We start from the raw sequence: 115,343 nt of genomic DNA, 5'->3' as shown, positions 1-115,343 counted from the left end.
CAGTTCTTCATTCGATTATGCTGGTCCATTTACAGAAAGCATCCTAATTGGAAACTTAGCACTTAAGGCCTATTTTGAAGAAGATCCAAAGGCAGAAGGCAAAGGCTTTTGGAGTGGTGGCTCTAAGTATTATGGAAGAAAGCGCTTATTGTGGGATTCCGAAAATATGAAGGTGACCAACTTTGATGCCGCTAATAAATATGTAAAACGTAATTACAGAGAAGGCTATTCCCTAGGTTAGGAATAACAGTAACTATATAATACAGAAACGCCAGTCCTTTTTATAAAGGCTGGCGTTTTTAGTTCCTAGAACTCAACCTCTACTTTTATGGATGAATTTTAAATGTTCTAATGATAGAGTCCTATAGGGTCTTTGTGTTCGACTGTTCTTGCAATTTTTTATGCTTTAAGGAGTGTTTTTTCCTGGTAGATGATCAATGTCTAGGGTAGGACGTAATGAAAATAATTGCTCTCCTTTCAATATTTAGCACAAAAGGTTTAATAAATAAATATACTCCTTACTTTTGCAGAATGTTAGAAGATAAGAAACAAGAAAGGACAAGCTTGGAAGAATTAGGGGAATTTGGTCTGATCCAACACCTTACTAAAAATTTTAAGATCCAACATAAATCAACTCTAAAGGGGATAGGTGATGATGCCGCCGTGCTCGATTTTAACGGAAAGAAAGCCATTGTATCTACGGATATGCTGGTAGAGGGTGTACATTTTGATCTCAGTTATATGCCGTTAAAGCATTTGGGGTACAAATCGGTTATGGTGAACTTATCGGATATCTATGCTATGAACGCAATTGCTACCCAAATTACGGTTTCTATTGCTGTTTCCAATAGGTTTCCCTTAGAGGCGCTGGAAGAGTTTTATGCTGGGGTTGCCTTGGCTGCTGAAATATATAAGGTAGACCTTATTGGAGGGGATACCACCTCTTCTACAAGAGGGATGTTGATCAGTGTTACAGCTATTGGAGAAGCTGACGAAGCGGATATCACGTACAGAAATGGCGCCAAGCCCAATGACCTTTTGGTGGTTTCTGGGGATTTAGGAGGTGCGTATTGTGGCTTACAAGTTCTGGAAAGAGAAAAGGAAGTTTTTAAGGTGAACCCTAACAGCCAGCCAGACTTATCTCTATATACCTATATTATAGAACGACAGCTGAAACCAGAAGCGCGTAGAGATATTAAAGGCCTGTTATCGCAATTGGAAATTCAGCCCACTGCGATGATCGATATTAGTGATGGACTTTCTTCAGAGATATTGCATTTATGCAAAGCGAGCCAAGTAGGCTGCAATCTGTTCGAAGATAAAATTCCATTAGATCCAACAGTGATCGCTGCATGTGAAGAGTTTAAAATGGACAGCACTTTGGTCGCTTTGAGTGGCGGTGAAGATTACGAACAACTGTTTACAATCGATCAAAAAGATTTTTCTAAAATTAAAGGGAATCCGAATTTTACAGTAATAGGACATATGACGGACCAAAATGAAGGGGCCAATCTAATTTCACGTAGCAACACCAAAATCCCGATTAAAGCTCAGGGATGGAATTCATTTTCTTAATTAAAATGATTCCCGAAAATTGAAGGCGATTCCATTTTTCTGTAGTGGGGTGTAAAACAGTTGAAACAAAGATCACTCTTACAATCTTCAGGAACAATTATCATACTTCTACCCTTAAAACGATTACATAATAACCCTTTTCAAGAGAGATTAGGCGACCTGGTGGTCTGCGCTTTGTCTTTTGTTATAGATGTGTTGCAGTGTGTCGTTAATGTCCTGTAATTCCGGAGTCAATTCGGAAAGGTTTCCGCTCACATCCGTGGTTACCTCTTTATAGCAATGAACACATTTATACTCCTTAATATGCAATGTTATATTTTTGGAGATTATGAAATGATGGCCGAAAATACTGCAGCAAATGGAGCACAGTTTTGTTCCGTAGTTTGTGATTACTTTCTTCATAATTCGAGTTTTTAGTTGGCTTCAGTAAGGTGTGGATACCGAAAATACAAAAATTAAATGTTTTGGTTGTTTGGTTAAGGTATTTCTTCAAATAAGCTATAATTCTCTAACGGGAACATTTGCTTTTTATTGGATAACGCCTGTATTTCTTGTTGTTTATTATAGTAAATTCTTATTTTTTCGATGAACGGCATTATTTTGGTTCATAATTGGTAATTAATACTAAGTGGTTTTTATCCTATCTTTCGCCGAAATTTGTCGGTATGTTAAGGAACAAAGAAACTTTGATCACCACCTTTGCCCTCTTTTCCCTTTTTTTTGGAGCTGGTAACTTGATTTTGCCCCCATTATTGGGTTTCAATTCCGGAAATATGTGGTGGTTGGTTACCTTGGGCTTTGCCACTTCGGCCGTTTTGGTTCCTGTATTAGGCATATTGGCCCATGCAAAATTGCAAGGGACTATTTTCGATTTTGGAAAAAAGGTTTCCCCAAGATTTGGCTTGGTATACGCGCTCTCCGTTTACGCCATTTCTATTAGCTTGCCTTCGCCCCGTACTGCATCGGTTACCCATGAAATTGCCGTTGCCCCATTTTTTAACATCTCATCCCTCACTACCAGTATTCTTTATTTCTCCCTAGTATTTATTTTTGTCATGAATCGATCCAAATTACTGGATATTCTGGGTAAGATTCTTACCCCAGCAATCATTATTATTTTACTGTCCATTATTGGGCTCACAATATTTGATCTGGATTTTAGTTTTAGGGGCGGTACTTTAGAAAATCCGTTTAGCACTGGTATTTTGGAAGGCTATCAGACTTTTGATGCTATTGGTGCCGTAGTAGTTGGGGGTGTAATCATTGTTTCCATCAATCTAAAAACAAAAGCCCCTTATGAGGCTAAAAAGGGACTGATTCGCAAATCAGGTTGGTTAGCAGGCCTCGCCCTTTTTCTGATCTATGCAGGATTGATACTCACGGGAGCACTAAACCAAGCTAATTTTGATTCGGAGATCAGTAGAACTGAGTTGCTGACCGGGATAAGTAAAGTTACCTTGGGCAATACTGCTAATATCTTCCTCAGCATTCTGGTAAGCTTGGCTTGTTTTACCACCGCAGTGGGAATCGTCACAGGTACGGCCGATTTTATTAAGTCGCATTATTCCCATTATAGGAACGCCTATTTGTACACCGCTATTGTGGGGTGTGTTCTTGGGATATTAATGGGGCAGTTTAATGTTGCCTATATCATTACGGTGGCATTGCCAGCGCTTATGTTTATTTATCCCATAACCATAGTATTGATACTCCTAAACGTAGTCCCGGAACGATTGGCCACTCCCAAGGTTTTTAAGGTAGTGGTTTTGACTACTATTCTTTTCAGTATTCCTGATTTCTTAGGGAGTTTGGAGTTTTTGCCCCTTAATAAGGAAATCTTTGGATGGATTCCTCTGAGTAGGTATCAATTAGGATGGATATTACCATCGGTTATTGCTTTTGCCATTGCCAATGCCAATAAGGATTCCAAGACCGCTAAAAAACTTCCTTAATCGGGCTGATGTATGTCCATAAAAAAAGAGCTGGATACATCCAGCTCTTTTTAAGGTATAAGATTTAGCATATGAATTACGCCTTGGTATTCATCAGCTCCTCAATTTCCGCTACTTCTATAGGGATATTGGCCATTAAATTAAATGGTGCTCCCGTTTCCTGGATTACTACATCGTCTTCCAATCTAATTCCCATTTTTTCTTCTGGGATATAGATTCCTGGTTCTACCGTAAACACCATATTGGCCTTCATAGGTGTTTTTAAAGCCCCATAGTCGTGGGTATTAAGTCCAATATGATGGCTGGTGCCATGCATAAAATACTTTTTATAGGCTGGCCAGTCTTTGTTTTCGTTTTGTACATCGGCCTTATCTAACAATCCTAATCCCAAGAGTTCTGAGGTCATTAACAGACCGACTTCCTTATGGTATTCTGCCCACATGGTTCCGGGGACCAACATGGCTGTGGCATCATTTTTCACCCTTAGTACCGCCTCATAGACTTCTTTTTGTCTTGGGGAAAACCTGCCATTTACGGGAATGGTACGGGTTAAGTCGCTAGAGTAATTGGCATATTCGGCAGCGACATCCATCAACAACATATCACCGTCCTTGCACTCTAGATTGTTTTCTACATAATGTAGTACATTGGCATTGTTCCCCGAAGCGATAATTGGGGTGTAGGCGAATCCTTTAGATCGGTTTCGGATAAATTCATGCAATAACTCCGCCTCAATTTCATACTCCAAAACCCCTGGCTTCACAAAAGATAATAAGCGTCTAAAACCTTTTTCGGTAATATTACAGGCCGTTTGTAGCAGGGCAATTTCTTCAGGCTCCTTAATTCCACGGATTTCCTGTAAAATTGGACTGCTCTTTGCCCATTGGTGCGCAGGAAAATCCTGCTTGCATTTTGCTATAAATCTGTCTTCCCTAGTTTGGGTCTCAACAGCTTGCCTATAGTGCTCATTGGTATTGAAGTAAACCGTGTCTACTTCGGTCATAAGATCAAAAAATACCTTATCAAAATCGCTCAACCAATATATGGTTTCTATTCCAGAGACCTCAGTGGCTTTTTCTTTGGTTAATTTTGCGCCTTCCCAAACTGCTATGTGCGCATTGGTTTCCCTTACAAACAGTACCTCGCGGTGCTTTTTATCGTGAGCTTCTGGGAAAAGCAATAAAATAGTTTCTTCCTGATCCGCACCACTGAGATAAAAAAGGTCTCTATCCTGTTCAAATGGCATAGTGCTATCAGCACCTATAGGGTAAATATCATTGGAATTGAATACTGCAATGCTCTTAGGCTTCATTTGAGCCATAAACTTCTTGCGATTTTTCACAAATAATTGCTGTGGAATTTGCTCGTACTTCATGTGTTGTTTTTTTTTTGGGCATAGCGACTCGCCTGCAGTCTATTGGGGTAAGGAGATTTGTTTCCAATATTCCGAACCAAAAAGTGCAGCAGCCCTCATTATGCATCAGTTTTTAATAGTGTATGCAAATTTAAGAAATAGGATATGCATAATGCCAATTAAGCAGAAATCATTTTAAAAGCGATTCTTTCCTCGATCAAAATTTCAAAATAGCGTATCTTCGCGCTGCAATCTAAAGACCCGTGCAAAGCGGAGTTGAGGTGTTTTTCGACGATCCTGCTTCAGGTGAGTCAGAAGCTAAACTTTAAGGAGATCTTTTTTTGCAACCTGTAATAAACGGCGTGTAAAAGCAGCGCATTTCCTTATAAATTCTAAATTTCGATATGACAAAAAACTTAGTATTTCTCTTTTTCTCATTTATGGATCTGGGTTGGTCCCAAGAAAAAGTTTCGGCAATCACTACCGAGGATTATTTTGAAATATTACGAAAGAACATTACTGGGGAAAAAGCCTTTCAGACCACTTCCTTTGTGTCCCAATTCTGGAGAGTGGTGGGGAACAATGGCTTTGATAAAAGTATTTATAAAGTGGCGGCAGAATTGGAAACTGCTGGCTATGTTCTGGAAGCAAAAGCAACGAATTTAGATCGATTTACGTATAGGATAGAGAAAAGACCTTTGAAGCATCCCACTTGGGAACCTATAGATGCCGAAATTAGTCTAAATGGAGCTGGTTCTCCATTGCTTACTTATGCTACAAATCGCAATATGGTCTACCTAAACTCGGTTTCCACTCCAAAAAACGGTGTTGCAGGAGAAGTGGTATATATAAAGGACTTGGAAGCCTTAAAAACCAGCTCAGTTCAAGGAAGGATAATTTTCACCGATTCTAACCGAGCATCGGAAATATATAAGGAAGGAGTTTTGAATAATGGGGCATTGGGGTTATTTAGTTACAACAATCCTGCTTATTTACTGCCAGAAATTAATACCACTTCAATTCAGTTTCGAAGTCTTTCGCATCATCCTGAGAATAAATGGGCTATTGCCCTATCCTACGAAGCCAAAGAAAATTTAAAATCCGCTATGGAAAAAGGAAGGGTAAAGGCTACGGTGAAAGTAGTCACCAAGATATACCCTTCGGAAGAATTAACCTTGGTTGCTGATGTAAGAGGATCTGAAATGCCGGAAGAGCGACTTGTTTTTAGCGCTCATGTGCAAGAGCCAGGAGCCAATGACAATGCCTCGGGAGTAGGGGCACAATTGGAAATGGCGATAACCACGGCTAAACTGATAGCCTCCGAAACCATAAATGCTTATAGGAGTATTACTTTTCTTTGGGGGGATGAAATAATATCAACCAATCGATATATTACGGATGATGAAGGAAGGGCCAAATCAATAAAATGGGGCATTAGTTTGGATATGGTAGGCGAGAATACTGATAAGACAGGAGGGTCCTTCCTAATTGAAAAAATGCCGGATCCCAGTGCTATTTGGACACGGGGAACCGATGAACATTCGGAATGGGGAGGAAGTGTGCTTAGTCTAGAGGATATGAAACCGCACTATTTAAACGATTATATCTACCATAATTTTAAAAATCAAGGCAAGTTTGCCCAATGGGAAGTGAAAACCAATCCGTTTGAAGGCGGAAGTGACCACACCCCATTCTTAAAAGCCAATATTCCAGGCTTATTGCTCTGGCATTTTACCGATCAATTTTATCATACCGATCAGGATACTATGGACAAAGTGTCCCAAGAAACCTTGAGAAATGTGAGTACAGCCGCTTTAGCCAGTGCTCTTACTCTTGTTAATGGTGACAGTTACACGGCATTGGATATCATTGAGCTCATAAAGGATGCTACAGCCAATCGTTTGGCAGCCGAATTTCTATTGAGTGAAAGTGCCATTAAAAATGGTGCATCTCCGGAAAATGAAGGAAAGATTGTGCAAGCTTGGGCAGATTGGTACTTAAAAACCATTGAAACCACTAGGGATTTGGTTAACCCGGAGAACACGGCCATGGTAGACAAAGCAATTTTATTGGCACGATCTATTATAGAAATGCAGTCTGCCACATTTATATCCGAATTAAAAAAGAAGCAGGGATAGCTGGATCCTACCATATTTTAGGTGAGTTGCCACTTTAGTAGGTCAACAATTTTTTTACCTATGCATTATGGGGCTTTGCACTTCTACTCGGGGGGTCCTCCCTAAAATTAGTTGATGATTAAAAATCATCTCCCTTTATGTATTTGGCTAAGGTACAGTACGTAACTGATACTATGTGGGTCTTAAAGTCCATTTTTAAAACCGTAGTGTAAACGGTTAAGAACACTGTATACTCCAATTAATTTCTTACCTTAATGGGGCCAAAAGTATCCTAAACCATTTTTTTATGAGAGCACTAATAATGGATTACCCATTAACCACCAACACTATTTTGGAATTTGGTAACAGAACATTCCATCATAAAAAGGTGGTCAGTATTTTGCCAGATGGGAGTAGGCATGAGTATAGTTTTAGCGATCTCTATACAAGGTGTAATAAACTGGCCAATGCCCTCACCAAAAAATTAGGTATCAAGAAGGGGGATATGGTGGGAACCTTTGCTTGGAACCACTACCAACATTTGGAGCTGTATTATGGAATTCCTGGAATGGGCGCTATTTGCCATACCATAAACATTAGATTATCTCCTAAGGACTTGGATTATGTTATTAATCATGCAGGGGATACGGTTATTTTCGTAGATGCAAGCCTAGTGCCCCTCTTGGAAAGGATTTTGCCAAAACTAGGGAAGGTAATTAACTTTATAGTGATCAACGCCCCAAAAGGATTTAGCACCACTCTGCCTAATTATATCGATTATGAAGACTTGTTGGCAGATCAATCCTCGGAGTTTCCATGGCCAGATTTGGATGAAAACGATGCTTGTGGGCTATGTTATACAAGCGGTACCACAGGAGTCCCGAAAGGTGCATTGTACTCCCACCGCTCCACCTATCTCCATGCCTTGACCATATTAGGCCCGAACGCCGCAAACATCAGTAATGAGGATACCCTTTTATTGATCGTTCCACAGTTTCATGTGATGGCTTGGGGAGCACCCTATATGTGTCTAATGGCAGGTGCCAATATGGTGATGCCCTCTTCCAATTTAACCCCAGAGGGCATTATTAAAATACTAGTGGAAGAAAAAGTAAATAAGGCAAATGGAGTTCCCACTATTTGGATGGGTGTTTATGAAGCTTTAAAGAGAAATCCTCCAAAAGAAGGTTTGTTGTTGGAAGAATACCATGTTGGAGGTTCGGCATTGCCCATTAGCTTAATTGCGAGTTTTGAAAAGGATTTTGGGATCAAGGGAGTGCACGCATGGGGGATGACGGAAACCTCCCCTCTTGGAACCTTAAGTAGACTACAGTCTAAACACAATTCGATGGCCGATGAGGATAAACTTAAAATTAGAGGGAAACAAGGTATAGAATTTCCCGGAGTAGAATTAAGAGTAGTAAAAGAGGATGGAACTATAGCTCCACGGGATGGATTAACCATGGGCGAGATAGAAGTTAGAGGCGCATGGGTAATTAGATCTTACTTTAAAAGCGATGAACTGGATAGCTTCACCAGTGATGGTTGGTTTAAAACGGGGGATGTGGGCACAATTGACCCGGATGGCTATATGCAGATTACAGATCGAAAAAAAGACCTGATTAAAAGTGGTGGGGAATGGATTTCCAGCGTGGCCCTGGAAAATGCTTTGGTGTCCCATCCCAAAATAAAGGAGGCTGCCGTTATTGCTATTCCAGACAAAAGATGGGTAGAACGGCCCTTGGCTACAATTGTTCTGAAAACTACCGAAGATTCTTTGACAGAGAGGGAGTTGGTCGACTTTCTAGCTAGAGACTTTGCCAAATATCAAATTCCGCAGGATTATATTTTTATAGACGAAGTGCCTAAAACCAGCGTTGGGAAATTTGATAAAAAGGAACTTAGAAGGCGATTCGCAGATGGAAAATTACACTAGGAATCGGTGGTTTTCAGGCTTAGGAAAATATTATATATTTAAATTACATCCTTAACTTTGGGACAAACGAAATCTTGAAAGGACTTTGATTTTAACAGTTCGGAATACTCTTAAATATCGGATTCTTTAAATTCGTTCTAAATATGGTACATAAATTAAACAAAGTTTGTTCATAACTGCATTGTGGATTAGATTTGTAACCAAAACAACTAACAAATGAGTGGATTTTTTAACTCTTCAATTGGCAGAAAGTACGCCATGGCGCTCTCGGCTTTTTTCTTAATGTTCTTTATTGTTCAACATTTTGCCATAAACCTTCTTTCCGTATTTAGTCCGGATGTATTTAATGAAACCTCCCATTTTATGGGTACCAATCCCTTAGTTCAATACGGATTACAGCCGGTATTGCTTTTTGGGGTAGTGTTTCATTTCGTGATGGGTTTTATTTTAGAAATTAGAAATAGAAATGCCCGTGCAGTTAAATATGCTCAAAACAATGGAGCTGCCAATTCTACTTGGATGAGCAGGAATATGATTTGGAGCGGCGGATTTATCCTAGTATTCTTAGTAATTCACTTTTTGGATTTCTGGTTTCCAGAAATCAATACCAAATTTATCCAAGGGGATATGTCCGGATTGCTGGCCAATGGGGAAGGGTATAGGTACTATGAAGAACTTACCCATAAATTTGTCCCTATTTGGAGAGTTGCACTTTACTGTGTAGGATTTATTTTTCTTTCCTTGCACTTGCTACACGGATTTAGTTCTGCATTTCAATCCGTTGGCGCCAATAATAAATACGTAAAAGGATTAAAAGGGTTTGGAAAGGCATATGCCGTATTAATTCCGTTAGGATTTATTTTTATTGCGCTTTTCCACCATTTCAACCATTAATATAATACTACAAATCTATGTCTGTATTGGATTCTAAAGTACCAAAAGGCCCATTAAAGGATAAATGGACGACCTATAAGGATAAAATAAATTTAGTAAATCCCGCTAACAAACGCTCTATAGATGTTATTGTGGTAGGGACCGGTTTGGCTGGAGGTTCTGCTGCGGCAACCTTGGCGGAATTAGGATATAAGGTGAAGGCATTCTGCTATCAGGATTCACCACGAAGGGCACACTCTATTGCGGCCCAAGGAGGGATTAATGCCGCTAAAAATTATCAAGGTGATGGGGATTCTACCTATCGATTATTCTACGATACCGTAAAAGGAGGCGATTATAGGTCACGAGAGGCAAACGTTTATCGTTTGGCTGAGGTATCGGCCAATATCATTGACCAATGTGTTGCGCAGGGCGTGCCTTTTGCACGTGATTATGGTGGTCTACTGGACAACCGTTCTTTTGGTGGAGTACTGGTTTCCCGTACCTTTTATGCAAAAGGACAAACGGGACAGCAATTGTTGTTAGGAGCCTATTCTGCCATGAACAGGCAGATTGCGAGAGGAAAGATAGAGATGTACAACCGACATGAAATGTTGGACGTTGTTAAGGTAGATGGTAAGGCAAGAGGAATTATTGCCAGAAACTTGGTTACTGGTGAAATTGAACGTCACTCTGCACATGCTGTGGTAATTGCATCGGGAGGATACGGAAATGTGTATTTCCTATCTACTAACGCCATGGGTTCTAACGCTACCGCCGCATGGAAAATACATAAAAAAGGAGCGTTTTTTGCGAATCCTTGTTATACCCAAATTCACCCTACCTGTATTCCCCGTTCAGGCGACTATCAATCCAAATTAACATTGATGTCAGAATCCCTGCGTAACGATGGTAGGATATGGGTACCCAAGAATATGGAAGATGTAATGGCCATAAGGGAAGGAAAGAAATTGCCGACCGACTTAAGCGAGGATGAAAGAGATTATTATTTGGAGCGGAGATATCCTGCTTTTGGAAACCTAGTGCCGCGAGATGTTGCATCTAGGGCAGCCAAAGAAAGATGTGATGCCGGATATGGCGTTAATGCAACAGGGGAGGCGGTTTATTTGGACTTTAAATCAGCTATAGAACGATATGGTTTGGAACAAGCCAAAATTCATGGTGTCCTTAATCCTTCTAAAGAAAAGATAACCCAATTGGGCGAAGCTGTAGTGGAAGAAAAATACGGAAACCTTTTCCAGATGTATGAGAAAATCGTAGATCAAGATCCATACAAGACCCCAATGATGATCTATCCTGCTACCCACTATACGATGGGTGGAGTTTGGGTAGATTACAATCTTATGACCACTGTGGAAGGCTTGTACTGTATTGGAGAGGCAAACTTCTCCGATCACGGCGCCAACCGTTTAGGTGCATCTGCATTGATGCAAGGCTTGGCCGATGGATATTTTGTACTTCCCTATACTATTGGGGACTACCTTTCCCACGAAATTAGAACCGGAAAAATACCTACGAATACCCCAGAATTTGATGCTGCGGAAAAAGAGGTAACGGATAAAATCAACTTCTTTATCAATAATAAGGGAACCCATTCCGTGGATTATTACCACAAGAAATTAGGCAAGATTATGTGGGATAAATGTGGTATGTCTAGAAATGCAGCAGACTTAAAGCAGGCCATAGTAGAAATCAAAGCCATTCGCGAAGAATTCTATAAAGAAGTGAAAGTACCGGGCAGTGCCAATGAAATGAATCCTGAGTTAGAGAAAGCAGGTCGTGTGGCAGATTTCTTGGAACTAGGAGAGTTATTTGCTAAAGATGCCCTGATGCGGGAGGAATCCTGTGGTGGACATTTTAGGGAAGAATCTACAGAACTGGATGGAGAGCAAAAAGGAGAAGCCAAACGTAACGATGCGGAATATGCATTTGTTGCCGCTTGGGAATACAAGGGAGAGCCCTCAGACGCCGTTTTGCACAAGGAGGAATTGGAGTTTAATGATATAGAGTTGAAACAAAGAAGTTATAAATAAATAGTATTGAGATCTTAGTAATGAGATATCTCATTACTTAGTACTCATTACTCAATACTTAAAATATGAATCTTACATTAAAAATTTGGAGACAAAAGGGACCGAAGGACAAAGGAAAAATGGTGGACTACCAGGTGACCGAAATTTCGGAGAACATGTCTTTTTTGGAAATGATGGATGTTTTAAACGAACAACTCATCAATAAAGGGGAGGAACCAGTTGCTTTTGATCATGACTGTAGGGAAGGAATCTGTGGTATGTGCTCTATGTACATCAATGGGGAAGCCCATGGTCCAGATAGGGGTGTTACAACCTGTCAGTTGCATATGCGTATGTTTAAAGATGGTGACACCATAACCATTGAGCCGTTTAGGGCCAAGGCATTTCCAGTGATTAAGGATTTGGTGGTTGATCGTAGTTCTTTTGAAAGAATTCAACAAGCAGGTGGTTTTATTTCGGTAAATACCTCGGGAAATACTCAGGATGCCAACGCTATCCCTATCGACAAGCACGCTGCCGATATGGCTATGGATTCTGCTACCTGTATTGGTTGTGGTGCCTGTGTGGCCAGTTGTAAAAACTCCTCGGCCATGTTGTTCGTTGGGGCCAAAGTATCCCAGTATGCCTTGTTGCCTCAAGGTCAGGTAGAAGCTGTAGACCGGGTTAAGAATATGGTGGCACAAATGGACTTGGAAGGTTTTGGTAACTGTACCAATACCGGCGCCTGTGAAGTGGAGTGTCCTAAGGGCATCTCCTTGGAGAATATTGCACGACTAAATCGAGAGTATTTTAAGGCTAGCGTAAAGGGGTAAAACCCAGTCTGTACATAAATAACACATAATCCTAAGCGCCATTGTTCGGCACTTAGGATTTTTTGTTTCAATAGGACATTTCTAACTAACTATTACCTAATTCTTTAAGGTATTTGAACTTAACCTTTAATAGTGTTTTGCTGTTTTAGAGGTCAATAGTTTTACCTTAATTTTCTTTAAGAATATCTAAAAGATAGTCAGAGAGATCAAGAAGTAAATGGGAGAGTTCAATCTTTGGGATATACCGTATTCCGTTTTTGGAAAAGTGAAATTAAAAAGATATATAGGTAGGTTTTGGGCAGGGTAATATCCCATCTTCAATTGCAATATGCTTAATTTAGTATTCTAATAGCAACCCATGTTCCAAAATAAAAATAAATTCTCCTCCAAACTGCCCAATGTAAAGACTACCATTTTCACAACAATGGGGCAATTGGCGCTAGAACACAATGCCTTAAATCTCTCCCAGGGATTTCCCAACTTTGAGCCAGACCCCGAGCTGATTAATCTGGTAACCAAGGCCATGAAGGAGGGATATAACCAATATGCCCCAATGGCGGGGTTAATGGCGCTTCGGGAAGGCATTGCCCAAAAGATGGAAGAATTATATGGCAGAAGCTATGATCCAGATACCGATGTAACAGTGACCGTTGGTGCCACCCAGGCTATTTTCACCATCATTACAGCCTTTATTGGAAGTGGGGATGAGGTTGTAGTACTGAAACCCGCTTATGATTGTTATGAGCCGGCTATTGAGGTAAACGGAGGTATAGTAGTGCCCATCCAATTAGACAATTCCGATTTCAAGGTGAATTGGAAGGAATTCCGCTCTAAACTAACCCCTAGGACTAAGATGGTTATTATAAATACGCCACATAACCCTAGCGGGACTATTTTCTCGGAGACCGATATGTTGCAATTGCAAAAAAGTTTAAAAGAAACAGATATTGTAGTCATTAGCGATGAGGTTTATGAACACATTGTGTTTGATGGGAAATTACATAATAGTGCCGCCAAATATGATGACCTAGGCCAACGTACTTTTATTTGTGGATCGTTTGGGAAAACCTTTCACATTACCGGTTGGAAAATGGGTTATTGTGTTGGTCCGACAGCCTTAATGCGCGAGTTTCGAAAAGTCCATCAATTTAATGTGTTTTGCGCGAACCATGCGGTGCAAAAGGCGCTGGCAATCTATTTGAAAGAACCTGAACACTATTTAGGATTAAACGATTTTTATCAAGACAAACGGGATGCTTTTCTCCATGGCCTAGAAGCTTCCAAATTCAAAATAAAACCATGTCAGGGTACTTACTTTCAATTGTTGGACTATAGTGGTATCTCCCAGGATCCCGATGAGGTGTTTGCCGAAAGATTGGTGCGGGAACATAAAATTGCCAGTATTCCCATCTCTAGTTTTAATACCAAGGGAGTAGACAACAAGCTCTTGCGATTTTGTTTTGCCAAGACTGAGGCAACTTTGGAGAAAGCGGTAGAAATTCTGTGCAAGCTATAGCGAAGTCACATAGGTGTTAAAGGTCCTAACTCATCAGTCAGGCCATTTGCATAAGTTTAACCATATAAGTAGGGGGTATCAGCGCCTAACAGTATACTAAATCAACTACAAAAAGCAAGTGTATTGATTTTAAGATCTTATTCGTCGCATTTCTGACCTAGAACCAGGGTTCATATTCATCCGTTGCCCAGCAAACCGCCCAAATTTATAACTGAAAGTAAGCATAAAATATTGCTCTAATATTTTGCTTTCAGAATCTTGTATAAAGGCTTCAGAAATGGTCCTTACGTACCCATTGTTCTTGCCTAAAATATCATAACCAACCAAAGTGAGGGTTCCTTTGCCTTCCATGAGTTGCATCCCTAGGCCGGCGTTCCAAAAAACAGCATCCCCGTCAAAGGCGTCACCTACCCTGCTGTTATAGCGATAGGAAACCTTATTGGTTAAAAAGGCATCTTTAAAGAAATAAATAGACGTATTTAACTGGAGATTTTGTACAAAGTAAGCATTGTCGTCATACATATCCACATCGTAAATAGTCTTGTTTAACCTATAGCTGTATGAAACGTTAAAATCCACTTTCTTGTCGTAAGCATACCGGAAAGATAGTGAAGGGCTAAGCACAGACGATTGGGCGGTAAGTTTAACATTGTTCTGTAGCGATAAGTTGTTCCTAAAACTTCCATGAAGTCTTAGGTTGATATTCATATTGGTATTCTGACTAAAATAGGTTTTGGTGATGGCCGTATTACCATTGAAAGAATAATCGCCTTGAATATTGGTATACGTAGTATGTTTTATGAGGTCCTCATCGGTAAAGGTGCTATTGATAATTTTGTCATTAACAAATGCGGCTGCAGCACTTCCGGTGATATTGATGTTATTAAAGGCTAGATTATTTTGATATTGAAAGTGCAGATTGTGGTTTACCTCGGGTTGTAATAAGGGGTTCCCTGTGCGGATATGCAATTGGTTGTTTACGTTAGGGACGGGCTGCAATTGGCCTATAGAAGGTAAATCTACATTTTGATCGTAGTTTAGATTAATGTTTTTGTATCCGTTGGGGTCGCTATACCTAATTCTTCCCGAGTAGGTCAGAAAATTAAAGTCGGTCTTAAAATTACGTTCCTCAATAATTTTATCTACGTATTTTCTATAGGTATTGGTGTGACCTCCAGACGCGTCAAAGCGAAAATTTTTAAAGTTGAACCTAAATCCTAATGAAGGCCTAACAGTGGTGGTTAAATAGTTATTTTCAGTGCTTAGAAGTTGATTAAATTCGTCATAGGCGTTTTTTTCGTCATTAAAATCATATACATACTTTTCATTGCTACTATTCCCTATTTGGATCCGATATTTTGGAATGACCCTAAAGCCTGTAAACAATTCCTTATTCCAACTTGTGTTTAACCCTATATTAGTGTTAAGGTTATCTGTTTCACTTATTTGATCTTGTTTATTAATCGTGTTTTTCTTGTGTAATATATTTTCGGAATACTTTTTTCCGCTAGATTGGGTTTTGCCGATATTGGTCGTGAGGCCCAAGTGAAAATATTCTCGGTTATTTCCTATCCTAGGCGTTACATTAAAGTTATTACTAATGTTGTATTGATCTTTTATCTCTTGGTTAGCCGAACTATAGTCGCTTACTAAATCGCCATTGCTTTCCTTGGATTGTGTGGTCTCTTGGTCAAAGGATTCCGAATTGGACACATCAAAATCTGTACTATTGGCAATTTGCACTCTATTAGTGCTCGATTTGCTTTTAGGCTCCAATAAAAATTTTAAATCTAGCTTAGCGTTGTGACTATCAGAATCGGTATTGCTATTTTTTTTAGAATTACTGGTATAGTTTAGATCCGGCAAAAAATTGTCCCGTATTGTTTTTTGTTCATTTTCCCTACTTTGACTACTGTACCTATAATTGCCATTAATTCGTGTTTCATTCCATTTTCCTTTAGAAAAATTAGCTCCCACAAAATCGGATTCCAAATACCCGTTACTGGTATCCGTATCGGGCAGGCTATTAAAACCCTTGGACATATTTATATTGTTGGTTCCGGAAATCACTCCTAATTGTTTTCCATCGATCAACTGAAAAAGGTTGGCATTGGCTTGATATTTTTTGTCTGTACCATAGCCCCCGGCCACATCTCCGAAATAGCCTTTATTTTTTCCTTTTTTAATTTTTAGATTGAGTTCCTTAGTTCCAGAATCCGATTCTTCACCAGTAAATTTTTGTAAGTCCGATTTAAAATCTGTTACCTGAACCTTATCGATCACCAGACTCGGTAAATTTTTAATCGCAATATTTCCGTTTTTTTCTCCAAAAAAACGCATTCCATCAACATTCACGGCCTCTATTTCAATCCCATTATGGGTAATGACACCATCTAAATCTATTTCTATCCCAGGAAGTTTTTTTAGCAAATCTTCCACCTTGTCATTGGGTAAGGTTTTAAAACTATCAGCATTATACTCTACGGTATCCTTTTTCATCAATACCGGTGGCGCCTTCCCAAGTAAGAATACCTCGGTCAGCTCCTCCATCTGTTCAGCTACAATAATATCCTCCAAAATTAACTTATCGTCCTCTGGGACCACAATGTCTATGCTGAAAGGGGTATACCCTAAATGTGCGACTTTAAAAAGCAGCTTGTGCTGCTTCTCCGCATTGATCCTTATAGAAAACGCACCACTTTTATTGGTAATTGCATAAGCCATTGTTATAGAGTCGTTCGTGTTCTGAACAAATACTGTTGCCCCTTCTAGGGCATCTTCATCGGTATTCTGAACCACCCCTTCCAAAATGAATTTTTGACCCATCATGCTGTTCGCTACCAATAAGAATATAAAAAATACTACTGTTCTCAAGCCCTGCCTTTTTAGTTTCAAACCAACATAATTAAAGTGTTGGACTCGATTAATATTAAAAGGTTTAAATTCTATTCCATTCTTTTAATAAAAATGTCAAGATTGTAAAAGTAAATTCTCCTCCCAGCTACCTAGGGAAAAGAATATCATTGATAATACTAAGGGGAAAGGAGATGGAGTACAACGATTATTCATACTATAAACAAAGGATATTTATCTTAAAGCTCACACTTCATTAACCAATCTGTTTGCTTGTCCTTTCCGATATAATACGGGTGTGTTCCAAATTTCACAAATCCGTGTCTAAGGTAAAATTCTATTGCTTTGCCATTGTATTCCCAAACTCCAAGCCATAGATATCTTTTATTCTTGGCCCTAGCCATTTCCATTACTTGGTTCAAAATCCACTTTCCTATACCCAGACCTTGAAACTTCCTTAGCACATAGATGCGCTCTAACTCCATGGCATTATCATCCTTAATATCTGTTTGGGATTCCCCTTGGTTCACTTTAAAATACCCAACTATTACGGCACTTTTATAAATAAAAAAGTAGGAGGTGAGGCGCTCTTCCAACTCCCTTGAATAGACTTCTCGGTTAAATGCGGTTTCTAAGTATTCGTTAAAGTCGTCTGGATTATTTTTTTCTTTAAACGCTTCTATAAAAGTGCGCTTTCCTAATTGGACCAAGGTATCCAAATCTTTTTTGGAACAAAGTGTTACGTGTAACTCCATGCACTTTTTATATTAAAAAATAATACTTATGGAGTAGGTGTAAAAATAAAAAAGAGCAATGCGCTATGGCATTGCTCTTTTTTTAAAATTTTGGGCTACGCATTAAAGCATAAACAATTTTTTTGCCAATCTTAAAATTCCATGAAAAAAATCGTTTTGATAAACCTGAATTTTTTCTTGTGCTGGTGTGTGATTCATTTGGGCATCCATAATAAGTAAGGTTTAGTAGTTGTTAAATTTGGGGTTTAACTACTGTTGATGATACAATATACTATAAGCTAACGAGTGGTATTAAAAATTGTTGTAAAATACACTCAAATTGTTGTGAATTCATAAAAATAGGTATTATATCCTAAATGGTACCACTCTAAAAATGTTAAATCGCCATTTCTGGTATATCCCCTTCAATAATTAAATTCCCTTGGGTAGCTTTCTTTATATCTTCTACGCTTATGCCTGGCGCTCTTTCCAATAGTTTAAATCCGTTTGGAACAATCTCCAGTACGGCTAAATTGGTTACTATCTTTTTAACGCATCCTACCCCTGTGAGAGGTAGGCTGCATTTTTTCAATAATTTGGATTCTCCCTGACGGTTGGTGTGCATCATGGCTACTATAATATTTTCTGCCGAGGCTACTAGGTCCATAGCCCCTCCCATGCCCTTCACCATTTTTCCTGGGATTTTCCAATTGGCGATATCCCCATTTTCAGAGACCTCCATAGCGCCTAAAATGGTAAGGTCTACATGCTGCCCCCTAATCATGCCAAAACTCGTTACCGAGTCGAAAAACGATGCTCCTGGCAAGGTAGTTATCGTTTGTTTGCCGGCATTTATGATATCGGCATCCTCTTCCCCTTCAAAGGGAAATGGCCCCATACCCAATACGCCATTTTCGCTTTGAAATTCCACGCTGATATCATCCCTAACAAAATTGGCCACTAAAGTAGGTATCCCAATTCCTAGGTTTACATAGTATCCTTCCTTTATTTCCTTAGCTATTCGTTTTGCAATCCCGTTTTTGTCCAACATAATCAATGTAATAATTTAGCAATGTATCAATTCGTTAATTAAATAATTAATCAATAAAATAATAGTATAATTATTTAAGTTTGCGTCCTCAATTATAAGCTTATATTTTTCTTGCTAGTGCTGATAATCTTGTACATTATCAAGCCTAATTCATCGACATTCTTTTTCAAATGTTTGTGGAAGGGATACGATGGAGACCTTTCACATAAAATAAGCCAATATTTAGTTTCTTCCAATTCCTTTACTGCGATCTTCATTTTATGAATAAAGTCTGCCCGACTTTCAGCATTTTGGGCTTCATGTATATTAGCTCTTATACTGGTTCCGGATTTTAATAATTGTTATGCGATGATGTACTTTCCTTTATCTTCCAATAGTTCACAAAACTCAATAATCACAAGACCAAAATCAACAGACTTTTTAACTACTACAATTTCCGATTTTTGCATTTTGGTATTCTTTTTCTAACTATTATATCAATAAACGTAACCTATAATTACTTTTTGAATTATATGCCAATTGATACATTAACACCTATTATTGCATTAACCCATTGCTTTATTTTCACATTGGTACCATATTCCATTTTCGCATTGGTAGATTAATTTCATTGGTACATTTACACCTTAACCTAATTATTACATTTCTGCATTGTTTCATTATCACATTAGCCCAAATATTACATTTATCAATTGCTACATTAATTCCATTGATACATTTACACATTAACTGCGCTTCCTCACCGTCAATTGTTCTATTCTTTTCTCATAATTTGTGCCTTGAAAGATGCGTTGTACAAAGATGCCTGGGACATGAATTTGGTTGGGGTCCAATTCCCCTGCAGGAACCAATTCTTCTACTTCAGCCACGGTAATTCTGGCAGCTCCGCACATAGCGGGATTAAAATTGCGGGCGGTTCCCTTGAAAATAAGGTTCCCGGCCTCATCTCCCTTCCAGGCTTTTACAAAGGCAAAATCGGCCTTAAAGGCTTCTTCCAGCACATACATTTTCCCATTAAACGCTCTAGTTTCTTTGCCTTCGGCTACTTCGGTGCCGTAACCTGCGGGGGTATAAAAAGCTGGGAATCCCGCTTGGGCTGCCCTGCATTTTTCGGCTAAGGTTCCCTGTGGGGTTAGTTCTACTTCTAATTCCCCGCTGAGCATTTGCCTTTCAAATTCGTCGTTCTCTCCTACATAGGAGGAGATCATTTTTTTAATCTGATTTTTGTACAACAACAACCCCAGTCCAAAATCATCCACTCCGGCATTATTGGAAATACAGGTTAAATCTTTTATCCCTGTCCGGACCAATTCTGTTATGGTATTTTCTGGGATACCGCACAATCCAAAACCACCGAGCATCAATGTCATCCCATCTTGGATTCCTTTTAATGCTTCTTCCACATTGGCAACTGTTTTCCGTATCATTTCTATTCGTATTTTAAAGTGTACTTTAATAACTGCGATCCTAAGACTCTAAAATACACGATTTAAACGAAAAATGCCCTTAACTTTAAGTAAAAAGCTAGGGCATATTCGGTAAAAGATGTTGTTGCTTTATTTAGAAATCCAAATCGTCTTCGGTATCTATATCATTCTCTTTTTCTTCTGCAGTTTTGTTGCAATCTACATTGATGGATGAATTCTCAGGCTTTTCAAAGTCTCCTTCAGAAACTCCTAATTCCTTGTTCTTATAATTCTTTTGCATGTATAGTCCCCAAATTGGCAAGGCCATAGAAGCTCCTTGTCCATAGGTAATGGATCTAAAATGGGTTGCCCTATCTTCTCCGCCTACCCAGACACCGGTCACCAAATTGGGCACCATTCCCATAAACCAACCATCGCTCTGGTTCTGTGTAGTTCCCGTTTTACCAGCAATGGGATTTTTAAATTCGTAGGGATATCCGGTTATAATTTCTTGATATACCTTACTCCATTTTTCCGCACCCTTGGTCCTAAGTCTTGTCCCAGATCCACCTTGTGTAACGCCAGACAGTAGGTCTACCATGGCATAAGCAACATCCTTGCTAAGCACATCCTTGGTCTCTGGCACGTATTCGTACAAGACGGTTCCGTTCTTGTCTTCTATTCTGGTTACCATAACTGGTTTCACATAAACACCCTGATTGGCAAAGGCCCCATAGGCCCCAACCATCTCGTAAACGTTTAGATCCGCACTTCCTAAGGCAATTGAAGGAACGGGAGGAATGTCTCCTGATATTCCTAGGTTCTTGGCAATTTCTATCACCGCTTTTGGTCCAACCCTATCGATGAGCTGGGCGGTAATAGTATTAACGGAATTGGCCAACGCATTTTTAAGGGTTATCATTTCCCCGGAATACTTGCCATCCGAGTTTTTGGGGCACCAAGGTTCTGGGTTTCCGTGCTTATTGGCTTCAATACAGTATTGATTGTCATAGAGTGCGTCGCAGGGAGAAAGTCGTAATTGGTCTATAGCTGCAGCGTACACAAAGGGTTTAAACGTAGAACCCACCTGTCTTGCTCCCTGATATACATTATCGTACTGAAAATGTTTGTAATTAAGTCCGCCTACCCATGCCTTCACGTGGCCAGTTTGAGGCTCCATAGACATCATGGCGGCTCTGAGGAAAGATTTGTAATAGCGAATGGAATCCATCGGGGTCATGATGGTGTCCCTGTCTTTGGTCTCAGTTTTCCAATCAAAAACGGTCATTTCGGTTGGTTTATTAAAAGACGCTCTGATCTCCTTTTCCGATTTCCCATCAGCCTTCATAATTCGCCAACGATCGGAGATTTTCATGCCACGTTCCATGATACGATCTATTTCTCCTGGAAATTCTTCAATAAATGGTGCGGTCTTATTCCTATCCGGTGTGTTTTGATGGAAGAATTCTGCTTGCAAGCGAGTCATGTGCTCGGAAACGGCATCCTCTGCATTCTTTTGCATTCTAGAATCTATGGTAGTGTAGATTCGGAGTCCGTCCAAATAGATATTCCATTTATCACGTTCCCCTTTTATAGCAGGTTTTGGATTATTTTGTATCCATTTGCCCATAAATCCTTGAAGGTACATCCTAAAATAAGTAGCTATCCCTTCCCTATGGGATTCTGGACTAAAATTAATATTCATTTTTAGGCCCTGTAGCGAATCTTTTTCCTTTTCGGTAATGAAATTGTATTTGGCCATTTGCCCTAATACGGTATTCCTTCTATTAAATACCAATTCTTCCCTTCGGATTGGGTTGTAATAGGACGAATTTTTTAGCATGCCTACCAATACAGCGGATTCTTCTATTTTTAAATTGTTGGGCTCCTTTCCAAAATAAATCCTAGACGCCGATCTAATTCCGTCGGCATTATAGTTGAAATCATAAATATTGAGGTACATTTTAATAATTTCCTCCTTGGTATAACTACGCTCCAATCTTATGGCCAGCACCCATTCTTTTAATTTTTGGGTAATGGTTTCGTATAAATTCTTAGAGCGGACCCCAACAAACAGCTGTCTAGCCAATTGTTGTGAAATAGTACTTGCCCCACCTTTTGTCCCTAAAAAAATAAAGGCTCTTATAGTGCCTCGTGCATCTATACCCGAGTGAGAATTATAGCGCGCATCCTCTGTTGCTATCAATGCTTGTACCAAAGTTTTAGGCAGGTCTTTATATTCAACATCCGTTCTGTTGTCATCTAGGTAAAACTTCCCTAGGGTTGCTCCATCGGAAGAAATTATTTCACTGGCCAAATTGGTTTGGGGGTTCTCTAACCGTTCGTAATCTGGCATGGGGCCAAAAGTTCCCAAGGATACTAATAGGAAGATAAGAACTACGGATAGGATGCCTGTGAGGAACAGTATCCAGAACCATTTAATAAATTTCATAAAACTGGGGCCTTTCTTTTTCGTTTTTTTCTTAGCGGTTGCCATAGGCTTAAGGATTTATTTTTTCTATTTGGTAGCCTACATCGGTAATGCCTTCCAACTCCATGATGCCATCCACTTGGCCATTTTTTCGCATGGCCTGTGACACTTTTAAGGTATATTCGCCAGAAGACGGGAAAACGATGTTTTCCTTATACCACAATTTATTTTCTTTTAAACTGCCATTCCCACTGCCTAACCATTGGCCATTGGGTAGGGCCATTTCATACTCAATGGTATCTCTTATCTGATCCCCATTGGGGGATTGCAGTTCGGCAATTAGGAACAAGTTGCTGTAGGGATAGGTTTGGTCGTTCCTTATATTGATAAATAGATTAAAAGGGTGCACCGTATCGAGATCGGAAAAGTTAAATTGCATAACACTATCCTTATGCCAGGTCCCGTTATCTGTTGGGTAATAGACAGACCTAATTGTTTGTCCATCACAGGACGCTAATAGCACGATCATGAACAGTGAAGCCAAACCTCTAAGCATTATTGGTAGGTTTTTTCTTGTAGTTGGACTTTTTTCTATTGTTGTTTTTATTGTTTCTATTGTTTTTCTTTCTTTTGGGAGCATCAAATCGGGTAAGGCTATCCTGTCCTACAGCATTTTCGAATACCTTTTCAGCTTCCACTACATTTTCCACGGCATATTCTTCCAAACTGGCCACTTTCTCCTTTTTCTTGTTCTTTTCTAGGATTTCATTGACCTGTTCCTTGGAAAGTATGTGCCAATTGGCTGGTTCATCCCTATAGGAAAACCAAAGAGAGGCTTTAAAAATATCTACTTTTTGGCAGAAGGCTACTCCTTTTTCTGTGAAAAGCTTCGTTTCCTGACCCGGAAAGTCCTTTAAGGCGTCTAGGTAGACGTCCAGTTCATAATTAAGACAGCATTTTAGTTTCCCACATTGTCCCGCTAATTTTTGTGGATTTAACGAAAGCTGTTGGTAACGTGCGGCCGAGGTGCTAACGGATCTGAAATCTGTTAACCAGGTGGAGCAGCACAGTTCCCTACCACAAGATCCAATTCCGCCTAAGCGTTGGGCTTCTTGCCTGTATCCAATCTGTCTCATCTCAATTCTGATTCCAAAAGCTTTGGCCATATCCTTGATCAGCTGTCTAAAATCTATCCGATCTTCAGCGGTATAATAAAAAGTAGCTTTGGAGCCGTCCCCTTGAAATTCCACATCAGAAATTTTCATCTGAAGTTTTAGGATGATGGCAATTTCTCTGGCCCTCTTTTTTATCTCTTCTTCTCTGTCCCTACATTTCTGCCAAATATCGATATCCTTTTGGGATGCTTTTCGGTAAATTTTGGGAAGTTCGAGGTTAGAGTAATCTTCTTTTTTCTTTTTCATCTGTACCCGCACCAATTCCCCGGTGAGAGTAACCATACCCACATCGTGACCGGATGTTGCCTGGGTGGCTACAATATCTCCGATGGAAAGTGAAAGATTTTCAGAATTTCGAAAGAATTCTTTTCTACTATTTTTAAAACGAATTTCCACGCAATCAAATGGTTTTTCCCCATTTGGGAGCGACATATTGGAAAGCCAATCAAATACCGTCAATTTATTACAGCCGTCAGTACCGCAAGTCCCATTGTTCTTGCATCCTTTTGGCTGTCCGTCCTTACCGGTTGAACAACTGCTACAACCCATATTTTATATGTTGATTCGATAGAAAACGTAATATTTTCACCGAAAAAGGTTCATAATTTTATTAATCGTAAAGATAGTGTTTTTTTTAAGCGATGAAAAGAAAGAGAGCAGATGGATAAAAATAGTATTTTACTTTTTAAATTTAAGCACTTCCGATCTTCCTTTTTTAAAGATTTTATTACTGACCACTAGACCTTTCCTTAGTTTTTTCTGCTCCTCAAAGGGTAGGTTATGTACCTCTTTACAATCAGTGGAACAACAACTATTCATAGTCGTTGCACAGGAATCGCACTGGATAAAAAGTAAGTGACAGGCCTCATTGGCGCAGTTTACATGTACGTCGCATGGGTTTCCACATTGATGACAATTGGAGATAACATGGTCCGTGATACGTTCCCCCCGGCGGTGGTCAAATACAAAATTCTTTCCCAAGAACTTATTTTCTATGTTTTGGTCGTTTACCTGACGTGTATATTCTATGATGCCGCCTTCTAGTTGGTACACCTGTTTAAAGCCCTTGTGCTTGTAGTAGGCACTGGCCTTTTCGCATCGGATTCCCCCGGTGCAGTACATCACCAATTTTTTATCCTCCTTGAGGTCGGCAAGATCCCGCTCTATTATATCCAGAGAATCCCGAAAAGTATCCACATCGGGTGTTACAGCATTTTTAAAATGACCAATTTCACTCTCGTAATGGTTTCGCATGTCTACCAAAACCGTATTCGGATCTTCAATGAGAGCGTTGAACTCTTCGGCGTTTACATGGATGCCTTTGTTGGTGACATCAAATGTGGCATCGTTTAGGCCATCGGCCAAAATTTTATCTCTCACCTTCACCTTAAGCTTAAGGAAGGATTTATTGTCTTGTTCAATGGCGATGTTTAAGCGGACATTCTCTAAAAATACAATGCTGTCCAAATGGGCCTTAAAGGCTTCAAAGTTCTCTGCAGGCACAGATAATTGGGCATTTATCCCCTCATGGGCGACATAAATACGGCCCAAAACATCTAGTTCGTTCCAATGGATAAATAAATGATTTCGAAAAATTGACGGATTGCCAATACGTGCATATTTGTAGAAAGAAATAGTCAGCCTATCTTGACCAGCCTCCTCTATAAGAGCTTCTCTTTCCTTTGCACTTAAGGTATTGTACAGTTGCATGCTATACTAATAGTTTAAGTTAACGTAATTATTAAAAGTGTAAAATTAAGATTTCCAAGGCGGGTTTAAAAACTATTTGGCCATTTTTAAGAAATGGAGGTAAGGTTAGGGGTATAAAAAAGGGACCTTGATAATTCAAGATCCCTTTTTATGGTCAATACTATTACTCTTTTTCATAGACTTAGTGTACAATATTGACCCACAACCCTTATTGTTCTACCAAAAACAATAAGCAACCTAATTTGAGTTAGTTGTTCCTTAGATGTCGCAATTCCAAAAAGGTTGCGTTGCCATTAAAGAATAATCGCTTTTTTATATGTAAACTACTTAAAACCAGCATTCTTATTCAGGAATTATACGCTGCGATCAGTTTCTATTTGTATTGTGAAGTTAAGTTTCATCGGATAAATACGGGTGTCCATTTGCTAGTTGATGTGGTTTATAAAATCCGCTTTTTAGGTGGTATTATGCAAAAAGAATTGGTATTTTAGCAACCCTAATACGATATGAAAATGAGTTCTGAAAAAGAAGCAAAATTAAAAGCATTAAAACTTACCCTAGACAAATTGGATAAAACCTATGGTAAAGGGGCCGTAATGAAGATGGGGGATAGCGTAGCTCAGGATGTTGAGGTAATATCTTCCGGGTCATTGGGGTTGAATATTGCCTTAGGTGTTGGCGGTTATCCACGTGGAAGGGTTATTGAAATATACGGACCTGAATCTTCTGGTAAGACCACTCTTACGCTTCATGCTATGGCAGAAGCGCAAAAAAATGGAGGAATTGCCGCTTTTATAGATGCGGAGCATGCCTTTGATCGATTTTATGCCCAAAAACTAGGGGTAGATATAGACAATCTAATCATTTCCCAACCAGACCATGGGGAGCAAGCTTTGGAAATAGCCGATAATCTTATTAGATCAGGCGCGATCGATATTGTGGTGATCGACTCCGTAGCGGCATTGACGCCAAAAAGTGAGATAGAGGGAGAAATGGGAGACTCAAAGATGGGACTTCATGCCCGATTGATGTCACAAGCCCTAAGAAAATTAACAGGATCTATAAGCAAAACTAATTGTACCGTTATTTTCATCAACCAGTTGCGGGAGAAAATTGGAGTAATGTTCGGTAACCCCGAAACTACTACTGGGGGTAATGCTCTTAAATTCTACGCATCCGTACGTTTAGACATTAGAAGGTCTACCCAGATAAAGGATACCGATGGAGGTGTACAAGGAAATAAAACAAGGGTAAAAGTGGTTAAGAATAAGGTGGCCCCTCCATTTAGGACTGCCGAGTTCGACATTATGTACGGCGAAGGGATATCTAAAGTAGGAGAGATAATCGATTTAGGGGTCGAATTTGAGATCATTAAGAAAAGTGGTTCTTGGTTTAGTTATGGAGATACCAAACTAGGGCAAGGTAGGGATGCCGTAAAAGGTCTACTGTTAGACAATCCGGAACTGTTGGATGAGCTTGAAGGTAAGATTATTGAAGCTATTAAAGCAGTAAAAGCATAATTACAAATACTAAATCCCGATTTAATCGGGATTTTTTTTTCCCCGTACGCAACCTTTAAATTCATTCTACATCTAATAGCAAAAAGCAATCGTTGTGAAGCGGAAGGTTTATTATTTTTTAGATACCTATTATATTTATATCGATTTATAGTAGCCATCTGTTTCCCTTGATGATTCTAAACTTAAATAACATGAAAAGAAAACTCTTTTTGCTGGTTGTTACCGCTTTTTCGGTATTGTCATCTTGCTCTGTAGATGATGGGGTAAACTACCATTTTGAAGCCTTACAGATTAAATCAGTAGAAATGCCCGAATCATTCGATTACGGTAGCGTCTATAAGATAAAAGTCAACTATCTTAGGCCTAACAATTGTACCTTCTTCGAAGGTTTTGATGTAGTTAAGGAAGAAATCACCACTCGAAACGTAGTAGCTATTGGGTCGGTAATTGAAGATAAAGATTCGGAATGCACCGAAAAACTGGAGGAAGTCCCAGCATCTTTTAACTTTGAGGTATTGTATAATCAGCCCTATTTGTTTAAATTTTGGACTGGAGAAGATGAAAACGGAGATCCTGTTTATCTGGAGTTTACGGTACCTGTAAATTCGGGCAATACGGACGGAGAATAGAAATAGCTTAACCTAAACTATATTTTGAGTAATCTAATTGAGCTCATTAATAATTGCAAAAAAGGGAAAAGACAAGCGCAAGAGCAGCTATACCGAGATTATTCTCGGATACTGTTTGGTGTTTGTCTCAAATATTCTCGCAATAAAACGGAGGCCGAGGACAGCTTACACGATAGTTTTATGACGATTTTTAGTAAAATCGATCAATTTAAGCATCAAGGTTCCTTTGAAGGTTGGATAAAGCGTATCACCATAAATACGGTGCTACAGAAATATAGAAAGGAAGAACGATTATCGTTGGTGTCCGAGAATATAGAGGAGGAGAGTGTAGAGGAAACGGGATCTATGGATCTAGACCTTCAAACCTTATTGGGGTATATTCAGGAACTCCCAAATAAATATCGACTGACATTTAATTTATATGTGTTGGACGGTTACAGTCATAAGGAAATAAGTGAAATGCTGGGAACCTCTCTGGGAACTTCTAAATCCAACCTTGCCAGGGCCAGAAACATATTAAAAGAAAAAATCGAAACCAACAAAGCCAAGATCCATATGGAGGGATAAACCCTGTATATGGCGCTATTGGCTTAAGCGTACAACACATGAATGAAGATAAAATAGACAAACTATTCCAAGAGAAGCTGACCGACTTCCAGGAACTGCCAGACAAAGATGTTTGGCGCTCCATAGAGGCGTCTTTGGATAAAAAGCATCGATCTCGACGAGTTATTCCTCTATGGTGGAAACTTGGTGGAGTTGCTGCCGTACTGGCAATATTGTTCTTTGCCGTAAATCCATTTTCCAGTACCAATACCGTATACCCAATACTTACGGATGTAGAGAATAAGAGCGCAGATGAGGACGCCAACAACATAACTAACGATATCCTGAACAATACCATTAAGGAGGCGACTTCTGTAACTACTACGGGGGAAAAAGAATGGAAAGAATCCAAGGGGAGTGTTGTAGCTAAAACAAATAATTACATAAAGTCAAGTACCAATGGTGGGGTCGCAGCATCGACCATCGATAAGAGTAAAACCGACAAAACCTCAACCATCGTAGACGCTAAAGAAATGGGCGTAGCGGATAACGCGGCTAAAAAAGATAATGGTCAAAAGTTGAAGGAAAATCCAGCTCTTGGTAATAAACAGGATGCGAAAGGCGATGTGCTAAAAACTTCAAATGCTTTTCAGGTTTCTGACGATAAAAAATTAGCAGATGGCGATACTCCCCACAAGAGTGGGCAAGATCAATTGCCTGTAGCTATAGAGGCTCCTGTACAACCAATAGACCCTAAGAAAAAATCTATATTTGACGAAATTGAAAGAGAGGAAGAAACCATTAAAGTTGCAGAAGTAAAAGGTGGAAAATGGTCTGCTGGGCCAAGTGTAGCTCCAGTTTATTTTAATGGTATTGGTGGGGGGTCTCCCATTAATTCTATTTTGGCATCCAATTCCAAAACTGGAAATGTTACGCTCAGCTATGGGGTGAATGTGGCTTATGAGGTTTCTAAAAAAGTTAGCATACGTTCTGGGATTCATAAGGTGGACTTTGGTTATAATACCAATGATGTGTCTTTTTCTTCTTCTTTTAACGCCCCTGCCCAAGCTCAGCTAAAGAATATTAATTACACTAATACTGCACAGTCCATTGTACTTAGGGAAACTAGGAGGCCGTTGGGGGCTCCACAGTCGGATATGCCGGTTGCTCTAGATTTTACTGGTAAGAGTCCTGCTCGTATGGGGACAATGGGGCAGCAAATTGGATATCTAGAAGTTCCCCTAGAGATGAATTACGCCATATTGGATAGTAAATTTGGGGTAAACTTGATAGGTGGATTAAGTTCACTTTTCCTGACGGATAATGTAGTGGTTTTGCAGTCTAGTGGACAAACAACGGAACTGGGAGAGGCCAATAATATAAATTCTGTAAATTTCAGTACCAATATAGGATTGGGGCTTAATTATAAGTTTAACACCAAATTGAAACTAAACATTGAGCCAGTATTTAAGTACCACTTAAATACATTTAATGATACTTCGGGAAATTTTGATCCCTATTCCTTAGGGGTTTATAGCGGTTTTAGCTTTAAGTTTTAAGGCATTGGAGGCCTTAAAATTTTGTGGAAATCTGTGAAGGGATTGTTTTACCTATGCATTAAGGGCAATTAGCTTTCAGTTCTTCTAGGATAACCGACCTTATCTTTTCTTTAAGTCCGTTTTTATCTTCTTCATTAAGTTGGGCGGTATCAAAAAAGCGATGCACCCTAGCCCTTATTTTTCCTGGTCCCCCGCTAAAGAAGGTAAAAGAAAATCGTTTTTTATTGTCGCAAAAAGTAATGGGAACAATGGGTATTTTATGTGCTATGGCCATTTTAAAGGCACCTTCCTTAAAATCGTCTAAAAACACCTCCTCGTCTGGCACTCCTCCTTCGGGGAAAATACAGATACTGAGTCCTTGACTTAATCTTCTTTGTGCCCTTCTGTAAACGGCACTTCTGCTCTTTGTACTTTCTCGGTCGACCAAAATGCAAACTCGTTTGTAGAAAAATCCAAAGAGTGGGATTTTTACAAGTTCCTTCTTTCCGATAAAAACAAAGGGATTTTTACTCACTTTTAACATCAACATAATGTCTAACATGCTAGTGTGGTTGGCTACTAACATATAACTTTCCCCTTTTACCAACTGCTGCTCTTTTTTTATCTGTGGATACCATCCCATCCCATAAATAATACAATTTGCCCAAATATTACGGGCCACCCAAAAGAACTGGGAATAAGTTTTTTCTGAGAAGGTAAACAACAACAAAAAAGGAAACATGACCAAAATGGGGAGTGCAACCAAAATATAAAACCAAACACGATATAATGTTTGACCTATTTTTCTTAGGATTGAAATCATGAAATCAAAAGTAATAATTTTAAGTTCCTATTTAGGAATTCTTTTACCTTTGTCTTCTTTGAAAACAATCTAATGGCACGAATATTAACAGGAATACAAAGTACGGGAACCCCACACTTGGGAAATATATTGGGGGCAATTATCCCTGCCATAAAAATGGCCAACGATCCCGAAAACGAATCTTTTCTTTTTATTGCCGATATGCACTCGCTTACCCAGATCAAAAACGGTGAAGAATTGCGAAACAACACCTATGCCGTTGCCGCTACTTGGCTTGCTTTTGGCTTGGATATAAATAAAACGGTATTTTATCGTCAAAGCGATATTCCACAAACTGCGGAACTGGCGTGGTACCTAAGTTGTTTTTTTCCATATCAGCGACTTACCCTCGCCCATTCATTTAAGGACAAGGCCGATAGACTGGATGACATTAACGCTGGACTGTTTTTTTATCCCATGTTAATGGCAGCGGATATTCTGCTTTATGATGCGGAAATAGTGCCCGTAGGCAAGGACCAGATGCAACATTTGGAAATGGCCCGCGATGTAGCCTCGAGATTTCATGCGCAGTTGGGGGAAACCTTCGTGTTACCAAATGGCAAGGTGCAGGAAGACACCATGTACATTCCTGGAACGGATGGGGATAAGATGAGTAAAAGCAAGGGCAATCTTATCAGTCTTTTTCAAACCGATAAGCAATTGAGAAAACAGATAATGGGAATACAAACGGACAGTACTCCTATGGAAGACCCTAAAGATCCAGAGACGGATAACGTTTTTGCTTTGTATAAAATTCTGGCTTCAGAAAGTCAGGTTGCGGAAATGCGCGAGAATTACCTCAGGGGGAATTATGGATACGGTCATGCCAAGCAAGCCTTGTACGAAGTGGTGATAGATCGATTTGGGGAGGCCCGAGAAAAGTTCGATTACTATATGACCCACCTAGACGAATTGGATGCAGCCTTGGCTTTGGGGGCGGAAAAGGCCAAAATTGTGGCCGATGAGGTTTTGGATCGGGTAAGAAAAAAAGTTGGGTATTAGGAAAGACAAAAGACCGTTTGGTCTTTTGTTGTTTTTGCGAAGGTCAATTTTAATATATGCCACATCATTAATTAGCAGTTATTCCCGCTGTAAGGTCGAGAATTGTATTTATCTGGGTCTGAAAATGTACTATACAAACCTATTGGTCGGAAATCTGGTAGGAATAATAATTTGTCAAGACAAAAGAGGGATAGGTTCTCAATGGAGTACTAATTAGTGGTCAAAGTAAGGTAGTAGTATTTTAAATTGCTTCAAATAATTTTCCAGGTAGGGGCCTTATTACTCCTTTCATTTCCATGTTAAGCAAGGTAGAAGACACCTTATATATTGGAAGTTTACAGTCCAAAGCTATGCTGTCTAGCATTTGTTTTCCCCCTGTTTGAAGATAGGTGTAGATGTCTTTTTCCGTTTCGTCCAATTCTACGAACAATTGTTTTTGCACGGTCTTGGTTTGTTTTTCCTCCAATTCCCAACCCAGCATATAGATCAGATCGGCAGCTGAGGTTAACATTTGTGCCTTTTGTTGTTTAATTAGGTTGTTGCAGCCCGTACTATATCGGTCCTGTACCCTGCCGGGAACTGCAAAAACATCTCGACTGTAGCTGTTGGCAATATCGGCGGTGACTAAACTGCCTCCTTTTTCTGCCGATTCTACCACTATGGTGGCTTCGCTCATGCCTGCAATTATCCGATTTCGCTTTAAAAAATTTTCCCTTTCCGGTTCTGAGGTACTCCAAAATTCCGTAAAAAAACCACCTCTTTTTTCTACATCCACTATAAATCGCTTATGCTGCTTAGGGTAGATTTGATTTAATCCGTGAGCCAAGCAGCCAATAGTCTGTAGGCCGTTTTTTATTGCGGATTTTTGTACGCAGATATCCACTCCATATGCAAAACCACTAACAATTATAGGATCTAGTGGTGCCAATGTATCTATTAATTCCTCACAGAAAGCGGTGCCATAACTAGTAATATTCCTAGTTCCCACTACACTGATAATCCTTTGGTTGTTTAGATCGATCTTACCACTTCCAAAAAGCAGGATCGGTCCATCTATACAATGTTTTAAGTAAGTAGGATAATTGGGGTCTGTATAACTGTAGAGCTGAATTTCATTTTCTTTAATATAGCTATACTCTTCCTCCGCTGCTTCTAGATGCTGTGTGTCCTTTAATCCCTTTAGGGTAAACCGGCCAATACCATCAATTTTTAAAAGGGAATCCATTTTGCACGAGAAAATGGCTTCTGCTCCACCACAGTGGGCTATTAATTTCTTGGCGGTAATATCACCAATATTAGGAACGCTCTGTAGCCTTAAATAGGCAATTATTTCATCTTTAGACATTTATACCGCTAGCTTAATTGTTTACAAAATACATAAATTATTATGTTAATAAAAAGATGGCCGAAGGGTTTTTAACTTGTATAAAATTTACAATCTTTGTTCTTATGGGAACTGAGCATTACATAGCGGAGCTACTTTATAGATATAATTGTGTTATGGTACCAGAATTTGGTGCCTTTTTAACCCAGGTAAGATCGGCGGTCATCAATGAAAGTAACAACACATTTTTGCCACCTACCAAAACTGTATCTTTTAATGAGCAGCTTACTTCTAATGATGGCCTTTTAGTATCTTATATGGCCGACGTGGAAAAAATGTCCTACGAGGACATGCAGAAAAAGATCGCTCTTGTTTCACAACAGTGGAGACAACGCTTAGAAGCGGGGGAGAAACTTGGCTTTCCCAATCTAGGCCAATTATGGCTCAACAAAGAAGGGAAAACACAGTTCCAACCTTCCAATGAGGTCAATTACCTTACTTCATCTTTTGGACTGTCCTCTTTTGTAGCTTCCCCTATTACGAGGGAAGTTTTGAAAGAAGAAATTTTAGAGCTAGAAGAAAAAATCCCTTTCATTATTACTCCCGAAGCGCGTAAAGAATCAGGTATTAGGCCTTATTTAAAATACGCTGCAGTAATATTGTTGGCGGTAGCTACTAGCTTTACAGGTTATCGTTTGTACAATGAAAATTTGAATAACCAACAATTGGTACGTCAGGAGGCCCAACAACAGGTGTCCAAAAACATTCAGGAAGCTACTTTCTTCAATACGGCTCCCTTAGAATTGCCAGTTATATCCCTAAATATTAGTACGCCAAAAAAACGTGGTGCTCACCAGATTATCGCCGGTGCCTTTAGAATTAAGGAAAATGCGGAGAAGAAAGTGGACCAGCTTAAGGAAAAGGGGTATGATTCTTCGTATATAGGAGAAAACGATTATGGCCTGCATATGGTTGCCTACGGTTGTTATGATGATGCTGACGAGGCTTTGCAACAACTGCGCACTATAAAACTTTCCGAATCTTCGGAAGCTTGGATGCGGTCGGTGAAATAATTGAATTTCTATTTTACAATCACTTATTAGCAACGTATCTTTGGGCAAAATAATTTTTATGCAGCCCAAAACGCCCAGTGAATCCCGGACATTAATGACCGATTTGGTATTGCCAAGTGAAACAAACCCCTTGAACAATTTGTTTGGAGGAGAGCTTTTGGCCCGTATGGACCGTGCTGCGAGTATTGCTGCAAGGCGACATAGTAGAAGGGTTACGGTCACAGCCTCGGTTAATCATGTGGCATTTAACCAAGCGGTTCCCGTTGGGAGTGTTGTAACGGTGGAAGCAGCTGTTTCAAGAGCGTTTAACACCTCTATGGAGATTTACATTGATGTGTGGATGGAAGACCGCTTTAGCGGTGAGAGATCTAAGGTAAACGAGGCGATCTACACCTTTGTTGCGGTTGATGAAAGTGGTAAACCCATTAAGGTCCCAGAACTTACCCCAGAGACCCCATTGGAAAAGGAACGTTTTGAAGCGGCCCTTCGAAGAAAACAATTGAGTTTGGTCTTGGCGGGAAAAATGAAACCCAAAGAAGCTACGGAATTGCGCGCTATTTTTATGGATTAATATAGGATTCCAAGCTTGCTGGATCTGGTTCAAAATCTTGCTTTATATGCTTCTTCCCAACAGTATCTTGCAATTGTAAATAGCGTATCTCCCTTTCATGGTACAGTGGTAAATTAGCTTTTAGAATTGGAGGTGATAATCTTTCCTGTTCTGAGGCATTAAAGGCGGTAAATCCAATCTTCTGGATTGAGCCTTGTAGTATCCCTATACAAATAGAATTTTAATCGTGTACTGCCATCGGTCTTACTGGTATATATCTCGCCTAAATTGGACTTTATGCTTACCTTATCTCCTTTTTTTACGCTTACTTTGGAAAGGTTGTAATAGGTGCTAATGTAGTTTCCGTGTTTTATCTGTACCCCTTTATTGCCTCCGGGGACTGATAGGATCGCGATGACCTCCCCCTCAAAAATAGATCGTGCTTGGGATCCTTCATCGGTAGCAATGATAACCCCATTGCTCTGATGTTTTATTCCTGGGTATACGGCGTCATTGTAAATTCCAAAACCCTGTCTTTTAATCCCTTTTTCTACTGGCCATATTAATTTCCCCTTATTGGCAGAGAAATTATTGGCCACTATGGTCGCTTCCGGCGTAAGCACAAATGTACTACTGCTCACTGCTTTGGTATTGGTTTTTTTGCCAACTTCCTTATTGGAAGCCGCGATTGCGCTGCGAATCAATCGTTCAATCTGTGCATCAATACGCTTGGCCTCTTGCTGTTTTTTGTTGATTTGAGAAGCGTATTTACTTTCGTTACGCCTAATGGTCTTCAGGAGTTCTTTTTGCGACTGTATTTCCTTGTACAGTTGGTTTTTTACCAAAGTATTCTCGGCCACCAGTCGGTCTTTTTCCTTTCGTTGTGTGGAAAGTTCCTTGTTTAAATTGGTGAGTTCGTTGGTCTTTACTAGAATTTGTTCCCCTTGTTCCTGTCGGTATTGGGTATACTGCTTCATATACTGGAACCGTTTAAAGGCCTGAAAGAAATTGTCGGCAGACAATAGAAACATGAGCCTGCTCTGTTGTGATTTGTTCTGATAAGACTTTAGGATCATATTCCCGTATTCCTCTTTTAGAAGCGCCAGATCATCTCGCAATTTCCCAATATTTCTAATGTTGGTGTTAATTTGTCTATTTAAGAGGTTGGATTGTTGATTGGTTACCCGAATTAATTGTTGGCGCACATTTATTTTCTGGTCCATGGCTTCCATTTGATCTAGTACAGTGCCCCGCTCTTTTTTTTCGGCGAACAACAAGCGGTTAATTTCCTTGATTTCCTGTTCTAATTGTTCTCTCTTTGTTTCCAAGGCCTTTTGCTCATTTGTTTGCGCAAATATCCCTGTGCTTCCAAGGAAGCAAATAAAAAACACTATATAAACTGAATACGAACGTTTACTTTTCATATTCTTTTAATGCAATTTCTTTAAAACCATTTGGTATGTTATAAGGGAAATTTAAGGCTCTATTAAACTCCATATTTCTGTATTCTATTTCAATATTGTTTGTATGCTCCCTATCTTGGGTTAGAATTTCAATTTTGTTTGGCAGAATCCAACTGCTGACTTTTTGATAGTTTTTATAATTGATCTCCAGCATCCTGTTTTTCCAGGGTTGGGATAGCTGCTGGGTTGCCATACGGAAATTTGAGGGTTCTATCTGAAAAAGGGTTTTAAACAGGTCTTCAGATTTTTTAGGCTTAAGTTGATAGTTGTTATTGGAAATATCCACGGTGTATTTCCCATCCCTAAGGTCAAAGAGCGCTTCGCCTAAAAGTAAGTTTTGCACCTTCTCAAAGTCGAGCTCCGTTCCCAAGAGTTGGCTTAGATAAGAAAAATCGCCGTCAAAATATTCGTTGTCTAATTTATTGTAAAATGTAACCCTTTTTGGAGTGATATAAGCCTTTACGATTCCCAAAGGAGCACTTAGCCATACTGCCTTGTCCTTTTCCATCCTAAAGGAAACATTGACGCTTTGAGAGGAACTTCCATCAGAATAGTCTATTTTCATTCTCCCGCTAAGGGTCTTAAAATTCAGCTGGCTGTAATAATGGTTTCTTATTACAGACCTAGCGCTTATATTTTCATCTATTACTCCATTGGTTACGAGGCTGGTAGATTTACATGAAAAGAGTAGTGTTATCATCACTACGACTACAGCCCAATTTTGAAGTTTTATTTTTCGATTTCCCATAGACTTATAACCCAGGTTTTATTTTACTAAGATACATATTTGCCTTGGAAGAATTTCCCAAGGCCGTGTGGGCATTTGCCAATTCCTTATACATTTTATTTGCCAGTCCTTCATCATCCAATATAAAATCTAGCCCCAATTCTAGGATGGTCAGTGCTTCTTTATATTTTCCACCTTCAATAAGCGCCAAGCCATAGCTGTAATAAAAATAGGGTTGGGTCGGGAAATTCTCCATGGCTTCCAAGCTTTGTGTTTCCACCTCCCTAAAATTATCGTTAACCATTAATTCAGAAATTAGTTTTAGGTAATTTTCTAGGGGACTTTCAGCTATGTTTTTTTTATCCGTTTCTGGCAATTTTTTAGCGGAAACGACTTGCATTCTGCGGACGGAATCTTCAATTTTAGAAGTCAGTTCCCTTGAAAAGTCCGATTTTTGCATACCGTTCAGTATGTTTGTAGCCGCTTCGTAGTTTTGCTGTTTATAATAGATGCGTACTAGATTTTTCCTTAATTCGGTATTCTTAATGGGTAACTGCTGTTTTATGTCTTCCAATCCCATTCCTAGCTGTCCCATGATGGTCAATGTTGTATTCAGTACCCAATAGTCTTCTGGTCTTGATGCGAGGGATAAAAGGGCGTATTCTTGTGCTAAAATATAGTTCTTGGTAACTAAATAGGCTTTTGCAAGCTCGTAGTCCACCGCAGAATTGTTCCCCTCAAATTGTTTACATTCCAACAAGAGGTTAATGGCTTTGTCATAGTTCTCAATACCCTTTTGTTTTAGGGCCTCAAAGAATTTCTCTTGAAATGCATCGGAATACTCCTCCAAAAAAACTTCTGCACTTTCTTCCTCTTCAATTTTATCTTCCTGTGCATAGTGGGGCAATGGGATTAAGAATAACCCCATAACAAGAATAAGTATGTTAACCTTCTTACCCATCAATACCTTAGCTATCGATACATTAAATACAGCCTTTCAAATGTTTCCATTTCAAAATTAAACCCTTCTATTGGACAAGGTGCTCTTTCCGATTATTTTACGCCTGTACTCCCAAATCCGCCTTCCCCACGTGAAGTTTCAGAAAGCACTTCTACCGTACACCATTGGGCCCGTTCGTGCTTGGCGATTACCAATTGTGCTATGCGTTCCCCATTTTCAACAGTGAATGTTTCATTGGAAAGATTTACAAGAATCACGCCAATCTCTCCCCTGTAGTCCGCATCTATTGTTCCGGGCGCATTAAGTACCGTTATGCCCTTTTTGGCGGCCAAGCCACTTCTTGGCCTTACCTGTGCTTCAACGCCGATTGGAAGCTCTATAAAAAGCCCTGTTTTTACAATGGCACGTTCCATGGACTTTAAAGTAATAGGTTCGTTTAGATTGGCCCTTAAATCCATACCTGCCGAGGCAATGGTTTCATAACTGGGTAATTCGTGAGCCGATTTATTAATGATGTTTATGGTCATTTTTTTATAAATATTTGTTTTAGTGTATCGTTTTCAAGCTTGTATGCCATAGCCAAAAATACTGCGAAAAATATACCTCCTATGATTAAATTGCGATTAAATACATAGAAGGATAATATAGAAAAGAGGATGGATATTCCTAGGTAAAAAGTGATCTTTCTGAGGTTATAGGGGATTGGGTAGTATTTTCTGCCAAAATAATAGGATAACAGCATCATGGTGGCATAAGCTACTAAGGTAGCTACTGCGGACGCCTTATATCCCATTGATGGTATGAAGGCGAAATTGATAGCAATTGTCAATAGCGCCCCTACAATTGAAATATAAGCGCCAAATTTTGTCCTATCCGTAACTTTATACCATACCGATAGGTTGTGGTAGATACCCAGACAAAAACTTGCCAGTACAATTAAAGGCACAATGGACATTGCCTCCCAATAGGATTCGTCCCTCACTAAAATCACCTTAAGCAGGTCGGCAAATACGACTACTCCTAACAATATGATACTTCCTAAAATCACAAAATAATTGGTGATTAACGCATAAGCTTTTTGTGGGTTTTTGGAGGAGGAGTGACTAAAGAAGAAGGGTTCTATACCAATTCTAAAGGCGGTAGCAAATAAGGTCATAAACATGGCTAATTTATAACAGGCCGAATATTTTCCAATTTCGCTTTCAGCAATGGCTTCTGGCAAGAGGTATGAAAGCAGAATTTTATCAAAGACCTCGTTAATGGTAAAGGCAATTCCTGCTACCAAGACTGGAAGGCCATAATTCATCATTTTAAACCATAATTGCTTATCAAAAACGTAAGGACGCCTGAGGTATAAGCGCAACATAAACAGTAGGGTAGTGGCACTCGCAATTAGATTAGAGATAAAGATATAGGAGATCTCAAAATTGGGTTTATATAAGCCAGACAATACCGAGTTGGGGTGGTCTCCGACCCAGTTGGGTAAAATAATTAGGAAGAATAGGTTAAGTCCAAAATTTATGGAAATGTTTAATATTTTGATTAAAGCGTAGCGCAACGGTTTTTCATTGGCCCTAAGCCAAGCAAAAGGTATAATGACAAGTGCATCCAATGCCAAAATATAAATGGCGTAGTTTATGTATTTGGCTTCTATATTGGTGAAATTGGCAATAGAATCCTTAAAGAGAAGGGCGAGAACAACAAAGGTTAGCGTGGATATTCCAATGGAAATCAAGGAAGTAGTCACTACCTTATTACGGTCTTCTGCATTGTTGTAGAATCTAAAGAAGGCGGTTTCCATGCCGTATGCCAAAAGGACATTAAAAATGGCGAACCATGCGAAAATGATGCTTACTTCCCCAAAGCCAGCAGTTTCCAAGACTTCGGTGTACAGAGGCAATAAAAGAAATGAAAGCATTCTTGGCAACACTGTTGCCAAGCCATAGATAAAGGTCTGCTTGAATAGTTTTTTTATCTGACTCAAAGAAATCTATGAATTAGCTTTAAAAATAGATATTTAATCACTGAGTGCAAAGTTAGTTAAATACGTTTGGGAAGGGATTAACATTTAAGGCAATTATTGTATTTCCCAATAGCAGAGATTAGAATTAATGGCTTTACTCCGTTATAAGCTACCGAAACACATAAAAAAAGCCCCACAATGCTGTAGGGCTTATAGGTATTCATTCAAAGTTTGAAAACAGACTTTGGTATCATTAGTCGTTCAACACTTGTGCTTGTTTTGAATTTGGCTTCGCAACCGCTACGTCTAATTGTTCAACGTTTTTGCTTATTTTGAATTTGGCTTCGCTACCGCTACGCCTAATTGTTCAACGCTTCCGCAATGCTGAAAATTTGACTCCGTCTAATTGTTCAACACTTGTGCTTGTTTTGAATTTGGCTTCGCTACTGCTACGCCTAATTGTTCAACGCTTCCGCAATGCTGAAAATTTGACTCCGTCTAATTGTTCAACACTTGTGCTTGTTTTGAATTTGGCTTCGCTACCGCTACGCCTAATTGTTCAGCGCTTCCGCAATGCTGAAAATTTGACTCTGTCTAATTGTTCAACACTTGTGCTTGTTTTGAATTTGGCTTCGCTACTGCTACGCCTAATTGTTCAACGCTTCCGCTTGTTTTGAATTTGGCTTCGCTACCGCTACGCCTAATTGTTCAGCGCTTCCGCAATGCTGAAAATTTGACTCCGTCTAATTGTTCAGCGCTTGTGCTTGTTTTGAATTTGGCTTCGCTACCGCTACGCCTAATTGTTCAGCGCTTCCGCTTGTTTTGAATTTGGCTTCGCTACCGCTACGCCTAATTGTTCAGCGCTTCCGCTCCACCAACAATTTCTAAGATTTCACCGGTAATGGAGGCCTGCCTTGCTTTGTTGTATGTTAATTTCAACTGATCCCTAAGGTCGGTTGCGTTATCTGTAGCCTTGTGCATTGCGGTCATACGTGCCCCGTGCTCACTGGCAAATGAATCACGAATTCCCTTGTACAATTGTGTCTTTAGGGATTTCGGTATCAATTGTGCTACAATTTCCACTTTGGAGGGTTCAAAAATATAATCTGCAGATTCATTTGCTTCTCCCTCCATAGGAACAATTGGTAAAAACTGTTCAGTTGTCACAATTTGAGTCGCGGCATTCTTGAATTTATTGTAAACAATATCAATCCTGTCGTAGGTGCCCTTGGAAAACAATTCCATTAACTCCTCAGCAATAACGGCAACATTATCAAAAGTTAAATTTTCATAGACTGCACTATGGTTTGCCACTATGTTCCTTTTTTTTCGTAGGGTGTCATTAGCCTTTTTGCCGATGGCCATGATATCTACTTCTTTACCAGCATAGGTGTTATTGGCCAAATAGTTACTGTGCTTGATGATATTAGTGTTGAAGGCCCCGCACAAACCTCGGTTGGAGGTGATTGCAACGATAAGGACTTTGTTCACTTCACGATCAACGGAATAGATACTTCCGGAATCACCTTCCAAACTTGCGCTAAGACCCTGTAAAAGCTCCGATAATTTATCGGAATAGGGGCGCATAGCGGTAATAGCATCCTGGGCTTTCTTCAACTTTGCGGCAGATACCATTTTCATGGCACTAGTAATCTGCATGGTCGAGGATACCGAGGTAATTCTATTCCGTATTTCTTTTAAATTGGCCATCTTTTTTGGTATTGAGTAATGAGTTTTTAGTTGAAAGCATTTACAATTGGATTGGCGCTACCATTTACTTTTCGCTTATGGTATAGTGCACGTTACCAATGGGTGCCTTTCTAATTATCATTACACATTTTATACTTATAACTAGATATTGGATACCTTATATTGTAATACTAGGCGTTATATTTCGCCGATAAATCTTTGGCAACCTTGCTCAAAACATCTATCACTTCATCGGTTAGTTTACCAGCTTTTAGTTGGTCTAAGATTGGGCGATGTTTTGCGTTCAAGAACTCGATATAGTCCTTTTCAAATTCTTTTACCTTCTCTACAGGAACATTTCTTAACAAGTTTTTTGAACCGGCGTAGATAATGGCAACCTGATCTTCCACGGTGAATGGATCATTCTGTGCTTGCTTAAGGATTTCCACGTTTCTACGTCCTTTCTCAATCACATTCAAAGTAGCTGCATCCAAATCTGAACCGAACTTGGCAAAAGCTTCCAATTCACGGAATTGTGCTTGATCCAACTTCAGGGTTCCTGCTACCTTCTTCATCGATTTTATCTGGGCATTACCTCCAACACGAGAAACCGAGATACCTACGTTGATCGCAGGACGAACTCCTTGGTTAAATAAATCTTGTGTCAAGAATATCTGACCATCCGTAATAGAAATTACGTTGGTTGGGATATATGCGGAAACGTCACCTGCTTGAGTTTCAATAATTGGTAGGGCCGTTAAAGATCCACCACCTTTTACCATTGGTTTTAATGCCTCTGGCAAGTCGTTCATGTTTTTTGCAATGGTATCATCGGCAATAACTTTGGCTGCACGTTCCAATAATCTTGAATGAAGGAAGAATACATCCCCAGGATAAGCCTCACGTCCCGGTGGGCGTCTTAACAATAGGGAAATCTCACGATAGGCAACTGCTTGTTTTGATAGATCATCATAAATGATCAAGGCTGGTCTACCGGTATCCCTAAAAAACTCCCCGATTGCTGCACCTGCAAAAGGAGCATAAACCTGCATAGAAGCAGGGTCGGAAGCGTTAGCTGCTACAATGGTAGTATAGGCCAAAGCTCCATTTTCTTCCAGAGTTTTAGCAATAAGAGCTACTGTTGAAGCCTTTTGGCCAATAGCAACATATATACAATATACAGGCTTTCCTGCATCGTAAAATTCTTTTTGATTCAAAATGGTATCTATACAAACGGTAGTCTTACCAGTCTGTCGGTCACCAATAACAAGTTCCCTCTGACCTCTACCTATAGGGATCATGGCATCGATCGCCTTAATTCCAGTCTGTAATGGTTCGGTTACCGGCTGACGGAAAATTACCCCGGGAGCCTTACGCTCCAATGGCAATTCATAAAGTTCACCTGTTATAGGTCCCTTTCCGTCTATCGGATTACCTAAAGTATCCACCACACGGCCTACAATTCCTTCACCTACTTTTATAGAGGCAATGGTCTGCGTACGTTTTACAACGGAACCTTCCTTAACATTTCTGGAGGGGCTCAACAATACCACACCAACATTATCTTCTTCCAGGTTAAGAACGATACCTTGAAGTCCACCTTCAAATTCAACCAATTCCCCGTATTGAACGTTGGATAATCCGTAAACTCTGGCAATACCATCACCAACCTGTAATACGGTACCTACTTCGTTTAACGAAGCTGACGCTTCAAACCCTGATAATTGTTTCCTTAATATTGCTGATACTTCAGCGGCTTTTACTCCTGCCATTTGTTATAGATATAAGATTAGAGCTAAATTGAAATCCAACATCGCCCAAAGAAATTATTTATAGACTATTCGTAAACTCTCTTTTTAGGTTGTCCAACTTATTGGAGATGCTTGCATCGTATTGCATATCCCCAACGCGTAAAATAAAACCTCCTATAATGCTTTCATCCACCTTATTTTCAATGGTGGATTCGTTGCCGGTGATTTGAACTACCTTACTTAATATTTTTTTCTCCAATTCTTCGGTCAATGGGACTGCGGTGGTAACTATAGCAATTCCCTGACCCTTTCTGGCTTCATTTAGAATGATGAATTTTTCAGCCACATCGTTCAAAATGGAGATTCGCTTGTTATCTACCAAAACGGTAAGCAGTCCTTCCGTTACAGAAGTGCTACCTTCAAAAATAGCCGATAGTGCGTTTTTCTTTAATTCTCCTTTTAGGATTGGGCTTCCCAACATATCGCGAAGTTCCGGGCTTCCGGAAATAGTGGTCACTATTTTACGCATGTCATTCTCCACACCCTCAGTAGATTTATTCTCTACTGCCATGTCCAATATTGCCTTTGCGTAACGTACGGCTGCTCTAGATTCGTTCATTTTTTAATCTTAGTTTAGCTTGATATCCCCTATCATATCTTCTACCAACCTCAACTGCTTGTCCTTATCAGAAAATTGTCCTTTAATGATTTTTTCAGCAATTTCTACAGAGAGGATAGCTACCTGATCCTTGATTTCGGCAACGGCTGCTTTCTTTTCACCCTCGATAGCAGTTTTTGCCTGCTTTATCATATTATCGGCTTCTACTTGGGCCATACCCTTAGCGTCTGCAACGATTTTCTCTTTCATTTCACGGGCCTCTTTGATCATGGCCTCGCGTTCAAGTCGTGCTTCCTGCAATAGACGTTCGCTATCTGCAGTAACATTTTGCATTTCCTTTTTCGCATTTTCCGCTGCTTCTAAGGCGTCTTTTATTCCAGATTCCCTTTCCTCAACGGCATTAAGTATTGGTCCCCATGCAAACTTGCGCAAAACAAGCAACAGTATAACCAGCAATAACAATTGCCAAAAAAACAATCCAAATGAAAACTGTTCTATTAATTTCTCCATGTCTTAATATTATGATATATGCGTTTAATGATTAATTGGTAAAAGAACAGCTATAACCAACCGTCATAGCTGTTTCTTCTTTTGTTTGATTAGGATGCGAAAAGCGCAGCAAAACCGATACCTTCGATAAGAGCAGCAGCAATCAACATTGCTGTTTGAATCTTACCAGAAGCCTCTGGCTGACGTGCGATGGCATCCATAGCAGAACCACCAATTTTACCGATACCATAAGCTGCACCAATAACAATTAAACCTGCTCCTACAATAGTTGGAATTTCCATATATATATAATTAATTATTAAACATTCTACTTTTAGTGATCATCATGCTCTTCTACTGCTGAACCAAAATATAAGGCAGACAACATAGTGAAAATATAGGCCTGTAAGGCGGCTACCAATAATTCCAGGAAGGAGAGTGCACTTGCCAAAGCAAAGGACAATGAACTTCCCATCCAGTTTTTAAAGATAAACATCATTCCTAGGATACTCATTAATATCAAATGCCCAGCCGTAATATTCGCGTACAATCGAATCATTAGGGAAAAGGGCTTAATAAATGTTCCTAATAATTCTATAGGAGCCAATACTACTTTCATGAAAACGGGTACATCTGGCATCCAGAATATGTGTTTCCAATAGTTTTTGTTCGCTGTAAAGGTGGTGATGAGAAAAGTGACAAAGGCCAAGCAAAGGGTCACAGCAATGTTGTTGGTGACGTTTACCCCTAATGGTGATAATCCCAAAAGGTTTATTATCCAGATAAAGAAAAATACGGTCAACAAATAACCCATGTATCTTCTATAGTGTTTCTGACCAATATTTGGAATAGCAATATCATCACGAATGTAAAGGATAATGGGCTCCAAAAAGCGTCCCATACCTTTTGGCATCATAGTGCCTTTATAGGATTTCGCCATTCTTCCGAACATGAAGATCATTATAAGGGATACCAAAATTATAAACACCACGTTTTTGGTGATAGAGAAATCCAAAGGTTTTACATTGGTAGCATGCTCCTCATTATCGTAATTAATAGTCCCTTCTGCATCGGTTTTGACTATTTTTCCGTGGTATAGGGCGTAATATTCCCCATCTACTTCCGCAACGGATTGCCCGTGGTCAAATTTTGAAGACATAAAGACCTTTACCCCATTGTCCCATAAAATTACAGGCAACGGAAAGCTGACGTGCTCATTATTTTCTTCATCGATTGTGAAAAGTGTAAAATCGTGAGAATCCAATAGGTGATGACCAATAAATTCCTTGATTTCAGATTTCAAACTTTCTTGCTCATCTCCGGACGCCTGGTCCTTTTCTTGTGCAAAAGCATTGATCCCCAGAAGGAGTGTGGCAAATAAAAGAATTTTAACGTAGAAAGGTTTTTGCATATCGCTTTAAATATCGGTCTCAAAAAATCCGTGCAAATGTACGCTTTTATCTCAAAAAGAAAAAAGCATTAAACGGTTTATTTTAAAGCTTATTACAAATGACATTCATATCGTAAAATCAATGTAATTTATTTAACATTTTTGCAGTGAAGAAAGTCTCTAGGAGTAACCCTATTAAATAAGGCACAAAAAATGAAGAAAACTCTAAAGTATCCATGCTTCCATCTTGATTGTACACTGGATAAAACACAATAAAAAAGATGAGAAATTTTAACATACTTCCTCCCAAATACAGGAAACCTATCTGATCTTTCCATTTAAATCTAAAGAAATAAAGTATGGAGAAGATAAGGATGGCCATTAGGACATTAACCCAATATGCCATTAGGATCATATGTTCAAAAAGGGGGTGGCCAAGGGAGTCTAATACTAGAATGTGGATGCCAAATACTAAAAGACTTAGTAGTACGAGGGAGGCGTAGAAAGAGAAAAGAAACTTGTATTTGGACATTATTGTTTTATGCGTTTCAGTTGTTGTAAAACTAGATAAATGGAAATTGCGACCCCTAAAAGAGTGATTATAATGGTAAACGTTTTGGATTCCATTCCAAGATAGGCGTCCAGCCATTTTCCGCCTTGTGCAGCCAAAAAGATGATGATTCCCATTTGTATAGCGATTCCCGAAAGAATGGCTGCATTTTTTAGGCCATTGTTTTTATTTGGTGGCTTTTGCTGTTTCATTATTAGAGGTGGTATTTTTTGATGTCGCACTATTTGCTTTAGCTTCTTTTCCCTTCATGGTACAGGAGGCATTAAAGGTGGCTCCCGGCTCTACTGCTAGTTTAGCAACGCTAACGGTTCCTTCTATAATGGCAGTCGATTTTATGGACAATAGGTCGGTAACGATCAATTCGCCATTAAAACTCCCTTCTATGTCCGCTTGCACACATTCTACTTTTCCATGAATAAATCCACCGGCGCCAATGACTACCTTGCCAGTAGTCTTTACATTGCCTTCCAGTTCCCCGTCTATCCTAAAATCTGCTTCGGAAATTATATCTCCTTTAATTTTAGTGGTATTGCCAATCCTATTGGGTTGTCCGCCTTGTTCTGCCATAACGCGTGGTTTTTTGTTGTCTGAAAACATGATTTTAAGATTTTGAGGTTATTGTTGTGCTATATATTCTACTATATTTTTATGAACTTGGATGATTTTATAATTGGCCGATAAAATTACAAAATTCACATCATCGATCCGGTACTCCTTATTATATCTTATTAGCTCGGCATATCCTAAGGCAAAATCCTTGGACCTAAAACCGTGTACCACCACAAAGAGCTCCTCTTTATTGTATACATCCATGGAAACGATATTTTTATATTTTAGTTCAACAATAGAATTCTCCAAGAGTTCCTTTAGTCGTGCTGCCTTTTTGGCGTCCTGGGTTTTTAAGGGAAAAACTACTTTCCAGTTCCCAGGTCCGCTAGACTCAGTTTCGGCAGAAAACTCCTTTGAAGCCAATTGCGGTAATTGATCCGCGACCATACTTTGTGCCTTTTTACCTTCGGGCGAATTTGGATAATTCAAAGCCACATAGTTCAATGCTTCCCTAAATTCCTCAAAGCCCTGCAATCTCCCAATAGCATTCGCTTTTAATATCTCGAACTTTGGAATTATGGGGTCGCCTATATATTTGCTGATTTGAGCCTCTGCTCCAGTAATTACGTTTAGAAATTCTTGATTTTGGTACATTTTATACAACTTGCCATACATAGATTCTGGACTGTTGGTATTTCCTGCGAGTACGGCCTGAGGATTTAGCAATATTTCCGCATAGCGCGATTCTGGATGGTTTTGTATGATGTTATACCTCATTTCTTCTGCCAAAGGACTCTTTGCTTCCTCGTAGATCTTGTACAGATTGTACTTGGTAGGAATGATGAGTCGCTCTTCCGGATCCGAATTTAGGACGCTTTCCAACTTCGCCGCTGCTAAACGGTTTTCTTTAAATTTTTCCTTATAGATAAGTCCTAATTGGTAATTGGCAAAATTGCGTTCCGTTCTTAGACTGTCTATAAAGGATTCATCGGTAGGGATTTGCTCCATATAAAATTCCACGTTGTACCTCTGATCTTCCCCAATCGATGCTATTGGTTTGGGGGAGTTACTATCGGCATCCACGCTGATTTGCGCTACATTTTGGAGCTTACTTTTATTGGACCAGCGCCAATCGTCTTCCAGGGTGCGTTTTCCCCATTTCGATTTAAAATCGTTCTTACCGTATCCAAGGGTGGTAACATTATAGAAATAGAACTTGCCTTTGTTTTCTTTGCCTCCTTTAGTTTTCATAAAGGCCTGAAAACCCGCATTGGCCATCTGTGTTTCTTTCTTTTTTTCCTTTTCCAAATTGGCTTTTATTTTGGAAATATAGGCCTCAAAGTAGACCAGCCGCTCCGTTGTAGGAAGCTCGTACAATCCAATGACACTATCTGTGTATTGCACCACCTCTTCATATTTTATAACATCCTCCAGATTGTCCAGTTTCTTTTTTACTTGCCTGTGTTTTTTGGAGTTTTCATTTAAGTTTTGCAGCACACTGTCATAATAGGCCCCCGAAGAACGATATTCGTTCTGGTCAAAATTATAGCTGGCCAGATTTTCATAGTTTAGTGCGTTTAGTTGCGGTATATTCGTAGTGGCTCGTAAGGATTTGTTATAGTAAACCAATGCTAAGCTATCCGATTTTTCGGCTAGATGAAACTCCGCCAACTCCCTATAAATTTTATTTAAAAAGGGTCTGTTCTCCCTATTTTCCTCCAAGCTGACCAGATACTCATACAGCTCCTCCCTATTTTCTTTGGTGCGCTCTGTATTCTGTATTTTTTGGATATGGGCATTGATCATGTAGACCCGTGGTGATCTTCTATTTAGGGCAATTACCTTATCGAAGGCATAATTAGCACTGTCCTTATGTCCTAATTGATTGTATAATTGACCAATAATATATAAATACCGACCTTTTTCTGGGTTTTTCTTGGTATAGGCGGTCGCAATCTTTAGTTGCTGTATAGCGGTGTCTGGGACTTTTAAGTTAATATATGCCTGGGCCATCATAGCACGGGCATCTGCATATTCTTGGTTGTTTAAATATTCCTGTTTTAATAGTCGCTTCAAATTTTGAAGTGCCAGTTCCTCGTTCTGTAAACGAATATTGACCTTTTCCCGCCATATGGTAGCCTCGTTCAGCTTATCGCTCTGCGAGTATTTATTTAAAACATAATTGAAGGATTCCAAAGCAGGCATATAGCGCTGGTCAAAATACCTTGCTTTTCCCAAGAGTAGGAAGGCCTCGTCCGTTTGCGGATTGCGTTCCCTCCCCTTAATATCCATACTGTGTTTTTGTATGGCCTTGGTAGCTTTTTCTTCGGCGATAAGAAAATTGGGGTTGTTGTCCTCCGAATCGAGCTTTAAGTCTTCGGTAACTTCCAATCGCTCTACCGGTAAAATTGCCCAGTAGTCGTCCTGATAGTCGGCATTGAGTCCTTCGCGTCCCTCCTCAAAGGCAATATTACCATTGTACAAGGTGTTGTATTTGGTGTTTAGGGAATGCCAGCCCCTATTAAGCATAGCATCTTTCTTGGTAGAACAGGCATTAAAAACCAGTCCACCAAAAATAACTGTAAGTATTAGTTTGTTGTGAAGCTTCAAAATTAATCGTATTCGTACGTATCCTAAACTTAAAAATAGCGCGATTATTATGCGGTTGATCGATAAAAGTTGGATTATTGTAGGAGAACGGCAAATTCATGGTCAATTCCCGACCTACGGTAAGTCGCCGTTAGAGAATGAGAAAAAAATATAACCCTATTGGTTGATATGCGGTTGGGACAAAATTTTATTTTTCCCAAATGGCGCTATCTTGTTGGGAGCTTATAAGGCCTATCCTCCAAAAAAGACCTCTAATTCCTGTAGGGTTTCAGTAGAGGTGCGGATATCCTTTACCAGATCCCCTTTGTGCAGCACCACGATCCTCTCACACACCTCCGTAACATGGATCAGGTCGTGACTAGAGATCAAGACGGTAACCTCTTTATTACTCGTTAGGTTTTTGATTATACCTTTCAGTCTAATTTGAGTGGTGGGATCTAGATTGGCAAAGGGCTCGTCCAGAATTATAACCTCAGGATTCCCAATAAAGGATGCTACGATGCCTACTTTTTTCTGATTCCCTTTAGAAAGGTCCCGAAGGTATTTTTTCTGTCCTAGGATTTCCCCGTGAAAAAAATCTCCGAAGGTTGCCAACAGCGTATTTACATCCGCCTTGTTCTGTCCTCTTAATTCCCCGATAAAATAAAAATACTCTTCTGGGGTAAGGTAGCCTATCAAAAATGTTTCATCTATAAATGCAGAAGTAAAGGGTTTCCATGCTTCGCTCTCATCTACCAAAACTTCGTTATTGGAAATATGCCCTGTTGTAGGTTGGATCAAATCTAGCATTAGGCTGAACAAGGTGGTCTTTCCTGCACCGTTGTTACCCACCAGTCCAAAACTCTGTCCTTTAGGGATTTCCAAATGTTCTATATTTAAAACCGTAGCGCTACCGTAGGTCTTTGTTAGGTTTTTAATTTTTATCATAGAATTTCGTTGTTAGGCTTTTTCCTTATAGGCAGCCAGCGTTTTATACTTTTCTTTTTTATAGATGTGCTCTATCATTACAAACGCCTTATTCTTAAAGGTAAACCCAAGTACACCGGCCATGGCCACAAAAATATAGCCAGCGGTAGGGTTAATTAAATAATGTCCAAGGGCATAAATACCCAAGGGTAAAATTAACTTTGGCAAGGTAAGGAGTAAGGTTTTTGAGTTGAATGCCTGTTTGTCCCCGAATGCCTTTTTATTGGAGGCAAGGTCGATAGGTGTTTTTATATAGGCCCCGCCCCAAAGTACAAGGTAGGAATTGACCCCAATATTATATATTGCGCCCACTAATACGGCCAAGTAGGCATCCCATCCAAAAAAAATATAAAAGGAAGCCAATACCGTACTTATTATCGTAGCGATGACCATTAAATACCATTTGGAGCTAAGATACTCCTTGTATTGTATGTTCTGGCTCATCATTAATGGGTAGTAGGAACTGTCCCAACTGGGAACAAATTGTCCAAAACTAAATAGGAATCCCCCCGAAATAAAAATTCCTGCAAAAATTTTCCAAATAGGGCTGTCATAGGCTTCTACGCTTCCAGTAAAAAACAACAGTCCGTAAAAGATAAAAAAGAAACTCATAATGACAGAGGTTCTGGATCGTTTGTTCCTTTTAATCAGTTTGATATCGTTCTTTAAAAAGGTCCCCAAATTTCCAAAGCGGTTCAGCCAGGTGTAATCCTCGGTTTTTGCGACAGATTTTTTGCCTGCTAATCCAGCATCAAGAAACATATTTCTTCTAAAATAGGTAAAGGACCATATGGCAAGGACAATTAAAATTGCCCATGGCAGAAATGCAGTCCACGGTAGTTTGTATAGGGTGTTAAAAATAGGGGCGGTAAATTGGGTGATATTGAACAGGCCAAAATATTGGCAGACCCCCAAAATAGTTACCATGGCCAAAAGGGCGTAAAAAATTTGGTCCTTATTATTTACCAATACATTGATAAAATTATTGCAATATATGAGTGCCATGGTTCCCAGCAACCATCCTATTACCCCAAGTGGGGCATAACCTTCTATCAAGAGCACTATGGAAAAAGGCAAAAAGAAAAAAGCGTGCGACCAGTTAAAGAAAGAAACCACTGTTTTCCCCATAGAATACCCCACAACCTGATTTTTTTTAATGGGCAGGTACAATAAGGGCTTTATATTGGTGATGGGCATTTTTTGAAGCATATACCGGAAATACAGGTCTCCCACAAAATAATAGATTAAAAATTGGTTGACCACTTCTAGCGGGTCTCCCCAGCCTCCTTCTTTAATGATATAAAAGGCACTAATGCCCAGACCCAGGAATACCGCCATAAAGTAGAGTGCTCCAAAGACCATTAAGATTTTTATACCCAGATTGGTCTTAAAGGAAGCGGATCTAAAAAATGATTTCCACTCAAGGGAAAGAAAGTGTTTTAACATGTTACTGGTGGGTTAAGCCTCATTGTTTAGTGTAGCGATGAAGGGATTTGTTACAGCAAATTTACACAATTCTGAAATTCGGACAGGTTTCTTGAAATTGCAGTTCGATTCAATTGCTTCATATTGCGGATATAATCTTCCAATGCCATCAACAGTCTTCTGCCTCTTATGTGTGTAAGGTAAGATACAATTCCACTTCCGTGCTTAAGCTAGCTTTTTGGCTTAACTTAACACTAGGAATGTATTTATTTTGAAATCACGTTTTAAATCCTCTTTGCTTTGCTTAATTTTGCACAAAGATTTAATATGGCCCATTTTCATTCCCTTACGGTACAAAAAATAAAACAGCTTACCCCAAATTCGGTTGCTATCACTTTTACTATTCCAAAGGAACTGATCCAGACGTTCACCTTCACCGCTGGTCAGTATATCACCATTAAAAAGGAAATAAAAGGCAAGGAATTACGCAGGGCATATTCCATTAGCTCATCACCTAAATCAGGCTCCATAACCATTGGGGTTAAAAAAGTGGACAAAGGCGGATTTTCCGATTATGCCCATAGTAAACTGCAGGCAGGGGATGTATTGGAGGTAATGCCCCCAGAAGGTAGGTTTGTGTTTAAGCCTAGTACCAGTCCTAAAAATATAGCCGCATTTGCTGCAGGAAGTGGAATTACTCCCATTATGAGTATTGCCAAAACGGTATTGGAGAGCAGCCCTAAAAATACGTTTGTACTGATTTTCGGGAATAAGTCCTCTGAAGAAACTATGTACTATACGGACTTAGTAAAATTGCAATTGGATTACCCTAACAGGTTTTTTGTATATTTTATATTGAGTCAGACTCAGGAGGACGAATCTATTTTTGGGCGAATAGATACCTCAACAGTAAACTATGTCTTAAATAACAAGCACAAGAATGTAACGTTCAACGATTTCTATCTTTGTGGTCCAGAGGCCATGATCCACTTGGTAAAGGATCATTTAAAAGAAAATGAAATTACAGAGGATAAGATTCATTTCGAACTTTTTACCGAAACTGAAATTAAGGACGAACTTCCTGAAAAATTAGAGGGTAAAACAGAGTTGAAGATAATTTTGGACGATGAGGAGTTTTCCTTGTCCATGGATAAAAATTCCGTAGTGCTAGATGCAGTGCTAAAAGAAAATATTGATGCCCCATATTCTTGTCAGGGTGGCGTATGCAGTAGCTGTATCGCCCGTATCAAGGAGGGTAAGGCTGAAATGGTGAAAAATCAAATCTTAACCGATAGTGAGATAGCCGATGGGCTTATTTTAACCTGCCAAGCACGTCCTTCCACTCCGACATTGACGGTGGATTATGATGATGTTTAGAAGTAATTAATAGTGAGCTTATAGCGTGGAAATCAAAAAGTGAAATTTGAGGCTTTTAAAGGTTAATATGCTGTAATGTCTTCTTTTTTAAAATTTTGATTATGACAGAAATAATAAATCGTGTTTCGCAAAGCAAACTGATAACCTTTAATCTGGAAGATCATTACCCTAAAGGGCAAAGGGTGATTCTGGATATTAAGGAATGGTTGTATGAGGGCTTAATACTTCGTGAAAAAGAATTCAGGGTACAAATAGAAAATCACGATTGGAGCCAGTATAGTGATTGTTATGTAGCTTTAACCTGTTCTACCGATGCCATTATTCCAGGATGGGCCTACATGCTAATCGGGACTAAACTACAACCCTTTTGCAAAAAAATGCTCATTGGTGATTTAGAAATGTTGGAATCTTCCCTATATCAGGATATTTTAGAAAATTTAGATGTTTCGGAGTTTAAAGGGAAACCAGTTATTGTAAAAGGTTGCTCTAACAAACCGGTACCTTCCAATGCATATTTATGGGTAACCGCTAAACTTCAGACAGTTGCAAAAAGCGTAATGTATGGTGAGGCCTGCTCTTCAGTACCACTATTTAAGGCAAAATAACTGTCATTACCGTTAAGCTAGTATACCAAAAGTCTTAATTTTGACTATAAACTGACAAATACTTACGATTATGAGAAAAATTGTACTTGCATTGATCATTTTTATGTCGATCCAAATGGGTTACGCCCAAACTTTGGAAGAATTAAAAGCGGAGAAAAGTATTAAAACCGACTCCATTGCGGCAATTCAAGGAAGGGTAGATGCCATTCAGAAGAAAATTAAAGCGCTACCAGGATGGAAAAAGGGGGCCTTTGGTACTATAGGCACCAGTCTATCTGGCTTTAATAATTGGTATTCCAAAGGAGCTCCAAACTCTAGTGCCGGCAATATAGGTGTGACGGCCAACGCGTTCGCAAATCTTAATCAAGATAAGTTTTTCTGGAGAAACTCCCTTAGTCTAAATCTAGGTTGGGTGAAATTTGATGATAAGGATATTGATTCCGATGATGATAGCTTCCGCTCCTCCACGGACGTATTTTCTTTAACGTCACTTTATGGTAGAAAGCTCAGCGAAAAGTTTGCAATATCTGGTTTGGCGGAATATCGGACAACCATTATCGATAATTTTAACGACCCAGGGTATTTGGATCTAGGGGTGGGTGCTACTTGGACCCCCATTGCCGATCTTGTAGTGGTAATTCACCCTTTAAACTACAACTTTGTATTCAGCAGTGAGGATACTGTTTTTGAATCCTCCTTGGGTGCCAAAATAGTTGCTGATTATACAAAGCAATTAGGCAAAATAAACTTTAAGACCAATTTGTCCATGTTTCAGAGTTATGAAACCTCGGACCTTTCCAACTGGACATGGACCAACTCCTTTGGATATACTTTGTGGAAAGGTATTGGGGTAGGTTTCGAGTTCGGATTGAGGGATAATAAGCAAGAGGCCCTAAGTTATGCAATTAACAATTTGGAAGTTGGCGACCCCGAACCTACTTTTGGCAATGTGGATAATGACCTACAGACGTATTGGCTGTTTGGTCTAAACTATTCTTTTTAGAGAATTGTAATTATAAAATGTTCATATAGGCCCTCGTGTTGAGGGTCTTTTTTTGTTGCTGTTTGTTTTTTAAAAACAAAATCGAGGGTTGGGTTTGATAAAAAAATCTACCTAGGTTATTTGTAGTTTAAGAATCAAACATGTGATCTAGACCCTTTGAAGGGGTGAGCAATACGCTTATCAATTACCCTTGCATTAAAATATAAATGATACCCTATGCTTAGAATCCATATAAAAAAAGCCCCTCTTGCAAGGGGCATTTCTTTTAGCTAAGTAGGGATTCTGTAAAAATTGGTAATTCTAAATTTGTTAAGTCAAGTGCCAATTTGGGGGAAAAAAGGACTTAAAATAATCAGTACAAAAACACGATTTGGGGTCAGTATTGATGCTTAATTACAATGTAAATATAGGATGCAACATTGGTTATAAGCAATTTATGTTGTGAAAGACTATCAAGATGTTGTGTGCCAAACCAACTGTATGATTTCACCGACCACCGACTATACCGCTAATAAAAGTAATGATTAGTATTCATCCAGATTTTCGGGATAAAGGAAATTGTTATATGGGAATCGTGTAATATGGATGTCCCTTACCTCATCATAAACCCTTTTTCTGAAATCTTCTAGGTTCTCCTTGTTCAAAGCGGATATAAATATGGAGTATTCCCCAACCCGTTGCATCCAAGTTTTCTTCCACTCTTCCAAGGTGAAATGCTTATTGGTTTTTTCTGTAATAAGGTCGTCCTCGTCAATGGTTTCGTTCTTGTATAGGTCTATCTTATTGAAGACCATTATTGTTTTTTTATCGGCACTGTTTATTTCTGCAAGGGTTTTATTAACGGACTCAATGTGGTCTTCAAAATTGGGATGGGAGATGTCTACGATATGTAAAAGAAGATCCGCTTCTCGAACCTCGTCCAAGGTGCTTTTAAAGCTCTCTACTAATTGTGTAGGTAGTTTTCTGATAAAACCTACCGTATCACTTAATAAGAACGGAAGGTTTCCTATGACTACTTTCCTAACCGTGGTATCTACCGTAGCAAATAATTTATTTTCTGCAAAGACCTCACTTTTACTGACCACGTTCATTAGCGTGGATTTACCGACATTGGTATACCCTACCAAGGCAACACGTACCATGGCACCACGATTCCCGCGTTGGGTTTCCATTTGTTTATCTACCTTGAGCAACTTTTTCTTTAGCAAGGAGATTCTATCCCGTACAATACGTCTATCTGTTTCTATTTCGGTTTCACCTGGACCTCTCATGCCAATTCCCCCTCTCTGTCTTTCCAAGTGGGTCCATAAACCTGTTAACCTTGGAAGAAAATATTCATACTGGGCTAGTTCTACCTGTGTACGGGCATAACTAGTCTGTGCCCTTTGGGCGAAAATATCCAATATCAGACTGGTACGGTCCAAGATTTTACACTTTAACTGCTTTTCTATATTCCGTTGTTGTCCAGGGGTTAGCTCATCATCAAAAATTACTGATCCAATATCATTTTCCTTAACATAAGCTTCTACTTCCAACATCTTCCCGCTTCCAATATAGGTTTTTGGATTGGGTAGGTCTATACGTTGTACAAAACGTTTACAGACTTCCCCACCTGCGGTGTAGGTCAGGAATTCCAATTCGTCTAAATACTCGGTTACCTTTGCTTCATTTTGATCCTTGTTCATCACTCCTATAAGGACCGCTTTCTCATGATCTATAGTGTTCTTTTCTAACATATATCAGTTTATAATACAAATCTAATCAATAGTTGCCAAGGGTTTTCTTAATTTAGCCTTACATTAAACGATTTGAATGAATTTTTCATTTTTCGAGAAGAAATCGGAAGATAATCTGCATACTATTGCATTTTATAACCTAGAAAACTTGTTTGATGCCTTATCGGACAAAAATACCTTGGATCTAGATTTTACTCCCAACGGATCAAGGAAATGGACACCCACACGCTATAGAAAAAAGTTACAAAAACTGGCTACAACTATCGCTAAGGTTGGTCTTCAAGCTGCAGGTAACCCACCAACACTCGTGGGTATTGCTGAAGTTGAAAAGGGAACTGTGGTACAAGAATTACTGGCAACAGACCCCTTAAAGGAATATAACTACGGGTATGTGCATTATGATTCCCCCGATGAAAGGGGCATAGATACCGCATTGATCTATAATAGGGATAATTTTAAGGTGATACAGTCTAAACCTATACCCTTAATCGTACACGCCATCAATGGGGATAGAGATACTACCAGAGATATACTGTATGTCCAAGGTTTGTTGAATGGGGAGATGCTTCATGTTTTTGTCAACCATTGGCCCTCTAGGAGAACCGGCAATCAGGAAACCGATTACAAACGGATTGAAGCTGCCAATACTATTATTTCCTATATGAACCTTATTGAAGAGGAATTTAAGGATCCAAATTATATTGTTATGGGCGATTTTAATGATGGTCCTACCTCAATCAGTGTACAGACCCTTATGGGTGCCGATAAACTCTACAATCCCATGCAAACCTTGCGCTCCCCAACAAGGGGCAGTGTTAATTATAGAAGATCTTGGAATCTCTTTGATCAAATAATGGTTTCTCATAACTTTTTTAATTATGGGAAAGGGACCCATAGTTTTTCACATGCCGATATTTTTGATGAGGCCTTTTTAACGGAATCTAAAGGGAGGTATAAGGGAAGTCCGTTTAGAACTTATGCGGGAGAAAAGTATAAGGGTGGTTATAGCGATCATTTTCCTGTTTATGTATTGCTTAAGTTAAATTGAGGGAGGATATTCAATTTATAAAGTGGATTTTCATATCGTTTTTTTGACGCTTCACAACAATAGAGTGCCTTTCGTCGAATAAAAAGCGTCTTTAGTCGATTATTTTGTGATTTAGAATATATTTGTAATCCTAATCTTATTGGATTACCCAATGACCTATACAGTACCTTTCTTGTTTTGGATTCGCAAGTATATACTTTTTATCACTTTTTGCCTTGTAAGTTTGCTATCTGCCGCACAGACCGAACTTCAATTGCAACAGATAAGAAAAGGTACTCATAGCGCTAAATTGGGAGCGTTTACAAATGATCTTAAAATCAATTTTACGCAGGAAAAAAGTCAACTTTTACAGCAAGCTAAGGTTAATGGCTGGAAATTGACCGAAAGATTGCCCAACGGAAATTTTAGTGCACTTACCGCGATTGGCCCAGATGGGACTCCTATTTATTACAGTACTTTCAGTTCAGATTTGAACAGCACCACCAGATCCAATACGATGCACGATAATGGCTTATTGAATTTGGGTATTAATGGGGAAAATATGATGGTAGGTGTGTGGGATGCAGGATCGGCCTTGGCCACGCATGCCGAATTTGACAGTAGGGTAAGTGTTTCAGATCAGAGTGAAGTGGTGGATTCGCACGCAACTAGGGTCACCGGTATTTTGGTTGCTTCCGGATTGGACAAGAAAGCAAAGGGGCTAGCTTATAAAGCCAAAGCGGTTACCAATGATTGGACAAGGGATAAGATAGAAGTTGCAGAAATGGCCGCCAACGGAATGTTATTATCCAACCATTCCTACGGAATTAGGCCAGATAGGGTCCCCGATTGGTATTTTGGATCCTATATTTCCGTATCCAGAGACTGGGATAAGATTATGTACAGCGCACCTTATTATTTAATGGTTACCGCTGCGGGAAATGCGCAAAAAAGTAAGGACAACCAATCGCCTATTTTTGGAACTGTTGACGATGGATATGATCTATTGTTGGGATTTGCCACTTCAAAAAATGGAGTTACCGTTGCTGCGGCCAATATTGAAACCAACAATAACGGGGAATTGTTACATGCCACCGTGGCTACCTATTCCAGTTTTGGACCCCTGGATGACGGGAGGATAAAACCGGATATTGCTTCCCATGGCAGCAATATTTATACTACAGGTGCCAAAAACAATAATGGATATGAAACCACCCATGGAACATCGGTTGCCGCTCCTGGAGTAACAGGCTCCATGTTGTTGTTACAACAATATCACGAAGAGGTGGAAGGCAGTTTTATGAAGGCCGCAACTATAAAAGGATTGGTACTACACACTGCCGATGATGTAAATGCCCCTGGACCTGATTACAATATGGGGTGGGGGGTTATCAACTCTAAATCGGCTGTAGAATTAATAGCGAACAAAGGTTATGCTTCCCTAATCTCCGAGGAGAGCCTTTTAGAGGGAGAAATAAAAAATTATACCGTACGCGCCAATGGAATAGATCCTTTATCTGCTTCCATTTCTTGGACAGACCCGGCAACAGGAGTGGTTAATATTGGACTGTTGAATGATATGACCGCTGCTTTGGTGAACGACCTAGATATTAGGATTACTAAGGAGGGGGAAGCTCATTTTCCTTGGAAATTAGACGGTACCAATGCGGATTCCCCTGCATTTAAAGGAGACAATAAGGTGGATCCCTTCGAGAAAATTGAAGTTCTGAATGCTGAGGGAACCTATACCATTACCGTTTCGCATAAAAATAATCTGGAAGGGGGAGCCCAAAACTTTTCCATTATCGTTTCAGGAATAGCCCTAACGGACTGTGTGCTTACCATACCTGAGGAGGTGGCGCTGACAACTGCCAAGAATACTTCTGTAAGTTTAAACTGGATTGCAAATACCGATGCACTTTTTCAGGTGGAATACAAGAAAAAAGGTAGTGACCATTGGATTGTAGAATCCACTTTTGATCACTTCTTGACCTTGGAGGGATTAGTAAGTGGCACGGATTATTGGGTCCGATTAAAAACCTTTTGTTCGGAAAATGCCAGTTCTGGATACACCTCGGAATATGAGTTTAGCTTTATGGGAGAAGAAACGGAGCTCCTTCGTTTATCGGACTATATACCCTTGGAGCAGAAATTAAGCTTTTCCATTATCCCCAATCCCGTACAGGAGTTAATGACGTTGGAAGGGAATTTTCCCTTAAACGCCAGCTATAAGATACTATCCATGAACGGAATTGTAGTGAAGGAGGGACAAGCCATAGAAAAGCAGATTCAAATTGCAGATTTAACAGTTGGATTATATGTATTGTTTGTACAAGGGGATCAAAAAACTACTACCATTAAGTTTTATAAATCCTAATAGTAGTAGGGTCGCTAAGTCTAATTAAGCCAAAGCTAGATACGTTTAATCTCCTCTTCTTCCAATAAGTCATCCCCGCGCAACCTTAAAAAGACCTGTGCGGTGGTAATTACATCCAACTCACAATATTTAATAATACGCTCTAGGTCCTTCTCCTTGTAGTACACCTCTTTTACCATACTTCCGTCTATGTCTTCTTTAGGAGACGCAATACCAAGAACGTTGGCCATAAGTTTTAAGGAGGTATAGTGCTTATAATCGCCAAACTTCCAGAGTTCCATGGTGTCTAAATGTGCAATTTCCCAGGGCTTTTTTCCAAATAGATTTAATTTTTCCGGCAATTCTATTTTGTGGATGATCATCCGTCTGGCTATATAGGGGAAATCGAATTCTTTGCCGTTATGTCCGCATAATAGATGTTTGGGGTGATTAAAATGGGTGTCCAACAAGATTTTAAAATCTTTTAGAATTTTAGATTCTTCACCATGGAAAGAGGTTACCCTAAAACTGCGTTGGTCGCCTTGAAATTTAAAATAGCCAACGGAAATGGTGACTATTTTTCCAAATTCGGCCCAGATTCCTGCACGGTCGTAAAATTCTTCCGCGCTATACTCGTCCCTGCGTTGGTATTTGGATTTCTGTTCCCAAAGCTCCTTTTTGGCATCCTCCAATAAATTAAAATTCTCTTGTTCGGGAACGGTTTCAATGTCCAAAAAGAGAATATGCTCCAAATTTATTTTATGTAACATCTATTGTTGTTTTAAAAATAGAAAAATTTCTCCATTGTGTAGGGAGATAGAATCCCTATCCATGTAAAAACCCAACTGTGTAAGAACCACCTTAGCATAAATTCCTTCAGCACTAGATGTTATTGTAAGTTCTTCCTTCTTGGCGTTATTTAAATTGTAACCGTGTTTTGCAAGTTTCCTCAATTTATTCTCAATAGGAATCACCAGTAGGGTATCCTTCTTTTTGGGGTCCAAAAGCAGCAAACGTGTATTCTTCTCATCAAATTTAACCCATAACTCGCCAATCTCCATTATGTCGTTATCGCCAGAATCAGAAAAATTCAGTTCTGCAAAATAGTCAAAACCTGAAATGGGGTAACTGTGGCTGTTGGTGTTACCATCATAAAGATTGTAATAAAGATCATTGTAATTGAAATTTATATCGGGGTCTATTTTTATATCCATGTGGTCCAACAATATTTGAGGGGTATTGTGGTGGTAGGTTATTTTAGAGTTTTCAATGGTATCTAAACGAATACTATGGGTGGAAAACCCAATAATGGGATCTAATTTGGACACCAATTTACGGTCTGCCAAATAGTCTATAATCGATGTTAGTTGGCGGTACTGTGCCTGGTTGGCAAGTTTATCGCTTTTCATTACTTCTAAGTACACTTTTTTAAACTGATTTATTTGACTTTTTTCCGAAATACTGAAGGTCCCCCAAAAGCCAAAGGATGATAGTAAAGCCAATATGAAAAGGGAAATAGAGAGCACTTTTAGTCGCTTTCCTTTGCTAAACAATAGGTAAAGTGTCACTCCCAATATCCAAAAAGCAAGTAGCAGTACAAAATATCGATTTTCGGTGAACCCGTAGTCGTCAATTCGTCTAAAAATGGCTACAAATAGTAATACAACCATGGGTAACAATAAAATATAAAACCAGGGATGGAAGGTATTTATACTCCATGATTTTAGGGTTTTTTGAATCGGATCGATAATATGCTGTACTGCAAATCCCAAAATAGCCAAAGCCGTCACCAAGTATGAAACCCAGCCTTGTGGGAGTTCCCATTGAATTAATATTTTTAGGCTGTAAGCGTATAAGATAATTAGATACAACAGTACTAGTGGAATTAAAATATACTTTACAAAGACCTCCAAGGCCTTATGGAAATAGATGGTGGTTTGCAGTAAAATTTGTTTTGGGAAATCTGAAAGATAAATCCATGTATTAACGGTGCCTAAACAGAAAACAAAAAGTTGTCCATAGCGTTTTCCTGATATTTTTATATCAAAGAGCGATTCGAGGGCTAATAGAGCCAATACAAGTCCTAAGTAGAGTACCCCAGAGAAAAGGGCGCTTCTTCCAATGGAAAAGCCAACTGATTTAATATAGTTCCAATGAGCGTTTTTATTCCAGCTTTTGATAAATGGGGCAAAAAGGATACCTAAATGGCCAGCGATAAAATACAGCATAAACCGGACATAGTAGGTGGGATCGTCATTATGACCCACAAGTGTAGGCAGCTGCCAATAAAACAGGAAAAGGAGCCCTAGTAGGACCATCTTTGTCCATTGCCATTTTTTTGGATTAGGAAATTGCTCTATAAGAAATTGTATTGCAATTAGCCAACTAACCCCTATTACCAAGGTCATAAATACATTTAAATGGGTTTCAAAAAAATCACCTCCATCCTTTCCGATAAAATAAATACAGTATATACTTCCCAAAATGGTCCATAATAAAGTAATAGGAAACCGTTGAAAGGCGTTGTAGGCCTTATCGGAAATTTCTTTGAAAGATGCTAGATTCATTTTGTAGTATAGTTATAAATATACAAACTAATTTAAAACTGTTTTGAAAGGAAAATACCCGGGCCAAGGGGAATTCAGGGTATTGTATTCCATGGAGGTCCAACAGCAAGAACCGACCTGCTGGTTGGTATGTGATTTTAAATTTTCAACTGTTCTCGGGTTACATTCTACAAGAGGTCAATAGTATCTATTAAATGCTATAAAGCCTATGAAGAGGTTCATTGTTTTCTTTACAACATACCCTATAGTCTGTAATTTTTAGAAAAGTGACTGCTGTTTTGCTGGATTTTCATGTTCTAAAAGCCATTTTTTTCGATGAAGTCCCCCTGCGTATCCGGTAAGGGAACCATCACTGCCAATTACCCTATGACATGGAATAATGATCCACAAGGGATTTTTGCCGTTGGCTGATGCCACCGCCCTTATTGCATTTGGGTCGCCCAAGGTTTTGGACAGTTCCAAGTAGGAGACCGTCTTGCCATAGGGGATTAGTTCCAAGGCCTTCCACACTTTATTTTGGAACTCGGTTCCTATAGGGTTTAGCAACAAACTAAATTGAGTGCGACTGCCATCAAAGTATTCCTTTAATTGGTATACGGCATCTTCCAATTCTTCGGGAATAATATCGGTTGGTTTTTCATCTCTATCCAAGATACTAAGGGATGTTAATCCATTTTCATCGCCTTCAAGTTTGGCAATGCCCAAGGGTGTTTTTAAAAAGGCCGTTTCTATCATTCCTGCGGTTTATCTTCCCCAATATTTCCCAATCTTTTAGCCCGTTCGTTCCAATTTTTACGTGCCAATTGCTGTAAGTTTTCCACACTATCGCTTTCATCCATAATTTCGAGCCCCAATAGGGTCTCTAAAATGTCTTCCATGCTTACCACGCCACTAACGGAACCGTATTCGTCCACCACCAAGGCAATGTGTTCATTTTCGGAAATAAAGGTTCTAAAGAGTTCGGGAAGGGGTGTTTTTCGGTTACTAATTAAGATCTCACGCTTAATAGAGGATAGAGGGGCGTCGCCATTATTAATGATGATCTCCTCCAGTACTTTGTCCTTGAGTACAAAGCCAGTAATATTATCAATTTTTTGGCTATACACAGGAATCCGTGAGAAAACCATTCTGGGATTGGCGTCATAGAATTCCTTTATACTGACGTCTTCCGATGCAATTTTCACTACTGCCCTTGGGGTCATGACATCTTTTACCAATACCTCGTCAAATTTGAGGAGGTTCCTGATGATGGTAGATTCCGATTCTTGGAAAACGCCTTCTTCGTGTGCAATATCTGTCATCGCACCAAAATCCTCTCTGCTCAAGACACTTCCTTCCATGCCCTTATTTCCTACAAGTTTGGTGAAAAGTTGCAGCACCCATAACAAGCCCGTCCATTTAAGGGCCCATACCATGATTTTTAAGGTTTTGGTGGTGAAATTCACCAATTGTTTCCAATAGGTAGCCCCAATGGTCTTTGGGATTATTTCGGAAGCGACTAAAATTAAAATTGTCATTAGGGTAGATACCAGGCCAACCATGGCGCCTTCCGTAAATTCTATTCCTAAAAACGATCTTTTTGTATTCTCATATAATTCGGAATAGACCACTTTTGCTTGCACTCCCACTAATATTGCACCAACGGTATGTGCTATGGTATTTAATGTTAGGATGGCAATCAGTGGTTTATCTACGTCCTTTTTAAGGATTTCTAGATCAAGGGCGTACGATTTTCCATCTTTCTTTTCTAGGTTGATAAAAGTCTGTGAAACGCTCAGTAAAACCGCTTCTAAGATGGAACATAGAAATGAAAATAGGATAGAAATAAATGCATAAAAGAAAAGTAGGCCCATAAAAGTCTGATAGGATACTAAAATAACAATAAATTCATAGTCCTAAACGGATGTGCACCATTAGGATTAAAAATTTATTGTTATTGAGTGAAAAATACGTGTATTTTTCATTTCAGATGGTCAATAGCTTCTATCCTAATAATTTTACTGCATCCCTAGCGAAATAACTGGCAATGATATTGGCCCCCGCTCTTTTTATCGCGACAAGCTGTTCCATCATTACGGCATCGTGGTCCAACCAGCCTTTTTCGGCCGCTGCTTTAACCATGGCATATTCGCCAGATACCTGATAAACGGCCACCGGCACATCTACCTCATTTTTTATTTCCCTAACAATATCCAGATAGCAAAGTCCCGGTTTAATCATTACGATATCTGCGCCCTCATCGATATCCATTTCTGTTTCCTTTATCGCCTCAAACCTATTGGCATAATCCATTTGATAGGTCTTTTTGTCACCAAATCCTGGAGCGGAATCCAACGCATCCCTAAACGGACCGTAGAAGGCACTGGCATATTTTGCGCTATAGGCCATAATGCCGGTATTGGTATAGCCCTCATCTTCCAATGCTTCTCTGATGCTTAAAATCCTTCCGTCCATCATATCGCTAGGCGCAACAAAATCGGCTCCCGCCTCAGCGTGACTCAAGCTCATGCCCGTGAGTATTTCAACGCTATCGTCATTTACGATCTCTCCGTCCTCTACAATCCCATCATGTCCGTAGGAGGAATAAGGGTCAAAGGCTACATCAGTCATAACAAGCATCTCTGGGCAGGCATTTTTGACGGTTTTAATGGCGCGTTGCATAAGCCCTTTGGGATTTAGTGCTTCCTTGCCCTTATTGTCTTTTAAATGCTCTGGGATCATGGCAAACAATAGGACCGATTTTAAGCCCATTGCCCATAGCTCCTTGACCTCTTTTTCCAATATGTCCAAGCTAAAACGATAATAGTTGGGCATGGAGGCAATCTCTTGCCTTACACCCTTGCCTTCCACAACAAAAAGGGGTACTAAAAAATCATTTGGGGAGAGAATTGTTTCCCGGACCAAAGAACGTATGGCCTCATTGGTACGGAGTCTTCTATTTCTTTTAAGTGGATACATTTGTATGTTTTTTTTATGGTTCAAAGATAATGATACTACACCTAATCCGTATAGATATGTATTGGTTTATTGGGCTAATCCCAAATACTGCCAAACACCTTTCTCCTTTGTAAAGTCCGACTTCTCATGGATAACTTCCACCTTTCCATTTTCAAAGAAAAAGGCATTAAAAGTAACGGTGCCTCTAAGGTCGTTTTCACCCCCCATGGAGGTGTCTAAAATCTCCAAACGGATCCAACTGACGGATTTTGCCCATGCAATAATAGAGTTCTTTTCCTTTAACGGTCGGCTGCTTTTGTGATGGCTATCCATTAGATAATTTCCGTTTGCCAAAACAAAAGCTGTATATCTGGAGCGCATCAATTGTTTGGCAGTAGCTACTGCAGATAGATTTTTATGCGCCACTTCGCAGCAGTCAGTATAGGATTTATTGGTTCCGCAAGGGCAGTTCATATTGTATTGGGCTAACTGTTGTTCGTAAACTCCTCAAGATTTCCGTTGGTTGAATTAATTAAGCTGTGGTCTACTAATCATTTAGTAATATAGAGTTATCTATTTCCGAGGAAGTCCATATTAGGCCCGTATAGAGCAAGCTGGACTTATCTAATCTTCTTTATTTTGGTCCTTCTGTTTGCGTAAAATTTCATTTAATCGCTCTTTTCTGGTTTCCTGTTCTTTTTTAAGCTTGTTCTTTTTTCTATTTACCAGTTTGGTATGTTTTGCCTTGTTCAGGGTGTTTTTTTCTTTTCCTTTCTTTCCCATATTGCTGTTTTGGGGATTATACCCAGTCTTTTGGTTGGGCGAGTACTTTTAATAAACGCTCTTCTTCGCTTCCTTTTTCTGGATGATGGTCATAACGCCATTGCACATGTGGTGGTAAACTCATCAGAATACTCTCTATTCTCCCGTTGGTTTTTAGTCCGAATAGGGTTCCCTTGTCGTGCACCAGGTTAAATTCCACATACCTTCCACGACGGATTTCTTGCCATTCTCGTTGTTCTTTGGTATAGGGCAGCTGTTTTCTTTTTTCTACAATGGGAACGTAGGCCTCTAAAAAACTGTTTCCTACTTCTGTTTCAAAATTGTACCAATCTTCCATGCTCATTTGGTCCGTAGCCTTGCAGTAGTCATAGAAAAGTCCACCTACCCCTCTGGCCTCGTTCCTATGGGAATTCCAAAAATACTGGTCGCATTTTTCCTTATACTTGGGGTAAAATTCGGGATGGTGTTTGTCACATGCGTTTTTGCAGATGGAATGGAAATGTTTGGCATCTTCGTCAAACAGATAATATGGGGTGAGATCTTGTCCGCCACCGAACCATTGGTCCATTAAATTACCTTCCTTATCGTACATTTCAAAATAACGCCAGTTGGCGTGTACGGTGGGCACCATAGGGTTCTTAGGGTGAAGGACCAGACTTAATCCGCACGCATAAAAATCCGCGTCCTTGGTGCCAAAATAGTTTTGCATACTCTCTGGCAATGCACCGTGAACTGCGGAAATATTAACTCCCCCTTTCTCAAAGACTGCACCGTTTTCTATAACTCTAGATCGGCCACCACCCCCTTCCGAGCGTACCCATAGGTCTTCTTTAAAAACAGCGGAACCGTCAACTTCCTCTAATTTTTCGGTTATTTTATTTTGAAGTTGTAGAATGTAGGCGTAAAATTTACTTTTCATGTTTTGTTTGATTTGTTAGACCTTCAAGGTTTTGGAAACCTTGTAGGTCCGTCGCGTTATTGTTGTTATCCTGGAAGGTCGGCAAGACTTTACAGGTCGTATGACATCAATTCACCTTTTCCGGATTTAAAAGTGCAACCGTCCTGGTGGTTGCTGCCGTTACCGATAGTGGCAATACCAATATTACCCCAATAATAGGAATAAAAAGGAAGAGCATAAATACAATTCCATTTCCTATGGCCAGGCCTTTGTTTTGTTTAACAAAGCGTACACTATCGCAATAATTAAAATGTCGTTCCAAAGTGTAGTCCATATTACCAAATCCGGCATAGTAGGCTTGTACTAACAAAAGTAAAAAGGTAGCTACCACTCCAATTATGGGAATAAGACTAAATAATAAGATTGGAAGGGTCCATAGTAATTCCATCCCTAGATTTCGTAAATTTATGCGTAGTCCACGCCATAGCTGCTGAAGGAAACTCGTGTTTCTATGGCTATGGGCTTCTTTCCCCAGCAAGTGGGCCTCTATTTTCTCGGATACTGGGCTCATAAAGGGAGCGGAGAGTGCCATTACCAAATGTTTGTAGAGTATAAATCCCAGTACAAGGATCAGCATGCCGCCAAATACTTCACTTATAATGAATACGGTATGTTTGCCCCACTCCCATGGCCAAACTTGGGAAATAAATCCGCCAATAGTATCTGACAGGGTATAAGCGAGTGAAAAGATTATGGCAGCTGTAACCATGCTTATAAGGATCGGGATCCAGAAGTACTTCCATAGCCCTAGTTGGGAAATGATTTTAAAAGTACCCGAATAGGCTTTGATACCGCTTAGAATATGTTTAATCATGAGCTGTATTTTGCGTAAGCGATTGACGTGGCATCCTTTTATTTTTAGTGATCCATTTTATTGGGGGTCTGATACCTTAACAAATTTGGACATCAGTTTTCCGTATGGGATATAAAAATAAAAGATATAACAGAAAGCGCGACCCTTTTTTGCTTTTTTGCAAAAAAGGGATACGCCCCAATATTAGTTTCCGTATTCTTTTACCGCGTCTATAAACGCCTTGGCATTGTCCAAAGGTATGTGCGGTAGGATTCCGTGGCCTAAGTTTACCACATATTTATCTTTCCCAAATTCGTTGATCATTTGGGTGACCATTTTCTTGATTACTGCCGGTGGCGACAACAGTCTTGTGGGGTCAAAATTCCCTTGAAGCGTAATTTGGCCTCCGGAAAGGAATCTTGCATTTCTAGGGGAACAGGTCCAGTCTACCCCTAGGGCTGCAGCACCTGATTTTGCCATATCGCCTAAGGCAAACCAGCATCCTTTTCCAAAAACGATTACTGGAGTCTCATCTTTTAAGGCATCTATAATCTGTTGGATGTACTGGAATGAAAATTCTTGATAGTCAACAGGAGAAAGCATGCCTCCCCAAGAATCGAACACCTGAACGGCATTTACACCTGCATTTACTTTTGCTTTTAAGTAGGCAATGGTAGTATCTGTGATTTTTTGTAACAACTGATGGGCCGCTACCGGATTTGTAAAACAGAATTCCTTAGCCTTGTCAAAGGTTTTGCTGCCTTCTCCTTGCACCACATAGCATAAAATGGTCCACGGAGAACCTGCGAAACCGATTAATGGGATGTCATCGTTCAATAATTCCTTAGTGGCCTTTATGGCCTGCATTACATAATCCAATTCTACATTTACGTCGGGGACAATTACATTATCCACGCCCTTCTGATCTCTTACAGGATTGGGTAAATAGGGGCCGAAATTGGGTTTCATCTCTACTTCAATATTCATTGCCTGTGGAATCACCAAGATGTCACTGAACAAAATTGCGGCATCCATCCCGAATCTTCGAATGGGTTGTACGGTAATTTCGCTCGCCAGTTCCGGAGTTCTACAACGTGTAAAAAAATCGTATTTATCGCGGATGGCCATAAATTCGGGCAAATACCTTCCCGCTTGACGCATCATCCATACCGGGGGTCGTTCTACTGTTTCTCCTTTTAACGCTCTTAGGAATAAATCGTTTTTTATGCTCATAGTATAGGTTTTAATCTCCATCTTTATCTCTTTCAACATTTTTTTGGATGTTGTTTCTTGAGGATTTGACGACTATTAATTTATTATAGATTTATAATGTTCAGCTACCTTTTCCAAGACACTTTCCACCGTTGGTTTCTTGGCGATAATTATATTTGAGGTGTGTTTTCTAGCTTCTTCTGCGGTAGTGGTCCCGATGCAAAAAGCAACACTGTCATGTATAGAATTCTGGATCCGATAACTTTCTATACCGGTTGGACTAAAAAATAGTATACCATTAAATTGGGTGGTAAAGGTTTGTGGGTTAGGACTATTTTGATACACCACCTGTTCTTTAAAATCGATATTATTTGCTATTAATCTGGTAGGGATCTCGTACCGTCTTTTATTGCCACACAGGAATAGAAACGATTCTTTTGAGAATTGTGTGACCAGTATTTGTGCCAATTCTGCACCATAGTGGGTCGCCGCTACCACATGAATGCCATTTTTCTCTAATAAAGCCTTGGTTTTTTCCCCCACACAAAACGCTTTTATCTGGGAGTAATTGGGTTTATTAACATTATCCTTGTTGAGGTCAGCTGTTTTTTTGAGGCAATTTAGATAAGCCTTAACTGTATTTTGACTGGTAAAAATGACATTTTTATAGGAAGTGTCGATTTCTTGATCAAGAAAGGCGATTTTAAGTGCATCATACTCCTCAATTAGGAATTGGGGATGGTTTAGTAGGTCCTTTTGGGACGTACTAAGTATTTTGGTGGATAGTAGGCTTATGCTCATGGTATACATTTTTTCCAAGGACAGCTTATGCCAGTTCTTTTTTAATCTTCACCATCAACTCTCTACCCCCTCGATCTAAAATTTCTATAGCGCAAGCCTTTCCAAAGCCTTTGTAATCTTTACTTGGGATTGTTTTCTTGGTGGCCATTTTCTGTTTGCCATCCAGCGATAATAGCATCCCTTCGAAATGTAAATTGTCATTTACTATGGTAGCTAAAGCGCCAATTGGTGCGGTACAACCTCCTTCTAATACCTGCAGGAATTCGCGTTCCACGTGGGTGCATATTTCTGTGGGTAGGTGGTTCAGTTTTTGGACTGCTTCCGTAGAAAAAGAATCGCTTTCCATGGTAACTACTACCATGGCCCCTTGTGCTGGTGCAGGGATCATCCAGTCCAAATCTATATGATTTTCAGGAAGTACTTCAATTCTTTCTAGTCCAGCCTTGGCAAATATGGCCGCATTCCAAGGGTTATCTTGAAGTTTTTTAAGGCGGGTATTTACATTGCCACGGATATCAGTAACATTATGGGTAGGATATTTGTTGAGCCACTGTGCTTGCCGTCTTAAGCTTCCGGTGGCTACGGTACCTTCTCCGTTAAGGAAATCGAGTTCCTTATAGACCAGAATATCTCGGGTATTGGCCCTTGGTAGGACTGCTGTTTGAATTATACCTTTGGGCAGGCGTGTTGGTACATCCTTCATGGAGTGCACTGCAATATCCACATTGCCATTGATCATGGCGACATCTAGGGTTTTGGTGAAGATTCCTGTAATCCCAAGTTCGTAAAGGGGTTTATTGAGTAGCAGATCACCAGTGGATTTCACGGATACAATTTCGGTCTTAAAGCCTAATGCCTCTAATTCTGACTGTACGGTATGGGCTTGCCATAGTGCAAGTTGACTATCCCGTGTGCCTATTCTTATTGTTTTCATTTCGATTCCAGGTCTAGTTGAAAAACTCGTTGAATAAGTTCTAAACTTGTATCAGAATCGATTTTAGTGTCTTTAAGATGATTGGCAAATTGTTTGGTAATCTTCTGAATAATGCGTTCGGTGACGATATCTGCCTGCTTGGAATTAAAGTTGGTGATCTTTTTACTCTGAAAATCCAACTCTTCGTCCTTCATTGTTTTAAGCTTTTTCTTTAGGGCCTTGATCACTGGAGCAAATTTTCTAGTTTCCAGCCATTTGATGAAATCGTCTTTAACCTCTTCTATTATTGCTTCGGCCTGTGGCACATACTTCCTTCTGTTTTCTAAGGTGTCATCGGTCATTTGAGATAAATGATCTAAATGAACAACGGTTACGTTTTCCATTTCGGTTACATTTTCCGATACGTTCTTGGGAATGGATAGGTCCAAGATCAACAATGGTTTTTTGGTATAGATCAACTCCTTGGAAATTGTAGGAGAATGCGCACCTGTTGCTACAATAAGTACATCCGTATTACGGATCTCCGCCTGTAAGTCGCCGTAGTTCTTTACAATTAGATTAAATTTTCCGGCAATTTTTTCCGCCTTATCCTTAGTACGGTTAATTAGGGTGATATGTGAGTTTTTGGTGTGCTTTATAAGGTTCTCGCAAGTGTTTCTTCCGATTTTCCCGGTTCCAAACAGTAGAATGTTCTTTTCGGATATATTGGGGATATTGTTAATGATATATTGTACCGATGCGAAGGCCACAGAGGTGGCTCCAGAGGATATCTCGGTCTCATTTTTTATACGTTTACTAGCTTGGATCACGGAGTTGCACAGGCGCTCCAAAAACGGATTAGCCATTTGATGCTTCTTGGACCTGTTAAAACTTTGTCGCAACTGACTGATAATTTCAAAATCGCCTAAAATTTGACTGTCGAGACCGGTTCCCATTCGGAATAGATGGTTTATGGCATCGTTGTTTTTGTAGATATAGGCCACTTCCTGGAATTCCTCCACTGATCCCTTGGTATTGTCACATAGCAATTTAATTAATTGAAAAGGATGTTGGGCAAAACCGTATAGTTCAGTTCGATTACAGGTAGAGGTTACCAATAAATCTTCTATGTCAATAAGCTTTGCCTGTTCCAGAAGTCGGTTTATCGAATTCTCCTCCAAGCTAAATTTACCGCGTATCGTAGCATCTGCCTTTTTGTAATTAAGGCCGATGGCATAAAACGAATTGTGTTTGGAAATATTATAATCTTTCATATGTACCCTTCAGAGCGCAACAAAAATAAGAGCATCAAAGTTATAAAAGTAACGCTAGAGGAACAATTAGTATCGATTGTGGTTTTTTAACGTAGTAATTGGTGTTAATATGCTGTTAATGCTATATTTTAGCGGGGTAGGAGTGAATTACTATCCCTGTAATTTAGAATGCTTCTAAATAGAATTGATCAAAACAAAGAGATTATGGAAGAAAAAAACATCGCTCGAGGTTCATTTGAGGAGGTATTTGTTGAAGATGGATTTTTTTTGCTAAAAATTCAGAATGATAGTGTTGATAATCAAATGGTTACAAGGGAAATAGACAGTACTTTTATTCAATTTCATTTTTGTTTAAAAGGCAGTGCTAAGTTTATTTTTAATGAAGGTAGGTATGCCTTGGAGGTTACCGAGGAAAATTCTTTATTGCTCTACAATACTCAAGTTGATCTGCCTCTTAACCTAGTATTGAATGCTCATTCTTGGATGGTTTCCGTGGTGATGACCATTCGTAAGTTTCATTCTCTTTTTTCCAAGGAGGCCAATTATATTCCTTTTTTAAGTGCAGAGAACAAGGATAAGAAATATTATTCCCAAGAGCCGGTATCCCCAGCAATAGCCGTAGTTTTAAGTCAGGTTATGAATTACAACCTGCATCGGTCTATCAAGGAATTATATGTAAAGGGTAAGGTGTATGAGCTAATTTCCCTTTACTTTAATAAGAGCGAGGATGCGGATATGGAAAATTGTCCATTTTTAGTGGATGAGGATAATGTAAGAAGGATACGTAAGGCTAAAGAAATAATTATTGCCCGGATGGCTGAACCGCCCACTTTGGTAGAACTCTCGGAGGAAATAGGGCTGAGCCTTAAAAAATTAAAAGATGGCTTCAAGCAAATCTATGGGGATTCCGTGTTCAGTTTTCTGTTTGATTATAAAATGGAATATGCTCGTAAAATGTTAGAAACAGGCAAATACAATGTAAATGAAGTAGGTTTAAAGGTGGGGTATAGTACCGCGAGCCATTTTATCTCGGCCTTTAAGAAACGGTACGGGACTACTCCCAAAAAATATCTAATGTCTTTGGCTAACGGATAACTTGAGCTATTTGTTGAATTTAAAAAATGGAATATTTTTATTATTTTTTGTACAACATTTCTCTTTTGTACCCATCTATAGTTTTCTAACAGTAGTCGGTTTAATTGTTACACCTAGTCAATCTTGTGGAAATCAATGAGAAAGTAATGAAATTCTCGAGTAAATTATCGATATTTAACATTGAAAATAAAAATCAGGAACTATATGAAACTATTTAAATCTGCCTCGGCGTTTATCGCCTTGGCCTTTATTATCGGTTGCGGAAGTGCGAAAATTGAGGAAGAGGTAATTTTAAACCCACATCTGCACACTAATCCGGTAACGGCGGCACAACGATTGGTTCCTGCTACTAAAATAAATAAGGATCAAGTGCTTGTATTTTCAAAAACTAATGGATTTCGGCATAGTTCCATAGAAAAAGGAGTGGCTACTTTGGTGAAGTTGGGAATCACCAATAATTTTGAGGTAACACAAACCGAAGATTCCCTGCAATTTAATCCTGCTAATCTCCAGAAATTCCAATTGGTCATATTTTTGAACACCACTATGGATGTGTTGGGCGATGCCGAGGAGGATGCTTTTGAGGGATATATCCAGAATGGAGGTAGTTTTATGGGAATCCATGCTGCGGCTGATACCGAATATGAGTGGCCTTGGTACGGTAAAATGGTAGGGGCCTATTTCTTAAGTCACCCTAAGCAGCAGGACGCCGTAATAGAGGTGGTAGATCATAGCCATCCAGCAACCAAACATTTGGCTTCCACTTGGACTCATTTTGATGAATGGTACAACTTTAAGGAGATGAATCCCGATGTACATGTATTGATGAAGTTGGATGAAAGTAGTTATGAGGGAGGTAAAAATGGAGATAACCATCCTATTGCCTGGTATCATGAATACGACGGTGGTAGGGCTTTTTATACCGGCCTTGGTCATACCGATGAGGCGTATGACGACCTAAATTTTAGACAACAATTGATAGGCGGAATTGAATATTGCCTAGGCAGAAAGTAAGTCGCGCTCCAACATTGGATTCGCCATTGGTATGGCTTGACTACACCATTTTTTAATAACCACCATTCTTTTCATAATGTCCTGTCCCCGATAAAATACTTATCAATTTTTAGTGTTTCTTGGACGGGACTTTATAATAAGGGAGGTGTTTACTAGTTCATTTCTATACCATAACCCAATGGGCTATCTGCTCTAGTTATGATAAGATTTTTAAAACCCTTTCATATCTTTGTGAAATTAGTAAGACCATGCGGAATTTTTTGGTAGATCTTATACAAGTTGGTTCTAATGAATTTGTGGTTAATTAGGTATAGTATTAGTGAACTGGTTTCAGGTATAGTTAAATGTAAGGTTGAATAGGTTTGGGGTGTATAAGCCCAAAAATTACTTCAATTCATAGTTATAGTAGGTAAATTAAAAGAAACACCATGAAAATTGACATTTTACAGCCATCGGATGTAAGCGATAGCGTTACAAAACAAGTAAAGGAATTATTTGCTCAATTAAACGGCTCCATAGAGCAGGTGAACCTTGCAGAAGTTTTTAAACCAGAGAATGCAATTACTTTCGCCTATTGTATGGAAAAGGACAAATTGGTAGGTATGGCTCTAATGTGTGCTTATACCGTAGTGTCTGGATATAAGGGCTGGGTAGAGGATGTGGTGGTAGATAAAGCTTATCGCGGTCAAGGGATAGGACGTAAATTGATGGAAAAATTAGTGGATGAGGGCAAGCGTAAGGGGCTGTCCGAAATTCTCCTTTTTAGTGCCGATAAGCGGATAGAGGCTATTGGGCTCTATAAAAGCTTGGGATTCCAGCAAAAGGAAAGTCGCATTTATGTGTTAAAAACGAGCTAGTACTATTTTTAGAAGCACTATTTTATTGAATATCATTAGCCATCGCTTAGTTTTCTATAGGCGGTGGCTTGTCTTTTTTATATCGGTTTATCAGCTGCTTTCGTCGCAGAGTATCCTCGGTAAGGAGAGTAGATTGCTTCAGAGCACTGGTGGCAGCCATAGAACTGAACTCGCATCGGTTATAATATTTTTATTTCCATGAATTAGGTAGTGTTGACCCTCTCATGATCCCTAATTCGAATTTCGCAGTAGCAAGGCAACTTTTGATTGGAATTCGATAAAATTCCGTTGGTTATTCCTTATTTTCTTGATTATATTGCTGTTAGCTTATCATTGTGATCAAATTCGTCCAGATTCTTAAAAAATAGTGGAGGGGTGTGTTTCAATTTTGGTAAGCTGTTATAATAATGACGTCCATTTTTAATATGGATTAATAGATATCTAAAATGGTCCATTATTATGGGCGGTATTAGGTTTCGACTTAAAAATTATATAATCATGAATAAAAAAAAACCGACCAAAGCCAACGCTTCGCGCCGTTCGTTTATTAAAAAAGGGGCTATGGCCTCGTCCATTTTTATTGTACCTAGATTTGTGATGGGTGGAGTGGGGTATACCGCCCCCAGTGACCGTTTAAACTTGGCCGCCATAGGTTCTGGTGGTAAAGGAGCAAGTGATATTCGAAACGCATCCGTAGGCGGGCGTGAGAAAGTTGTTGCTCTCTGCGATGTGGATTTCTCAGGATCAGCAACTAAATCTGTTTCTCAATTTCCCAAAGCAAAATTATATGCGGATTTTAGGGAAATGTTGGATAAGGAAAAAGGTATTGATGCAGTGACCATTTCTACTCCAGACCATGTTCATGGCCCGGCTGCGGCGTATGCTATGGAACGCGGGGTACACGTTTATGTGCAAAAACCCATGACCCATAATATAAGAGAGGCCAGAGTACTCACCGAAATGGCACGGGATAAGAAAATTGTGACTCAGATGGGGAATCAGGGAGGATCCAATCCACTTTTGGGAATGGTTCAAAAATGGATAGATTCTGGAGTTTTGGGAAAAATATCTAAGGTACAGGTATGGACCAACCGTCCGGTGTGGCCACAAGGTGGTGCCATGCCCCTGCCAGACCCCAGCTCCAAGCCCAAAGATCTTAATTGGGACCTTTGGCTGGGACCGGCAGCACTTAAACCCTATACACCAAATATGCATCCCTTTGGTTGGAGGGGATGGTGGGATTACGGAACCGGTGCCCTTGGGGATGTAGGATGTCATTTGATCGACATCCCCTTCCGTACTTTGGGCCTTAAATACCCTACAGATGCGGAATGTAGTGTTGGCGCAGTATATACCAAGATGTGGAGTCCGGACTATCAACCTGAAGGCTGTCCCGCTTCCTCTTTTATAACCCTACATTTTGCTGCCACAGAAAAAAGTGGTTCTCCAATAGAAATGACATGGAGCGATGGGGGAATTAGACCTGCACATCCCGAGATTATTCCTGCCGATCATGAAATTGGAGGTGAGAATAGTTTAAATGGCGTTTTAATCATTGGGGAAAATGGAATTATTTCTACTAATATAAATGACAGTTCCCCATTAATGCCAAAGTTATATTTGAATGATGGTACTACGGATTTTGGTCCTGAGGAAGAATCCAATGACGAACCGGAATACGGACATCAGCGCTTATGGGTAGAGGCCTGCAAAGCTGGTTTTGGAAGTAAGGAACATCTTGGGCTTACTTCTTCCTTTGATTATGCCGGCCCTATGACGGAGACTGTTTTAATGGGTAATCTGGCTATAAGAAGTTATCTTTTACAACGGGAAAATGAAAAAGGGAAAATGGATTTCTTTGCCCGTAAAAAATTGTTGTGGGATGGGGAAAATATGCGGATTACCAACCAGGAAGAAGCGAATCAGTTTGTGACTCGGAAGTATAGGGACGGTTTTGTAGTATAAGCTATTCTTTACATTTTGTTTAATACACCTTCATCACTATAGTTTTGGTAGTGGTGAAGGTGTTTTTTTTATTGTGTCTGGAAATTTAAATAGGGTCAATAAAAATGATTTTATGCTATATTTGCCACCGATAAAACATTAAATAAAATAAATGAAACAATTACTTTTTGCATTGGTGCTTACTATGTTTATTTCGTGTAATAGTGATGAGGAAACCGATTTTGTGGCCAAGAACGAATTGGAAATCACTGCCTATATAGAAAAAAACAACCTGCAGGCAGAGAAGAGCAATAGCGGACTTTATTATGTGATTGATGAAGAAGGCAGTGGCGTACGCCCTTCGGCATCTTCAGAGGTTACTGTAGCCTATAAAGGATACTATAGTAATGGGAAGGTGTTTGATCAGAGTAAAGAAGAGGGAATATCCTTTCCATTGCAAGGTGTAATAAGAGGCTGGACCGAAGGCATTCCTTATTTTAAAGAAGGTGGTAGAGGAATGTTGTTAGTACCTGCGCATTTGGGATATGGCAATAGGGACACCAGAGGTATCCCCGGTGGGTCTGTGCTTATCTTTGATATTCATCTTATTACCGTAAAATAGGGAAGCCCTATAGTTGTACCTGGGCCTTGGCCTTAAGAATAAGTATCTAATACTTCACAAAAACCAGCCTTAAAGGTTGGTTTTTGTGTTTTAGGCCGATTTTATTTATAAGAAACCAAGCTGAATGCGCTGCTACATCTTTAATAAAGGATAAGGAAATGGAGGTTTAAACCAGGAATGCCAGCTCGTGTACTTTCTTGCTTAAAAGAGATCAGGTTTAGGAGTCTAAGGGTAGATAGTGCTAATTGGAGCCTAAATTATAACGGGTATTATGGCTGAAATACCTAATTTTCTGTATTTTGTTGCCCTATTAGGAAGGGTAGGATAAAATGTCTAGAAGTCGATCATTTTATTCAAATTAAACGAGACAATTAACTTTTATAAGTCTAGCTCCACTTAAAAGCTTGTGCTTTCAATCTTCATCAAAATTGAAACCCTACATTAGACAGGAGTTTCTAATGGAGTTGGATTGTTGTGTAGGAGCTCGACTTTAATTATTACCGTGATTTAAAAACAGGTGTATGAGTGTATTTAGAATTTTTCTTTTTTCAATACTTTTTTTAGGTTTTGAAAATATATCTGCCCAGGAAACCGATTCTATGGTTTGGTGGAATCCTACCAATTCTAGCTTTCCCGTAGTACAAGGTCAAGCTTGGCCAGATCAGGTGGCGGGTACCTACCATCGATTACCGGAAAAGTCCGAAAATACGGTTAGGCCTGCGGTTTGGAATCTATCCAAAGATGCAGCGGGTCTTTCTATACGATTTTGGAGCGATGCCAGATCTATTTCAGTGCGGTATACCGTAAAAGGAAGCCATGCCATGCCTCACATGCCTGCAACCGGAGTGAGTGGCGTGGATCTTTATGCAAAATCAAGCGACGGGGAAAGTCAATGGTATAGAGGTCGTTATTCTTTTGGGGATACCATACACTATCATTACAATTCTATAGATCCCAGGGAGAAATATCATGAAAAGGGAAGGGAATACCAATTGTACCTGCCTTTGTACAACGAGGTGGAGTGGTTGGAGATCGGGGTATCACCTGAGTCGGATTTAAATCCCCTGCCGCTGAGGCAGGAACGGCCCATTGTAATCTATGGTACCTCTATTGCTCAAGGGGGCTGCGCTTCTCGTCCGGGAATGGCATGGACTTCTATTTTGGAACGTAAACTGGATAGGCCTTTAATTAATTTAGGATTTTCTGGCAATGGGCGACTAGAATCTGAACTAATTGACCTGATAACGGAAATTGATGCAAAAGTAGTGGTGCTAGATTGTCTTCCCAATTTGGTGGCTACTAAGAACCGAAGTTTGGAAGAGGTATTGCAACTGATGAAATCTGCCGTATTTAAAATCAGGGAGAAGAGGCCTAAAGTTCCTATTTTATTAGTGGAACATGGCGGATATTCAGATGGACTTGTTGATGTGGAACGTAAAAAAGCGTATACTGATCTAAATAGGATGGCCCAGCAGGCTTTTAATCAATTGCAGGTAGCAGGAGTTTCTAATTTGTATTTGCTGGGCAAGGAGGAAATTAATTTGTCCATGGAGAGCTTTGTTGATGGTACCCATCCTACCGATTTGGGAATGATGGAATATGCCCTTGCCTATGAAAAAAAGATCCGGGAAATACTGAAGGAACCAATTGGTATTTATTCTACGACCAAACCGGTGACCCAAGCTAGGGAGCCTGGAATGTATTCTTGGGAAGAACGGCATCAAAAATTGATCCAACTAAATAGGGAGAATCCTCCAAAAGTTTGTTTCCTTGGGAATAGCATTGTCCATTATTGGGGAGGCCTTCCAGAGGCTCCCCGTAGTAATGGCGAACAGTCTTGGGAGGATAACTTTGGGGATTTTAAAACCCGTAATTTTGGATTTGGGTGGGATAGGATAGAGAATGTATTATGGCGAGTTTATCAGGGGGAACTGGATGGGTTCGAAGCCGATCAAATTGTACTGATGATAGGCACTAATAACCTACATCTGAATTCGGATAAAGAAATCCTAGTGGGTTTAGAGATTTTGGTGCAGGCCATCAGGCAAAGACAGCCAAAAGCAAAATTGCTGTTGGTGGGCTTCCTTCCTAGGGTTAAAGATGAATTTAGAATACGAAATTTAAACCTAGAAATCGCTAAGTTGGCGAGTTCTAATACTCTTAAGTATGTAGATGTGGGGCCGGTGCTATTACAGAAAGATCAGAAAATAGATGCAACACTTTTTTCCGATGGCCTACATCCCAATGACAAAGGGTATTCTTTACTTGGCAGGGAGCTGCGTAAGTATATAATGCCTAATTCTGGTCATTAGTAGGGGGCGCACCCTAGCTCGTAAAGGGCGGATAAGCAAAATACCGAATAGTATTAATACTGGTCTAACTAGTTTGAAGAGAGGTGTCCTTATAAATTATTAGGGCAAAACTCTAGCTACCATTATCCCCGTATTGCTTTTTATATTCTTTAAATAATCGACTAAGGGTTGTTTGGTAACTTCTACCTCCATGGACCCTGTGGAAGCATGTAGTAAGTGTATTCTACCATCTGCTTCCCGGGTTGCAATACCCGTATGAGTAATGTCTAGCCCTTTTATGGAAGTGGTCAAGGCTATGATATCTCCAGATTTAATTAAATGTTCATTTTCCTGAATTTGATCTTGTGGGAGAATACAAATGGACTGGTTTTTTAGAAACTGTTCCGACTCCTGGATCTTTTTATAGTTTTTGGAATCTTTTAAAAATGGATATAGGTCCCTATGCGTGCTCATAAAATTAATTTCCTTGCTACTTTCCTTCCCGCCAATTTCAGCAGTTAGGTCTTGGAGCAGTCCTTTTTCTTCGTTATTGGCAATCCATTCCGAGAAATAGTGAAGTCTAGAGGCATATCCACTTAACACCCCATTCTTATACCGAATGGTTTCTAAGTGTTTTACATAGGAATCGAAATCGGTTTGATCTTGCTGTAGCATATAGCTAAACGCAAGAACATTTTCAACAAAGGTTGTGCAATCGAGCCCTTGCAGATTAACAACAAGTGATTCCTTATCTCCAATCTCTAGGGTTTTTGCCACGTAAGGTATTCCCATAAAGGTTTTTCCTACCGCTACCACTGTCTCGCCAAAGGCATTGGATTTAAGATTGGAAATGGAAGTTATTTTCGACTCAAATGCCTTCCGGTCTTGTAAGGAGCAAATAATATCCTGGGCAAATCCCATATGGGACAGAAGTGCCATGGTCGCAATTAATAGCGATACTTTTGGTGGTGCGATTTTCTTCAAATTTAAAATTTCCATAAGTTTTATGAATAACTCACTAAGTGAGATTTGAATGCTCTGACGCTTGCCTACCCGTTGCGTTCAGGCGGGCGTCCAAATGATATTCGTAGTTTCCGTTCGATGCCTCATGGGCTTGCCAGAGCTAATTTACTACACTAGTTCGGTTGCCTGTTAATGTTGTTGATTTTCATTATCGGAAGCAACACAAGTTCAAAAATACAAAATCCTTCGGTTAAGGGAATTTAATATATTCATAATTGTGGCTAGTCTTTAGGTGTTGTTCTTCAATTGAATAATTGGGTTAAAAATTAATTTTCTTATTCTTTGAACCGGGTAAACCGGATAGATGGGCTTAGGCTTTAGGTAATCTGGAGTACTGCATCACTTAAATTTTATTAAAGGAAGTTATTATTAGGGTGGAATATAATCGGATGATGTTTAATTTTAAAAATACCTTACTGTATTTAAATATACTCAATGAATTGAATACAAGTTATTTACGTTGTAAATTATAATCCTTTACTTTAGATATTTTTTCATTGTATCCTATGATTTTAAAATCATTGTTTTTTTTATGAGTCTTTCATTCGCTTGGACGGGAGATTACGACCGCTATCCAATATAAATGCACTGCCTTCTTAGGGATTTGAATTAAATTTGGTTCTAAATCAATTCCCTCTATACCCGTATTGAGAACTATTTCCTGGTTTTAAAATTTAGTTCCTTTACAAGTGTTATTTTTGCTTTAATAGTAAAAATTAATACCAGTCTTTATAATGAAAGGAGTTTTGTTGGTGAATTTGGGATCCCCTGATAGTCCCACCCCTAAAGATGTTAAACCGTATTTGGATGAATTTTTAATGGACGAACGGGTAATAGACGTGCCATTATGGTGGAGGAGAATTCTTGTTCGTGGAATTATTTTAAGGACAAGACCTAAAAAATCTGCGGCAGCCTATCAAAAGATTTGGTGGGAGGAAGGATCTCCTTTGGTGGTAATTTCTGAGCGTTTTTCAGATAAAGTAAAGGATTTAGCGGAAATTCCAGTGGCTTTGGGAATGCGTTATGGTAGTATGAGCATAAAAAATGGACTCCAAGAGTTGAAAGATAAGGGAGTAACGGAGGTGTTATTGGTTCCGTTGTATCCCCATTATGCCATGTCTTCCTATGAAACTGTGGTCGTAAAGGCCATGGAAGAAAAGGACCAGCATTTTCCTGAGATGCATATAACCACCCTACCTGCCTTTTACAATAATCCAGATTATATAAAGTTGTTGTCGGACAGCATTACCAATGGCTTAAAGGATTTTGACTACGATCATATTTTATTTTCCTATCACGGTATCCCAGAAAGACACATTAAGAAATCGGATCCTACAAAATTCCATTGTAAGATAGATGGCCAGTGTTGTAGTACCAATTCAGTGGCGCATAATACCTGTTATAGGCACCAATGTTTTGATATGACCGAAAAGATAAAGCAGTATTTGGGCCTTTCAGAGGATAAGGTGAGTCTTTCCTTTCAGTCCAGATTGCTCAACGATCCGTGGTTAAAGCCATATACCGACTTCGAGTTTGAACGCCTTGGAAAGGAAGGAGTTAAGCGTTTGGCGGTAATTACTCCGGCTTTTGTTGCCGATTGTCTAGAAACCCTAGAAGAAATTGCCATGGAGGGCGAAGAACAGTTTAAGTCGGCCGGAGGAGAAGACTACAAGCATATCCCCTGTCTAAATGACAATCAGGAATGGGTAAACTTGATGGTTAATTGGATCCACGATTGGCAGCTTAAAGAAATGCTTCCCGCGTAATGGCAAAAGTTTCGGCAGAGCAGCTTGGGAACGAGCCCATTGGAAAACTCCTTATTAAACAGGCGGTACCTGCCTCTATTGGGATTTTAGTGATGTCGCTCAATGTTCTTGTCGATTCCATTTTTGTTGGGAATTGGATTGGATCTATCGCTATTGCCGCTATAAATGTAGTGTTACCAGTGTCCTTTTTTATCGGGGCCTTGGGGATGGCGATAGGGATTGGGGGCTCTAGTATAATTTCTCGTGCGCTAGGTGCCAATAACCAACCAAAGGCTCTTAAGACTTTTGGAAACCAGATAGCCCTGACTTTGTTAGTAACCGTGGCGATGGTGTTGCTGGGGCTGTATTATACCGATAGTCTTATTCCCGCCTTTGGAGGTAAGGGTGATATTTTTGAACTCGCCAAAATTTATTATACCATAGTCTTGTATGGGGTGCCATTCTTAGCGCTTTGTATGATGGGGAATACGGTGATTAGGGCAGAAGGGAAACCCAAGTTTGCCATGAACGCCATGATTATCCCTTCAGTAGGGAATTTATTGATGGATTACCTCTTTATCTATGTTTTTGATTGGGGGATGGCAGGTGCCGCTTGGGCTACCACTATAGGGTATTTCTTGTGTTTTGCTTATGTTGTTTATTTTTTCCTATCCCAGAATTCCGAACTAAAGATTAATTGGTCTCATTTAAGGTTTAGTAGGCTCATTTTAAAGGAAATTGGGGCCTTGGGTTTTGTAACCTTGGCAAGGCAGGCGGTGGTAAGCTTGATCTATCTTTTAATGAATAATATTTTGTTCAACTTGGGGGGCGAAGCCATGGTTGCCGTCTATGCCATAATCGGGCGGATGTTAATGTTTGCCCTCTTTCCTGTTTTTGGGGTCACCCAAGGCTTTTTGCCTATTGCAGGATTTAACTATGGGGCAGGAAAATACCAAAGAGTACGAGAATCTATTAATACCGCAATTAAATATGCGGCTATTTTGGCTACCACCGTGTTTATTGGACTCATGATATTTCCCGCGGAGATTGCGGGCCTCTTTTTGAGCAGTCGACCGGATATGTCCGCCAAGGAATTAGCGATGAATGCATTTGTGTTGGAGCATACCCCTTCGGCCATGCGAATGGTTTTTGCCGCCACGCCCATAATTGCGTTACAGTTGATCGGTGCCGCCTATTTTCAGGCCATTGGAAAGGCTGTGCCAGCGCTTTTACTTACCCTGAGCCGGCAAGGCTTCTTTTTTATACCGCTCATTTTAATCTTACCCAACTATCTTGGGGAAATAGGGGTGTGGATCTCTTTCCCGATCGCCGATGTTTTAGCAACCCTGGTTACTGGCTATTTTTTACGAAAAGAGGTAAGGAAGGGATTGATGGAAGGAAATGATTCAGATGGAATTCACAATCATGAATAAGTTTACATAAAGCAATAAGATTAGTTTTTCAAATCTTGGTCTCTTACCTTTACCATGCAAATATTATCCTATGACCGTCTACTACAATTACATTAAAGCCTTGCACCTCATTTTTGTGATTACCTGGTTTGCGGGCTTGTTCTATATCCCTCGTTTGTTCATTTACCATATAGAGGCCGACCAAAAACCATCCCCGGAAAGAGAAATATTAACGCAGCAATTAAAATTGATGACCAAGCGGTTATGGTACATCATTACGTGGCCCTCCGCAATTTTGGCCACGGGCTTTGCCATCTGGTTACTGTTTTTGTTTCCCTTTTGGCTTCAGCAACCGTGGATGCATATAAAATTGGCCTTTGTAGTGCTGCTCATCGCCTACCATTTAAAAAGTCACCAGATGTTTAAGCAATTACAACGCGATGAGGTAAAATACACCTCCAAATTTATGCGGATTTGGAACGAAGGGGCTACACTAATCCTCTTTGCCATTGCTTTTCTGGTTATATTAAAAGGCACTTTTAATTGGATCTTTGGAGTGGTGGGTATATTGGTATTGGGAATACTCCTGATGCTGGGAATCCGACTTTATAAACGTATCCGTGACAAAAATCCAGAGGCTTAGGATCTCTAGTTTAGTTTTGGCGTTATAATTGTTATATTTAAAGACTAAAAATAAATCTCTCTTGCTGACAACCATTTCCCTGCGTAGTCGAATCATTATCTCCATGATTTTTTTGGTGGTCATAGCTTTTATTTTGATCGCATCAGTCACCATTTATCAATACAGCGAACAGAATAAGGATTACCATGCGGAACGTATGGAGCGAAAGGAAGAACAGATAAAGCAAAGTATTGATCTTACCCTGCAAAAAACTACCTATCCGGTCACCACCGAAAATTTGCCACATATTTTTAAAGATGAAATTTATGAGATTGCCATAGTGCAGAACATCAATTTTAACATCTATGACTTAGAAGGACAGCTCCTTAAAAGTTCTCGACCAAAGTTTGAAGTCGATTCTATTTCTAAGTGCTTGGAAGCAGAGATCCTAAATCGCTTAGGAACCAGTCCTTCAAAAAGAATTGTAGAGCAAAAGATGGCGGCAGGTTTTAAGTATCAAGCATCCTATACCTTTATTACCGACAATAAATTCAAACCAATAGGTATATTAAACTTGCCTTATTTTGAGGATAACTCCTTCAATGACAAGGAGTTGAAAGAGATTTTGTTGCGACTTACAGGTGCCTATTTACTGCTGCTGTTGATAGCTATCGCCTTATCTTATTTTATGTCCAAATTTATAACTAGGTCCTTGCAGACCATTTCGGATAGGTTAAACCAGACCGATATTACCAAGCGGAACGAAAAGATATTTATTAAAAACCCCAGTGAGGAAATAGGGAAGTTGATCACTTCTTATAATCAGATGATTGATGAACTGGAGATCAGCGCGGCTAAATTGGCCAAAGGCGAAAGGGAGCAGGCTTGGCGTGAAATGGCTAAGCAGGTAGCGCATGAAATTAAGAATCCGTTGACTCCAATGAGGCTCAGTGTTCAGAATTTTGAAAGAAGGTTTGATCCAAATGATCCGGATATCCTTCAAAAAGTTTCAGAATATTCCAAAACACTTATCCAGCAAATAGATACGATGAGTAGCATTGCATCGGCATTTTCAAACTTTGCCCAAATGCCTGCCCAACAGAATGAAACACTGGATGTAGTGAAGATCGTTAAATTGGCAGTTGATATTTTTAACGAAAACTATATCGAATTCTCCAGCAATGATAAAGAAGTTATAACCGTTTTGGACCGGACCCAGTTGATTAGAGTGGTCACCAACTTGGTGAAAAATGCTACCCAAGCAGTAACTATGGAAGCAGCACCACGCGTGCTTGTTACCGTTTTTAAAGAAGAAGGGTGGGTGTGTATTAGGGTGGCTGATAACGGTGTAGGAATTAGTGAAGAGATGAAGGATCGGATTTTTGAGCCTAAATTCACCACCAAAACCAGTGGTATGGGCTTGGGCTTGGGGATGGTGAAAAATATTGTGGAAACCTATAAGGGGAGTATCCAATTTGAATCCCATCCCGATTCTGGAACGGTCTTTACTGTAAGGTTCCCAATTGAATTCAAATAGTACTTTATTTTTTAGGTGGTTTGTTAAAGTTGGGCCATAAAATTTTGGCAATTGGTATTTAAAAACTATTTTAAATAATAATTAAATACTTGTAAAATAAGGAGGAAATGAAATTCGAAAATGTTTTGATCAGTAATGAGGCTGCAATTGCAACGGTGACAATTAATAGGCCTTTAAAATTAAACGCTTTAAATAAAGCTACTATTAAAGAGCTGCACCATGCACTTAATGACCTGGACAAGGATAAAAGTATAAACGTCATTATTCTGACCGGTAGTGGGGAAAAGGCCTTTGTTGCTGGTGCGGATATTGCCGAATTTGCACATTATTCAGCAAAGGAGGGAGGTAAACTAGCATCTAGTGGACAAAAGTTGTTGTTCTCTTTTATAGAAAATATGAGGACTCCTGTAATTGCGGCCATCAATGGTTATGCATTGGGAGGCGGACTGGAATTGGCCATGGCCTGTCACTTTAGAGTTGCTAGTCACAATGCCCGTATGGGGCTTCCCGAGGTCTCTCTGGGGGTGATCCCAGGATATGGAGGTACGCAGCGCCTACCACAGTTAATTGGGAAAGGACGCGCCATGGAAATGATTCTTACTGCCGGAATGATCGATGCCGCTAAGGCTCATGAATATGGATTGGTGAACCATGTAGTGGAGCTAGAACACCTAATGGACCTGAGTATAAAATTGGCCACTAAAATTTCTGAAAATTCGCCCAAAGCGATAGGGTATGCAATAAAAGCGATAAATGCTGGTTTTAATACTAGTGAAAACGGATACGAGGCTGAGATAGAGGCTTTTGGAAAATGCTTTGGAACTTCCGATTTTAAGGAAGGTACTTCGGCATTTTTGGAAAAAAGAAAGGCAAATTTCCCCGGCTTTTAACAACCCAAGAAAACCATATGGCGCCATTAAAATATTTCCTTTCAATTTCCCTTTGTTTGTTCGTGTCCCTTTTAAAGGCCCAAGAATTACCCGTTAATTACAGTTTTGGAGAAAAATATAGCGACCGGTATAAATATTCTAACCTCCTTGATATCTCGGAAGATGGAAAGGGAGGATCCATTTTGGTGCGTTCCTATTACACAGGGATTATACTAAAGCCGAAGGGCTATTATATTGAGCATTATAATAAGGATCTGGAATTAATAGCAGAATACAATTACAAGTTAAAAGGATTCGACTTTATAAATGCATTTGTAAAAAATGGACAGTTAAATTTATTGCTGCTTCACTACAATTCGGCCAAAGAAACCTATGATTATGTGGTACACCGGAGTCCGATTGTCGACTATAATTTTACGACACAACCAATTCTATCCGTTCCCTCAAATGAGGTGAGCAATCCTCTGGATCACAATTATTACAATAGAAATTTCTCAAGAGGATTTACCACGACCGCCTTTTTTAATACAGATGAATCTGCTTTTGTAATCAGTACCCACTTTAAACAAGGAAATGAAGATAAACATATGCTCTATATGTTTAATTCTAGTCTAAATAAATTACTGGAATACGATTTTTCGGGGGAGTTGGAGGAGAAGAACTATGCCTTTGAAAATATCGTGACTTCGAAGAATCTGGAACAAGTGTATTTAGTAGGGAAAGCCTATTTTAAAAAGAAACGTTTTGCGGTGACGGACCGTAAGTTTCAATATGAATTATTAAAAATTTCCAAAGAAGATGCGGTACTCCAGTCCTTTGACGATGCAGGTCGATTTTCCGAATCCTTAAAGCCAATAATTACTCGGAATAAACTGATCTGTGTGGGATTCTATGCCGATAGAAAGGACAATAGATATAATGGCTTGGCTTATTTTGATCTAGACCCAAATACTTTGGCCATCAATGTCAAAAAATACAATCCCTTTTCCAAACAATTTATGGATGATAAATTTGGGAGGGGAGAGGACATTGTAGTAAAAAATCTGGTGTTCAAGGATCTAAGCATTACTCCCGATAATGCTATTCTCTTTAATGCCGAAGAGTATTTTGTGACCTCAAGCGTACAAGCAGATCCTACTGGATCTAGGATTAAGATCAATAGATACCATTATAACGATATTGTTAGTGCAAAGCTTAGCGTATCTGGAGAAATGATCTGGGCAAGAAATATAAACAAGGCAGAGGTAACCCAAGGCGATGGTGCATATGCCTCTTATAGCACTATTGCAAAAGGCGATGATACCTACTACCTTATAAGTACCGCCGCAGAAAACCCACAGTTATTGAGTGGGGATCGACTCTTTTTTAAACAGGGATTAAGTAGGAATAGGAATGTATTTATGATTATGCTGGACAAGGATGGAAAGATCAGTTATGAGAAGGTAATAGACGATAAGGAAGCCCGTCTCCCTCTAATGGTCGCTATGCCGCTTATCGATACTGTGAATAATAGCATGCTCTACTACGCCAAAAGAGGTTCAAGAAAACAATTGGTTAAAGTACAGGTGGGCACTGCAGCTTTACCTTAAATTGGATGGGGTTAAAATCACTTATATCTAATAAGTCCACACCAATAATTAACATATTTCACTATGTAGTAATTGGATTAATTCCATAAATTTGGAGGAAATCCAATTTAGTGAATCCCAAAGATATAATCAAAGGCCGTGGCGCCCAAAAAAACACCAACAATCGATTTTCCGAGTTTTCCAGTGAACTGCGTGACGATTTTCTCGAATTCTGTCGACTGGAAGGAGAAGAAGCGAATCCTAATAAAACCCAATACCTTCCCATATTCCCCAAAACCATCGTAAATAAGGTGGATAGCCCAGATGTGGGAATGACCTACTCCTTAAATCCCTATCAAGGTTGTGAACATGGCTGTATCTACTGTTACGCCCGTAATTCCCATGAATATTGGGGGTATAGTGCGGGATTGGATTTTGAAAGAAAGATCCTAATAAAAAAAGATGCCCCAAACTTATTGGAGGCAAAATTGAAAACTAAAAATTGGAAAGCTGCCACCATTGTGCTTTCGGGTAATACGGATTGTTACCAACCTGCCGAACAGCAATTTAAAATTACCAGGGCCTGTTTGGAAATCTTTTTAAAATACCGACATCCAGTGGGCATAATCACCAAAAATGCCTTAGTTTTAAGGGATTTGGATATCCTTGTTCAACTGGCAAAGGACAACCTTATCGGGGTAAATATTTCCGTAACCACGCTCTCCGAAACCACTAGAAGAATCTTGGAGCCCAGAACGGCTTCCATACAAAAACGTCTGGAGACCATTCGTATCCTTTCTGAACACAAGATTCCCGTGAATGCTATGCTTGCTCCTATCATACCGGGAATAAATAGTCATGAAATTCTACCGCTTGCAAAAGCTGTGTGCGATAATGGTGCCTTGTCTTTTGGATTTACGGTAGTCCGGCTGAACGGTGCCATAGGTGGTATCTTTGAGGATTGGATACGGAAGACCCTGCCAGACAGGGCGGATAAGGTTTTGAACCAGATCAAGGATTGCCATGGGGGTTCCCTGAACGATAGCAGATATGGTCTCCGTAGTAGAGGTGAAGGTAAGATTGCCGAACAGATCCATGATATGATCCATTTGGCCAAAAGGAAATATTTTAAAGACAAGTCCTTTCCTAAACTAAATACCTCCCTTTATAAACAATACAAGGACGGTCAATTACGATTGTTTGATGAATAGCCGAACTCTTGCAATTGGAATTAGATACTGAAAGGTATATTTTATTCGGTATAGAACGGACCTAAGAAAGTGGAACTTAGAGAGTGTCTGGTAGCGCGCCATCCCTTTAGACTGAATGTTCAGGGCTATTTAGGTTGATGTGCGACTTCTCGATCGGTGCGGAAATGCACCTCATGTCGAAGTGACTACTCCTCTTGTCTTAGAAAATAGAACTGGCGAGATCATGTTATTAAAAACCACAAATTCTTTTGTCGATCGTAGTCCAGACCTGCTTTTATGTTTTCAATAGCCACGCCTCTTTTGGCCGTGGATATTAATGGACGCTATGAATGGCTTTAGCCAAACTATTGTTTGGCTAAAGTTTTCTAGAACTAATCATATTTCCCACTGTAAATCACGAGCAATTGTATTAGCCAGACTTTCCCTCCCATTCTATTTAATCAAACATGTTTTTTATTTAGGTAAGAATATGCTGTTAAACTGCGAAGCGTTGGGGTTAAGTAATTTATTATTTCGACCTTTGTAAGGTTTGTTTATAAATGGCGACCAAAAGGATTGTAAGAAATTGAAAAATCGACAAACATACTTGTCGGTATAATTAGTAAAAAGCATAATATGGAAATTAGTATTTGGTCGGACATTAGGTGTCCGTTTTGTTATATTGGGAAAAGAAAATTTGAAGCGGCTTTAGGTAATTTTGAGCATGCCGACAAGGTAAAGCTTGTTTGGAAGAGTTTTGAATTGGACCCCAATTTGCAGACTCGTACCGACATTAGTGCCATTGATCATTTCTGTGAGTCCAAGGGAATTGGCCGGGAGCAAGCAGTTCAAATGTTTGACGGGGCCACACAAATGGCTAAAGAGGTAGGAATTGATTTTGATTTTGAACGATCTGTACCAGCGAACTCGTTAAAAGCGCATAGATTGATGCATTTTGCTGAGTCAAAAATTGAAGTTGGCGAAATTAAGGAAGCGCTATTGGAAGCGCATTTGGTAAAGGGAGAAAATATAGATGATATTGATTTTTTGGTAAGTTTGGCCGCTTCTAAGGGGTTAAACGCAGAAGAAGTGCGTGCTATGTTACTTACCGAAGATTTTACTTATGAAGTAAGGCAAGATCAGATGGAGGCCCGGAATTTGGGAATTAACGGCGTGCCTTATTTTGTGCTAAACAACAAGTACGGGATATCCGGAGCGCAGCCTTCGGAGGTTTTTCTAGAAACTTTGCAAAAGGCTTGGGAGAATCATATTGAAGAGGGATTGAATGTAGAGACCGATGCTTCTTGTGATATAGACGGTAACTGCTAGAAGTAGCCATCTTTTAAAACAAAAAATCCCGTTTCTAAAGCTTTAGAAACGGGATTTTTTGTTTTAAGTGACTTTATATTTTGTAATCCTATTACTCGATTGACTGGTGAATGCGTAATAATGTCTACCAACCTAGAATCGCAATATAGAGGATTCCTACTACTATTACTGCGCTAAAAATATACCCTACCAATCTCCCCGTAGCTCTTGAACCCCTAAAGAAGGCAATGCCCAGTTTCACCAAGGTGTTGCTGAGGGTAGAAGCAACAATAATGAGGGAAGAAAGCTGTAGGTGATCCCCGTTTAATCCAAATTTAGCCATGCTTATAGTAATGGCGGTGGTATCTGCCAGTCCCGCAATTAGGGCGGAGTAATAAAGTCCGCTTTCACCAAAATACACATTGCCATAGTGAACGCCATATAGGATAACAACATATATAACCGCAAAACTTAGCGCATTCAAAATATCGAGTGGATTGCCTAAATCGATTTCCGTAGCTGCTTTTCGCGCCCCCTTTTTAATTAATAGAATGCTAGGGATAAGGCAAATCAAGGTTAGTAGGGTTAAAGGAAAGACCAAGTGGCTTATCATTTCAGAATTAAAGATTGCCGCAAGCAGGGCCAAACGAGGAAACATAATAGCCGATGCGATAATGATACCGGCACTATACTCTCGGGACAAATGGGGGTTTTCCTTGCTTTTGGAGGCATAGTCCCATGCCACCGCAGTACTGGATATGAGTCCGCCTAAAATGGCGGTTAGTAAAATTCCCTTCCTGGATCCCACAAATTTTACTAGAAAGTATCCTATAAAGTTTAAGAACGATACGATTACGACTATCGAACCTATCTCGAACGGATTCAATAAATTATTGGCCCCATAATTTATATTAGGTAAGAAGGGTAAAATTAATAGGGCAAGAATAACAAATTTTATAAAAGCGAAAAGTTCCTGATGTGTAATGTTTTGGATAATGGAGCGAAACGTGGTCTTTAGGGAGAGCAGGGTAACCACAATTACTGCGGTTGCAACAGAATCTCTATACAATTCTTCCGAGACCATTAATCCTAGTGTAAAAGAGGTAATCAAAGCAAGATTGGTGGTAGTGCCTAGGGTATTTTCTATTCTTGATTTTATGACTTGTCCAATCCCGAGAAATAGGATCAAAGATCCAAAGCCAACAATTGGCAGCCATAAGGAGAAGGTTTCCGATAAATTTCCTAATACGAAGCCTAAAATGGTAACAATAGGAAAGGTTCTAATACCAGCAAAGCCAGTTTCGTCCTTAATTTTATCATATTCGCGCTCTAGACCTAACATTAGGCCAATAGCCAAACTGACTAGGACGCCCAGCATATAGGGGCCAATGAGGTCGTTTAAATACGCTTCCGTATGCATTTTTTAGCTATTGCGAGTAATGCGTACGAAAATAGGATATTTTACATCAGTTCCCAACCTTGCCTGTATTTCCCCTTTACCCAATCGTTTGCTTTTTCAAAATTGGTGACCCTCATGTTTTCTCCGTCCCAAAGTATCTTTCTTCTTCCTGGATACTCAAATGGATCCCAATCCCCAGCTTTTTTACCAGGTTTGTAATTTTTGTATTGAAAAGCTCTGATTGCCAAATTGCCCATAAGAACGGCTTCGGTTAGCGGTCCTGCACGATTAAAATCAGATGAGGTCTCTGCTCCATTTAAGCAAGCCTCTACAAAGTTCCGCTGGTGTCCGTCAATATCGTCCTCTATTCGTTTTAGATAGGGCTTTGGTGTCTGTAGTAATTCCATGGTAGAGGAAGGGAGCAACCTGGGGTTTCTGGAATAGGTATCACAGATCAGAATTCCACGAGTACCATAAAATATGGATCCGCCACCAGCATCTCCAATTCGTTCGCCATCTTTAAGTTCATCGGGCAAATCTGGCAAGAGTCCGCCATCATACCAGTTTAGTTCAATCTCCCCGTGTTCTTGGGTATCAAATTTAAGTCGCACTATAGAAGACGAAGGACAGGACTGATTGTAGTCGGCCTCCACAAAATCGTCCACCCAGTTGGTAGTACAGCTAGCTTCCGCCTCCATTGGATAGCCTAAGTCTAATACACTGAAGGGGGTTTCCATAATATGGCACCCCATATCGCCTAGGGCCCCTGTACCAAAATCCCACCATCCACGCCATTTAAAGGGTAAATAAGCATGGTTGTAATCACGCATGGCGGCAACGCCAAGCCAAAGGTCCCAATCCAGGCCTTTCGGAATTTTATTCTTAGCTGTGGGAGCCGGAATTCCTTGCGGCCAAACGGGACGGTTGGTCCAACAATCTACCTTGTACACTTTCCCTATAATTCCAGCATCTACCCATTCCCTAGCTGTTCTGCTCCCGTCACTGGATGCACCCTGATTCCCCATTTGGGTAACTATGGCATTTTCCTTGGCAACCCGAGTCAAAAGTCGCGCCTCATTTATATTGTGAGTAAGCGGTTTTTCTATATACGCATGCTTCTTGGCCTTCATAAAAGGCAGTGCAATACTGGCATGCATATGATCTGGGGTAGCCACCATAATGGCATCAATTTGATTTAGATGGTCGTCATATACATTCCTGAAATCTGTAAATCGCTTTGCTTGAGGGTATTTTGCATAGGTAGGGGAGGCACTTCTATCATCTACATCACAGAAGGTTACAAATTTCACTTTTTTGGTATTAGCCAGACCATTAATAACATCAAAGCCTCTTCCACCAACACCAAAAGCACCCATGTAAAGGGTGTCACTAGGAGGGATATGATTTTTCCCCATTACAAAACTAGGGACAATGGAAAATACAGCCGAGGTAGCCGCGACGTTTTTTATGAATTTTCTTCTTTGCATCTCTATTCGGTTTTAGGGAATTGTAGTATAAGATACAAAAAAAATAAGCTCGGAATCCTAAGGATTAAGAAGTTAGCTTATAAATAGATTAGGCGTTGCCGTTCCATTCCTCATAAAACTGTTTTAAATATCCCAGCATAAATTGGTGCCTTTCCTCTGCTAAATGCCTTCCGGTGGGGGTGTTCATCTTATCCTTTAGCAATAATAATTTTTCGTAAAAATGATTGACTGTGGGGGCATTGGATTTTTTGTACTCCTCCTTTGTCATTTTTAGGTTGGGTGCGATGTCGGGATTATACATTTCTCTATTTTTAAAGCCCCCATAATTAAAGGCACGAGCAATACCTATCGCTCCTATAGCGTCCAATCTGTCGGCATCTTGTACTACCTGCAATTCCTTGGAGGTAAATGATTTTTTAGGATCTAGGCTCGCCTTGAAGGAGATGTTCAGAATTATTTTTACCACATGGGTAATGACGTTATCGGTTACCTCTAAGGAATTAAGAAAATCTTCTGCCATTTTTGGACCAACGGATTCGTCTCCATCATAGAACTTGGCGTCGGCAATGTCGTGTAACAGTGCGGCCAAACTCACCACTAATACATCAACCTTTTCATCTTTTGCGATCAATAAGCTATTTCTGAAGACCCGCTGAATATGGAACCAATCATGACCTCCCTCAGCGCCTTGTAAAGTTTCCTTAACAAAAGTGATGGTTTCTTCAATAATTTCGGTATTGCTCATTTAATTGAAGTTATGTTTTTGGTTATGATTTGTTCTACCTGAGCAATAAGTTCCTCTGTATTTTCTGTAATCTCCATGGGCGGGTGTACCTCAAAAGTGATGTGGTTCCCTAAGCCGTAAGGGAATTTTCCGTATTTCAACATTTTCCAGGAATTGTTGATGCTAATTGGGATGATTAAAGCTGAAGGCGCTTTTTTGATGAGCACTTTAAGGCCTGTAGTATGAAATTTTTTTGGTTCACCGTTCTTGCTTCTTGTGCCTTCGGGAAAAATTACAGCTGAGCGTTGGTGTCTTTCTATATAAGTACCCAGATGGGCGATTTGGGCAAGGGATTGTCTGATATCCTTTCTATTGATGAGTACGGAACCGCCATGCCTTAAATTGTAGGAAACACTGGGGATGCCTTTACCCAATTCCATTTTACTGACAAATTTGGGATGGTGTTTCCTCATAAACCAGATTATGGGTGAAATATCGTGCATGCTCTGGTGGTTGAGCACTAAAATGGTAGGTCGGTCCGTAGCGATGTCTTGAGTATTTTTAAAGGAATAGGTAGTGCCAAGAATATGTGTGCACCTCAGAAGGCAAAGGTTTAGGATTGCTACACTTTTCCGATGTGCCTCATAACCAAACCAATTAAAACAAATCCATTGTAAGGGGTGGAACAAGAGCAAGATAGCCCCGAACAGGAGTAGGTAGAGAACGGATAATGGGTATGCGATTATTTTTAGCATCGTACAAAAATAAAAAACCGCTCTATTACAAAGCGGTTTCAATCAATAATCTTTTTAGATACTCAATTTGGACCTATTGAATTAACAAAATTGGTTATAGGCTTCCATTAAATTTTCTGCGATTATCTCTGCAGGGCGTCCTTCAATATGGTGACGCTCTATCATATGAACCAATTCTCCATTTCTAAATAGTGCCATACATGGGGAAGAGGGAGGAAAAGGGATCATTAAATCTCTGGCGGCATTGACTGCTTCAGTATCTACACCAGCAAAAACCGTAACCAATTGGGTAGGTTTTTTTGCATTCTGAATACTCATCTTAGCGGCTGGTCTTGCATTGGCTGCGGCGCAACCACATACTGAATTAACCACTACCAAAGTAGTTCCTTCTTTTTTGATGGCGGTTTCTACCGCTTCTGCTGTATGTAATTCTTCAAACCCGGCTGATGCCAAGTCTTGTCTCATCGGTTTTACTAATTCTGCAGGATACATATATGTTATTTTTTGTATAATTATTAATAAGTATCAAAGATAACCAATTTAGAGCACACAGTAGAACACCTTAACTTTTCATTTGACCTTCTATTCTATGGTAAAATTATATCTTTGCGCAAATTTATTTTGAGATGATAAAATGGTTTGCCGCAATATTAGGGTTTTATTTGTTTAGGTTTCCAGGAGCTATTCTTGGTTTTTTTGTAGGCAGTTTTATAGATGGGCTGAAAAATAAGGATGGCGGAGGTGCTGGTTCTGTCTTTAGGGATATTACCAATCAGTCTGTTTCCCCTGCAGATTTTGAACTTCATTTACTGTCACTGTGTTCTATTGTAATCAAAGCGGACGGGAACGTTAGTCAGCGCGAAATGGATTATGTGAGGCAATATTTTGTGGGTACCTATGGTAAGGATAAGGCTAATGCCATTTTTAAAACATTTAACGAGGTAGTAAAGAAGAGGGAAATTTCCGCGGAAAAAATTTGCACCTATTTAAATCAGCGTACTCGGTATGAGGTTAGATTGCAGTTATTGCATTTCCTTTTTGGAATCGCTCAGGCAGATGGGAGTATTCATCCTACGGAAATTGATAAAATATGGGAAATAGCCGGATACCTTAGGGTGAGTAGGATCGATTTTGAAAGCATTAAGGCAATGTTTATTAAATCTGCTGATAATTCCTATAAAATCTTGGAAATAGAGAAATCGGCCACCGATGAGGAAATTAAGAAAGCCTATAGGACTATGGCGAAAAAATATCATCCGGATAGGGTGAACACTCAAAATGAAGCCATAAAAAAAGGAGCAGAAGAAAAATTTAAGGAGGTACAGAAGGCCTATGAGACTATTCAACAGGAAAGAGGTCTGTAAATAGCTAAAATTAATAGTTGTTATATTTCCAACTTTTATAGATTTTTAAATGGGAAGTTTTTGGTTTTACATTCAGTTGGGATTAGAGCATGTATTGGATTTTAATGCCTATGATCACATCTTATTTTTATCGGCACTTGCCGTGCCATTTACCTTTAAGGATTGGAAAAATGTTTTGGTGCTCGCAACCGTTTTTACTGTAACCCATTGTGTTTCCTTGGCTATTTCCGCGTATGGGCTTATGTCGGTAGATGTTTCCCTGATAGAGTTTCTTATCCCTGTCACTATCTTTTTTACAGCTGTTTTTAATGTGCTGGTGGTGAATAAAATTCAGCATAATAAGCATATGTTGAGTTATGTTGTGGCCACTGGTTTCTTTGGTCTTGTCCATGGGTTTGGGTTCTCCAATTACTTTAATATGTTGATGGCTGGGGAAACGGAAAAGCTGTCCCCTTTATTGGGATTTGCTGCTGGGATCGAAATTTCACAGGTGTTGATTATAATAATGGTATTGTTGTTGGCGGTATTTGTCCAAAAGGTATTGAAGCTTAAGCAGGCCAGTTTTGTCCAAATAATGTCGATTATTATTCTTTGTCTTACAGTGCCGATGTTAATTGATACGTTTCCTCAGTAGTAATTGTAAAAATCTTAACTGTAATTAGAACTCAAAATTGATAAATTACATTAATTTTGATTGGGGATAGGTTTGTTTTGTGCCCACTAGGTCACATTTTTCCTCTTTAGTTCCATTACATTTGTAAATAAATTGGGTATTAGCTACATGATTAATTTTACTTAAAACCGTGGTAGCTAGAGTGTAATAAAAGTCGATATAATTAACAAATGAAGGAACGCAAGCAAGAAAAATACGATAGAGCGTATTTGCGAATGGCAAGCGAATGGGGGAAACTCTCCTATTGCCAACGGAAACAAGTTGGAGCTATAATTGTAAAAGATAGGATGATCATCTCCGATGGTTATAACGGCACCCCCACTGGATTTGAAAATATATGCGAGGATGATGAAGGATATACCAAATGGTATGTATTGCATGCCGAGGCCAATGCCATCTCAAAAGTTGCCTCCTCTACCCAATCCTGTGAAGGAGCTACTTTGTATATTACCTTATCTCCCTGCAAAGAATGCAGTAAATTAATTCATCAGTCTGGTATAAAACGTGTGGTATATCAGAAAGGATATAAAGATGACTCCGGTCTTCAATTTTTGGAAAAGGCGGGGGTAGAAATAATTCAAATGCCTATAATTGTAAATATGGACTAACACTCCAAAAAAATGAAAAATAAAAACACCTATATATGGCCTACAATAATTGCCTTAGCTTTGGCCATTGGTATTTTTATTGGAGGAAAACTTCATTTTAACGATACCCCAGAAAAGCTTTTTACCACCAATTCAAAAAAAGACAAGCTTAATAGACTAATAGATTATATAGACTATGAGTATGTTGATGAGATAAATACGGATAGTATTGTAGATGTTGCCGTAAACAATATTCTGGAAAAGTTAGATCCGCATTCCGTCTATATTCCCAAACAGGAAATGGACAAGGTGGCCGAAAACATGAAAGGGGATTTTGTAGGTATTGGAGTTAATTTTTATATGTACAAGGATACCATTGCTGTAATACGGACCATAGAGGATGGCCCTAGTTATTTAAAAGGCTTGTTGCAAGGGGATAGGATCTTAATGGCTGATGGAGACACCCTATTCGGTGAGAATATTCCGAATGAGCTGGTGGTAAAAAAGCTGAAGGGAAAAAAAGGGAGTCCAGTTAATTTACAAGTGTATAGAAAAAATGGGAATAAACTTTTTAACGTAACCTTAAAACGGGATGTGGTTCCTATTAAAAGTGTTGAGTCCTACTGTATGCTTACTTCGGATATGGGGTATATAAAAGTAAATCGCTTTGCAGAATCTACTTTTAAGGAGTTTAAGTCGGCCTTGAGAAAATTGGAGGCTATGGGGGCGAAGAAATTAACCTTAGACCTGAGGGATAACCCGGGAGGCTATTTGGGAATTGCCGAAAAGATGGCAGATGAATTCTTGTCGGACGGAAAGTTAATTTTATACACCAAAAATAAAAGAGGTAAAATAGATAAGGTATTTGCTACCGATAAAGGACATTTTCAAGATAAACCGGTTTATGTACTGATCAATGAGAAATCTGCGTCCGCAAGTGAAATTATAGCAGGCTCCTTGCAAGACAATGATATTGGGACTATAGTAGGTCGAAGATCTTTTGGGAAAGGCCTAGTGCAGCGCGAGATGGATTTAGGCGATGGCTCTGCTGTTAGGTTAACGGTTTCCAGATATTACACCCCAACAGGTCGTTCTATTCAGAAATCCTATGAAAATGGGAACAGGGATTACTATCAAAAATTTATAGACAGGTACCATAACGGTGAGTTGCTCTCCGTGGATAGTATTAAGGTGGCCGACTCCCTAAAATTTAAGACCCCAAAAGGAAAAGTGGTCTATGGTGGCGGTGGAATTATTCCCGACGTATTTGTTCCCATAGGATCTAATGAATCCGAGGCGATAGAGGACATGGAAAGTTTGGGTTTCCTTGCTTATTTTGTGTTTGAATACTTGGACGAAAATAGGGACGATTACAAACAGTTTATCGAGGAAGACTTTATTGAAGGATATAGGGTAGACGATATTCTATTTGAAGTTTTCGTTGACTATTGCCTGTCTAAGAATATTAAGATGGATTTTTACGCGTTTGAGGATAAAATAAAACTGTATCTAAAGGCAACCTTGGCAGAACAGTTGTTCGGTGCCAATGCCCACGCCAAAATAAAAAGCGGCGCCGATACTATGGTGTTAAAAGTGATGGAACTGGATCGGGCGAGCATGATACAGAAGGAATATAATAAAGTTAAGGCTAAGGACTAAATTAAGCTGTAGCAAATGTGGCCCCAATATGATAGGGATGCGAACTTTTTATTCCTCTATTTTCTTCTCTATTTTTTTTGACGTGCTATAGATCAATAGCAATACAATGGCGCATAGGGATGCCACTATGCCGATCAAGGCTATGATGCTATTCCCTTCTAAGGGGGCTTCAAAATTCACCAAGGTTACGTTATAAGCAATAAGGGCTAATCCCAAGATTATAAGTACCACAATTAATATTTTATTCATCTGATCAAATTTCTAGATTTTCCTTAAAATAACTGGTTAATATTCGTGGTAAATAGTTTAACGGCAATGGCCAACAAAATAACACCAAATATTTTACGGATTACATTAAGTCCATTTTTCCCTAAAATTTTCTCTATCCTTTTAGAGGATTTCAATACAAAGTAAACAAAAATAACGTTTATAATAATGGCTATAATGATATTTTCCACATGATATTCCGCCCTTAGGGACAGCAATGTGGTAACCGTTCCCGCTCCTGCGATCAACGGAAATGCAATTGGGACAATGGAGGCGCTTTCTGGATGATCATCCCTATATAGGGTTATGCCCAAGATCATTTCTATGGCCAAAAAGAAGATTACAAATGAACCAGCAACCGCAAAGGAGTTTATATCAATTCCAATGAGTTTTAGGATTTCCTCTCCTACGAAAAGAAAGGCAATCATAATTAGGGCAGAGACTAAGGAGGCCTTACCCGATTCTATATGCCCCACTTTGTTGCGAAGGTTAATGATAATAGGGATGCTCCCTACAATATCAATAACTGCAAAAAGGACCATACTGGCCGTAATAATTTCCCTTAGATCAAAATTAATATTCATAAATGTTCTATGATGCTGATTAACACGATGGGCCGTTTGGCTTAGACGGTGCAAATTTACATTTAATTAAGTGGAATTGGATTTACTTAAGGGAAAATAATCCGAGTAAAGGAGTATCTTTGTCGCTTAATTTTTGAGGAATGTTTCAACTAGGAAAAACAATTGTATCGGAAGAAATCATAGAGAATGATTTTCTATGTAACCTTACTGCTTGTAAGGGTGCCTGTTGTGTTGATGGTGAGGCAGGTGCGCCATTAGAGGATAGGGAGACAGAGATATTGGTCGATATTTATAGTAGGGTAAAACCATTTCTTAGACCAGAAGGAATTGCTGAGATAGAGAAGCAAGGAGCGTTTATTCGTGGAGAAGATGGGGAATGGGAAACGCCGTTGGTAAACGGAAGTGAATGTGCCTATGCCGTATTTAAGGAAAACGGTACTGCAAAATGTGGTTTGGAAGAGGCATACGAACAGGGAGCTACGAAATGGAAAAAACCGGTTTCTTGTCATTTGTATCCTGTTCGGGTTCGGGAATATTCTGAACTTACTGCGGTTAATTACCATAAATGGGAAATTTGTGATCCTGCCTGCTCTTTAGGAAGCGAACTAAAAGTGCCTATTTATAAGTTTGTAAAGGATGCACTTATCAGAAAATTTGGCAAAAAATGGTATGCAGAATTGGAGCAGATTGCCCAAGAACATTCTAAGAAGTAGGGATATGCAAGATTACCCGGGTGCCTAAAGCTTCCTTTTTGGAGTTGTAAAGGTCTATTATTTCTACCTGAAAAGAGTTGTCAAAGTCTTTGGAGAAGTTAGCTAATCGTTCTTTGGTAATGTCTATCCCAATGGATATACGTTTTAAGACCTTATTTTTCTTTAGTCTTTCAGAAGCTTTTCTTCCAATTCCATTATCCGTTATGGTTATTTGAATATAATTTTCGTGTTCCTTACTTACCCTTAAATCTATATTTTTTTCCCCTTCCTTGGTAGAGAGGCCATGCCATAGCGAATTTTCTAAAAAAGGTTGTAAGATCAATGATGGGATTTTAATATTATGGGGGTCTATGGGCTCGTCTATCTGGGTGGTGAAATTAATTTCGTTGGAAAATCGGATGTTTTCTATATTCATATAAAGCTCAATGGTTTCCAGTTCATCAAATAGGGAAATTTCCTTTAAGGACGATGCTTCCAGTATCTTGCGAACTAATTTGGAAAATTTATTGAGATAATGAACGGCGTTTTTCTTATCGTTGTTTATTATATAAAGTTTAATAGAGTTAAGGGAGTTGAACAAAAAATGGGGATTCATCTGACTGCGCAACATGCTTTGTTCTAAGGTTAGGATCTTTTTTTCATTTTTTAATTCCTTCTGTCTATAAAGAATGTATAGTAGAAAAGTGAGCAATGCCATTCCCAAGGCACCAATGATCAGGGTGTTGGTTTTCCTTTTAAGCCTAAGGTTGATCAAGGTATTTTCATTGGCCAAGGTGGTTATTTGATTGTTTTGTTTCTCCGTTTCGTATTTTATAATAAGGTCGTAAATGTATTTACGGTTAACCTCACTGTTGATAGCTATATTTAAGCTTTCTGCTTTTTGGTAATACAGAAGGGCATTTTTATAACTTTCCTTATAGGTGGCCAATTTGGATAATAAAGTATAACCTTCGGATATAAAACTTGGAAAGTGGTGGTTTTTGGCTATTTCCAAGCCTTGGTTTAGATGTTTTTCAGAAACAGTGTACTCCTTCAATTCCATTAATGCCCATCCCATATTAAGATTAATGGAAGTTATAATGTACATGTCCCCAAGATTTTCAGCAGCAAGTAAGTTGGGCTCTAAAATTTCTAGTGCTTCCTTGGCCTTATTTTGAATTATGTATACTTTGGCTATGCTGTTTTTGCAAATTATTAATCCCTTATTATTCTTAATTTCATTGTTATAATCTAAGGACGTTCTATAGTGGTGCAGTGCTTCTGTAAGTTGCCCCTTGTTTTCCAAACATTCTCCAATATTTTGATAGTTTATGGCCAATCCCAATTTATTATTGAGTTCCTTTTCCAATATCATGGATTTCTTATACTGTGCAATGGCAATATCATATTGCCGAAGGGTTTGGTAAAGATTACCTATACTGTTTAAGGCGACATTAATACTTCTTTTAATGCCATTGGATGGGTTTTTTACTGTTGCTGCCAGAGCTAGCGCCTCTTGGTGGTAGTCCAATGCTATTTTAATGGCGTCACTCTTGCGGTATATCACCCCTAACATATTTAGGCTGTATATTCTAAATTCTAGATTGTTCGACTTTTCAGCGGCTTTTAGGGCCAGTTTGTGAAGTGAAATTGCCTTGGAGAATTGGGAAATATCTCTATATTTTCGTCCCAATTGGTTAAGGGCGTAAGCTTGACCAATATAATATTTTTTATCGGCGGATGCCTTATTAAAGTACCCCATAAATAGGGTGTCGGTTCTTTTTTGCCGAAGAACCGAATCGAGTTTCCTATAGGTGTCTGGTGCAGCAAGGATAAGGCTGTCACTTAGTTTTTTAAAGGATTCTGGGACTTCTTGGGAATGGGACACTAAATTAAAGAAGCAGAAAAAAAATGACAATAGTAAGGTAATCCTAAGGTTTACATGCTCGTAAGTATAGAAAAGTGTAAACTTCAAGGAGGTGAGTTTTATAGTATTAGATTAAATCCAGGAAGTCTGACTTTTTTTGTCTTGAAACTGGAATTTTATGGTTGGATTGTAATATAACGTACCCATCGGTTTTTAGAAATTCCTTTATTTTATTCATGTTGATAATATAGGAATTGTGAATTCTGAAAAAAGTATCCTTAGGTAGTAGCTCGTTAACCTCTTTTAATTTTTTGGTCAGCAATATTTTTTGCCCGTCACTTAAGAATAAAGTACTGTAATTCCCGTCTGATTCTGCATATAAGATTTCATCGCTTTCTAAAAATAATAATTTTCCGTCCGTGTTGATGGTGATTTTCTTGTGTAGCGAAGTAGAATTAAACTTTAAGAGAATTTTCTCCAGTTTGTCATGGGCGTAGTTCTTGTTATTGTGCTTTCTTATCTTGGCAATGGTTACGTTTAGATCATCGGTATCTATTGGTTTTAATAAATAATCAATAGCGTCGTGTTTTAGGGCTTTAATGGCATATTGATTATATGCTGTGGTAATAACTACTGGAAAATCCTTGTTCTGCAGTTTCTGAATGAATTGAAAACCATCCATTGTGGGCATTTCAATATCCAGAAATAAACAGTCTGGAGTATTTTGCTGCAAATACTCTAACGCCTCAAAAGGATCTGTAAAGGAAGCTACCACCTTAATTTCATTGCTGAAATTAGTCAATTCCCAAGAAAGACTTTGGAGTGCTTTAATTTCGTCGTCTACTAAAACAGCTTCTAACATAGTTTAGGAAAGATAAACAAAAATAAACCTATTGTCTGTTGGGTAATAACAATTTGTGTCAATGGAATTGATTTAAGTATAAAATGCGGATATATCCTTAAGATTGGAAATTTAGTGGTAGCGGTTTATTTTTAGTCTCTTATGCTATGGAACATACTGAATTCGTTGGTGTTATTGGTGATTTTGCCATCTATACAGGATACATTACCATTTATACAAAATGTTAGATGTGGACATTTTGTTTAGTATATATTTGATTCTCCCATTTCCCCAAAAATTGTGAATAACCAACAGTACAAAAATCTGGGTGATGAAAAAATGTCTACTTTTTTTTATTGGATTGATATTAACCTTGGCCCTAGCAATTATGACGGATGGACATAAGACAGGCTTACAGGAGAATAAGTTGGCCAATAGTGATGTGGATGCCCATAAGAATTTTGCTGAAAACAAAGCAGCGCCTACTCAAGAGGTGTGGAAGCGATAGTTATTTGCGAAAAGATACAATGAGGTATTTGTTCGTTTTTGTGTCCAATGGTATGGTCGCAGAAACCTTAAGTAATTGATAATAATTTAATTCTGCCAAATAAAGTGCGATCCAGATCGGATATGTTCATTGAGTTGAACGTTTAGTTGTATACTGCAATACCGAAGACGTGAGGTTAAATTGAATAACATGACCAACTCGTCGGATTTGAATTTTTAATTGTGTTTAGGTTTCGGGGGAACTACCTATGGCAAGTGAAATCAAATCTAGTAATTCATAACCTTTGCGTTAAATGGGTTGTACTTTTTGGCAGAATTAGCAAATAAGGCTAGAATTACATGGATTCAGCCAAATAGGCCAAATATTTATATTTGGCCTATTTTTTTTATTGATATCATCTTCCTCTAGTCAAGCAATAAAACTTCTGATTGTATTATAAATAGGGTGGACTATGCAATTGGTTTTAGGCGCTATCCTATAGTAAAAAGTCTTTTTAAGAATTTCTTTTGAAAATCCCCAACGGAGTAACTGTAACTACAGGCGTGTTGATGTGAATTGTACTGCTGTGTTACATATGTCGTATAGTTTGTTACATACGTATTGCCATGGGAGATAGAGATGGTTTAGATTTGATGAAAGGTGTATGGTTGGCTATTGTAGTTCCTTAAGAGTATAACAGGGACTTTTGTTTTTGGAAACGCTAATTGTTCCAAAGGGACAAGAAGCCTCAAATATTGTTGTTTATAGAGCAAGGAAACTCCTAAAAGACCAGTGCGGTAAATTGGGATTGTCATTTTTTATTTGAGTAAGCTGCTTGGCTTTAATCCATACTATATTTTGATGAGTTCGAAACTCAATTAAATTGACTCAACTAGAAAAACTAACTAAACTCAAGCATTATGACAACTAAACCTCTAAATGGCATCACACTAATTTTTATGGCTATGTTTATGCTATCCATAATTATGATTTTGGTAGCACTATCCTTTTAGGTTGCTGAATCTAATAGGTATTTTCTAATCGGGTATATAACTTAGCCTTCCCATTGTGGTTGAAGTGTTTTGGGGTAAGGTGGATTAATAAACCAAAAAGTATGTTTATCTATATACTTTTTGGTTTATTTTTTTGCACCAATTTCCCCACTGAAGCTGAAAAAACTTATAAGAAAAAAAATGTTCTGAAAAGCTAATGAACATCGCAAGCAAGGATGGATTTCAACAAAGTCTGTTAAAAACTTTGTGAGTTTATGTGGTAAATGGACTTAAGAAATTGGATGAAATTAACAATCTTTGTTTACTCCTGTCCATGGGCAGATACCCCCAATCAAAATTAGAAAACTTATAAATATAAAAGATATGTCAGTAGCTATTGAGCCGATTCTGGAGGAAAATCTAAACCGCTTTGTTATTTTTCCAATTAAACATCATGACCTATGGGATTGGTATAAGAAATGTGAGGCTAGTTTTTGGACTGCTGAAGAAATAGATTTACATTCAGATTTAACGGATTGGAACAATAAGCTAAATAGTGACGAAAGATATTTTATTAAACATATTCTAGCCTTTTTTGCAGCTTCAGATGGAATCGTCAACGAAAATCTTGCCGAAAATTTTGTAAGCGAAGTGCAATACGCAGAAGCTAAGTTCTTTTATGGTTTTCAGATTATGATGGAGAATATCCACTCCGAAACCTATTCCTTATTGATAGATACTTATGTAAAAGATGAAAAGGAAAAGGATTTACTATTTAATGCTATAGAGACTTTCCCTGCAATTAAAAAGAAGGCAGACTGGGCCTTAAAGTGGATAGATTCTCCGAGTTTTGCGGAACGCCTGATCGCCTTTGCGGCGGTGGAAGGTATTTTCTTCTCAGGAGCCTTTTGTTCTATTTTTTGGCTAAAGAAAAGAGGACTAATGCCCGGACTTACCTTTTCCAATGAGCTAATTTCTAGAGATGAGGGAATGCATTGTGACTATGCGGTACACCTTCATAACCATCACTTGGTGAATAAGGTGCCAAAAGCGCGTATCACTGAGATTTTGGTGGATGCCCTTAATATAGAAAGGGAGTTTATTACCGAATCGCTTCCTGCAAGCCTTATTGGTATGAACTCAAAATTAATGACACAATACCTAGAGTTTGTTACGGATAGGTTATTGGTGGAACTGGAATGTCAAAAAGTGTATAATTCCACAAATCCATTCGACTTTATGGATATGATATCCTTACAAGGTAAAACCAATTTTTTTGAAAAACGCGTTGCGGAATACCAAAAGGCTGGTGTAATGAATAAGGATAATGACGAAGATTCCCAGAAAATTAGCTTCGACGCGGATTTTTAAGGATTTCCAACTGTAGTTTTAATTCAGGATGATCGCTGATGGCGGAAATCGGAATTTCAAGGAAATACAAGTTATTGCGGGCTGCTTTAGGATTTGGCTTTTGTTGATGGAAAGCCGTAATTCTAAAATTACACCACAAAAACCATAACTCAAAATCGATAAAATAAAATGTTTGTAGTAAAAAGAGACGGAAGAAAAGAGTTGATCATGTTCGATAAGATCACTGCGAGGGTGAGAAAATTGTGTTATGGTCTAAACGATTTAGTGGATCCCCTAAAGGTGACTATGAGGGTTATTGAGGGACTTTATGATGGTGTGACCACCTCGGAACTCGATAATTTGGCAGCAGAAATCGCTGCAACCATGACTACCTCCCATCCGGATTATGCTAAGTTGGCCGCACGGATCTCTGTCTCCAACCTGCACAAGAACACCAAAAAATCCTTCTCCGAAACTATGAAGGATCTTTATGAGTACGTTAATCCAAGGAATGGAAAAAAGGCGCCAATGCTCTCCGATGAGGTATTTAGGGTAATTGTTGAGAATTCTGAGAAATTGGACTCGACCATTATTTATAATCGCGATTTTAGCTATGATTATTTTGGATTTAAAACCTTGGAGCGCTCTTATTTGCTTAAAGTTAATGGGAAAATAGCCGAAAGGCCTCAGCATATGCTTATGCGGGTTTCCATTGGGATACATTTAAACGATCTGGATGCTGCCATAGAAACCTATGAGCTGATGTCCAAAAAGTATTTTACGCACGCCACACCCACCTTATTCAATTCTGGGACCCCAAAACCACAAATGTCTTCCTGTTTCCTTTTAGCCATGAAGGATGATAGTATCGATGGGATTTATGATACCCTAAAACAGACCGCAAAGATTTCACAATCGGCAGGTGGGATTGGACTTTCTATCCATAATGTACGGGCTACCGGATCGTATATTGCAGGGACCAATGGGACCTCCAACGGAATAGTGCCTATGCTACAGGTATTTAACGATACCGCACGCTATGTGGACCAGGGAGGTGGAAAACGAAAGGGTAGCTTTGCCATTTACGTAGAGCCGTGGCATGCCGATATTTTCGATTTTCTAGATCTAAAGAAAAATCACGGGAAAGAGGAAATGCGTGCACGTGACCTTTTTTATGCAATGTGGATACCGGATTTGTTTATGAAGAGGGTGGAGTCTAACGAAAATTGGACCTTGATGTGTCCCAACGAATGCCCAGACCTATTTAAAATTCACGGGGAGGAATTTGATGCGCTTTACCTGAAGTACGAAGCTGAAAATAAAGGAAGAAAAACAATAAAAGCTCGTGATCTCTGGGAGAAAATACTGGAATCCCAAATAGAAACAGGGACGCCGTATATGCTGTACAAGGATGCTGCGAATCGTAAGAGCAACCAGAAGAATTTAGGAACCATAAGGTCTTCTAATCTATGTACGGAAATATTGGAATATACCTCGCCAGATGAGGTTGCTGTATGTAATTTGGCTTCCATTGCCTTACCTATGTTTATTAAAAGTGGTGAATTTGATCACAAGGAATTGTATAAAGTCACTAAAAGGGTCACAAGAAACCTAAATAAAGTAATAGATAGGAATTACTATCCCGTAATAGAAGCGGAAAATTCCAATTTCCGTCACAGACCTATTGGTTTAGGAGTGCAGGGATTGGCAGATGTGTTTATATTGCTGCGATTGCCATTTACCAGTGAGGGTGCGAAAAAGTTGAACCAAGAAATTTTTGAGACTTTGTATTTTGCGGCAGTAACCGCTTCAATGGAAATGGCAAAAGAAGAAGGGGTCTACTCTAGTTACGAAGGTTCCCCTATTTCTAAGGGGGAGTTTCAGCACAATTTATGGGGCGTTAAGGATGAGGAACTTTCAGGAAGATGGGACTGGGGAAAATTGCGTAAAGAGGTCCAAAAGGCGGGAGTTCGAAATTCGCTTTTGGTAGCTCCTATGCCTACTGCTTCCACCTCACAGATTTTGGGGAATAACGAATGCTTTGAGCCATATACGTCCAATATCTATACCCGTAGGGTATTGTCCGGAGAGTTTATTGTGGTCAATAAACATTTATTAGAAGACTTGGTAAGCCTAGGCCTTTGGAACGAGAATTTAAAACAAGAGTTAATGAGGGCCAATGGCTCCATTCAACATATAGAAGGAATACCTGCGGACATTAAAGAGTTGTATAAAACGGTCTGGGAATTAAGTATGAAGGATATTATTGATATGTCCAGACAGCGTGGTTACTTTATAGACCAAAGTCAGTCTCTTAATTTGTTCATGGAAAATGCAAATTATTCTAAATTGACTTCCATGCATTTTTATGCCTGGAAAAGTGGGCTTAAAACTGGAATGTACTACCTAAGGACCAAAGCTGCGGCAGATGCCATTAAGTTTACCTTGGACAATAGTAAGAAACAGGAGGAGCCTACCGAAAAGGCGATTGAGGCGGCTATAATTGCTCCTGAGGTTACCAAGACTATTTCGGTACAAGCGGCTCCTGCCAACCAAGAAGAACTGGAGGTTCAGCCGTTGACACCTGCAGAAATGAAGGAAATGATCGCAAGGGCAAAAGAGGGTCAAGCAGATGATGATTGTTTAATGTGTGGCTCTTAATGGATAGTATTTATAAACGAAAAATCCCCCATCACAATGCGGGGATTTTTCGTTAAAGCAGGTTTTAGTCGTGTAATTAAAGTGAAATCTTCACCTTTTTTTGTAACGTTATTGTCGACTAAAATAGGGTTTTACCACATTAACACTGATGTATACGATGCAGTAAATTGTAAATATGGTGAAATAATGATCCATTTTAATCCGTATAGGAGTTTTAATAATATACGTTGATGATGGGTGTTTGGACGATTCTTCAGTAAAAAAAAACATAGTAATTGCTATATCATTTTTTAAAATAATAGTGATATACTATTCTTCCTATAAAGTATAGCATGCCATAAGCTCCGATAAGAAATAAATAAGGTTCCATCCGATTCCTTTGGACGAGGAAATAGGATAGAACCTTTCTTTTTAGAACGTTAAAAATTGTATAAAAAGCTGATTTATAAGAAATTATCAACTTCTTTGTAGGCGTTAATCACAGCAAGATCTCCTTCTTTGTTAGGTCTAGAATTGCCGTGTTCCATTCCTAGAACTCCTTTAAATCCTTTTTCATGTAAATATTTAAAGATGTTCTTGTAATTAATTTCCCCAGTGGTGGGTTCCTTTCTCCCAGGGTTATCCCCAATTTGAATATAAGCGATTTCCTCCCAGGTAAGATTCATGTTGTGGATCAGGTGACCTTCATTTTTTTGCATATGATAAATGTCGTACAAGATTTTACATGACGGACTATTAACCCCTTTACAAATTAAATAAGTCTGTTCTGAAGTTTGTAAATGGAGATCTGGTGAATCAGAAAGAGGTTCAAGTACCATCACCAAGCCGTGGGGTTCCAATATTTCTGCTCCCCTTCTAAGCGCTTCAATCACATTAGCATTCTGAATTCCTATGGGCAAATTACGCTCATATGCTCCGGGAACTACCGTCATCCATTTGGCATTTACGCGTTTGGCAACATCAACAGCTTTCCTACAACCGTCCAGAAATATGTCTACATATTCTTTTTTTCCAGCGGCCAAGGTATTTGCCATATTGCCCCCTTTATCAATTACAAATACGCCCATGGTCATATTATGGCGTGCCAAGGTTTCCCCTATTTTTGTTTGCAAGGCAACGTTCCTTCCCATCATTCCATTGTCCTCAAAGGCGGTGAAACCCTGTTCGGCCATAAAATTCAATTGGGCTATTGGATCATCGCCTGCTAAATTTTTAAACATCCCAAAGTGGGGGGCGTATTTCAGATTAAAGTTATGCTTTGCACCTGCCTGTACTGGAGCACTGTATGCCATTGCTCCTCCAAGTGTTACTGCTCCACTAGTGAGCGCCGTTTTCTGTATAAAATCTCTTCTTTTCAAATCGTTTATAGTATTAGATGGACCAGGCCTTTCCGCCTGTTAATTCTTGTAAGTCTCCGCAGCCAATATATTCCCCAGGGACTGGTAAATAGGCCAGTACGTTCTCTCCTATATATTCCGAAGTTTTATAGCTCCAAATGGTTAGCCCGCGTAAATTGTCGGCAAATGCAAATCTGGAGACTTCATCGCTCAAGGTTGCAGCTTCCCCTGTTCGTATAGCCTCAGTATACTTTGAAATTAATTTAAAATGCTTTGCTTGATCTTCCTTGGGAGTTTTAAGTGCGTTGGCCAAAACGGGCTCTAGATCCTCTGCCTTAAGATCCCCAATATTCTTTTTGCCGGAATCCAATAGGGCTTTGTTCATAAACTTACCCATACTCATTTTAAAGAGCTCTTTCTTTTCTTTTTCCATTATTTCATTCGCAAAGCGATCTATAAAAAGATGTGCTTGTACTTCAGAAGCGGAAGGGGTATCCGTTTTGGGTAATATAATATCTACCAATGTGGTTAGTACGTTCCCTTCTTCACTGCTTAGGAAATCTGGGGTCCATGCCAAGGTAGCATCTTGTTTGCAGCTTTGTGCCAGGCTTAATAATGTAGGGATGGCCACTACATATCCTAGTGATAGCCCCATATTCCGTAATGCTTTTCTTCTATCCATTATATGTTTCCTTTTTTAAGTTCTTTTGCGGCGTGGTTGGCAGCTCTGGCGGTAAAAGCCATATAGGTCAAAGAGGGATTTACACAACTCGCCGAAGTCATAAATGCCCCATCCGTAACATACACATTGGGCACAGCGTGAACCTGATTGTTGCCGTTTAATACCGAAGTTTTTGGATCCCTACCCATTCTGGCAGTTCCCATTTCATGTATTCCAAGTCCCAAGGCGCCTGGATTGTCATAAGATTTCACGTCTCTCATACCTGCTTTGGTCAGCATTTCCACGGCTTGTTCTTTCATTTCTTCGCGCATCTTCCATTCGTTTTCCTTGAATTCCGCATCAAAGGTTACGGTTGGTAACCCCCAGCTGTCAAGTTTCTCATAGTCAAGGGTCATTCGGTTATCTTCATAAGGAAGCACTTCGCCAAAGCCCATCATTCCAAAGGTCCAGCCCCCTGGCTTTAAGATGGCTTCTTTAAGGTCCTTCCCATGGGAGAGCTCGGCAATGGTTTCTTCCCAATTGCCCCTGCTGGCTCCACCTTGGTAACCAAATCCACGTATATAATTTTTAGTATTGGAATCCTTCCCTATATTTTTAAATCTTGGAATATAAATACCGTTCGGTTTTCTTCCCTTGTAATATTTGTCCTCAAATCCATCAAACTTACCGCTTGCACCAACGCCTAAATGGTGGTCCATGATATTCCTTCCCAATTGGTCCGAATCGTTGCCCATACCATTAGGAAATCGTTCAGATTTGGATTGCATTAATATAGAAGTAGAAGCAAGGGAGGAAGCGCATAGGAAAATAACTTTGGCCTTAAACTCAAAGGTCTCCTTGGTTAATCTGTCTATCACTTTTACGCCACTGGCCTTTTTGGTCTTGGGGTCGTAGATCACTTCCGTAACAATGGAATCTGGCCTTAAGGTTAGGTTGCCTGTGCGTTCGGCTGCGGGAAGTGTAGATGAATTACTGCTGAAATATGCCCCAAAAGGACACCCTCTAATACACCTATTTCTGTATTGGCACTTACTCCTGCCTTCAAATTCTTTATTGCCGGTGATATGTGCTACCCTACCTGCGGTAACTACCCTGCCGTCAAAATTTTCAGCTACCTTTTCCCTAAAGTGTTGTTCAACACAATTTAGTTCCATCATAGGTAAAAACTGTCCATCTGGCAATTGGGGCAATCCTAAATTTTCTCCACAGACCCCTATATAAGATTCTACTTTATCATACCAGGGTGCAATGTCTTTATATCTCACTGGCCAATCTACGGCGATACCATCCTTCTTATTGGCCTCAAAATCAATGTCGGACCAGCGGTAACTATGCCTTCCCCACTGTAGGGAACGGCCACCAACATGGTAACCCCTCATCCAATCGAAGCGTTTAGTTTCATTATACGGATGCTCTAGGTCGTTAACAAACCACATATTGGAAGAAGCCTTTACGGTATACCCTGTCCTAGCTTGTTTAAATTGCTTGGCCTTTTCTTCGGGGGGTAATTCGCCGTTATTAGGAAAATCCCAGTCGTCCATATTTGCGGTGGGGTAATCCTCAATATGCTTCACCATTCTCCCTCTGTCTAAAATCAACGTTTTAAGCCCATTTTCACAAAGTTCCTTAGCAGCCCAACCGCCGCTAATCCCAGTGCCTACTACAATGGCATCGTATGACTCCTGCTCTTCATTATAATAAAATTTACTCATCTGGAAAATTGTTTGTTTAATATATTTATTAAATATAGAATTAATTTTCTACATTTAAACCTTGTATTTATAAATACAATAGTACTATAACGTTATAGTTATCAGTAATTCTTAAATTTAATATTTTATAAGAAAATGAAAGGTAAAAATTTGAAGATCAACGGGTTTAAGGTGATAATGGCGGTGTTTTTTATGGGTATCCTGTCGTGTAAGGAAGCTCCCAAAGAGCAGTCAAAAGATTTGGATAGTGTAGCTGTAACCGCTACTTCCGATGAGCCATTTTTTAAATTGTCCTTGGCCCAATGGTCCATGCACAGAATGATTAGGAATGAAGGGGTAGATCCGTATTCCTTTGCCAAGAAGGCCAAGGATTGGGGCTTCACTGGACTAGAATACGTAAGTGGGTTGTATTATGACGAATTGAAGGCTGCAAATTTTTCTAAGGAGGCTATGGATGCCTTTGTTGAAAAGAACAATGCAGAGAGTAAAAAATACGGAATGCAGAATGTATTGATCATGATTGATGGTCAAGGAGATCTTGCCACTCCGGATGCTGAAAAAAGAAAAGCAGCGGTAGAAAATCATTTTAAATGGGTTGATGCTGCTGCCGCAATGGGTTGCCATGCCATAAGGGTAAACCTTTCTGGAAGTAAGACCCCAGAGGAGTGGATCGCTAGTTCCGTGGATGGACTAACTCAATTGTCTACTTATGCAAAGGATAAAAATATAGAAGTTTTAGTGGAGAATCACGGAGGCTTATCCTCAAATGCCGCTATGTTGGCCGAGGTTATGACCAAGGTGGATATGGAAAATTGTGGGACCCTTCCCGATTTTGGCAATTTCTGTATAGAACGTGGCGAAGGTGGCTGTGTTGAGTCCTACGATCCGTATCAGGGAATTAGTGAGCTTATGCCACATGCCTTGGCGGTTAGTGCTAAATCTAACGATTTTGATGCAGAAGGAAATGAGGTAAGGTTAGACTATAACAGGATTCTTAAGATTGTTAAGGATGCTGGATATACAGGTTATATTGGAGTGGAATACGAAGGTAATGTACTAAGTGAAGAAGAGGGTATAATCGCGACCAGAGACCTGTTGTTAAAAGCAGGGAAGCAATTGAATTAATTATCAACAATATGTTGTATGAAAGCTTTTTTACATGGGCTTTTTGATTACAATTTTTATTGCAATAAAAAATTGATCGAAGAGTGCAATAGGCTGGAAATTGTTCCAGATAAGACTATTGCGCTCTTTAATCATATATTAAACGCCCATCATATTTGGAATGCGAGAATTCTTGTGAAACCAAGGGAATACGATGTTTTTCAGAGCCACCCCATAGGTATATGGAAAGATTTACATTACGAGAACCAAAGGAATACGTTCGAGATCATTTCCAATACGGAGCGTTTTGACAAGCGACTCAATTATGAAGCTACCAGTGGGAAGGCCTATAGTAATTCGATCCAAGATGTATTGTTTCACATTATAAACCATTCTACGCACCATCGGGCACAAATTTCGATCGATTTTAGAAATAATGGCATAGAACCATTGGTCTTCGACTATGTCGTTTATAAAAGATAGACTACCCTAACCTACTAATAGTATAATGAATTTAAAAATTAAAACACAGCTTTCTTTAATGATGTTCCTCGAGTTTTTTATTTGGGGAGGCTGGTTTGTAACGCTAGGTACCTTCTTAGGATATAACCTCAATGCTACTGGAGCAGAATCGGCAATGGCATTTTCCACCCAGAGCTGGGGAGCTATTATAGCTCCTTTTATTATTGGATTAATCGCTGACCGATATTTTAATGCGGAACGTATTCTGGGTATCCTGCATTTATTGGGCGCGGTATTGATGTATCAAATGTATTTGGCGGTGGATTTTGCCGGATTTTATCCCTATATTCTAGGCTATATGATTGTTTATATGCCCACCCTGGCACTCGTCAATTCCATTTCTTTTAATCAAATGAAAAATCCGGCTAAAG

General features: G+C 39.4%; 102 protein-coding genes and 1 pseudogene (2 of these 103 running past the window's edge). 46 read left to right on the top strand and 57 right to left on the bottom strand.

From position 1 onward, the window contains the following. Both KCTC52924_RS06205 and thiL read left to right on the top strand, forming a co-directional pair. Positions 1 to 241, top strand: the end of a protein-coding gene (locus KCTC52924_RS06205; protein WP_251807509.1) for a Gfo/Idh/MocA family protein. Its footprint begins 1,217 nt before the window's first position; 241 of the gene's 1,458 nt are visible here — the last part of the coding sequence; its start codon lies beyond the left edge, outside the window; the stop codon is at positions 239 to 241. A gap of 290 nt (positions 242 to 531) precedes the next feature. Beyond that, positions 532 to 1,575, top strand: a complete 1,044-nt coding sequence (thiL, locus tag KCTC52924_RS06200; RefSeq protein ID WP_251807510.1) for a thiamine-phosphate kinase — start codon at positions 532 to 534, stop codon at positions 1,573 to 1,575. Positions 1,576 to 1,725: 150 nt separating this feature from the next. Here the strand turns inward: thiL and KCTC52924_RS06195 are convergent, their stop codons facing one another. Continuing rightward, entirely contained in the window at positions 1,726 to 1,977 is a 252-nt protein-coding gene (locus KCTC52924_RS06195) for a hypothetical protein (RefSeq protein ID WP_251807511.1), read from the bottom strand. Between the two features lie 263 nt (positions 1,978 to 2,240). Here KCTC52924_RS06195 and brnQ point away from each other — a divergent pair, with 263 nt between their 5' ends. Continuing rightward, entirely contained in the window at positions 2,241 to 3,527 is a 1,287-nt protein-coding gene (gene brnQ / locus KCTC52924_RS06190; protein WP_251807512.1) for a branched-chain amino acid transport system II carrier protein, read from the top strand. Positions 3,528 to 3,603: 76 nt separating this feature from the next. On the opposite strand, the gene KCTC52924_RS06185 is transcribed toward brnQ, so the two are convergent. Then, entirely contained in the window at positions 3,604 to 4,902 is a 1,299-nt protein-coding gene (locus KCTC52924_RS06185) for an aminopeptidase P N-terminal domain-containing protein (RefSeq protein ID WP_251807513.1), read from the bottom strand. Between the two features lie 383 nt (positions 4,903 to 5,285). On the opposite strand from KCTC52924_RS06185, the gene KCTC52924_RS06180 reads away from it, so the two are divergent. The 6 genes from KCTC52924_RS06180 (at position 5,286) to KCTC52924_RS06155 (ending at position 14,189) form a co-directional block, all read left to right on the top strand. Beyond that, positions 5,286 to 7,019: a M28 family peptidase gene (locus KCTC52924_RS06180; protein ID WP_251807514.1), complete on the top strand. Its 1,734-nt coding sequence runs from the start codon at positions 5,286 to 5,288 to the stop codon at positions 7,017 to 7,019. Positions 7,020 to 7,305: 286 nt separating this feature from the next. Further along, positions 7,306 to 8,934: a long-chain fatty acid--CoA ligase gene (locus KCTC52924_RS06175; RefSeq protein WP_251807515.1), complete on the top strand. Its 1,629-nt coding sequence runs from the start codon at positions 7,306 to 7,308 to the stop codon at positions 8,932 to 8,934. Positions 8,935 to 9,150: 216 nt separating this feature from the next. Next, on the top strand, positions 9,151 to 9,828 hold the full coding sequence (locus tag KCTC52924_RS06170; protein ID WP_251807516.1) for a succinate dehydrogenase cytochrome b subunit: 678 nt from the start codon (positions 9,151 to 9,153) through the stop codon (positions 9,826 to 9,828). A gap of 17 nt (positions 9,829 to 9,845) precedes the next feature. Then, entirely contained in the window at positions 9,846 to 11,861 is a 2,016-nt protein-coding gene (locus KCTC52924_RS06165) for a fumarate reductase/succinate dehydrogenase flavoprotein subunit (protein WP_251807517.1), read from the top strand. A gap of 65 nt (positions 11,862 to 11,926) precedes the next feature. Further along, positions 11,927 to 12,673 carry a succinate dehydrogenase/fumarate reductase iron-sulfur subunit gene (locus KCTC52924_RS06160; protein ID WP_251807518.1) on the top strand — a complete coding sequence of 249 codons (747 nt, stop codon included), beginning with the start codon at positions 11,927 to 11,929 and terminating at the stop codon, positions 12,671 to 12,673. Between the two features lie 358 nt (positions 12,674 to 13,031). Beyond that, entirely contained in the window at positions 13,032 to 14,189 is a 1,158-nt protein-coding gene (locus KCTC52924_RS06155; RefSeq protein WP_251807519.1) for a methionine aminotransferase, read from the top strand. A gap of 129 nt (positions 14,190 to 14,318) precedes the next feature. Here KCTC52924_RS06155 and KCTC52924_RS06150 read toward each other — a convergent pair whose 3' ends face one another. The 9 genes and pseudogenes from KCTC52924_RS06150 to KCTC52924_RS06110 form a co-directional block, all read right to left on the bottom strand. Further along, positions 14,319 to 17,063 carry an outer membrane beta-barrel protein gene (locus tag KCTC52924_RS06150; RefSeq protein WP_251807520.1) on the bottom strand — a complete coding sequence of 915 codons (2,745 nt, stop codon included), beginning with the start codon at positions 17,061 to 17,063 and terminating at the stop codon, positions 14,319 to 14,321. Positions 17,064 to 17,281: 218 nt separating this feature from the next. Then, the gene (locus KCTC52924_RS06145) at positions 17,282 to 17,797 is read right to left on the bottom strand and encodes a GNAT family N-acetyltransferase (RefSeq protein ID WP_251807521.1); all 516 of its coding nucleotides are present in this window, start codon (positions 17,795 to 17,797) and stop codon (positions 17,282 to 17,284) included. A gap of 376 nt (positions 17,798 to 18,173) precedes the next feature. Beyond that, entirely contained in the window at positions 18,174 to 18,827 is a 654-nt protein-coding gene (locus KCTC52924_RS06140) for a 3-oxoacid CoA-transferase subunit B (protein ID WP_251807522.1), read from the bottom strand. Between the two features lie 92 nt (positions 18,828 to 18,919). After that, positions 18,920 to 19,156 (bottom strand): annotated as a pseudogene (locus KCTC52924_RS06135) (four helix bundle protein); the annotation flags it as partial. A gap of 396 nt (positions 19,157 to 19,552) precedes the next feature. Then, complete coding sequence (locus KCTC52924_RS06130) at positions 19,553 to 20,254, bottom strand: CoA transferase subunit A (protein WP_251807523.1); 702 nt, start codon at positions 20,252 to 20,254, stop codon at positions 19,553 to 19,555. Between the two features lie 133 nt (positions 20,255 to 20,387). Continuing rightward, positions 20,388 to 22,730 carry a penicillin-binding protein 1A gene (locus KCTC52924_RS06125; protein WP_251807524.1) on the bottom strand — a complete coding sequence of 781 codons (2,343 nt, stop codon included), beginning with the start codon at positions 22,728 to 22,730 and terminating at the stop codon, positions 20,388 to 20,390. A 4-nt stretch (positions 22,731 to 22,734) separates the two neighbouring features. Next, positions 22,735 to 23,220, bottom strand: coding sequence for a gliding motility lipoprotein GldH (locus KCTC52924_RS06120; protein WP_251807525.1), 486 nt, complete (start codon positions 23,218 to 23,220; stop codon positions 22,735 to 22,737). Then, positions 23,213 to 24,388, bottom strand: a complete 1,176-nt coding sequence (locus tag KCTC52924_RS06115; RefSeq protein WP_251807526.1) for a regulatory iron-sulfur-containing complex subunit RicT — start codon at positions 24,386 to 24,388, stop codon at positions 23,213 to 23,215. Before KCTC52924_RS06115 ends, KCTC52924_RS06120 begins: the two co-directional genes overlap by 8 nt. Before the next feature lie 129 nt (positions 24,389 to 24,517). Continuing rightward, complete coding sequence (locus tag KCTC52924_RS06110) at positions 24,518 to 25,549, bottom strand: rhodanese-related sulfurtransferase (RefSeq protein ID WP_251807527.1); 1,032 nt, start codon at positions 25,547 to 25,549, stop codon at positions 24,518 to 24,520. A gap of 512 nt (positions 25,550 to 26,061) precedes the next feature. On the opposite strand from KCTC52924_RS06110, the gene recA reads away from it, so the two are divergent. The 4 genes from recA to KCTC52924_RS06090 all read left to right on the top strand — a co-directional run bounded on the left by recA (position 26,062) and on the right by KCTC52924_RS06090 (position 29,803). Continuing rightward, the gene (gene recA / locus KCTC52924_RS06105; protein WP_251807528.1) at positions 26,062 to 27,069 is read left to right on the top strand and encodes a recombinase RecA; all 1,008 of its coding nucleotides are present in this window, start codon (positions 26,062 to 26,064) and stop codon (positions 27,067 to 27,069) included. Positions 27,070 to 27,260: 191 nt separating this feature from the next. Next, positions 27,261 to 27,698, top strand: coding sequence for a hypothetical protein (locus tag KCTC52924_RS06100; protein WP_251807529.1), 438 nt, complete (start codon positions 27,261 to 27,263; stop codon positions 27,696 to 27,698). Positions 27,699 to 27,722: 24 nt separating this feature from the next. Beyond that, a complete protein-coding gene (locus KCTC52924_RS06095; RefSeq protein WP_251807530.1) occupies positions 27,723 to 28,265 on the top strand; it encodes an RNA polymerase sigma factor in 543 nt (180 codons plus the stop codon). A 38-nt stretch (positions 28,266 to 28,303) separates the two neighbouring features. Further along, a complete protein-coding gene (locus tag KCTC52924_RS06090) occupies positions 28,304 to 29,803 on the top strand; it encodes an outer membrane beta-barrel protein (protein ID WP_251807531.1) in 1,500 nt (499 codons plus the stop codon). Positions 29,804 to 29,861: 58 nt separating this feature from the next. On the opposite strand, the gene KCTC52924_RS06085 is transcribed toward KCTC52924_RS06090, so the two are convergent. Beyond that, positions 29,862 to 30,605 (bottom strand): 1-acyl-sn-glycerol-3-phosphate acyltransferase, encoded by a 744-nt coding sequence (locus tag KCTC52924_RS06085; protein ID WP_251807532.1) that lies wholly within the window; start codon positions 30,603 to 30,605, stop codon positions 29,862 to 29,864. Between the two features lie 72 nt (positions 30,606 to 30,677). On the opposite strand from KCTC52924_RS06085, the gene trpS reads away from it, so the two are divergent. Beyond that, positions 30,678 to 31,646 (top strand): tryptophan--tRNA ligase, encoded by a 969-nt coding sequence (gene trpS / locus KCTC52924_RS06080; RefSeq protein ID WP_251807533.1) that lies wholly within the window; start codon positions 30,678 to 30,680, stop codon positions 31,644 to 31,646. Between the two features lie 241 nt (positions 31,647 to 31,887). Here trpS and dprA read toward each other — a convergent pair whose 3' ends face one another. Continuing rightward, positions 31,888 to 32,991, bottom strand: a complete 1,104-nt coding sequence (gene dprA, locus KCTC52924_RS06075) for a DNA-processing protein DprA (protein ID WP_251807534.1) — start codon at positions 32,989 to 32,991, stop codon at positions 31,888 to 31,890. A 56-nt stretch (positions 32,992 to 33,047) separates the two neighbouring features. Between dprA and KCTC52924_RS06070 the strand changes: the two genes are divergently transcribed. After that, positions 33,048 to 34,043, top strand: a complete 996-nt coding sequence (locus KCTC52924_RS06070) for an SPOR domain-containing protein (protein WP_370671520.1) — start codon at positions 33,048 to 33,050, stop codon at positions 34,041 to 34,043. 58 nt (positions 34,044 to 34,101) lie between these two features. Continuing rightward, positions 34,102 to 34,614, top strand: a complete 513-nt coding sequence (locus KCTC52924_RS06065) for an acyl-CoA thioesterase (RefSeq protein ID WP_251807536.1) — start codon at positions 34,102 to 34,104, stop codon at positions 34,612 to 34,614. 158 nt (positions 34,615 to 34,772) lie between these two features. Here KCTC52924_RS06065 and KCTC52924_RS06060 read toward each other — a convergent pair whose 3' ends face one another. The 17 genes from KCTC52924_RS06060 to KCTC52924_RS05980 form a co-directional block, all read right to left on the bottom strand. Continuing rightward, on the bottom strand, positions 34,773 to 36,017 hold the full coding sequence (locus KCTC52924_RS06060; RefSeq protein ID WP_251807537.1) for a murein hydrolase activator EnvC: 1,245 nt from the start codon (positions 36,015 to 36,017) through the stop codon (positions 34,773 to 34,775). Next, positions 36,007 to 36,804 carry a DUF4292 domain-containing protein gene (locus KCTC52924_RS06055; RefSeq protein ID WP_251807538.1) on the bottom strand — a complete coding sequence of 266 codons (798 nt, stop codon included), beginning with the start codon at positions 36,802 to 36,804 and terminating at the stop codon, positions 36,007 to 36,009. The genes KCTC52924_RS06060 and KCTC52924_RS06055 overlap by 11 nt, the downstream gene beginning before the upstream one ends. A 4-nt stretch (positions 36,805 to 36,808) precedes the next feature. Beyond that, complete coding sequence (locus tag KCTC52924_RS06050; protein ID WP_251807539.1) at positions 36,809 to 37,711, bottom strand: lipopolysaccharide assembly protein LapB; 903 nt, start codon at positions 37,709 to 37,711, stop codon at positions 36,809 to 36,811. 125 nt (positions 37,712 to 37,836) lie between these two features. After that, on the bottom strand, positions 37,837 to 38,271 hold the full coding sequence (gene dut / locus KCTC52924_RS06045) for a dUTP diphosphatase (protein WP_251807540.1): 435 nt from the start codon (positions 38,269 to 38,271) through the stop codon (positions 37,837 to 37,839). Beyond that, a complete protein-coding gene (locus tag KCTC52924_RS06040) occupies positions 38,268 to 39,728 on the bottom strand; it encodes an oligosaccharide flippase family protein (protein WP_251807541.1) in 1,461 nt (486 codons plus the stop codon). The genes dut and KCTC52924_RS06040 overlap by 4 nt, the downstream gene beginning before the upstream one ends. A gap of 828 nt (positions 39,729 to 40,556) precedes the next feature. Continuing rightward, positions 40,557 to 41,417: an ATP synthase F1 subunit gamma gene (gene atpG, locus KCTC52924_RS06035; RefSeq protein ID WP_251807542.1), complete on the bottom strand. Its 861-nt coding sequence runs from the start codon at positions 41,415 to 41,417 to the stop codon at positions 40,557 to 40,559. A 170-nt stretch (positions 41,418 to 41,587) separates the two neighbouring features. After that, a complete protein-coding gene (gene atpA / locus KCTC52924_RS06030; RefSeq protein ID WP_251807543.1) occupies positions 41,588 to 43,168 on the bottom strand; it encodes a F0F1 ATP synthase subunit alpha in 1,581 nt (526 codons plus the stop codon). A gap of 58 nt (positions 43,169 to 43,226) precedes the next feature. Next, complete coding sequence (atpH, locus tag KCTC52924_RS06025; protein WP_251807544.1) at positions 43,227 to 43,766, bottom strand: ATP synthase F1 subunit delta; 540 nt, start codon at positions 43,764 to 43,766, stop codon at positions 43,227 to 43,229. A 9-nt stretch (positions 43,767 to 43,775) separates the two neighbouring features. Then, entirely contained in the window at positions 43,776 to 44,276 is a 501-nt protein-coding gene (locus KCTC52924_RS06020) for a F0F1 ATP synthase subunit B (protein WP_251807545.1), read from the bottom strand. Positions 44,277 to 44,365: 89 nt separating this feature from the next. Continuing rightward, positions 44,366 to 44,557: an ATP synthase F0 subunit C gene (gene atpE, locus KCTC52924_RS06015; RefSeq protein WP_251807546.1), complete on the bottom strand. Its 192-nt coding sequence runs from the start codon at positions 44,555 to 44,557 to the stop codon at positions 44,366 to 44,368. A 32-nt stretch (positions 44,558 to 44,589) separates the two neighbouring features. Beyond that, entirely contained in the window at positions 44,590 to 45,666 is a 1,077-nt protein-coding gene (gene atpB, locus KCTC52924_RS06010; protein ID WP_251807547.1) for a F0F1 ATP synthase subunit A, read from the bottom strand. 118 nt (positions 45,667 to 45,784) lie between these two features. After that, positions 45,785 to 46,177: a DUF6168 family protein gene (locus tag KCTC52924_RS06005; RefSeq protein ID WP_251807548.1), complete on the bottom strand. Its 393-nt coding sequence runs from the start codon at positions 46,175 to 46,177 to the stop codon at positions 45,785 to 45,787. Beyond that, on the bottom strand, positions 46,177 to 46,407 hold the full coding sequence (locus KCTC52924_RS06000) for an AtpZ/AtpI family protein (RefSeq protein ID WP_251807549.1): 231 nt from the start codon (positions 46,405 to 46,407) through the stop codon (positions 46,177 to 46,179). Before KCTC52924_RS06000 ends, KCTC52924_RS06005 begins: the two co-directional genes overlap by 1 nt. Next, on the bottom strand, positions 46,382 to 46,813 hold the full coding sequence (locus KCTC52924_RS05995; protein WP_251807550.1) for a polymer-forming cytoskeletal protein: 432 nt from the start codon (positions 46,811 to 46,813) through the stop codon (positions 46,382 to 46,384). The genes KCTC52924_RS06000 and KCTC52924_RS05995 overlap by 26 nt, the downstream gene beginning before the upstream one ends. Before the next feature lie 18 nt (positions 46,814 to 46,831). Then, positions 46,832 to 49,375, bottom strand: coding sequence for a lipopolysaccharide assembly protein LapB (locus KCTC52924_RS05990; RefSeq protein WP_251807551.1), 2,544 nt, complete (start codon positions 49,373 to 49,375; stop codon positions 46,832 to 46,834). Positions 49,376 to 49,606: 231 nt separating this feature from the next. Then, entirely contained in the window at positions 49,607 to 50,302 is a 696-nt protein-coding gene (locus KCTC52924_RS05985) for an ABC transporter ATP-binding protein (protein WP_251807552.1), read from the bottom strand. A 12-nt stretch (positions 50,303 to 50,314) separates the two neighbouring features. Beyond that, positions 50,315 to 51,787, bottom strand: coding sequence for a DUF5687 family protein (locus KCTC52924_RS05980; protein WP_251807553.1), 1,473 nt, complete (start codon positions 51,785 to 51,787; stop codon positions 50,315 to 50,317). A gap of 306 nt (positions 51,788 to 52,093) precedes the next feature. Between KCTC52924_RS05980 and KCTC52924_RS05975 the strand changes: the two genes are divergently transcribed. The 3 genes from KCTC52924_RS05975 to KCTC52924_RS05965 all read left to right on the top strand — a co-directional run bounded on the left by KCTC52924_RS05975 (position 52,094) and on the right by KCTC52924_RS05965 (position 54,751). Then, the gene (locus KCTC52924_RS05975) at positions 52,094 to 53,143 is read left to right on the top strand and encodes a ferredoxin--NADP reductase (protein WP_251807661.1); all 1,050 of its coding nucleotides are present in this window, start codon (positions 52,094 to 52,096) and stop codon (positions 53,141 to 53,143) included. Positions 53,144 to 53,241: 98 nt separating this feature from the next. After that, positions 53,242 to 53,748 carry a DUF2480 family protein gene (locus KCTC52924_RS05970; RefSeq protein WP_251807662.1) on the top strand — a complete coding sequence of 169 codons (507 nt, stop codon included), beginning with the start codon at positions 53,242 to 53,244 and terminating at the stop codon, positions 53,746 to 53,748. 70 nt (positions 53,749 to 53,818) lie between these two features. Then, complete coding sequence (locus KCTC52924_RS05965; protein ID WP_251807554.1) at positions 53,819 to 54,751, top strand: DUF3078 domain-containing protein; 933 nt, start codon at positions 53,819 to 53,821, stop codon at positions 54,749 to 54,751. 524 nt (positions 54,752 to 55,275) lie between these two features. Here KCTC52924_RS05965 and hflX read toward each other — a convergent pair. Further along, the gene (gene hflX / locus KCTC52924_RS05960) at positions 55,276 to 56,487 is read right to left on the bottom strand and encodes a GTPase HflX (protein ID WP_251807555.1); all 1,212 of its coding nucleotides are present in this window, start codon (positions 56,485 to 56,487) and stop codon (positions 55,276 to 55,278) included. Positions 56,488 to 56,563: 76 nt separating this feature from the next. Here hflX and KCTC52924_RS05955 point away from each other — a divergent pair, with 76 nt between their 5' ends. Together KCTC52924_RS05955 and KCTC52924_RS05950 are read left to right on the top strand one after the other, a co-directional pair. Continuing rightward, positions 56,564 to 57,535, top strand: coding sequence for an endonuclease/exonuclease/phosphatase family protein (locus KCTC52924_RS05955; RefSeq protein WP_251807556.1), 972 nt, complete (start codon positions 56,564 to 56,566; stop codon positions 57,533 to 57,535). Positions 57,536 to 57,686: 151 nt separating this feature from the next. After that, a complete protein-coding gene (locus KCTC52924_RS05950) occupies positions 57,687 to 59,891 on the top strand; it encodes a S8 family serine peptidase (protein WP_251807557.1) in 2,205 nt (734 codons plus the stop codon). Between the two features lie 35 nt (positions 59,892 to 59,926). Here the strand turns inward: KCTC52924_RS05950 and KCTC52924_RS05945 are convergent, their stop codons facing one another. The 13 genes from KCTC52924_RS05945 to hemA all read right to left on the bottom strand — a co-directional run bounded on the left by KCTC52924_RS05945 (position 59,927) and on the right by hemA (position 72,108). Further along, complete coding sequence (locus KCTC52924_RS05945) at positions 59,927 to 60,640, bottom strand: 3'-5' exonuclease (protein ID WP_251807558.1); 714 nt, start codon at positions 60,638 to 60,640, stop codon at positions 59,927 to 59,929. Continuing rightward, on the bottom strand, positions 60,641 to 62,437 hold the full coding sequence (locus tag KCTC52924_RS05940) for a DUF4153 domain-containing protein (protein ID WP_251807559.1): 1,797 nt from the start codon (positions 62,435 to 62,437) through the stop codon (positions 60,641 to 60,643). It abuts the gene before it with no gap. Positions 62,438 to 62,695: 258 nt separating this feature from the next. Continuing rightward, positions 62,696 to 63,172 carry a methylated-DNA--[protein]-cysteine S-methyltransferase gene (locus KCTC52924_RS05935; RefSeq protein ID WP_285903379.1) on the bottom strand — a complete coding sequence of 159 codons (477 nt, stop codon included), beginning with the start codon at positions 63,170 to 63,172 and terminating at the stop codon, positions 62,696 to 62,698. Continuing rightward, the gene (locus KCTC52924_RS05930; RefSeq protein ID WP_251807560.1) at positions 63,169 to 64,290 is read right to left on the bottom strand and encodes a CNNM domain-containing protein; all 1,122 of its coding nucleotides are present in this window, start codon (positions 64,288 to 64,290) and stop codon (positions 63,169 to 63,171) included. Before KCTC52924_RS05930 ends, KCTC52924_RS05935 begins: the two co-directional genes overlap by 4 nt. A 130-nt stretch (positions 64,291 to 64,420) precedes the next feature. Beyond that, positions 64,421 to 65,395, bottom strand: coding sequence for a porphobilinogen synthase (gene hemB / locus KCTC52924_RS05925; RefSeq protein ID WP_251807561.1), 975 nt, complete (start codon positions 65,393 to 65,395; stop codon positions 64,421 to 64,423). Between the two features lie 66 nt (positions 65,396 to 65,461). After that, positions 65,462 to 65,848 carry a YchJ family protein gene (locus KCTC52924_RS05920; RefSeq protein ID WP_251807562.1) on the bottom strand — a complete coding sequence of 129 codons (387 nt, stop codon included), beginning with the start codon at positions 65,846 to 65,848 and terminating at the stop codon, positions 65,462 to 65,464. 150 nt (positions 65,849 to 65,998) lie between these two features. Further along, on the bottom strand, positions 65,999 to 66,157 hold the full coding sequence (locus tag KCTC52924_RS05915; protein WP_251807563.1) for a hypothetical protein: 159 nt from the start codon (positions 66,155 to 66,157) through the stop codon (positions 65,999 to 66,001). A gap of 16 nt (positions 66,158 to 66,173) precedes the next feature. Beyond that, the gene (gene hemF, locus KCTC52924_RS05910) at positions 66,174 to 67,076 is read right to left on the bottom strand and encodes an oxygen-dependent coproporphyrinogen oxidase (protein ID WP_251807564.1); all 903 of its coding nucleotides are present in this window, start codon (positions 67,074 to 67,076) and stop codon (positions 66,174 to 66,176) included. A gap of 106 nt (positions 67,077 to 67,182) precedes the next feature. Then, on the bottom strand, positions 67,183 to 67,929 hold the full coding sequence (locus tag KCTC52924_RS05905) for an EI24 domain-containing protein (protein ID WP_251807565.1): 747 nt from the start codon (positions 67,927 to 67,929) through the stop codon (positions 67,183 to 67,185). A gap of 183 nt (positions 67,930 to 68,112) precedes the next feature. Continuing rightward, a complete protein-coding gene (hemE, locus tag KCTC52924_RS05900) occupies positions 68,113 to 69,141 on the bottom strand; it encodes a uroporphyrinogen decarboxylase (RefSeq protein ID WP_251807664.1) in 1,029 nt (342 codons plus the stop codon). 75 nt (positions 69,142 to 69,216) lie between these two features. Next, complete coding sequence (locus KCTC52924_RS05895; protein WP_251807566.1) at positions 69,217 to 69,921, bottom strand: uroporphyrinogen-III synthase; 705 nt, start codon at positions 69,919 to 69,921, stop codon at positions 69,217 to 69,219. A gap of 25 nt (positions 69,922 to 69,946) precedes the next feature. Further along, positions 69,947 to 70,861 carry a hydroxymethylbilane synthase gene (hemC, locus tag KCTC52924_RS05890; RefSeq protein ID WP_251807665.1) on the bottom strand — a complete coding sequence of 305 codons (915 nt, stop codon included), beginning with the start codon at positions 70,859 to 70,861 and terminating at the stop codon, positions 69,947 to 69,949. Beyond that, a complete protein-coding gene (hemA, locus tag KCTC52924_RS05885) occupies positions 70,852 to 72,108 on the bottom strand; it encodes a glutamyl-tRNA reductase (RefSeq protein ID WP_251807567.1) in 1,257 nt (418 codons plus the stop codon). Before hemA ends, hemC begins: the two co-directional genes overlap by 10 nt. Positions 72,109 to 72,312: 204 nt before the next feature. Here hemA and KCTC52924_RS05880 point away from each other — a divergent pair, with 204 nt between their 5' ends. The 6 genes from KCTC52924_RS05880 (at position 72,313) to KCTC52924_RS05855 (ending at position 79,952) form a co-directional block, all read left to right on the top strand. Further along, on the top strand, positions 72,313 to 73,203 hold the full coding sequence (locus tag KCTC52924_RS05880) for an AraC family transcriptional regulator (RefSeq protein WP_251807568.1): 891 nt from the start codon (positions 72,313 to 72,315) through the stop codon (positions 73,201 to 73,203). Positions 73,204 to 73,407: 204 nt separating this feature from the next. Next, positions 73,408 to 74,217, top strand: a complete 810-nt coding sequence (locus KCTC52924_RS05875; RefSeq protein WP_251807569.1) for a ThuA domain-containing protein — start codon at positions 73,408 to 73,410, stop codon at positions 74,215 to 74,217. Between the two features lie 428 nt (positions 74,218 to 74,645). Next, on the top strand, positions 74,646 to 75,074 hold the full coding sequence (locus tag KCTC52924_RS05870; protein WP_251807570.1) for a GNAT family N-acetyltransferase: 429 nt from the start codon (positions 74,646 to 74,648) through the stop codon (positions 75,072 to 75,074). A gap of 498 nt (positions 75,075 to 75,572) precedes the next feature. After that, a complete protein-coding gene (locus tag KCTC52924_RS05865) occupies positions 75,573 to 77,039 on the top strand; it encodes a Gfo/Idh/MocA family protein (RefSeq protein ID WP_251807571.1) in 1,467 nt (488 codons plus the stop codon). A gap of 151 nt (positions 77,040 to 77,190) precedes the next feature. Continuing rightward, on the top strand, positions 77,191 to 77,640 hold the full coding sequence (locus KCTC52924_RS05860) for an FKBP-type peptidyl-prolyl cis-trans isomerase (RefSeq protein WP_251807572.1): 450 nt from the start codon (positions 77,191 to 77,193) through the stop codon (positions 77,638 to 77,640). A gap of 521 nt (positions 77,641 to 78,161) precedes the next feature. Further along, on the top strand, positions 78,162 to 79,952 hold the full coding sequence (locus tag KCTC52924_RS05855) for an SGNH/GDSL hydrolase family protein (protein ID WP_251807573.1): 1,791 nt from the start codon (positions 78,162 to 78,164) through the stop codon (positions 79,950 to 79,952). Between the two features lie 99 nt (positions 79,953 to 80,051). On the opposite strand, the gene KCTC52924_RS05850 is transcribed toward KCTC52924_RS05855, so the two are convergent. Further along, positions 80,052 to 80,930 (bottom strand): N-acetylmuramoyl-L-alanine amidase-like domain-containing protein, encoded by an 879-nt coding sequence (locus KCTC52924_RS05850; protein ID WP_251807574.1) that lies wholly within the window; start codon positions 80,928 to 80,930, stop codon positions 80,052 to 80,054. 758 nt (positions 80,931 to 81,688) lie between these two features. On the opposite strand from KCTC52924_RS05850, the gene hemH reads away from it, so the two are divergent. From hemH to KCTC52924_RS05810, 8 genes are all read left to right on the top strand, one after another. Beyond that, complete coding sequence (gene hemH / locus KCTC52924_RS05845) at positions 81,689 to 82,720, top strand: ferrochelatase (RefSeq protein ID WP_251807575.1); 1,032 nt, start codon at positions 81,689 to 81,691, stop codon at positions 82,718 to 82,720. Beyond that, positions 82,720 to 84,132 (top strand): MATE family efflux transporter, encoded by a 1,413-nt coding sequence (locus KCTC52924_RS05840; protein WP_251807576.1) that lies wholly within the window; start codon positions 82,720 to 82,722, stop codon positions 84,130 to 84,132. The genes hemH and KCTC52924_RS05840 overlap by 1 nt, the downstream gene beginning before the upstream one ends. A gap of 70 nt (positions 84,133 to 84,202) precedes the next feature. Next, positions 84,203 to 84,754 carry a CopD family protein gene (locus KCTC52924_RS05835; RefSeq protein WP_251807577.1) on the top strand — a complete coding sequence of 184 codons (552 nt, stop codon included), beginning with the start codon at positions 84,203 to 84,205 and terminating at the stop codon, positions 84,752 to 84,754. A 103-nt stretch (positions 84,755 to 84,857) separates the two neighbouring features. After that, positions 84,858 to 86,270: an ATP-binding protein gene (locus KCTC52924_RS05830; RefSeq protein ID WP_251807666.1), complete on the top strand. Its 1,413-nt coding sequence runs from the start codon at positions 84,858 to 84,860 to the stop codon at positions 86,268 to 86,270. Between the two features lie 107 nt (positions 86,271 to 86,377). Then, entirely contained in the window at positions 86,378 to 87,160 is a 783-nt protein-coding gene (locus KCTC52924_RS05825; RefSeq protein WP_251807578.1) for an enoyl-CoA hydratase/isomerase family protein, read from the top strand. A 17-nt stretch (positions 87,161 to 87,177) separates the two neighbouring features. Then, on the top strand, positions 87,178 to 88,749 hold the full coding sequence (locus KCTC52924_RS05820) for a hypothetical protein (RefSeq protein ID WP_251807579.1): 1,572 nt from the start codon (positions 87,178 to 87,180) through the stop codon (positions 88,747 to 88,749). A 110-nt stretch (positions 88,750 to 88,859) separates the two neighbouring features. Continuing rightward, complete coding sequence (locus KCTC52924_RS05815; RefSeq protein ID WP_251807580.1) at positions 88,860 to 89,939, top strand: PA0069 family radical SAM protein; 1,080 nt, start codon at positions 88,860 to 88,862, stop codon at positions 89,937 to 89,939. 615 nt (positions 89,940 to 90,554) lie between these two features. Then, positions 90,555 to 91,247: a DsbA family oxidoreductase gene (locus KCTC52924_RS05810; protein ID WP_251807581.1), complete on the top strand. Its 693-nt coding sequence runs from the start codon at positions 90,555 to 90,557 to the stop codon at positions 91,245 to 91,247. A gap of 124 nt (positions 91,248 to 91,371) precedes the next feature. Here the strand turns inward: KCTC52924_RS05810 and KCTC52924_RS05805 are convergent, their stop codons facing one another. From KCTC52924_RS05805 to KCTC52924_RS05785, 5 genes are all read right to left on the bottom strand, one after another. Beyond that, positions 91,372 to 92,646 carry an MgtC/SapB family protein gene (locus KCTC52924_RS05805; RefSeq protein WP_251807582.1) on the bottom strand — a complete coding sequence of 425 codons (1,275 nt, stop codon included), beginning with the start codon at positions 92,644 to 92,646 and terminating at the stop codon, positions 91,372 to 91,374. A 41-nt stretch (positions 92,647 to 92,687) separates the two neighbouring features. Further along, a complete protein-coding gene (locus tag KCTC52924_RS05800) occupies positions 92,688 to 94,112 on the bottom strand; it encodes a Gfo/Idh/MocA family protein (RefSeq protein ID WP_251807583.1) in 1,425 nt (474 codons plus the stop codon). An 88-nt stretch (positions 94,113 to 94,200) separates the two neighbouring features. Continuing rightward, positions 94,201 to 94,857, bottom strand: coding sequence for an HD domain-containing protein (locus tag KCTC52924_RS05795; protein WP_251807584.1), 657 nt, complete (start codon positions 94,855 to 94,857; stop codon positions 94,201 to 94,203). Beyond that, positions 94,854 to 95,591, bottom strand: coding sequence for a 1-acyl-sn-glycerol-3-phosphate acyltransferase (locus tag KCTC52924_RS05790; RefSeq protein ID WP_251807585.1), 738 nt, complete (start codon positions 95,589 to 95,591; stop codon positions 94,854 to 94,856). The genes KCTC52924_RS05795 and KCTC52924_RS05790 overlap by 4 nt, the downstream gene beginning before the upstream one ends. Before the next feature lie 81 nt (positions 95,592 to 95,672). After that, positions 95,673 to 96,083 (bottom strand): BrxA/BrxB family bacilliredoxin, encoded by a 411-nt coding sequence (locus KCTC52924_RS05785; protein WP_251807586.1) that lies wholly within the window; start codon positions 96,081 to 96,083, stop codon positions 95,673 to 95,675. Positions 96,084 to 96,217: 134 nt separating this feature from the next. Here KCTC52924_RS05785 and KCTC52924_RS05780 point away from each other — a divergent pair, with 134 nt between their 5' ends. The 4 genes from KCTC52924_RS05780 to KCTC52924_RS05765 all read left to right on the top strand — a co-directional run bounded on the left by KCTC52924_RS05780 (position 96,218) and on the right by KCTC52924_RS05765 (position 99,874). Further along, on the top strand, positions 96,218 to 96,955 hold the full coding sequence (locus KCTC52924_RS05780) for a TerB family tellurite resistance protein (RefSeq protein WP_251807587.1): 738 nt from the start codon (positions 96,218 to 96,220) through the stop codon (positions 96,953 to 96,955). A 49-nt stretch (positions 96,956 to 97,004) separates the two neighbouring features. Next, the gene (locus KCTC52924_RS05775; protein WP_251807588.1) at positions 97,005 to 97,589 is read left to right on the top strand and encodes a HupE/UreJ family protein; all 585 of its coding nucleotides are present in this window, start codon (positions 97,005 to 97,007) and stop codon (positions 97,587 to 97,589) included. Between the two features lie 209 nt (positions 97,590 to 97,798). Continuing rightward, positions 97,799 to 98,236 (top strand): dCMP deaminase family protein, encoded by a 438-nt coding sequence (locus tag KCTC52924_RS05770; RefSeq protein ID WP_251807589.1) that lies wholly within the window; start codon positions 97,799 to 97,801, stop codon positions 98,234 to 98,236. A gap of 12 nt (positions 98,237 to 98,248) precedes the next feature. After that, positions 98,249 to 99,874: a S41 family peptidase gene (locus KCTC52924_RS05765; protein ID WP_251807590.1), complete on the top strand. Its 1,626-nt coding sequence runs from the start codon at positions 98,249 to 98,251 to the stop codon at positions 99,872 to 99,874. 48 nt (positions 99,875 to 99,922) lie between these two features. On the opposite strand, the gene KCTC52924_RS05760 is transcribed toward KCTC52924_RS05765, so the two are convergent. Both KCTC52924_RS05760 and KCTC52924_RS05755 read right to left on the bottom strand, forming a co-directional pair. Next, complete coding sequence (locus KCTC52924_RS05760) at positions 99,923 to 100,123, bottom strand: hypothetical protein (RefSeq protein ID WP_251807591.1); 201 nt, start codon at positions 100,121 to 100,123, stop codon at positions 99,923 to 99,925. 23 nt (positions 100,124 to 100,146) lie between these two features. Further along, complete coding sequence (locus tag KCTC52924_RS05755; RefSeq protein WP_251807667.1) at positions 100,147 to 100,719, bottom strand: MarC family protein; 573 nt, start codon at positions 100,717 to 100,719, stop codon at positions 100,147 to 100,149. A gap of 146 nt (positions 100,720 to 100,865) precedes the next feature. Between KCTC52924_RS05755 and KCTC52924_RS05750 the strand changes: the two genes are divergently transcribed. After that, the gene (locus KCTC52924_RS05750; RefSeq protein ID WP_251807592.1) at positions 100,866 to 101,438 is read left to right on the top strand and encodes a DUF3109 family protein; all 573 of its coding nucleotides are present in this window, start codon (positions 100,866 to 100,868) and stop codon (positions 101,436 to 101,438) included. Here KCTC52924_RS05750 and KCTC52924_RS05745 read toward each other — a convergent pair. Both KCTC52924_RS05745 and KCTC52924_RS05740 read right to left on the bottom strand, forming a co-directional pair. Then, a complete protein-coding gene (locus tag KCTC52924_RS05745) occupies positions 101,428 to 103,392 on the bottom strand; it encodes a histidine kinase (RefSeq protein WP_251807593.1) in 1,965 nt (654 codons plus the stop codon). The two genes, KCTC52924_RS05750 and KCTC52924_RS05745, sit on opposite strands and share 11 nt — an antisense overlap. A gap of 19 nt (positions 103,393 to 103,411) precedes the next feature. After that, a complete protein-coding gene (locus KCTC52924_RS05740) occupies positions 103,412 to 104,146 on the bottom strand; it encodes a LytTR family DNA-binding domain-containing protein (RefSeq protein WP_251807594.1) in 735 nt (244 codons plus the stop codon). Between the two features lie 310 nt (positions 104,147 to 104,456). On the opposite strand from KCTC52924_RS05740, the gene KCTC52924_RS05735 reads away from it, so the two are divergent. From KCTC52924_RS05735 to KCTC52924_RS05725, 3 genes are all read left to right on the top strand, one after another. Then, positions 104,457 to 104,633 (top strand): hypothetical protein, encoded by a 177-nt coding sequence (locus KCTC52924_RS05735; RefSeq protein WP_251807595.1) that lies wholly within the window; start codon positions 104,457 to 104,459, stop codon positions 104,631 to 104,633. A gap of 1,355 nt (positions 104,634 to 105,988) precedes the next feature. Beyond that, positions 105,989 to 106,975, top strand: coding sequence for a ribonucleotide-diphosphate reductase subunit beta (locus tag KCTC52924_RS05730; protein WP_251807596.1), 987 nt, complete (start codon positions 105,989 to 105,991; stop codon positions 106,973 to 106,975). Positions 106,976 to 107,143: 168 nt separating this feature from the next. Then, a complete protein-coding gene (locus tag KCTC52924_RS05725; protein ID WP_251807597.1) occupies positions 107,144 to 109,615 on the top strand; it encodes a ribonucleoside-diphosphate reductase subunit alpha in 2,472 nt (823 codons plus the stop codon). Between the two features lie 443 nt (positions 109,616 to 110,058). Here KCTC52924_RS05725 and KCTC52924_RS05720 read toward each other — a convergent pair whose 3' ends face one another. From KCTC52924_RS05720 to KCTC52924_RS05710, 3 genes are read right to left on the bottom strand one after another with little or no spacing between them, the layout of a single operon-like run. Beyond that, positions 110,059 to 110,973, bottom strand: a complete 915-nt coding sequence (locus tag KCTC52924_RS05720) for a hydroxypyruvate isomerase family protein (protein WP_251807598.1) — start codon at positions 110,971 to 110,973, stop codon at positions 110,059 to 110,061. Between the two features lie 13 nt (positions 110,974 to 110,986). Continuing rightward, the gene (locus KCTC52924_RS05715) at positions 110,987 to 111,634 is read right to left on the bottom strand and encodes a gluconate 2-dehydrogenase subunit 3 family protein (RefSeq protein WP_251807599.1); all 648 of its coding nucleotides are present in this window, start codon (positions 111,632 to 111,634) and stop codon (positions 110,987 to 110,989) included. After that, positions 111,634 to 113,346, bottom strand: a complete 1,713-nt coding sequence (locus tag KCTC52924_RS05710; RefSeq protein WP_251807600.1) for a GMC oxidoreductase — start codon at positions 113,344 to 113,346, stop codon at positions 111,634 to 111,636. The genes KCTC52924_RS05715 and KCTC52924_RS05710 overlap by 1 nt, the downstream gene beginning before the upstream one ends. Positions 113,347 to 113,481: 135 nt before the next feature. Between KCTC52924_RS05710 and KCTC52924_RS05705 the strand changes: the two genes are divergently transcribed. The 3 genes in view from KCTC52924_RS05705 to KCTC52924_RS05695 are tightly spaced (at most 25 nt apart) and all read left to right on the top strand, a layout consistent with a single transcriptional unit that may run on beyond the window. Further along, entirely contained in the window at positions 113,482 to 114,471 is a 990-nt protein-coding gene (locus KCTC52924_RS05705) for a sugar phosphate isomerase/epimerase (RefSeq protein WP_251807601.1), read from the top strand. Positions 114,472 to 114,489: 18 nt separating this feature from the next. Beyond that, positions 114,490 to 114,933, top strand: coding sequence for a DinB family protein (locus tag KCTC52924_RS05700; RefSeq protein WP_251807602.1), 444 nt, complete (start codon positions 114,490 to 114,492; stop codon positions 114,931 to 114,933). Between the two features lie 25 nt (positions 114,934 to 114,958). Further along, positions 114,959 to 115,343: the 5' portion of a nucleoside permease gene (locus tag KCTC52924_RS05695; protein WP_251807603.1), read on the top strand. Its footprint extends 845 nt past the window's final position; the window shows 385 of its 1,230 coding nt (coding positions 1-385); the start codon lies at positions 114,959 to 114,961; its stop codon lies off the right edge, out of view.

It is taken from the genome of Arenibacter antarcticus (assembly GCF_041320605.1).
Lineage (GTDB): Bacteria > Bacteroidota > Bacteroidia > Flavobacteriales > Flavobacteriaceae > Arenibacter > Arenibacter antarcticus.
This window is presented reverse-complemented; position numbering and strand designations above follow the sequence as displayed.

Coding starts and splice junctions, on each gene's coding strand:
- KCTC52924_RS05740 (WP_251807594.1), bottom strand. CDS start 104,146: ATGTTAGAAGCTGTTTTAGTAGACGACGAAATTAAAGCACTCCAAAGT.
- KCTC52924_RS06100 (WP_251807529.1), top strand. CDS start 27,261: ATGAAAAGAAAACTCTTTTTGCTGGTTGTTACCGCTTTTTCGGTATTG.
- KCTC52924_RS05865 (WP_251807571.1), top strand. CDS start 75,573: ATGAATAAAAAAAAACCGACCAAAGCCAACGCTTCGCGCCGTTCGTTT.
- brnQ (WP_251807512.1), top strand. CDS start 2,241: ATGTTAAGGAACAAAGAAACTTTGATCACCACCTTTGCCCTCTTTTCC.
- KCTC52924_RS05980 (WP_251807553.1), bottom strand. CDS start 51,787: ATGTTAAAACACTTTCTTTCCCTTGAGTGGAAATCATTTTTTAGATCC.
- KCTC52924_RS05730 (WP_251807596.1), top strand. CDS start 105,989: ATGTCAGTAGCTATTGAGCCGATTCTGGAGGAAAATCTAAACCGCTTT.
- KCTC52924_RS05775 (WP_251807588.1), top strand. CDS start 97,005: ATGGGAAGTTTTTGGTTTTACATTCAGTTGGGATTAGAGCATGTATTG.
- KCTC52924_RS06085 (WP_251807532.1), bottom strand. CDS start 30,605: ATGATTTCAATCCTAAGAAAAATAGGTCAAACATTATATCGTGTTTGG.
- KCTC52924_RS05840 (WP_251807576.1), top strand. CDS start 82,720: ATGGCAAAAGTTTCGGCAGAGCAGCTTGGGAACGAGCCCATTGGAAAA.
- KCTC52924_RS05940 (WP_251807559.1), bottom strand. CDS start 62,437: ATGAATCTAGCATCTTTCAAAGAAATTTCCGATAAGGCCTACAACGCC.
- KCTC52924_RS05820 (WP_251807579.1), top strand. CDS start 87,178: ATGGCGCCATTAAAATATTTCCTTTCAATTTCCCTTTGTTTGTTCGTG.
- KCTC52924_RS06050 (WP_251807539.1), bottom strand. CDS start 37,711: ATGGGGTTATTCTTAATCCCATTGCCCCACTATGCACAGGAAGATAAA.
- KCTC52924_RS05715 (WP_251807599.1), bottom strand. CDS start 111,634: ATGGATAGAAGAAAAGCATTACGGAATATGGGGCTATCACTAGGATAT.
- KCTC52924_RS05855 (WP_251807573.1), top strand. CDS start 78,162: ATGAGTGTATTTAGAATTTTTCTTTTTTCAATACTTTTTTTAGGTTTT.
- trpS (WP_251807533.1), top strand. CDS start 30,678: ATGGCACGAATATTAACAGGAATACAAAGTACGGGAACCCCACACTTG.
- KCTC52924_RS05930 (WP_251807560.1), bottom strand. CDS start 64,290: ATGGGCCTACTTTTCTTTTATGCATTTATTTCTATCCTATTTTCATTT.
- KCTC52924_RS06145 (WP_251807521.1), bottom strand. CDS start 17,797: ATGGAGTTACACGTAACACTTTGTTCCAAAAAAGATTTGGATACCTTG.
- KCTC52924_RS05795 (WP_251807584.1), bottom strand. CDS start 94,857: ATGAGCAATACCGAAATTATTGAAGAAACCATCACTTTTGTTAAGGAA.
- KCTC52924_RS06185 (WP_251807513.1), bottom strand. CDS start 4,902: ATGAAGTACGAGCAAATTCCACAGCAATTATTTGTGAAAAATCGCAAG.
- KCTC52924_RS05905 (WP_251807565.1), bottom strand. CDS start 67,929: ATGATTAAACATATTCTAAGCGGTATCAAAGCCTATTCGGGTACTTTT.
- KCTC52924_RS05985 (WP_251807552.1), bottom strand. CDS start 50,302: ATGATAAAAATTAAAAACCTAACAAAGACCTACGGTAGCGCTACGGTT.
- hemA (WP_251807567.1), bottom strand. CDS start 72,108: ATGAAAGATTATAATATTTCCAAACACAATTCGTTTTATGCCATCGGC.
- KCTC52924_RS05830 (WP_251807666.1), top strand. CDS start 84,858: ATGATTTTTTTGGTGGTCATAGCTTTTATTTTGATCGCATCAGTCACC.
- KCTC52924_RS05895 (WP_251807566.1), bottom strand. CDS start 69,921: ATGAGCATAAGCCTACTATCCACCAAAATACTTAGTACGTCCCAAAAG.
- KCTC52924_RS05835 (WP_251807577.1), top strand. CDS start 84,203: ATGACCGTCTACTACAATTACATTAAAGCCTTGCACCTCATTTTTGTG.
- KCTC52924_RS06070 (WP_370671520.1), top strand. CDS start 33,048: ATGGCCGAAGGGTTTTTAACTTGTATAAAATTTACAATCTTTGTTCTT.
- KCTC52924_RS06060 (WP_251807537.1), bottom strand. CDS start 36,017: ATGAAAAGTAAACGTTCGTATTCAGTTTATATAGTGTTTTTTATTTGC.
- KCTC52924_RS05710 (WP_251807600.1), bottom strand. CDS start 113,346: ATGAGTAAATTTTATTATAATGAAGAGCAGGAGTCATACGATGCCATT.
- KCTC52924_RS05850 (WP_251807574.1), bottom strand. CDS start 80,930: ATGGAAATTTTAAATTTGAAGAAAATCGCACCACCAAAAGTATCGCTA.
- KCTC52924_RS06115 (WP_251807526.1), bottom strand. CDS start 24,388: ATGGGTTGTAGCAGTTGTTCAACCGGTAAGGACGGACAGCCAAAAGGA.
- KCTC52924_RS06125 (WP_251807524.1), bottom strand. CDS start 22,730: ATGGCAACCGCTAAGAAAAAAACGAAAAAGAAAGGCCCCAGTTTTATG.
- KCTC52924_RS05725 (WP_251807597.1), top strand. CDS start 107,144: ATGTTTGTAGTAAAAAGAGACGGAAGAAAAGAGTTGATCATGTTCGAT.
- hflX (WP_251807555.1), bottom strand. CDS start 56,487: ATGTTAGAAAAGAACACTATAGATCATGAGAAAGCGGTCCTTATAGGA.
- KCTC52924_RS05935 (WP_285903379.1), bottom strand. CDS start 63,172: ATGATAGAAACGGCCTTTTTAAAAACACCCTTGGGCATTGCCAAACTT.
- KCTC52924_RS05785 (WP_251807586.1), bottom strand. CDS start 96,083: ATGTATCCTGCAGAATTAGTAAAACCGATGAGACAAGACTTGGCATCA.
- KCTC52924_RS05760 (WP_251807591.1), bottom strand. CDS start 100,123: ATGAATAAAATATTAATTGTGGTACTTATAATCTTGGGATTAGCCCTT.
- KCTC52924_RS05750 (WP_251807592.1), top strand. CDS start 100,866: ATGTTTCAACTAGGAAAAACAATTGTATCGGAAGAAATCATAGAGAAT.
- KCTC52924_RS05965 (WP_251807554.1), top strand. CDS start 53,819: ATGAGAAAAATTGTACTTGCATTGATCATTTTTATGTCGATCCAAATG.
- atpA (WP_251807543.1), bottom strand. CDS start 43,168: ATGGCAGGAGTAAAAGCCGCTGAAGTATCAGCAATATTAAGGAAACAA.
- KCTC52924_RS06155 (WP_251807519.1), top strand. CDS start 13,032: ATGTTCCAAAATAAAAATAAATTCTCCTCCAAACTGCCCAATGTAAAG.
- thiL (WP_251807510.1), top strand. CDS start 532: ATGTTAGAAGATAAGAAACAAGAAAGGACAAGCTTGGAAGAATTAGGG.
- KCTC52924_RS05975 (WP_251807661.1), top strand. CDS start 52,094: ATGGCCCATTTTCATTCCCTTACGGTACAAAAAATAAAACAGCTTACC.
- KCTC52924_RS05955 (WP_251807556.1), top strand. CDS start 56,564: ATGAATTTTTCATTTTTCGAGAAGAAATCGGAAGATAATCTGCATACT.
- KCTC52924_RS05780 (WP_251807587.1), top strand. CDS start 96,218: ATGATAAAATGGTTTGCCGCAATATTAGGGTTTTATTTGTTTAGGTTT.
- atpB (WP_251807547.1), bottom strand. CDS start 45,666: ATGCAAAAACCTTTCTACGTTAAAATTCTTTTATTTGCCACACTCCTT.
- KCTC52924_RS05870 (WP_251807570.1), top strand. CDS start 74,646: ATGAAAATTGACATTTTACAGCCATCGGATGTAAGCGATAGCGTTACA.
- KCTC52924_RS06170 (WP_251807516.1), top strand. CDS start 9,151: ATGAGTGGATTTTTTAACTCTTCAATTGGCAGAAAGTACGCCATGGCG.
- KCTC52924_RS06055 (WP_251807538.1), bottom strand. CDS start 36,804: ATGGGAAATCGAAAAATAAAACTTCAAAATTGGGCTGTAGTCGTAGTG.
- recA (WP_251807528.1), top strand. CDS start 26,062: ATGAGTTCTGAAAAAGAAGCAAAATTAAAAGCATTAAAACTTACCCTA.
- KCTC52924_RS06120 (WP_251807525.1), bottom strand. CDS start 23,220: ATGCTTAGAGGTTTGGCTTCACTGTTCATGATCGTGCTATTAGCGTCC.
- KCTC52924_RS05800 (WP_251807583.1), bottom strand. CDS start 94,112: ATGCAAAGAAGAAAATTCATAAAAAACGTCGCGGCTACCTCGGCTGTA.
- KCTC52924_RS05735 (WP_251807595.1), top strand. CDS start 104,457: ATGAAAAAATGTCTACTTTTTTTTATTGGATTGATATTAACCTTGGCC.
- KCTC52924_RS06165 (WP_251807517.1), top strand. CDS start 9,846: ATGTCTGTATTGGATTCTAAAGTACCAAAAGGCCCATTAAAGGATAAA.
- dut (WP_251807540.1), bottom strand. CDS start 38,271: ATGACCATAAACATCATTAATAAATCGGCTCACGAATTACCCAGTTAT.
- KCTC52924_RS06065 (WP_251807536.1), top strand. CDS start 34,102: ATGCAGCCCAAAACGCCCAGTGAATCCCGGACATTAATGACCGATTTG.
- KCTC52924_RS06000 (WP_251807549.1), bottom strand. CDS start 46,407: ATGAAACAGCAAAAGCCACCAAATAAAAACAATGGCCTAAAAAATGCA.
- KCTC52924_RS06175 (WP_251807515.1), top strand. CDS start 7,306: ATGAGAGCACTAATAATGGATTACCCATTAACCACCAACACTATTTTG.
- KCTC52924_RS05860 (WP_251807572.1), top strand. CDS start 77,191: ATGAAACAATTACTTTTTGCATTGGTGCTTACTATGTTTATTTCGTGT.
- KCTC52924_RS05915 (WP_251807563.1), bottom strand. CDS start 66,157: ATGGGAAAGAAAGGAAAAGAAAAAAACACCCTGAACAAGGCAAAACAT.
- KCTC52924_RS05995 (WP_251807550.1), bottom strand. CDS start 46,813: ATGTTTTCAGACAACAAAAAACCACGCGTTATGGCAGAACAAGGCGGA.
- KCTC52924_RS06090 (WP_251807531.1), top strand. CDS start 28,304: ATGAATGAAGATAAAATAGACAAACTATTCCAAGAGAAGCTGACCGAC.
- KCTC52924_RS06180 (WP_251807514.1), top strand. CDS start 5,286: ATGACAAAAAACTTAGTATTTCTCTTTTTCTCATTTATGGATCTGGGT.
- KCTC52924_RS06160 (WP_251807518.1), top strand. CDS start 11,927: ATGAATCTTACATTAAAAATTTGGAGACAAAAGGGACCGAAGGACAAA.
- KCTC52924_RS05810 (WP_251807581.1), top strand. CDS start 90,555: ATGGAAATTAGTATTTGGTCGGACATTAGGTGTCCGTTTTGTTATATT.
- KCTC52924_RS05880 (WP_251807568.1), top strand. CDS start 72,313: ATGGAAGAAAAAAACATCGCTCGAGGTTCATTTGAGGAGGTATTTGTT.
- atpG (WP_251807542.1), bottom strand. CDS start 41,417: ATGGCCAATTTAAAAGAAATACGGAATAGAATTACCTCGGTATCCTCG.
- KCTC52924_RS06130 (WP_251807523.1), bottom strand. CDS start 20,254: ATGATACGGAAAACAGTTGCCAATGTGGAAGAAGCATTAAAAGGAATC.
- hemE (WP_251807664.1), bottom strand. CDS start 69,141: ATGAGCATAAAAAACGATTTATTCCTAAGAGCGTTAAAAGGAGAAACA.
- atpE (WP_251807546.1), bottom strand. CDS start 44,557: ATGGAAATTCCAACTATTGTAGGAGCAGGTTTAATTGTTATTGGTGCA.
- KCTC52924_RS06005 (WP_251807548.1), bottom strand. CDS start 46,177: ATGTCCAAATACAAGTTTCTTTTCTCTTTCTACGCCTCCCTCGTACTA.
- KCTC52924_RS05765 (WP_251807590.1), top strand. CDS start 98,249: ATGAAAAATAAAAACACCTATATATGGCCTACAATAATTGCCTTAGCT.
- hemF (WP_251807564.1), bottom strand. CDS start 67,076: ATGAAAAGTAAATTTTACGCCTACATTCTACAACTTCAAAATAAAATA.
- hemH (WP_251807575.1), top strand. CDS start 81,689: ATGAAAGGAGTTTTGTTGGTGAATTTGGGATCCCCTGATAGTCCCACC.
- KCTC52924_RS06020 (WP_251807545.1), bottom strand. CDS start 44,276: ATGGAGAAATTAATAGAACAGTTTTCATTTGGATTGTTTTTTTGGCAA.
- KCTC52924_RS05945 (WP_251807558.1), bottom strand. CDS start 60,640: ATGTTACATAAAATAAATTTGGAGCATATTCTCTTTTTGGACATTGAA.
- KCTC52924_RS05705 (WP_251807601.1), top strand. CDS start 113,482: ATGAAAGGTAAAAATTTGAAGATCAACGGGTTTAAGGTGATAATGGCG.
- dprA (WP_251807534.1), bottom strand. CDS start 32,991: ATGTCTAAAGATGAAATAATTGCCTATTTAAGGCTACAGAGCGTTCCT.
- KCTC52924_RS05825 (WP_251807578.1), top strand. CDS start 86,378: ATGAAATTCGAAAATGTTTTGATCAGTAATGAGGCTGCAATTGCAACG.
- KCTC52924_RS05700 (WP_251807602.1), top strand. CDS start 114,490: ATGAAAGCTTTTTTACATGGGCTTTTTGATTACAATTTTTATTGCAAT.
- atpH (WP_251807544.1), bottom strand. CDS start 43,766: ATGAACGAATCTAGAGCAGCCGTACGTTACGCAAAGGCAATATTGGAC.
- KCTC52924_RS05875 (WP_251807569.1), top strand. CDS start 73,408: ATGAAACTATTTAAATCTGCCTCGGCGTTTATCGCCTTGGCCTTTATT.
- hemB (WP_251807561.1), bottom strand. CDS start 65,395: ATGTATCCACTTAAAAGAAATAGAAGACTCCGTACCAATGAGGCCATA.
- KCTC52924_RS05790 (WP_251807585.1), bottom strand. CDS start 95,591: ATGCTAAAAATAATCGCATACCCATTATCCGTTCTCTACCTACTCCTG.
- KCTC52924_RS05770 (WP_251807589.1), top strand. CDS start 97,799: ATGAAGGAACGCAAGCAAGAAAAATACGATAGAGCGTATTTGCGAATG.
- KCTC52924_RS06195 (WP_251807511.1), bottom strand. CDS start 1,977: ATGAAGAAAGTAATCACAAACTACGGAACAAAACTGTGCTCCATTTGC.
- KCTC52924_RS05950 (WP_251807557.1), top strand. CDS start 57,687: ATGACCTATACAGTACCTTTCTTGTTTTGGATTCGCAAGTATATACTT.
- KCTC52924_RS05920 (WP_251807562.1), bottom strand. CDS start 65,848: ATGAACTGCCCTTGCGGAACCAATAAATCCTATACTGACTGCTGCGAA.
- KCTC52924_RS05805 (WP_251807582.1), bottom strand. CDS start 92,646: ATGCATACGGAAGCGTATTTAAACGACCTCATTGGCCCCTATATGCTG.
- KCTC52924_RS06110 (WP_251807527.1), bottom strand. CDS start 25,549: ATGCAACTGTACAATACCTTAAGTGCAAAGGAAAGAGAAGCTCTTATA.
- KCTC52924_RS06140 (WP_251807522.1), bottom strand. CDS start 18,827: ATGTTGGACAAAAACGGGATTGCAAAACGAATAGCTAAGGAAATAAAG.